The organism is Actinopolymorpha sp. B11F2 (assembly GCF_040195635.1).
Taxonomy (GTDB): Bacteria; Actinomycetota; Actinomycetes; order Propionibacteriales; family Actinopolymorphaceae; genus Thermasporomyces.
In genome coordinates, this window is the sequence record NZ_JBEFTX010000017.1 from 57,672 (window position 1) to 169,114 (window position 111,443).

107 protein-coding genes, 1 pseudogene and 1 riboswitch (1 of these 109 only partly in view) are annotated in these 111,443 nt (G+C 68.3%); of the genes and pseudogenes, 56 read left to right on the forward strand and 52 right to left on the reverse strand.

Annotated features, from left to right (window positions below; translation table 11 throughout):
• On the forward strand, positions 1-1,529 hold the 3' portion of the coding sequence (locus ABN034_RS26165) for an ABC transporter ATP-binding protein (RefSeq protein ID WP_349693625.1). 268 nt of this gene lie to the left of the window's left edge; the window shows 1,529 of its 1,797 coding nt (coding positions 269-1,797); the start codon falls outside the window, past its left edge; it ends in the stop codon at positions 1,527-1,529.
• 68 nt (positions 1,530-1,597) lie between these two features.
• Here ABN034_RS26165 and ABN034_RS26170 read toward each other — a convergent pair whose 3' ends face one another.
• The gene (locus tag ABN034_RS26170) at positions 1,598-2,860 is read right to left on the reverse strand and encodes a YbiU family protein (protein WP_349693626.1); all 1,263 of its coding nucleotides are present in this window, start codon (positions 2,858-2,860) and stop codon (positions 1,598-1,600) included.
• A gap of 116 nt (positions 2,861-2,976) precedes the next feature.
• Between ABN034_RS26170 and ABN034_RS26175 the strand changes: the two genes are divergently transcribed.
• The gene (locus ABN034_RS26175; protein ID WP_349693627.1) at positions 2,977-4,116 is read left to right on the forward strand and encodes an ROK family transcriptional regulator; all 1,140 of its coding nucleotides are present in this window, start codon (positions 2,977-2,979) and stop codon (positions 4,114-4,116) included.
• A gap of 194 nt (positions 4,117-4,310) precedes the next feature.
• The gene (locus ABN034_RS26180) at positions 4,311-5,705 is read left to right on the forward strand and encodes an HNH endonuclease signature motif containing protein (RefSeq protein WP_349693628.1); all 1,395 of its coding nucleotides are present in this window, start codon (positions 4,311-4,313) and stop codon (positions 5,703-5,705) included.
• 553 nt (positions 5,706-6,258) lie between these two features.
• Here the strand turns inward: ABN034_RS26180 and ABN034_RS26185 are convergent.
• Positions 6,259-7,455, reverse strand: coding sequence for a glycoside hydrolase family 76 protein (locus ABN034_RS26185; RefSeq protein WP_349693629.1), 1,197 nt, complete (start codon positions 7,453-7,455; stop codon positions 6,259-6,261).
• Between the two features lie 352 nt (positions 7,456-7,807).
• Between ABN034_RS26185 and ABN034_RS26190 the strand changes: the two genes are divergently transcribed.
• Positions 7,808-8,929 (forward strand): GntR family transcriptional regulator, encoded by a 1,122-nt coding sequence (locus ABN034_RS26190; RefSeq protein ID WP_349693630.1) that lies wholly within the window; start codon positions 7,808-7,810, stop codon positions 8,927-8,929.
• A gap of 42 nt (positions 8,930-8,971) precedes the next feature.
• On the opposite strand, the gene ABN034_RS26195 is transcribed toward ABN034_RS26190, so the two are convergent.
• Positions 8,972-9,331: a hypothetical protein gene (locus tag ABN034_RS26195; protein WP_349693631.1), complete on the reverse strand. Its 360-nt coding sequence runs from the start codon at positions 9,329-9,331 to the stop codon at positions 8,972-8,974.
• A gap of 153 nt (positions 9,332-9,484) precedes the next feature.
• A riboswitch (SAM riboswitch) is annotated at positions 9,485-9,573 on the forward strand.
• Positions 9,574-9,580: 7 nt separating this feature from the next.
• Between ABN034_RS26195 and ABN034_RS26200 the strand changes: the two genes are divergently transcribed.
• The 5 genes from ABN034_RS26200 to ABN034_RS26220 all read left to right on the forward strand — a co-directional run bounded on the left by ABN034_RS26200 (position 9,581) and on the right by ABN034_RS26220 (position 13,162).
• Positions 9,581-10,204 carry a GNAT family N-acetyltransferase gene (locus ABN034_RS26200; protein WP_349693632.1) on the forward strand — a complete coding sequence of 208 codons (624 nt, stop codon included), beginning with the start codon at positions 9,581-9,583 and terminating at the stop codon, positions 10,202-10,204.
• 127 nt (positions 10,205-10,331) lie between these two features.
• Positions 10,332-10,685: an ArsR/SmtB family transcription factor gene (locus ABN034_RS26205; RefSeq protein WP_349693633.1), complete on the forward strand. Its 354-nt coding sequence runs from the start codon at positions 10,332-10,334 to the stop codon at positions 10,683-10,685.
• 3 nt (positions 10,686-10,688) lie between these two features.
• Positions 10,689-11,195, forward strand: coding sequence for an SRPBCC family protein (locus ABN034_RS26210; RefSeq protein WP_349693634.1), 507 nt, complete (start codon positions 10,689-10,691; stop codon positions 11,193-11,195).
• Positions 11,195-11,815: a dihydrofolate reductase family protein gene (locus ABN034_RS26215; protein WP_349693635.1), complete on the forward strand. Its 621-nt coding sequence runs from the start codon at positions 11,195-11,197 to the stop codon at positions 11,813-11,815. Before ABN034_RS26210 ends, ABN034_RS26215 begins: the two co-directional genes overlap by 1 nt.
• A 162-nt stretch (positions 11,816-11,977) precedes the next feature.
• A complete protein-coding gene (locus ABN034_RS26220) occupies positions 11,978-13,162 on the forward strand; it encodes an ROK family protein (RefSeq protein ID WP_349693636.1) in 1,185 nt (394 codons plus the stop codon).
• Here ABN034_RS26220 and ABN034_RS26225 read toward each other — a convergent pair.
• Entirely contained in the window at positions 13,152-13,688 is a 537-nt protein-coding gene (locus ABN034_RS26225; RefSeq protein ID WP_349693637.1) for an RBBP9/YdeN family alpha/beta hydrolase, read from the reverse strand. The genes ABN034_RS26220 and ABN034_RS26225 overlap by 11 nt on opposite strands.
• A gap of 127 nt (positions 13,689-13,815) precedes the next feature.
• Between ABN034_RS26225 and arfA the strand changes: the two genes are divergently transcribed.
• Positions 13,816-15,342, forward strand: coding sequence for an arabinosylfuranosidase ArfA (gene arfA / locus ABN034_RS26230; RefSeq protein WP_349693638.1), 1,527 nt, complete (start codon positions 13,816-13,818; stop codon positions 15,340-15,342).
• Positions 15,343-15,368: 26 nt separating this feature from the next.
• On the opposite strand, the gene ABN034_RS26235 is transcribed toward arfA, so the two are convergent.
• Positions 15,369-15,860, reverse strand: a complete 492-nt coding sequence (locus ABN034_RS26235) for a GNAT family N-acetyltransferase (protein WP_349693639.1) — start codon at positions 15,858-15,860, stop codon at positions 15,369-15,371.
• A 17-nt stretch (positions 15,861-15,877) separates the two neighbouring features.
• Complete coding sequence (locus ABN034_RS26240) at positions 15,878-16,555, reverse strand: DUF998 domain-containing protein (RefSeq protein ID WP_349693640.1); 678 nt, start codon at positions 16,553-16,555, stop codon at positions 15,878-15,880.
• 144 nt (positions 16,556-16,699) lie between these two features.
• On the opposite strand from ABN034_RS26240, the gene ABN034_RS26245 reads away from it, so the two are divergent.
• Positions 16,700-17,392: a TetR/AcrR family transcriptional regulator gene (locus ABN034_RS26245; protein WP_349693641.1), complete on the forward strand. Its 693-nt coding sequence runs from the start codon at positions 16,700-16,702 to the stop codon at positions 17,390-17,392.
• Between the two features lie 72 nt (positions 17,393-17,464).
• Here the strand turns inward: ABN034_RS26245 and ABN034_RS26250 are convergent, their stop codons facing one another.
• Positions 17,465-18,241, reverse strand: coding sequence for a glucosamine-6-phosphate deaminase (locus ABN034_RS26250; protein ID WP_349693642.1), 777 nt, complete (start codon positions 18,239-18,241; stop codon positions 17,465-17,467).
• 311 nt (positions 18,242-18,552) lie between these two features.
• On the opposite strand from ABN034_RS26250, the gene ABN034_RS26255 reads away from it, so the two are divergent.
• Positions 18,553-18,870: a hypothetical protein gene (locus tag ABN034_RS26255; RefSeq protein ID WP_349693643.1), complete on the forward strand. Its 318-nt coding sequence runs from the start codon at positions 18,553-18,555 to the stop codon at positions 18,868-18,870.
• A gap of 22 nt (positions 18,871-18,892) precedes the next feature.
• Here ABN034_RS26255 and ABN034_RS26260 read toward each other — a convergent pair whose 3' ends face one another.
• Positions 18,893-20,494 carry an LCP family glycopolymer transferase gene (locus ABN034_RS26260; protein WP_349693644.1) on the reverse strand — a complete coding sequence of 534 codons (1,602 nt, stop codon included), beginning with the start codon at positions 20,492-20,494 and terminating at the stop codon, positions 18,893-18,895.
• 199 nt (positions 20,495-20,693) lie between these two features.
• Positions 20,694-21,611, reverse strand: a complete 918-nt coding sequence (locus ABN034_RS26265; protein ID WP_349693645.1) for a LysR family transcriptional regulator — start codon at positions 21,609-21,611, stop codon at positions 20,694-20,696.
• Between the two features lie 105 nt (positions 21,612-21,716).
• On the opposite strand from ABN034_RS26265, the gene ABN034_RS26270 reads away from it, so the two are divergent.
• From ABN034_RS26270 to ABN034_RS26300, 7 genes are all read left to right on the forward strand, one after another.
• The gene (locus ABN034_RS26270; RefSeq protein WP_349693646.1) at positions 21,717-22,844 is read left to right on the forward strand and encodes a hypothetical protein; all 1,128 of its coding nucleotides are present in this window, start codon (positions 21,717-21,719) and stop codon (positions 22,842-22,844) included.
• Positions 22,841-24,019 carry a DUF5624 domain-containing protein gene (locus ABN034_RS26275; RefSeq protein WP_349693647.1) on the forward strand — a complete coding sequence of 393 codons (1,179 nt, stop codon included), beginning with the start codon at positions 22,841-22,843 and terminating at the stop codon, positions 24,017-24,019. Before ABN034_RS26270 ends, ABN034_RS26275 begins: the two co-directional genes overlap by 4 nt.
• Positions 24,020-24,050: 31 nt before the next feature.
• Positions 24,051-24,890: an HpcH/HpaI aldolase family protein gene (locus ABN034_RS26280; protein WP_349693648.1), complete on the forward strand. Its 840-nt coding sequence runs from the start codon at positions 24,051-24,053 to the stop codon at positions 24,888-24,890.
• Positions 24,887-25,762 (forward strand): amidohydrolase family protein, encoded by an 876-nt coding sequence (locus ABN034_RS26285; RefSeq protein WP_349693649.1) that lies wholly within the window; start codon positions 24,887-24,889, stop codon positions 25,760-25,762. The genes ABN034_RS26280 and ABN034_RS26285 overlap by 4 nt, the downstream gene beginning before the upstream one ends.
• Before the next feature lie 116 nt (positions 25,763-25,878).
• Positions 25,879-27,366, forward strand: coding sequence for an MFS transporter (locus ABN034_RS26290; protein ID WP_349693650.1), 1,488 nt, complete (start codon positions 25,879-25,881; stop codon positions 27,364-27,366).
• A gap of 44 nt (positions 27,367-27,410) precedes the next feature.
• Complete coding sequence (locus ABN034_RS26295; protein ID WP_349693651.1) at positions 27,411-27,695, forward strand: type II toxin-antitoxin system prevent-host-death family antitoxin; 285 nt, start codon at positions 27,411-27,413, stop codon at positions 27,693-27,695.
• Positions 27,673-27,924, forward strand: a complete 252-nt coding sequence (locus tag ABN034_RS26300; RefSeq protein WP_349693652.1) for a type II toxin-antitoxin system RelE family toxin — start codon at positions 27,673-27,675, stop codon at positions 27,922-27,924. Before ABN034_RS26295 ends, ABN034_RS26300 begins: the two co-directional genes overlap by 23 nt.
• A 61-nt stretch (positions 27,925-27,985) precedes the next feature.
• On the opposite strand, the gene fahA is transcribed toward ABN034_RS26300, so the two are convergent.
• The 5 genes from fahA to ABN034_RS26325 form a co-directional block, all read right to left on the reverse strand.
• Positions 27,986-29,161: a fumarylacetoacetase gene (gene fahA / locus ABN034_RS26305; protein WP_349693653.1), complete on the reverse strand. Its 1,176-nt coding sequence runs from the start codon at positions 29,159-29,161 to the stop codon at positions 27,986-27,988.
• Entirely contained in the window at positions 29,158-29,283 is a 126-nt protein-coding gene (locus ABN034_RS26310) for a hypothetical protein (protein WP_349693654.1), read from the reverse strand. The genes fahA and ABN034_RS26310 overlap by 4 nt, the downstream gene beginning before the upstream one ends.
• Positions 29,280-30,488 carry a homogentisate 1,2-dioxygenase gene (locus tag ABN034_RS26315; RefSeq protein ID WP_349693655.1) on the reverse strand — a complete coding sequence of 403 codons (1,209 nt, stop codon included), beginning with the start codon at positions 30,486-30,488 and terminating at the stop codon, positions 29,280-29,282. Before ABN034_RS26315 ends, ABN034_RS26310 begins: the two co-directional genes overlap by 4 nt.
• The gene (gene hppD, locus ABN034_RS26320; protein WP_349693656.1) at positions 30,488-31,693 is read right to left on the reverse strand and encodes a 4-hydroxyphenylpyruvate dioxygenase; all 1,206 of its coding nucleotides are present in this window, start codon (positions 31,691-31,693) and stop codon (positions 30,488-30,490) included. The genes ABN034_RS26315 and hppD overlap by 1 nt, the downstream gene beginning before the upstream one ends.
• Before the next feature lie 162 nt (positions 31,694-31,855).
• Complete coding sequence (locus ABN034_RS26325) at positions 31,856-32,482, reverse strand: TetR/AcrR family transcriptional regulator (protein WP_349328847.1); 627 nt, start codon at positions 32,480-32,482, stop codon at positions 31,856-31,858.
• 184 nt (positions 32,483-32,666) lie between these two features.
• Between ABN034_RS26325 and ABN034_RS26330 the strand changes: the two genes are divergently transcribed.
• The 7 genes from ABN034_RS26330 to ABN034_RS26360 all read left to right on the forward strand — a co-directional run bounded on the left by ABN034_RS26330 (position 32,667) and on the right by ABN034_RS26360 (position 39,356).
• Positions 32,667-33,302 carry an isochorismatase family protein gene (locus tag ABN034_RS26330; protein ID WP_349693657.1) on the forward strand — a complete coding sequence of 212 codons (636 nt, stop codon included), beginning with the start codon at positions 32,667-32,669 and terminating at the stop codon, positions 33,300-33,302.
• A 49-nt stretch (positions 33,303-33,351) separates the two neighbouring features.
• The gene (locus ABN034_RS26335; RefSeq protein WP_349693658.1) at positions 33,352-33,990 is read left to right on the forward strand and encodes an isochorismatase family protein; all 639 of its coding nucleotides are present in this window, start codon (positions 33,352-33,354) and stop codon (positions 33,988-33,990) included.
• 12 nt (positions 33,991-34,002) lie between these two features.
• Positions 34,003-34,461: a GNAT family N-acetyltransferase gene (locus ABN034_RS26340; RefSeq protein ID WP_349693659.1), complete on the forward strand. Its 459-nt coding sequence runs from the start codon at positions 34,003-34,005 to the stop codon at positions 34,459-34,461.
• A 182-nt stretch (positions 34,462-34,643) separates the two neighbouring features.
• Positions 34,644-35,969, forward strand: a complete 1,326-nt coding sequence (locus tag ABN034_RS26345; protein WP_349693660.1) for a hypothetical protein — start codon at positions 34,644-34,646, stop codon at positions 35,967-35,969.
• A gap of 73 nt (positions 35,970-36,042) precedes the next feature.
• Positions 36,043-38,202 carry a hypothetical protein gene (locus tag ABN034_RS26350; RefSeq protein ID WP_349693661.1) on the forward strand — a complete coding sequence of 720 codons (2,160 nt, stop codon included), beginning with the start codon at positions 36,043-36,045 and terminating at the stop codon, positions 38,200-38,202.
• Between the two features lie 72 nt (positions 38,203-38,274).
• Positions 38,275-38,631, forward strand: a complete 357-nt coding sequence (locus tag ABN034_RS26355; protein WP_349693662.1) for an ArsR/SmtB family transcription factor — start codon at positions 38,275-38,277, stop codon at positions 38,629-38,631.
• The gene (locus ABN034_RS26360; protein WP_349693663.1) at positions 38,631-39,356 is read left to right on the forward strand and encodes a cation efflux transmembrane domain-containing protein; all 726 of its coding nucleotides are present in this window, start codon (positions 38,631-38,633) and stop codon (positions 39,354-39,356) included. The genes ABN034_RS26355 and ABN034_RS26360 overlap by 1 nt, the downstream gene beginning before the upstream one ends.
• Before the next feature lie 46 nt (positions 39,357-39,402).
• Here ABN034_RS26360 and ABN034_RS26365 read toward each other — a convergent pair whose 3' ends face one another.
• Positions 39,403-40,491 carry a bifunctional nuclease domain-containing protein gene (locus tag ABN034_RS26365; RefSeq protein ID WP_349693664.1) on the reverse strand — a complete coding sequence of 363 codons (1,089 nt, stop codon included), beginning with the start codon at positions 40,489-40,491 and terminating at the stop codon, positions 39,403-39,405.
• A gap of 237 nt (positions 40,492-40,728) precedes the next feature.
• Here ABN034_RS26365 and ABN034_RS26370 point away from each other — a divergent pair, with 237 nt between their 5' ends.
• The 5 genes from ABN034_RS26370 (at position 40,729) to ABN034_RS26390 (ending at position 44,741) form a co-directional block, all read left to right on the forward strand.
• A complete protein-coding gene (locus tag ABN034_RS26370) occupies positions 40,729-41,073 on the forward strand; it encodes a hypothetical protein (RefSeq protein ID WP_349693665.1) in 345 nt (114 codons plus the stop codon).
• Between the two features lie 110 nt (positions 41,074-41,183).
• On the forward strand, positions 41,184-42,278 hold the full coding sequence (locus ABN034_RS26375; RefSeq protein ID WP_349693666.1) for a hypothetical protein: 1,095 nt from the start codon (positions 41,184-41,186) through the stop codon (positions 42,276-42,278).
• Positions 42,279-42,362: 84 nt separating this feature from the next.
• On the forward strand, positions 42,363-42,788 hold the full coding sequence (locus ABN034_RS26380) for a VOC family protein (protein ID WP_349693667.1): 426 nt from the start codon (positions 42,363-42,365) through the stop codon (positions 42,786-42,788).
• 106 nt (positions 42,789-42,894) lie between these two features.
• Positions 42,895-44,205, forward strand: a complete 1,311-nt coding sequence (locus ABN034_RS26385; RefSeq protein WP_349693668.1) for a 4a-hydroxytetrahydrobiopterin dehydratase family protein — start codon at positions 42,895-42,897, stop codon at positions 44,203-44,205.
• A gap of 20 nt (positions 44,206-44,225) precedes the next feature.
• Complete coding sequence (locus tag ABN034_RS26390; protein ID WP_349693669.1) at positions 44,226-44,741, forward strand: GNAT family N-acetyltransferase; 516 nt, start codon at positions 44,226-44,228, stop codon at positions 44,739-44,741.
• A gap of 63 nt (positions 44,742-44,804) precedes the next feature.
• Here the strand turns inward: ABN034_RS26390 and ABN034_RS26395 are convergent, their stop codons facing one another.
• The 8 genes from ABN034_RS26395 to ABN034_RS26430 all read right to left on the reverse strand — a co-directional run bounded on the left by ABN034_RS26395 (position 44,805) and on the right by ABN034_RS26430 (position 54,160).
• Positions 44,805-46,589 (reverse strand): ABC transporter ATP-binding protein, encoded by a 1,785-nt coding sequence (locus ABN034_RS26395; protein WP_349693670.1) that lies wholly within the window; start codon positions 46,587-46,589, stop codon positions 44,805-44,807.
• An 8-nt stretch (positions 46,590-46,597) separates the two neighbouring features.
• Positions 46,598-48,436, reverse strand: coding sequence for an ABC transporter ATP-binding protein (locus ABN034_RS26400; protein WP_349693671.1), 1,839 nt, complete (start codon positions 48,434-48,436; stop codon positions 46,598-46,600).
• A 106-nt stretch (positions 48,437-48,542) separates the two neighbouring features.
• A complete protein-coding gene (locus tag ABN034_RS26405; RefSeq protein WP_349693672.1) occupies positions 48,543-49,460 on the reverse strand; it encodes an alpha/beta fold hydrolase in 918 nt (305 codons plus the stop codon).
• Positions 49,461-49,501: 41 nt separating this feature from the next.
• Positions 49,502-50,707, reverse strand: a complete 1,206-nt coding sequence (locus ABN034_RS26410) for an FAD-dependent oxidoreductase (protein WP_349693673.1) — start codon at positions 50,705-50,707, stop codon at positions 49,502-49,504.
• Positions 50,704-51,333: a TetR/AcrR family transcriptional regulator gene (locus tag ABN034_RS26415; RefSeq protein WP_349693674.1), complete on the reverse strand. Its 630-nt coding sequence runs from the start codon at positions 51,331-51,333 to the stop codon at positions 50,704-50,706. Before ABN034_RS26415 ends, ABN034_RS26410 begins: the two co-directional genes overlap by 4 nt.
• Positions 51,334-51,438: 105 nt before the next feature.
• Positions 51,439-51,885 carry a CBS domain-containing protein gene (locus tag ABN034_RS26420; RefSeq protein ID WP_349693675.1) on the reverse strand — a complete coding sequence of 149 codons (447 nt, stop codon included), beginning with the start codon at positions 51,883-51,885 and terminating at the stop codon, positions 51,439-51,441.
• Positions 51,886-51,971: 86 nt separating this feature from the next.
• Positions 51,972-52,616, reverse strand: a complete 645-nt coding sequence (locus ABN034_RS26425) for an acyl-CoA-like ligand-binding transcription factor (RefSeq protein WP_349693676.1) — start codon at positions 52,614-52,616, stop codon at positions 51,972-51,974.
• Positions 52,613-54,160, reverse strand: a complete 1,548-nt coding sequence (locus ABN034_RS26430) for an FAD-dependent monooxygenase (protein WP_349693677.1) — start codon at positions 54,158-54,160, stop codon at positions 52,613-52,615. The genes ABN034_RS26425 and ABN034_RS26430 overlap by 4 nt, the downstream gene beginning before the upstream one ends.
• 166 nt (positions 54,161-54,326) lie before the next feature.
• On the opposite strand from ABN034_RS26430, the gene ABN034_RS26435 reads away from it, so the two are divergent.
• Entirely contained in the window at positions 54,327-54,758 is a 432-nt protein-coding gene (locus tag ABN034_RS26435) for a PPOX class F420-dependent oxidoreductase (protein WP_349328825.1), read from the forward strand.
• Positions 54,759-54,783: 25 nt separating this feature from the next.
• On the opposite strand, the gene ABN034_RS26440 is transcribed toward ABN034_RS26435, so the two are convergent.
• Positions 54,784-55,392: a DUF899 family protein gene (locus ABN034_RS26440; RefSeq protein ID WP_349693678.1), complete on the reverse strand. Its 609-nt coding sequence runs from the start codon at positions 55,390-55,392 to the stop codon at positions 54,784-54,786.
• Positions 55,393-55,419: 27 nt separating this feature from the next.
• Here ABN034_RS26440 and ABN034_RS26445 point away from each other — a divergent pair, with 27 nt between their 5' ends.
• Together ABN034_RS26445 and ABN034_RS26450 are read left to right on the forward strand one after the other, a co-directional pair.
• Complete coding sequence (locus ABN034_RS26445) at positions 55,420-55,665, forward strand: hypothetical protein (RefSeq protein WP_349693679.1); 246 nt, start codon at positions 55,420-55,422, stop codon at positions 55,663-55,665.
• A 438-nt stretch (positions 55,666-56,103) separates the two neighbouring features.
• Entirely contained in the window at positions 56,104-56,481 is a 378-nt protein-coding gene (locus ABN034_RS26450; protein ID WP_349693680.1) for a hypothetical protein, read from the forward strand.
• 46 nt (positions 56,482-56,527) lie between these two features.
• On the opposite strand, the gene ABN034_RS26455 is transcribed toward ABN034_RS26450, so the two are convergent.
• Both ABN034_RS26455 and ABN034_RS26460 read right to left on the reverse strand, forming a co-directional pair.
• Entirely contained in the window at positions 56,528-57,706 is a 1,179-nt protein-coding gene (locus ABN034_RS26455; RefSeq protein ID WP_349693681.1) for a hypothetical protein, read from the reverse strand.
• Between the two features lie 5 nt (positions 57,707-57,711).
• Entirely contained in the window at positions 57,712-58,272 is a 561-nt protein-coding gene (locus tag ABN034_RS26460; protein ID WP_349328818.1) for an RNA polymerase sigma factor, read from the reverse strand.
• 272 nt (positions 58,273-58,544) lie between these two features.
• Between ABN034_RS26460 and ABN034_RS26465 the strand changes: the two genes are divergently transcribed.
• Positions 58,545-59,150 (forward strand): GNAT family N-acetyltransferase, encoded by a 606-nt coding sequence (locus tag ABN034_RS26465; RefSeq protein ID WP_349693682.1) that lies wholly within the window; start codon positions 58,545-58,547, stop codon positions 59,148-59,150.
• Here the strand turns inward: ABN034_RS26465 and ABN034_RS26470 are convergent.
• From ABN034_RS26470 to ABN034_RS26480, 3 genes are read right to left on the reverse strand one after another with little or no spacing between them, the layout of a single operon-like run.
• Positions 59,125-59,907, reverse strand: a complete 783-nt coding sequence (locus tag ABN034_RS26470) for a substrate-binding domain-containing protein (protein ID WP_349693683.1) — start codon at positions 59,905-59,907, stop codon at positions 59,125-59,127. The two genes, ABN034_RS26465 and ABN034_RS26470, sit on opposite strands and share 26 nt — an antisense overlap.
• Positions 59,908-59,952: 45 nt before the next feature.
• Positions 59,953-60,915, reverse strand: coding sequence for a discoidin domain-containing protein (locus ABN034_RS26475; RefSeq protein ID WP_349693684.1), 963 nt, complete (start codon positions 60,913-60,915; stop codon positions 59,953-59,955).
• Between the two features lie 22 nt (positions 60,916-60,937).
• On the reverse strand, positions 60,938-62,668 hold the full coding sequence (locus tag ABN034_RS26480; RefSeq protein WP_349693685.1) for an alkaline phosphatase D family protein: 1,731 nt from the start codon (positions 62,666-62,668) through the stop codon (positions 60,938-60,940).
• A 225-nt stretch (positions 62,669-62,893) separates the two neighbouring features.
• Here ABN034_RS26480 and ABN034_RS26485 point away from each other — a divergent pair, with 225 nt between their 5' ends.
• The gene (locus ABN034_RS26485; protein WP_349693686.1) at positions 62,894-64,351 is read left to right on the forward strand and encodes a hypothetical protein; all 1,458 of its coding nucleotides are present in this window, start codon (positions 62,894-62,896) and stop codon (positions 64,349-64,351) included.
• Positions 64,352-64,379: 28 nt separating this feature from the next.
• On the opposite strand, the pseudogene ABN034_RS26490 reads toward ABN034_RS26485, so the two are convergent.
• A pseudogene (locus tag ABN034_RS26490) lies at positions 64,380-64,766 on the reverse strand (hypothetical protein); the annotation flags it as partial.
• Between the two features lie 681 nt (positions 64,767-65,447).
• Here ABN034_RS26490 and ABN034_RS26495 point away from each other — a divergent pair.
• The 5 genes from ABN034_RS26495 (at position 65,448) to ABN034_RS26515 (ending at position 70,266) form a co-directional block, all read left to right on the forward strand.
• Complete coding sequence (locus ABN034_RS26495) at positions 65,448-65,780, forward strand: YciI family protein (protein WP_349328810.1); 333 nt, start codon at positions 65,448-65,450, stop codon at positions 65,778-65,780.
• Positions 65,777-67,000, forward strand: a complete 1,224-nt coding sequence (locus ABN034_RS26500; RefSeq protein WP_349693687.1) for an RNA polymerase sigma factor — start codon at positions 65,777-65,779, stop codon at positions 66,998-67,000. The genes ABN034_RS26495 and ABN034_RS26500 overlap by 4 nt, the downstream gene beginning before the upstream one ends.
• Before the next feature lie 161 nt (positions 67,001-67,161).
• Complete coding sequence (locus tag ABN034_RS26505; protein WP_349693688.1) at positions 67,162-67,929, forward strand: SDR family NAD(P)-dependent oxidoreductase; 768 nt, start codon at positions 67,162-67,164, stop codon at positions 67,927-67,929.
• A gap of 150 nt (positions 67,930-68,079) precedes the next feature.
• A complete protein-coding gene (locus ABN034_RS26510) occupies positions 68,080-69,261 on the forward strand; it encodes an NAD(P)/FAD-dependent oxidoreductase (protein ID WP_349693689.1) in 1,182 nt (393 codons plus the stop codon).
• A gap of 108 nt (positions 69,262-69,369) precedes the next feature.
• A complete protein-coding gene (locus ABN034_RS26515; RefSeq protein ID WP_349693690.1) occupies positions 69,370-70,266 on the forward strand; it encodes an RNA polymerase sigma-70 factor in 897 nt (298 codons plus the stop codon).
• Positions 70,267-70,301: 35 nt separating this feature from the next.
• Here ABN034_RS26515 and ABN034_RS26520 read toward each other — a convergent pair whose 3' ends face one another.
• From ABN034_RS26520 to ABN034_RS26535, 4 genes are all read right to left on the reverse strand, one after another.
• The gene (locus tag ABN034_RS26520; RefSeq protein ID WP_349693691.1) at positions 70,302-71,087 is read right to left on the reverse strand and encodes an aquaporin; all 786 of its coding nucleotides are present in this window, start codon (positions 71,085-71,087) and stop codon (positions 70,302-70,304) included.
• Positions 71,084-71,656: an arsenate reductase ArsC gene (locus ABN034_RS26525; protein ID WP_502879096.1), complete on the reverse strand. Its 573-nt coding sequence runs from the start codon at positions 71,654-71,656 to the stop codon at positions 71,084-71,086. Before ABN034_RS26525 ends, ABN034_RS26520 begins: the two co-directional genes overlap by 4 nt.
• Before the next feature lie 3 nt (positions 71,657-71,659).
• On the reverse strand, positions 71,660-72,352 hold the full coding sequence (locus tag ABN034_RS26530) for an arsenate reductase/protein-tyrosine-phosphatase family protein (RefSeq protein ID WP_349693692.1): 693 nt from the start codon (positions 72,350-72,352) through the stop codon (positions 71,660-71,662).
• Positions 72,353-72,440: 88 nt separating this feature from the next.
• A complete protein-coding gene (locus ABN034_RS26535) occupies positions 72,441-73,526 on the reverse strand; it encodes a flavin-containing monooxygenase (RefSeq protein WP_349693693.1) in 1,086 nt (361 codons plus the stop codon).
• An 82-nt stretch (positions 73,527-73,608) separates the two neighbouring features.
• Here ABN034_RS26535 and ABN034_RS26540 point away from each other — a divergent pair, with 82 nt between their 5' ends.
• Positions 73,609-73,953 carry an ArsR/SmtB family transcription factor gene (locus ABN034_RS26540; protein ID WP_349693694.1) on the forward strand — a complete coding sequence of 115 codons (345 nt, stop codon included), beginning with the start codon at positions 73,609-73,611 and terminating at the stop codon, positions 73,951-73,953.
• 155 nt (positions 73,954-74,108) lie between these two features.
• On the opposite strand, the gene ABN034_RS26545 is transcribed toward ABN034_RS26540, so the two are convergent.
• Positions 74,109-74,984 carry a helix-turn-helix domain-containing GNAT family N-acetyltransferase gene (locus ABN034_RS26545; protein ID WP_349693695.1) on the reverse strand — a complete coding sequence of 292 codons (876 nt, stop codon included), beginning with the start codon at positions 74,982-74,984 and terminating at the stop codon, positions 74,109-74,111.
• Between the two features lie 103 nt (positions 74,985-75,087).
• Here ABN034_RS26545 and ABN034_RS26550 point away from each other — a divergent pair, with 103 nt between their 5' ends.
• Positions 75,088-76,455, forward strand: a complete 1,368-nt coding sequence (locus tag ABN034_RS26550; RefSeq protein ID WP_349693696.1) for an FAD-dependent oxidoreductase — start codon at positions 75,088-75,090, stop codon at positions 76,453-76,455.
• 75 nt (positions 76,456-76,530) lie between these two features.
• The gene (locus ABN034_RS26555; RefSeq protein ID WP_349693697.1) at positions 76,531-76,998 is read left to right on the forward strand and encodes an MFS transporter; all 468 of its coding nucleotides are present in this window, start codon (positions 76,531-76,533) and stop codon (positions 76,996-76,998) included.
• Between the two features lie 195 nt (positions 76,999-77,193).
• Here ABN034_RS26555 and ABN034_RS26560 read toward each other — a convergent pair whose 3' ends face one another.
• The 3 genes from ABN034_RS26560 to ABN034_RS26570 form a co-directional block, all read right to left on the reverse strand.
• Positions 77,194-77,694 carry a maleylpyruvate isomerase N-terminal domain-containing protein gene (locus tag ABN034_RS26560; RefSeq protein WP_349693698.1) on the reverse strand — a complete coding sequence of 167 codons (501 nt, stop codon included), beginning with the start codon at positions 77,692-77,694 and terminating at the stop codon, positions 77,194-77,196.
• Positions 77,695-77,781: 87 nt separating this feature from the next.
• Positions 77,782-79,047, reverse strand: coding sequence for an MFS transporter (locus tag ABN034_RS26565; RefSeq protein WP_349693699.1), 1,266 nt, complete (start codon positions 79,045-79,047; stop codon positions 77,782-77,784).
• A complete protein-coding gene (locus ABN034_RS26570) occupies positions 79,044-80,405 on the reverse strand; it encodes an MBL fold metallo-hydrolase (protein WP_349693700.1) in 1,362 nt (453 codons plus the stop codon). Before ABN034_RS26570 ends, ABN034_RS26565 begins: the two co-directional genes overlap by 4 nt.
• Before the next feature lie 81 nt (positions 80,406-80,486).
• On the opposite strand from ABN034_RS26570, the gene ABN034_RS26575 reads away from it, so the two are divergent.
• Positions 80,487-81,152 (forward strand): ArsR/SmtB family transcription factor, encoded by a 666-nt coding sequence (locus ABN034_RS26575; RefSeq protein ID WP_349693701.1) that lies wholly within the window; start codon positions 80,487-80,489, stop codon positions 81,150-81,152.
• Between the two features lie 55 nt (positions 81,153-81,207).
• On the opposite strand, the gene ABN034_RS26580 is transcribed toward ABN034_RS26575, so the two are convergent.
• Positions 81,208-81,849, reverse strand: coding sequence for a class I SAM-dependent methyltransferase (locus ABN034_RS26580; RefSeq protein WP_349693702.1), 642 nt, complete (start codon positions 81,847-81,849; stop codon positions 81,208-81,210).
• Positions 81,846-83,021 carry a cytochrome P450 gene (locus tag ABN034_RS26585; protein WP_349693703.1) on the reverse strand — a complete coding sequence of 392 codons (1,176 nt, stop codon included), beginning with the start codon at positions 83,019-83,021 and terminating at the stop codon, positions 81,846-81,848. The genes ABN034_RS26580 and ABN034_RS26585 overlap by 4 nt, the downstream gene beginning before the upstream one ends.
• A gap of 75 nt (positions 83,022-83,096) precedes the next feature.
• Here ABN034_RS26585 and ABN034_RS26590 point away from each other — a divergent pair, with 75 nt between their 5' ends.
• On the forward strand, positions 83,097-83,699 hold the full coding sequence (locus ABN034_RS26590) for a TetR/AcrR family transcriptional regulator (RefSeq protein ID WP_349693704.1): 603 nt from the start codon (positions 83,097-83,099) through the stop codon (positions 83,697-83,699).
• Positions 83,700-83,728: 29 nt separating this feature from the next.
• Here ABN034_RS26590 and ABN034_RS26595 read toward each other — a convergent pair whose 3' ends face one another.
• The 6 genes from ABN034_RS26595 to ABN034_RS26620 all read right to left on the reverse strand — a co-directional run bounded on the left by ABN034_RS26595 (position 83,729) and on the right by ABN034_RS26620 (position 92,659).
• Positions 83,729-84,676 (reverse strand): NAD-dependent epimerase/dehydratase family protein, encoded by a 948-nt coding sequence (locus tag ABN034_RS26595; protein WP_349693705.1) that lies wholly within the window; start codon positions 84,674-84,676, stop codon positions 83,729-83,731.
• Positions 84,673-85,434 carry a phytanoyl-CoA dioxygenase family protein gene (locus ABN034_RS26600; RefSeq protein ID WP_349693706.1) on the reverse strand — a complete coding sequence of 254 codons (762 nt, stop codon included), beginning with the start codon at positions 85,432-85,434 and terminating at the stop codon, positions 84,673-84,675. The genes ABN034_RS26595 and ABN034_RS26600 overlap by 4 nt, the downstream gene beginning before the upstream one ends.
• Positions 85,435-85,684: 250 nt before the next feature.
• A complete protein-coding gene (gene narI / locus ABN034_RS26605) occupies positions 85,685-86,413 on the reverse strand; it encodes a respiratory nitrate reductase subunit gamma (RefSeq protein WP_349328789.1) in 729 nt (242 codons plus the stop codon).
• Entirely contained in the window at positions 86,410-87,051 is a 642-nt protein-coding gene (gene narJ, locus ABN034_RS26610; protein ID WP_349693707.1) for a nitrate reductase molybdenum cofactor assembly chaperone, read from the reverse strand. Before narJ ends, narI begins: the two co-directional genes overlap by 4 nt.
• Entirely contained in the window at positions 87,048-88,781 is a 1,734-nt protein-coding gene (narH, locus tag ABN034_RS26615; protein WP_502879097.1) for a nitrate reductase subunit beta, read from the reverse strand. Before narH ends, narJ begins: the two co-directional genes overlap by 4 nt.
• The gene (locus tag ABN034_RS26620) at positions 88,781-92,659 is read right to left on the reverse strand and encodes a nitrate reductase subunit alpha (protein WP_349693708.1); all 3,879 of its coding nucleotides are present in this window, start codon (positions 92,657-92,659) and stop codon (positions 88,781-88,783) included. The genes narH and ABN034_RS26620 overlap by 1 nt, the downstream gene beginning before the upstream one ends.
• Before the next feature lie 208 nt (positions 92,660-92,867).
• On the opposite strand from ABN034_RS26620, the gene ABN034_RS26625 reads away from it, so the two are divergent.
• The 4 genes from ABN034_RS26625 to ABN034_RS26640 all read left to right on the forward strand — a co-directional run bounded on the left by ABN034_RS26625 (position 92,868) and on the right by ABN034_RS26640 (position 95,358).
• Entirely contained in the window at positions 92,868-94,082 is a 1,215-nt protein-coding gene (locus ABN034_RS26625) for an MFS transporter (RefSeq protein ID WP_349693709.1), read from the forward strand.
• A 255-nt stretch (positions 94,083-94,337) separates the two neighbouring features.
• A complete protein-coding gene (locus ABN034_RS26630) occupies positions 94,338-95,003 on the forward strand; it encodes a HemK2/MTQ2 family protein methyltransferase (protein ID WP_349693710.1) in 666 nt (221 codons plus the stop codon).
• 41 nt (positions 95,004-95,044) lie between these two features.
• Positions 95,045-95,203, forward strand: coding sequence for a hypothetical protein (locus tag ABN034_RS26635; RefSeq protein WP_349693711.1), 159 nt, complete (start codon positions 95,045-95,047; stop codon positions 95,201-95,203).
• 38 nt (positions 95,204-95,241) lie between these two features.
• Positions 95,242-95,358, forward strand: a complete 117-nt coding sequence (locus tag ABN034_RS26640) for a CDGSH iron-sulfur domain-containing protein (RefSeq protein ID WP_349693735.1) — start codon at positions 95,242-95,244, stop codon at positions 95,356-95,358.
• Here ABN034_RS26640 and ABN034_RS26645 read toward each other — a convergent pair.
• Both ABN034_RS26645 and ABN034_RS26650 read right to left on the reverse strand, forming a co-directional pair.
• The gene (locus ABN034_RS26645) at positions 95,355-96,404 is read right to left on the reverse strand and encodes an iron-containing redox enzyme family protein (protein WP_349693712.1); all 1,050 of its coding nucleotides are present in this window, start codon (positions 96,402-96,404) and stop codon (positions 95,355-95,357) included. The genes ABN034_RS26640 and ABN034_RS26645 overlap by 4 nt on opposite strands.
• A gap of 10 nt (positions 96,405-96,414) precedes the next feature.
• On the reverse strand, positions 96,415-97,554 hold the full coding sequence (locus tag ABN034_RS26650; RefSeq protein WP_349693713.1) for a carboxylate-amine ligase: 1,140 nt from the start codon (positions 97,552-97,554) through the stop codon (positions 96,415-96,417).
• Positions 97,555-98,129: 575 nt separating this feature from the next.
• On the opposite strand from ABN034_RS26650, the gene ABN034_RS26655 reads away from it, so the two are divergent.
• Entirely contained in the window at positions 98,130-99,269 is a 1,140-nt protein-coding gene (locus ABN034_RS26655) for an alpha/beta fold hydrolase (protein ID WP_349693714.1), read from the forward strand.
• Between the two features lie 155 nt (positions 99,270-99,424).
• Here the strand turns inward: ABN034_RS26655 and ABN034_RS26660 are convergent, their stop codons facing one another.
• On the reverse strand, positions 99,425-99,568 hold the full coding sequence (locus tag ABN034_RS26660; protein WP_349693715.1) for a hypothetical protein: 144 nt from the start codon (positions 99,566-99,568) through the stop codon (positions 99,425-99,427).
• Between the two features lie 444 nt (positions 99,569-100,012).
• Between ABN034_RS26660 and ABN034_RS26665 the strand changes: the two genes are divergently transcribed.
• Together ABN034_RS26665 and ABN034_RS26670 are read left to right on the forward strand one after the other, a co-directional pair.
• Positions 100,013-100,693 (forward strand): spermine/spermidine synthase domain-containing protein, encoded by a 681-nt coding sequence (locus ABN034_RS26665; protein WP_349693716.1) that lies wholly within the window; start codon positions 100,013-100,015, stop codon positions 100,691-100,693.
• Between the two features lie 198 nt (positions 100,694-100,891).
• Positions 100,892-101,992, forward strand: a complete 1,101-nt coding sequence (locus ABN034_RS26670; protein WP_349693717.1) for an enolase C-terminal domain-like protein — start codon at positions 100,892-100,894, stop codon at positions 101,990-101,992.
• A gap of 136 nt (positions 101,993-102,128) precedes the next feature.
• Here the strand turns inward: ABN034_RS26670 and ABN034_RS26675 are convergent, their stop codons facing one another.
• Positions 102,129-103,928 carry a glycoside hydrolase family 15 protein gene (locus tag ABN034_RS26675; RefSeq protein ID WP_349693718.1) on the reverse strand — a complete coding sequence of 600 codons (1,800 nt, stop codon included), beginning with the start codon at positions 103,926-103,928 and terminating at the stop codon, positions 102,129-102,131.
• 236 nt (positions 103,929-104,164) lie between these two features.
• Here ABN034_RS26675 and ABN034_RS26680 point away from each other — a divergent pair, with 236 nt between their 5' ends.
• Genes ABN034_RS26680 through ABN034_RS26690 form a run of 3 tightly spaced genes read left to right on the forward strand, consistent with a single transcriptional unit; the run spans position 104,165 to position 109,923 of the window.
• Complete coding sequence (locus ABN034_RS26680) at positions 104,165-105,754, forward strand: FAD-dependent oxidoreductase (RefSeq protein ID WP_349693719.1); 1,590 nt, start codon at positions 104,165-104,167, stop codon at positions 105,752-105,754.
• Positions 105,755-105,789: 35 nt separating this feature from the next.
• Positions 105,790-107,052: a cytochrome P450 gene (locus ABN034_RS26685; RefSeq protein WP_349693720.1), complete on the forward strand. Its 1,263-nt coding sequence runs from the start codon at positions 105,790-105,792 to the stop codon at positions 107,050-107,052.
• 9 nt (positions 107,053-107,061) lie between these two features.
• Positions 107,062-109,923, forward strand: coding sequence for a GAF domain-containing protein (locus ABN034_RS26690; RefSeq protein ID WP_349693721.1), 2,862 nt, complete (start codon positions 107,062-107,064; stop codon positions 109,921-109,923).
• Positions 109,924-110,004: 81 nt separating this feature from the next.
• Here the strand turns inward: ABN034_RS26690 and ABN034_RS26695 are convergent, their stop codons facing one another.
• Together ABN034_RS26695 and ABN034_RS26700 are read right to left on the reverse strand one after the other, a co-directional pair.
• On the reverse strand, positions 110,005-110,403 hold the full coding sequence (locus tag ABN034_RS26695) for a hypothetical protein (RefSeq protein WP_349693722.1): 399 nt from the start codon (positions 110,401-110,403) through the stop codon (positions 110,005-110,007).
• Between the two features lie 112 nt (positions 110,404-110,515).
• Positions 110,516-111,214 (reverse strand): HdeD family acid-resistance protein, encoded by a 699-nt coding sequence (locus ABN034_RS26700; RefSeq protein ID WP_349693723.1) that lies wholly within the window; start codon positions 111,212-111,214, stop codon positions 110,516-110,518.
• Between the last annotated feature and the right edge of the window lie 229 nt (positions 111,215-111,443).

A 111,443-nucleotide genomic window follows, 5' to 3' on the forward strand; every position in this document is an offset into this window, starting at 1 on the left:
GCCGCATCCAACGGACGTTCCGGATGAGGGTCGGCGCGACACTCGAGGGGCACGTCGCGAAGCTGCAGGCGCAGGTCCCGACCATCGAGCACCAGGAGCGGCCGGAGTATCTCGATCGGCTCTCGGTGTTGAAGGAGCAGGCCTGGCAGCTCGACCACATGTTCCTCGCGCTGTTCAGCATGCTCGGTGCCGCATTACGCCTCGCGATCACGCTGGGCCTGGTGATGTCGGTCCATCCGGCCATGGTGGTGCTGCTGGCGTTCGCGCTCCCGACGGTGTGGGTGTCCGCCCGCCGATCCGCGGTGTCCCAGCGGGTGTACGAGGACGTGGCGCCGTACGAACGCCGGCACCGGCATCTCTTCACCCTCGGCACGACCCAGGCGCCGGGCAAGGAGGTCCGCCTCTCCCGGATCGGCGCCGACCTCGTGCGCCGGCGTCGCGAGGCGTGGGAGTCGTGGTACGCCCCGCTTGCCCGCACCCGTTGGCACACCGCGTGGTGGCAGGCCGCCAGTTGGTGCCTCTTCGCCGCCGCGCTCGTCGGTGCCGTCGTGGCGACCGCGACCGTCCTGTCCGGAACCGCCGGGGAGGTCCTGCTGGTGGTGACCGCGGGGAGCCGGCTCTCCCAGTACGTCGCGATGACGGCCGGCCAAGCCGACTTCGTACGCATGTGGCTGGACGCGTCGCAGCGACTGGTCTGGCTCGAGTCCTATGCGAACGCGCATCGCGACACCGCGGACGGCGTCGTACCGGATCGGCTTTGCGACGGCATCGTCCTCGACCACGTGTCTTTCCGCTATCCCGGCACGGACCGGTGGGCGTTGGAGGACGTCAGCGTCACGTTGCCGGCGGGTTCGGTGATCGCTGTCGTGGGCGACAACGGAGCGGGCAAGTCGACGCTGATGAAGCTGCTGTCGCGGTTCTACGAACCCGCGAGCGGTCACATCACCGTCGACGGGGTCGACCTGCGGCGGCTGCCCGCCTCGGAATGGCGAGCGCGGATGGCCGGCGCCTACCAGGACTTCTTCACCTTCGAGTTCCCCGCCCGCCACTCGATCGGTGTGGGTGATCTCCCGCGCGTGGACGACCGTCAGGCGGTGAAGGACGCCGTACACCGGGCCGGAGCGGACGACGTCGTTGCCCGCCTACGGGACGGTCTCGACACCCAGCTCGGACCCACCTGGGACGACGGCGTCGACCTTTCGTTCGGGCAGTGGCAGAAGGTCGCGCTGGCGCGCGGCTTCATGCGGGACGGCACCCTGCTCCAGGTGCTCGACGAGCCCACGGCCGCGCTCGACGCGGAGACCGAGCACGCGCTCTTCGAGAGCTTCGCCCGGCAGGCGCGCAGTGGCGCCGGTGCCGGCCGGATCACCGTTCTCGTCTCGCACCGGTTCTCGACCGTACGGATGGCCGACCTCATCCTTGTCCTGCAGGGATCCCGACTCGTCGAGGTCGGATCTCACGAGGACCTGATGGCCGCTGGCGGTACGTACGCCGAGCTCTACGGCATCCAGGCCAAGGCGTACCGCTGACGCTCGCGCCAATGCCCGCACGACCCTTCGCCCGACCGAGAGGTGCGTCCAGCGGCCGGCGTTGTCGGTCAGAGGCCGAGCTGCCTGCGCCCCACAGCGCTCAGGTCGTCGATCGTCGGACGTCCGGTCCAGCTGACCTCGTAGTCCTCGGCGGCGAAGTCGGACGGACTCTTACCGGCAAGGAAGTCCTGGCCACACCGGGTGGCGTACTCCATGTTCTTCCGGCACCACGGCGAGGCGGGGATGTACATGACGTTTCCCCACCCGTTCTGGTCCTGGACCGGACCGACGGCGTGGATCATGTCACCGTGCCACCAGACGGTGTCGCCAGGCCGCACGGCCGGGATGGGCGTCAAGGCTGGCAGGAGAACCGCGTGGTACTGCTCGGTGATCGGCAGTGCCTGCCCGTTGACAGCGCCGCAGAGGTCGTCGTCGGCGATGTCGTCCTGGAGGGCGCGGAGGAGGAGGTAGACCATCGCGTGGGGGATCGGAACGACGTGCAGCACGCCTTCGCTGGGCTCCATGTCGGCCAGGGCGGTCCAACCCTGGAAGGTACGGAAGGCCGAGCACATGACGGTGGAGGGAAACTCGTTCACCTCGGTGCGATAGGCGCCGTCCCAGGGATCGTAGGAGCGCCAGTCGCCGTCGAAGACGTGCCGGAAGACGTTCTGGTAGGCGGGGAGCAACCAGCGTTCGACGGAACCGGAGTCGGTGTGGGGTGAGAGCCCATCGGACGTGGTGCCGGGTGGTCGGCGACGCACCCGGTCGGGGTAGGCCGTGTCCAGGTGGGGATCGAACCACACGCGTCCTTCGGACTCGTGCTTCCAGAAGCCGTTGAGGAAACTCCGGGTGGCGACCATGTGCGGGTCCTCGCGCGCCTCCATCTGCGGCCTGGACCAGTAGATCGGAAAGATCGGCGGCACTCCCGCGGCCAGGCCGCCGAACACGCCGTCGTCGATCCAGCGGTAGGTCTCGGCGAAGTTGTTGGCCTCGACATAGCTGACCAGCTGCTGGTCCCACGCCTCGGCCCGCTCCCGTTCGAACGTCCCGCGCACCACCGCGCAGCCTCGTCTGCGTACGGCCTCGATGGTGTCGGCAGGGACGGCCTGGTGGGCGATGTCGGCGTACTGCACGGTGGGCCACACCTCGTCGCCGGCTTCGCGCGTGGCGACCACGGCCGCCACCTCCGCCCGCATGGCGTCCTCGACCTCGCCGAAAACCCCGGCGTAGTCGCCGATCCTGCGCCGCAGGTCCGCTTTCGTACGCGCGATCGCGGCAGGTATGTCGACCGGCGGTTGCGTGGCCCCGCCGGTCGTCTTCGTGGTGGTCATGGTCGGCTCCCACCTCCATGCCGAGTTGGTCTTGCCGAGCTGGTCCAGGTTGGTAAGGTTTGCTTACTAACTCTGCTGAGGTTAACCGTGACGGATCGGCTCCCGCAAGAGGTGAGATGACGAGCCCACCGACGCCAGGGCGGCGTGAAGAGCGCGATCTGCCCCGCCTGGCGATGCTGCGCCAGGTGACGGACCGCACTGTCATGGACCACGTGTTCACCGGCGGACGGGTCACCCGCGTCGAGCTTTCCCGGCGCACCGGCATCTCGAAGCCGACGATCTCTGAGTCCGTACGCCGTCTGGAGGCAGCGGATCTCCTGGAGGAGACCGGCGTGCAGAGCGGCCGGCCGGGGCGGGTCGCGACCTATTACGAACTGTCGCCTACCGCAGGATGGGTTCTCGGCCTGCAGGTCAGCCAGGAAGGCGTCCTGGCCCGGTGCGCGGACCTTGCGGGAGGCACGATCGCCGACCGCAGTTACCCCCCGGTGCCGGGCGGGGACGTCCGCGGCCTCGTCCGCCGCCTCCGCAAGGCCACCAAGGACGCTCTTGCCACACCCGGGCCGCTCCGCGCGATCGCCATGTCCGTCGCCAATCCGGTCGACCCGGCGAATCACGAGATCATCGCTCTCTCGGGGTCGCCGTTTCCGGAGGGTCTGCTCGACCCGCGTCAGGTGTTCGACAAGCTGACGGACGCGCCCCTCCTTGTCGACAACGACGTCAACCTGGCGGTCCTGGCCGAGCGTCGGGACGGCGACGCCGGTGCGGCCGAGAGTGTTGCGTACGTCTATCTCGGGGCCGGTCTCGGCATGAGCCTGTACGTCCGCGACAACCTGGTCCGCGGCGCGAATGGCCTTGCCGGTGAGATCGGCTACCTGCCCGACATCAGCCCGTCCGGGCAGACCCTCGTCGGCGTGTTCGACCGGCTCGGCTTCACGCAACGTCCGGCAACGACGCTCGACGTCGACCGGATCCTCTCCGCGCTCGACGCCGGCACCAAGGATGCGGGTCGGGTACACGACGCGGTTGCCCGCGTCGTCGCGGTCATCTGTGCGGTGGTCAATCCGGAGCTCGTCCTCCTCGGCGGACCGATCGGCAGCCATCCCGGCCTGATCGGGCCCGTCCGCGCAGCCGTCGCCGGTTACACGCCGACGCCGGTACGGGTCGAGCGTGCCGCGATGGCGGGACAGGCCCCGCTTGCCGGTGCCGTCCACCGCGCGCTCGACCACGCCCGGGAACTGCTGTTCCAGAACGCCTGAGCGCACGCGGGCAACGCCATTTTGTGGGTCGGGTGGCGGACCGCGTGGAGAGCGCGAGGCAGCAGTACGCCTTCTCGACGCTGTGACGGCTCGGTAGGTACGGGTGTGACGAGGGCCCGTACGGGGAAGATGTTCCTTATATATAAGGGCTTCGAGAGATGCGACAGTGATCACGTACTGTTAGAATCGTCCGTATGTTCGACCACGGGGGTGTGGACTTCTCGGTGCTGGCTTCGGCTGCACCGGGCGCTGAGCTTGGTGCGGTGTTGGCGGGGATCGACACCGCCGCGGTGAATGGTCACGCCCGGGTGATTGTCTTGCAGGCGTGGGAACGGCAGGCGTCGTGGGTGGCGGCGCGGTTCTATGAGTCGATGGCGCATGTGGCGCGGTCACCTGCGTGCACACCTGATTCGCCGCCGGAGTTGAACCGGTGTTTCGGCGAGTTCGCTTCGGCTGAGGTGGGTGCGGCTCTTGGGTTGTCGCCGCGGTGCGCGGATCGTGAGTTGTCGTTCGCGTTCGAGTTGACCGAACGACTGCCCGCCACCCGCGCTGCGCTTACCACTGGTCGGATCAGCCTGGCCAAGACGCGGGCGATCTCCGAGGAAACCTGCTGCCTGGCACCTGAGCTTGCCGCACAGGCGGAGGATTTCATTCTGGCCGCCGATGCCGCCGCGGGGATCGGGTTGACGCGGGCGCAGCTGGTGCGCCGGTTACGGCGCAAGGTGCTCGAACTCGACCCCGACGGTGCCGAGGAGCGGCGTAGGGAGGCGCAGCAGGGCAGGCGGATCCGGTTCGGTGCGGGTGTGGATGGGACGGGCAGTATCTACGGCCTGGACCTACCGCTTGCCGGTACGGCGGCGGCACAGGTGTTCATCAAGACCACGGCCAAGCGGATCAAGACCGCCGGTGATGTGCGGACCTTGGCGCAGATCGAAGCCGACGTGTTGCTGGACCTGCTCCGCGGCCGCCAACCCACCCCACCACACGCCGACGCCGCTGCCGATGTCGGGGAGTCTCCTGCTCACAGCCGCGCTGACGCCGAGAACAGCTGGGACGACCCGGGTGACGGCGGCCAGTACGTCGAGACCGGTGACGAAGCCCTGGTGGCGAAGGTGGAGCTGGTCGCGGATCTGGAAACCTGGCTTGGTCTTGGTGACAAGGCGGGTGAGCTTGCCGGGTTGGGTGCGGTCTCACCCCAGGTGATCGGTGAGATCAAGAACGCCGCCGCGGGTGGGTTCGAGTACTGCCGCACGGTCACCATCGACGGGAAGGTCGTCTTCCACCAGGCCAGCAGTCGGCGATATAGACCGACCGCTACCCAGCGCAGACTTGTTCAGGCGAGGCATCGGGTCTGCACTCATCCGGGGTGTTCCAGACCTGCCGTTTCCTGCGACCTCGATCACGTGGTCGAGCACCGGTTAGGTGGACCATCGTGCGCCTGCAACCTCGCCCCACTATGCCGACGACACCACAGGGCCAAACACGAAGCCGGCTGGTTCTGGACCCAGAACAGTCCCGGCGAGCTCACCGCACAAAGCCCGCTTGGCCACACCTACACCATCCAACCCGAACCACCACCTGGCGAATGACCGACACCGTTTGATCAGCACGATCATCCGATCAGGAACGCTGCGGACACGATCCCCAGCCCGATCAGGAAGAACACCGCGCCGCCGCCGATGGCAAGTCCCCGACCCAGCCGGGCGTCCGAGTCGCCGACGATGCGGGGCCCTTCGTTCCTCCCCGACGACCGTCCCAGTTGTCGTCACACACGTCCGGTCGAAGCGACGCTCAAACCCATGCGGACGCCCACCTACGGCAGAGAAGGACCAGACTCAAACCGCACCAGGCTTTCCGCCCCGGTTGCAACGCACGTGTCTCGCCACGTTGCAGCGGGCTCTGGCGACGAAGCAGCTCACCTCTGCCAGCCTGGTCGATGCGTACCTCGAGCGGATCAAAACCATCGACGCGACCCGTCCCAAACTCGCTGCCGTACGCGCGATCAAGCCGCACGCTCACAAGGGGGCGGAGCGGACTGACACCGAGCGACGCGATGTCGAGCCCGGCGTCAGGCCCGGCTCAGCACTGAAACCCACGAACGCGGAACTGTTCCCAGGCGGGCCTGCGAGCAACGCGACCGGCTCAGGTAAGCCGGGGGTACTGCGAAGTGTGCCACCCGAGCATGGCCTCGATGCGGATCATGCCGGACTGCTCCAGCAGCGTCACGGGGTTGTCGCCGGTGAAGCGGTACAGGCCGGTCGTGTGGTCGCGGAACCGTGCGTACGACTGGTCGGCGTACCACTCCATTGCCTTGCGGTACGAGGGGTGCGGCTCGACCGCCGACAGCTGCAGCAGGTTGGCGAAGAAGATCGCGTGGAACCTCGCCGGCTGGTCGAAGTAGCGCTCGTTCTCGGCGAGGAAGGCGAGCGCCTTGGCCGCGGTGTCGCGCGCGTGGTCGAGATACTTCTGCTCGCCCGTCGCGCGATGGAGAAGGACGCCGGCGCCGATCATCGTGCCCTGGTTGTACGACCACTGCGTCTTCTCGATGTTCCCGGCGAGGTCGACGTGGTCCCAGTAGAGGCCGTTCGGCGCGAGCATGTACGTCCGCACCCATTCGTACATCCGGATCGACCAGTCGAGGTAGTGGTCGTCCTTCGTCGCGAGGTAGAGGTGCAGTCCGACCTCGGCACCCGGCGCGTTCGAGACGGTGTTGCGGTCGTTGCTCCAGGGAGCCTGTGTCCAGAAGACGCCACCCGGGCAGGGATGGCTCGGGTCCGTGTCCCAGCCGAACACCACGAGGTCGAAGATCTCGGCGGCCCGGCGCAGCGCGGCGGCGTCTCCGCCAGAAGTCATGTAGTGGCGCTGGATGAACCCCAGGGCGTTCCACTCGTTGTCGTCGTAGAACTTGTCGCCGCCATGCCCGGCCGGCGGTCGCAGGTAGGAGTCGTACCCAGGCGGGTCGGTCTCGGCGTTCCAGTAGGCCTCGAGAGCCGTGTAGCGGTCAGCTACGTCGTCGGTGTAGCGCTTGCCGATCTCCGGCAGTCCGGCCATGTCCTGGGTCGCGATCATCGCCTGCGAGAACGGCCAGACGTACGACCACGGGTTGCCGCCCGTGTGGGGGTACTCCTCGAGGTAGAACGACGTCTGCGGGTCGTAGAAGTAGCGCTGCAGCGCGGCGTAGCTTTCCCTGGCGCGTCGCGCGTACTTCGTCAACGCCTGCGACGGCACCTGCGCCGCGTGTGCGGTCGATGCGGTCGTTGCGAGTCCCCACCCTGCGGTGGCCGCGAGACCGCCGACCAGCACGGCACGGCGTGACGGCGCTGAAAAGTGATGCTTCACGAGGTCCTCCCGGTGATTCGGCGGTCCCCGTGAGCCGCTCGGTCGACACGTCGGCGCCTGTCCTGCGTGATGGCGTTCCGAGCTCAGGCACCCGGAACGCCATCACTCACAGGGCAACCGAGACCCAAGGTGCTCTCGATATATCAACATGTCAATGAGATGACATGTCCGTTTCCGGGCGGCTTCGTGGTCGCGGTGTGGTCGCGCGATGGCGCGGGCGAGGCAGCCAGGACTGCTGTGACGCTAGGAAGGGTTGGCCACGTGAGACGTTCACTAGTGCGGTGGTCGCAGGATAGTATGCGCATGGTCGCAAGATGGTATAGATCTGCCCAGTCACCCCTCCGGAGGACGCGTGCCCGATCCATTCCTCTACGAGCGGGTCTACGACTACGTCCTCCACCAGATCCGCACCGAGACTCTCAAACCTGGGGAGCGGGTCCCGTCCGAGAAGGAGCTGGCGGAGCAGTTCGGCGTCAGCCGCATCACCTCCAAGCGGGCGCTTCGCATGCTCGCCGAAGCCGGTGTGGTCGACCGCAGGCGCGGCATGGGGTCGTTCGTGACCGATGACGTCGGCCGCGTCGACGCCGTACGCCACGCTGGTGCTCGACCACGTGAGCGGCCACCGAGCACCGGCTGCCTCGCCCTGGTGCTTCCCGACGCCTCTGAGGCGTACGGTCTGGAACTCCTGTGTGCGATCGAGGAGCGGTGCGCAGAACTCGGCTACCACCTGATCGTCCGGCGGACCCGGGACAGCCAGCAGGTCGAGGAGCAGGCGATCGATGCCCTCGTCGGTGGCGTCGCGGACGGACTGATCGTCTTCCCTGTCCACGGGGAGTTCTACAACGCAAGCCTGGTGCGGCTCGTGCTCGACCGCTCTCCGCTCGTCCTGGTCGACCGGTACCTTCGTGGGATCCCGGCATGCTCGGTCTTCACCGACAACGCAGCCGCGGCTCGTGCCCTCACCTCCCGCGTGCTCGACCAGGGACACGAGCAGGTCGCCTTCCTGTCGCCACCGGTCGAGAACACCTCCAGCATCGAGGAACGGATGCAGGGATACCGTGACGTCCTGCGCGAGCGCGGATACCCACCAGACGCCGAACGCTGTTTCACCGAATTCCACAGCACACTGCCGGGGTCGCGGTCAGCGGACATGGCGAGCGCCGACCGCGAGGCTCTGCGCGCTTTCCTGAAACGCGAACCAGGCATCACCGGCTTCGTGGCCTGCGAGTACAACATCGCCGTCCTGCTGCGACAGGTTCTCGAGCACGCGGGTGAAGGGGATCCCGACCGTCGGATGATCGCCTGCTTCGACTCGCTGGAATCGCCGACTGATTCCGGCACCTTCGTCTACATCAAGCAGGACCAGCAGGAGATGGGCCGCCGCGCCGTCGACCTTCTCCACGCCCAGCTGGGCGGCGACGACGTGCCGCTCAGGTCGGTCGTACCGTTCACCCTTGTCGATCCGACCACGTGAAGGCTGGAAAGAACCCCGCGACAGTAGGCGTTCGTCGGCCTGTCAGGACGTACGGATGGCGTAGATGAGGTGTAGGACGCGATCCCCTTCGATGGTCCGCGGGTTCTCCAGCAATTGTTGGGGCGGCGCCGCGGGTACGCCGTGCCATCCGTTCGTGATGTCGAACAGGTGCCGACCGATCACCGCCGCGCGAACATTGCCCGAGGTCGAACGAATGTACTCGGCGCTGGCGGCGCTCACATGGAAAAGCCGGTCCGGATCTCCCATGGTTGTCGCCACGTCGCCGTTTCCGTACCACTCGAACAGCGGGCCCACATTGTCGTTCTCATCCGCGATGAACCCGTCGACGGAGACTGTCGCCCCCACGATCACCTTGCCCATGATCGGGACCTCCTCAGTCATCCTCATTCGTTTGCCGGACCGCCGATTCCGCGGGTGACGCAGGTGCAGACCACGATCGTGGCGCGGATTCATCGGTGTTCGCGGCAGTTCGCCGGTTCGGTGGCCGCCGACGTTGACCGCCGTCCCTACGCCGAGGCATGATCCCCTGACCGAGATTCATCCAGAGGATCCGAGGGACCTGGCCCAGTGACGGTCCGGCAACCTGCCCTACGGCAAGGTGCCAATGCCAGGAACGATGAGGAGGCGCTCATGAGCGCATGGCTCGATGTGCCCGTACTCCATGGATCGTTCGTACGGCTGGAGCCACTGGCGATGGCCCACGCGTCGGATCTGGCGCGGGCCGCGGAGGAAGATCGCCGCACCTACGGCTTCACCGTGGTTCCCCGCGGTGCCGAGGTGAAGGAGTACCTGGCGACCCAGTTCGCTCGCAGGAGCGAGGGACTGACGCCCTTCGCGCAGGTCCGGCAGCGGGACGGTATGGCCGTGGGGTGCACAGCCCTCTGGAACCCGCGAACGTGGCCGGGCCGGCAGGACCTGCGCGCCATCGAAATCGGCTGGACCTGGCTTGCGGCGTCGGCGCAGGGCACGGGGATCAATGCCGAAGCAAAGTTGCTGCTCTTCACGTATGCGTTCGAGACGCTGGGGGTGGCCCGTGTCGACCTCAAGACGGACGCCCGCAACGAACGTTCGCGGCGGGCGATCGAGGGGCTCGGGGCGCGCTTCGAGGGGGTGTTGCGCAGTTGGTCGGCCTCGTGGGCGCCTGGAGAGGCGGGGGCGTTGCGCGACTCGGCCATGTTCTCTGTCGTGGCGACCGAATGGCCGTCCGTCAAGTCGGCACTCGGCGCGCGGGTCGGGGGCGTGAGCATTCAATAGAGCCTGAGGAGAGCCTTGACGTCTATGCGGAGTACGGCGTCACCTCTCCGCGAGGGACTTCCCGGGTACACGCTGGATCTCCCTGTCTCGACTTGACGCATGCCGATATGGGCATATGATGGCGGCCATGGCACGAGCCGCGACGACCTCGGACGTCTTCAACGCGATCGCCGAGCCGCGGCGCCGGGAGATCCTGGTGCTGCTGCGGGCGGGTGAGCGGCCGGTGACCGAGTTGGCCCGGGAGCTGGGGATGACCCAGCCGCGCGCATCCAAACACCTGCGGGTGCTCCGGGAGGTCGGGCTGGTGCGGGACCGCAAGGCAGGCAAGCAGCGCCTGTACGGCCTTGACGCCCGCGGGCTGCGGCCGGTCCACGAGTGGACCGGTGGGTTCGAGCGCTTCTGGAGCGAGAGCTTCGACCGGCTGGACGCATACGTGCAGGACCTGAAGCAGGCTCTAGAGCAGGCAGGGCAGGAGGAGTAGCTGATGAGCGCGACGGGACGAGGAGGGCCGGCGCAGTTCGCGACGGCTGACCGGGAGATCGTGATCTCCCGGGTCATCGACGCCCCGCGGGAGCTGGTGTTCGAGGCGTTCACCGAGGTGCGGCACCTGTCCCGGTGGTGGGGGCCGGAGGGGTTCACCACGACCACGCGGTCGTTCGAGTTCCGCGTCGGCGGGGAGTGGAACTTCGTGATGCACGGGCCGGACGGGACGGACTACACCGAGTGGATCTCCTGGAACGAGATCGCCCCGCCGGAGCGGATCGCGCTGCTGCACGGTGAGTCCCGCGGCGACCCGAACGCCTTCGAGTCGGTCCTGACGTTCGAGCCCGACGGTGCGGCGACCCGGATCGAGATGCGCACGGTGTTCCCCACCAAGGAACTGCGCGACGAGGTGGTCGAGAAGTACCACGCGATCGAGGGCGGCCAGCAGACCCTGAGCAAGCTGGCGGCCTATGTCACCGAGGTCGCTCGGTTGGGAGCGGAGGACTGATGGCCGGGAAGGTGTTCTTCAGCGTGTCGATGTCGCTGGACGGTTTCATCGCGCCCGAGTCCCTCGGGGACCTGATGGGGCAGCAGTGGGTGGAACTGCAGCGGTGGGTCTTCCCGCTGCGGTTCTTCCGGGAGAACCTGAAGCTCGGCGAGGGTGGCGAGGAAGGGCGCGACAACGAGATCGTGCGGGAGACGCATCTGCGCACCGGCGCGAGCGTCATGGGCAAGCGCATGTTCGACGCCGGCGAGCAGATGTGGCCGGAGGAGGCGCCGTTCCACACCCCGGTGTTCGTCGTGACGCACGAGAAGCGTGACCCCTGGGAGCGGCCGGGCGGGACCACCTTCCACTTCGTCAACGACGGCATCGAGGCCGCGCTCGACCAGGCCCGCGAGGCCGCCGGCGACCGCGACGTCCGCATCGCGGGCGGCGGCGCGACGATCCTGGAGTACGTGAACGCCGGCCTGGTCGACGAGTTCTCGATCGCGCTGTCGCCCGTGCTGTTCGGCTCCGGAATCCGCCTGTTCGAGGGTGTGGACGCGGGCCGCGTGGCCCTGGAGCCGGTCCGCGCGGAGCACTCTCCGAGGGTGACGCACCTGACCTACGCCGTCCGGGAGCGGTAGGCGCACGGCGGACGGCGTACGCGAACGAACACCCACGCGGGCCCCTGTCCTGACAGCTGCCTCGTGGCCCGACCGATACTTGGTGTCAACCCGGCGTCGGCGCCGGGCCGGCGTCGACGCCAGGCGCGGGCGGGCGAGCGAGAGACGGCGGCAGGAGGAACGATGGGAAGTACGCCGAACGGGGCATTCCCGCGCCGCAACCCGGCTTCCCGGACCGTGTTCTCGTCGATCCTTGCGCACGGACCGTCTTCCCGTGGTGACGTCGCGCGGCGTACCGGCCTGTCGGCGGCCTCGGTGACGAAGTCCGTCCGGCCCCTTCTCGCGGCCGGGTTCCTGCTGGAGGGGGACGCCGCCGGAGGCAGCGTCGGGCGCCCAGTCCGTGAGCTCCGGGTCCGGCCGGAAGCCGCGTGGTTCGCCGGAGTCAAGGTGACCGGGAACGAGGTCGTCGGCACGCTCACCAACCTGTCGGGTGTGGCGCTCGCGAGTGGCCGGCTGCCGCTCAGATCCCCTCGCGTGCGGACGGTCGTGTCGAGGATCTCCGCCGCCGTACGGAAGCTGCGCGACCGGGCCGGTGGCGAGCTGGCGGCGGCCTGCGTCGCGGTCTCAGGCGAGGTCGAACGCGACACCGGGCTCGTGCGGTTCTCGCCTTTCCTCGACTGGCGCGACGTACCGCTCGCCGAACTCGTCGAAGCCTCGCTCGGGATCAGCACGGTCGTCGAGAACGACGTACGGGCGCTCACGTTGGCGGAGAGTACGACGGGAGCGGGCGTCGGTGCCTCGGTGCTGGTCGTCGTCACCATCGGGACCGGGATCGGATGCGGGATCGTCGTGGACGGGCGGGTCCTGTCCGGCGCTCACGGAGTCGTGGGCGAGCTCGGCCACATCCCGCTCGGTGACCCAGCCACCCCGTGCTACTGCGGTGGTCACGGATGCGTCGAGGCGGTGGCAGCCGATCCGGCGATCGTCCGGAGGGTCAGCCAGGCGACGGGTGTTCCCCTGTCCACGATCGCCGAGGCCGCCGAACTCGCGAGGTCCGGCGGACCTGCCGCGAAGGTGTTCGCCGACGCGGGTGCCACCCTCGGTCGGGCGCTGGCGACGGTCGCCAACCTGGTCGGCCCGGACCGCATCATCGTCAGCGGCGAAGGGCTTGCGGTGTACGACCTGTTCGCCGAGCACGTTCGGACCGCGTTCGTGGATCAGGCCTACGGCTCCGCGGTTGAGTGCACGATGGTCCTGCAGCCACATTCGTTCGAGGACTGGGCGCTCGGTGCCGCCGCGGTGGCCCGCGATGCGTTCCTGCGGGGCCGGGCCCGAGACGCCGTGGGCGCGTCTCGGCTCAGTCGATGAGCTTGTCGAGGAGTTCGAAGGTCTCGTACGGCTGGTCGTGGTCGCCGAAGTGCCCGTCGTCGCGGACGATCTGGGTGCCGCCGAGTCGTTCGAACATCGCGCGCCCCTGCCGGTCGTCGCAACCGTAGGGGTCGTGACGGGAGTTGATGAAGTACAGGTCGCGGACGTGGGACCTGATCGCGGCCCAGTCGTAGGTGGCCTGCAGCACGGGCTCGTCGCTGGCGTTGGGCGGTGTGGAGTACCCGGCGACGAGAACAGCCTGGGCCACTGTGGCATCGATGTGCTCGAGGATCGCGAGGAGGAGCGCGGCGCCGCCGGAGTGGCCGATGAGCACGGTGTGCTCGTCGAAGGTGTGGTTGGCCAGCACCTTCGGCAGGAACGTGGCGATGGGCTCTACATTGAGGCCGGGATAGTGCGGGCTCTCGACGGCGTACCCGCGGTCGGTCAGCCGCCCGCGTAGCCACGGGAGCCAGCAGACGTCAGGGTCGGCGCCCGTTCCGTGGAAGATGATCGCCTTGCGGCTCACAGGATCGTCCTTTCGTGACGGTCAGGTCCGCCGCACCCCCATAGCCGGCGTACACGGGCGGGTGCTGCCCATTTTTACACCAGCGGCATGATCGGATGTCGTCACGACAGCACTGGAGAGGATTGTTGTGGAGAAGCACCCAGCGCAGTTGTTCGTGGACCCGCACCATGTCGTGGGCAGGGTGGATCCGCGGCTGTTCGGGTCGTTCGTCGAGCACATGGGCCGCTGCGTGTACGACGGGATCTACGAGCCGTCCCACCCGAGCGCAGACAGCCACGGCTTGCGCGGCGACGTACTGGACCTCGTGCGGGAGCTGGACGTTCCGATCGTCCGCTATCCGGGAGGGAACTTCGTGTCGGGCTACCGCTGGGAGGACGGCGTGGGCCCGGCGGACGACCGGCCGTCGCGGCTTGACCTGGCATGGCGGTCGACCGAGACCAACGCGTTCGGCCTGCACGAGTTCGCCGAGTGGTGCCAGGCGGCGGGCACGGAGATGATGCTCGCCGTCAACCTCGGTACCCGGGGGGTCGACGCGGCCCGGACGCTGGTGGAGTACGCCAACCACCCCCGGGGGACGCAGTGGTCGGACCTTCGCGTCGCACACGGCGCGCCGGAACCGTTCCGCGTGCGTACCTGGTGTCTCGGCAACGAGATGGACGGTCCCTGGCAGATCGGGCACAAGACGGCGGAGGAGTACGCCCGACTCGCCGAGGAGACCGCCAAGGCGATGAAGTGGGTCGACGGGTCCATCGAACTGGTCGCGTGCGGGAGTTCCGCGCCGTCGGTGGCGACGTTCCCCGACTGGGACCGGGTCGTCCTGGAACATACTTACGACCATGTGGAGTACATCTCGGTGCACCGCTACCTCTCCCGCGCCCGCGGGCTGGACGACTACCTCGCGTCGGGCATCCACACCGACGAGCAGATCGAGGCGGTCATCGCGACCTGCGACCACGTACGCGCGAAGAAGCGGAGCCGCAAGCGGATCCACCTCGCCTTCGACGAGTGGAACGTGACGCCCACCCGCCACGAAGGTCCCGGCAAGGAGGAGCCGGAGGACTGGCCGTTCGCACCACCGATTGCCGAGGGCACCTACGACGCGGTCGACGCGGTGGCGTTCGGTGGCATGATGCTGAGCCTGCTGCGCCACGCGGACCGGGTCCGGATCGGCTGCCTCGCGCAGCTGGTCAACGTGTTGGGGCCGATCAAGACGCGGACGGGCGGGCCGGCCTGGCGGGAGACGATCTTCTACCCCTACCTCCACGGCTCGCGGTGGGGACGCGGGACCGTCCTGGATGCCGTGGCACAGTCGCCGACGACGCCGGTCGAGAGCCTGGGTGACGTGCCCATGCTCGACGCCGTGGCGGTGCGGGCCGACGACGGAAGCGTGACGGTGTTCGCCATCAACCGCTCCACCGATGCGGAGCTGGACCTGACGCTCGACCTGAGGGCATTCGGGGACGTCTCGGTGATCGACAGCCTGACGATGTACGACGCCGAAGGCGGGGCACGGAACACGCCGGACGAACCCGACCGGGTCCTACCGCGCCCACTGACGACGGCGGTCGACGGCTCCACGGTGACGGCCAGCCTCGCGCCGGTGTCGTGGAACGTCCTGCGCTGCGGCGTGACCCGGGCGGCAGCTGGGGTGTGACGACTGCCGAGGGCCGAGGTGACTCCTCATCGGCGTACGTCCTTCACGTATCTGTGACAGGGCACGGGAATCGGCCCGTGAGCACCCGGCGCGGAGTGGACGAACGGCCCGGTGTCGGTCCAGCCGCGGCGCTCGTAGAAGCGCCGCGCCCTGGCGTTGCCCGGCACGACGGCCAGCCATGCGGTCGTGTGGCCGGCTCCGCCGACCTGACGTTCGGCGTCGTCGAGGAGGAGATCGGCTATGCCGGCGCCTCGATGGGCGGCCGCGACGTATACCTGTTCCACTTCGTCGGCGTGCACCATGACGAATCCTGCGATCTCGCCGCTGGCCAGCGCGACGGTGGTGTCGTCGACGCGTTGGGCGGCACGGGTATGGAACGACTCGGCGGTCCGCGCGGTGACGAGGTCGTCCGGCACGTTACCGAGGTGGCCGTCGTTCCAACCGGTGCGCCAGATCTCCGCGATCGTCGGTGCGTCGCCAGGGCGCGCGCGGCGCAACTCGATCTGCCGGTCGGTCACGGCGTGCATCGTACGACTCAGGCGTCAGGATGCGGCACCGTGCGGTAGAGGTGGATGGAGGCGGCCGCGAGCCAGCCCCAGATCGCGAGGACGGCGATCCACAGGGTGAGAACGCCGAGTTCCAGGCTGGGCATGACCGCCCCGCTGAAGAACCCGACGACCACCACGATGCCGCTGATCCTCGACCACCACGCCCACGTGGTCTCCCGCCGTCGTGCACACCACCTGGCCACCACGAACGTGGCCGCTGCGAGGAGCAGGAAGCCGACCGCGCCGAACGCGAAGTGAAGGATGCCGCCCGGTGACACCTCGCTCGTGGAGGCTCCTTCTGGGAACCCGTCCATCGGGTCCGGCGCGAAGATCGCGCTCGCGACGAGGCACACGCCGAACGCTCCGAGGAGAATGCCCGCCCAGGAGGTCCCGCCCGATCGTCGCATCGCACGGGTGAATCCCAGGGCCGCCGCCATCGTCATGAGTCCGGTCAGGGCGAGGTTGAGCGTCTGGATCCATCCGTACGCCCCGAGCATGAGCAGGCTGAGCGGATGCCGGGTGATGTCGAATCCGTCGCGGGTGAGCGCGAGCACGACCCCGAGCGTGAGGTAGAAGGGACCCGCGACCACGCCCCAACCGAGGAGGGAACGGGTGACGGCGGCTGTGCGGTCGAAACGCTCGTTCAGCTGTGACGTGCTGGTCATGGGCTTGGACCCCTCTGCTCGGACCGGAGCCAGTAGCGGATGTAGTGCACTCAGTAGGGCAATACTGCACTCGTGGGTGTAGTTATACACTGATCAGTACCCGAGTGGAAGCGGAAGTGACGAGATGAGAACAGGGGGCTCCGGGTGGCCACAGGGAGACAGCCCGCGCCAACCGACGATGCGGCACTCGACCCGCGGATCGCACGCTCGCGCGCGGCGATCGTCGCCGCGGCATCCGAGCACTTCCTGACGAACGGATATCTCGGGGCGAACGTGGACGACATCGCCGCGGAGGCTCGGGTCTCCAAGCGAACGGTCTACAACATCTTCGGTGGGAAGGAGCAGCTGTTCCGGGAGATCCTCGCCGAGGCCTTCGCGGTCGCCGAGCGATTCTCGACCGAGGTTGTCTCCACGCTGGCTGACGCCGACAACGCCGACGAGGCTGCGGCCGAGCTGAGGGCCACCGCCGTCAACCTGGTCCGCCCTGTCCTGAGTGGGCGGGTCGTGAGATTGCGGCGGCTGCTCATCGGAGAGGCGGAGCGGTTTCCCGAGCTGGCGAGGGACTACTACGAACGCGCACCTGACCGGGTGATGGACGCGCTTGCCGAAGCGATGGCCCAGCTCGGTAGGCGCGGGTTACTGTCTGTCGACGAACCGCGCCTGGTTTCTGAGCACTTTGCCTTTCTGGTCCTTGGTGCCCCGCTCGACCGGGCACTTTTCACAGCGAGCGACCAGGAGCCACTGACCGACGAGGTCGAACGCCGTGCACTCCAAGGTGTCGATGTGTTCCTGCGGGCGTACGGCCCGGTCCGGAACTCCACCGGACCGGCCAGCTGAGACAAGCTGCCCGAGCCTTCAGGGCGCCACCAGCGCGCGGCCCCGAGCGGTGAGGTAGCCGCCTCGCTGCCGTCAGCTGTCGAGCAGCGATGCAGACTGCCGATCGAGCAGCAGTACGGCGTGTTCCTGGTGTCGAAGAATGGTCGCGGGGCATGCGGGCGAGACCTCGTCGTACACCGTCGCTCGTACGGCGGGCGCCTTGCGGAGCTCAGGCACCACCACCTGGAGGGCGCGCGCCGACAGCAGGGCGGGCACGGTCACGGTGATGGCGCGGGGCGCGGTCTCCTCGACGGAGCCGAAGTGCCCTTCGCCGACCTGCTGGACGCGCGACTCGTGGTCGAGCTCGATGATCCGGACCCAGGTGTCGTCGGCGAAGTCGACCTGGTGGGGCTCGTTGAACGCGATATGGCCGTTCTCGCCGATTCCCATGCACACCAGGTCAAGCGGCTCCGCGCGCAGGAGTTCTTCGTACCGCCTGCACTCCGCCTGCGGATCCGGTGCGTCTCCCTCGATGTAGTGGACCTGCGCCGGCCTCAGCGGATCGGTGATCCTTTCGCGGATCCAGCGGCGGAAGCTCGCGGGGTGTTCGGCGGACAGGTCGAGGTACTCGTCCAGGTGGAACACCGTCACCGCATCCCACGGCACGCCAGCCTGGTCCTGCAGGGCGGCGACGAAGCCGAGCTGGGAGTTGCCGGTCGCGAGCACGACCCGCGCGCTCCCTCGAGCGGCGACGGCGTCCCGCACCACCGTGGCGGTGAACTGGGCGGCGGCACGACCCAGGCTGGCCGAGTCGTCGAAGATCTGGATCCGCAGCTTGTCGACCCGACGTTCCTCAGTTGCTCCGATCACGCTGCCTCCCAGAAGACGATGTTGGCCTCGCTCGAAGCTCGCTGGCTCCGGCCTGGAGCGGAGGCGGCGGCCCCGTGCGCGGGGTGAGACTGATGCTAACGCTGCAGCGACCGCGCACGATGGTGCGGCCGTACGAAGGTGCGTGCCCTCAGGCGTAAAATTTCTGGTAGGACCTCAACCCTGGCGTCCATACCCGCAGGGCCCCCACGCTTCTGACATCGCGGTCGGCGAGGGACGGGCAGGCCGCACGGAAGTGGCGCCCGGGCCGGTCGGTCGATCATGAACGCCGATCGCGGAGGGAGGGCCGTACCATGAGGTTTCTCCGCGGAGTTTCCGCCATACCGGTCTTTCTGCTTGCCACTGTCCTGCTTGTCGTCGCTCTCGTCCTCTGCGTGACGATTCTCCTGCTCCCGTTGGGAGTTCCGCTCGCGCTCCTCGCGATACGCGTCTACGCGGTCGGAGTGAGGTTGCTGCTGCCGCGCCACAAACTGCCGCGCCACAAAGAGGTGAAGCGCGGTGTCCGCACGAAGTGGCGTCGGGGGTCCAAGCACCCGGCGAAGCGGATGAAGAAGGTATCCAGGAACGCCAGAAAACGCGTACGCAAAGTGCGGAAGGCCGTTCACATCTGAGCTGCTGGGCCGCTGCCGCCGCCTATCCCTCGTCGTAGGCACACGCCTGGGTGAGGTTGTCGAGGTGGTCCGGCGGTGAAACCTGCTTGTCACCACTTGTGTGCAGCGCCTGCCGAACTGTCGACCGCATGTGGGCGAAGTCTGGATTCGAAGGCTTGATGACATCGCGGAGGAAGGCGACATTGGTCACGTTCGCCTGCTTCACCTTCAGACCGAGGTCGACGAACGCCGGAAGCGTCGACGCCGGTATGTCACTCTGCACGATGTCTTTCGACGTCTTCGCGACAGCTTCGTAGCGGGTGAGGAGCGTCACTGGGTTGGCCTGGTCGATGATCGCCTTGATCACGCACCGCTGGCGAAGCATCCTGTCCCAGTCACTCGCGCCGTAGCGTCCGCGGGCGAACCAGAGTGCCTTCCATCCATCCATGCGCTGGTTTGGCCCCTCCTCGATGTAGCTGTGCGGCTTCAGGCCGGCGTCGGCCTCACCACCGATCGCGACGCGTTCGTTGACGTTGAGGGTGAGCCCTCCGAGTGCGTCGATGAGCCGCTCGAAACCCTTCAGGTTGACCAGGACGTAGTAGTCGACCGGGATCGCGAGCGCACCCGACACGGCCTGTTTCACCGCGACAGCGCCGGGGTCGGCGGCCTTGACGAGACCGGGATGCGCCTCTGGGACGCTCTCGTAGACTTCCGTGAGCAGCTGCTCCTCCACGTCGCCGGGGGCCTGGAACCCGTTCGGGTACGCCTGTGCGAGGGCACTTCCGGTGGGGAACGGCACCTTCTGCAGGTTGCGGGGAACGCTGAACAGCACGGTGTCACCGGTGTGGGTGTCGATGCTCGCAAGGATGATCGTGTCCGTGCGGGTCCCCGTCCGGTCCGGCCCTGCGTCACCGCCCAGCAGCAGGACGTTGATGCGATCGCGCCCACCCCACGGGTCTTGTACGACGCCAGCGGGGCTCGCCGAGGCTGGCTGGGTCGGCGCTGCCTGGGTCGGCGCTGGCTGGGTCGGGATTGCCTGGGTTGGGGCTGGCTGGCTCGGCAGTGCCTTCGTCGGTGCGGGACTCGTCGATGCCGGGCCTTGCGCTGCGGGACTCGTCGGTGCGGGGCCCGTCGGTGCGGGGCCCGTCGGTGCGGGGCCCGTCGGAGCAGGCCGCGACGCATGCGTGGCCGTACTGGTCGGTGCGAGACCGCTCGCTGCTTCCTGTACGGAGAAAACCTGTTCGATCACGCTCTTCTGAATCAGCGCGTAGCGTCCTGCGACGACGAAAGGTGCCAGGACCGCAAGTGCCAGCGTGCCGGCAACCAGGTTCCCGATGATCGTGGACGAGCGACGCCGGGTTCTGGCCGTGGGGCTCAGCGAGCGATAGGTCACGATCACCAGCAGGCACCATGCCGCGCCCAGCGTGGGCACAACGAGCCCGATGAGCAGCAGCGCTCGTGGTTCGACCGACCAGTGCAGCAACGTCCGCTGTCCGCTGAGGGCAAGAGTGCCTGCGGCCAGGGACAGAACGCCGAAGATACCGACGACTGTCAACCCGAGCTTGCGTCGTCCGGCGACGATCAACCCGGTGCCGGGAATGATCGTGCCGAGGACTGTCACCGCGACGGCGAGTGGCACGGACATCGGACGGCGCCGGGGTGTGGAGCTGGTTTGGTTCCCAGACATCCTTTGGTTGCCAGACATACCTGGAGTCTTCCTACGGGCGGTGTTCTCCTGAACCTCCTGTCTTGAACCCCTTGCCAGGTTCGGCAGATACCAGAATTGCGTCATCACCCACCTCGGGTGCGCGGGCCGCAGGTCGCCGGTGTGACGCGGCAGGGGCTCAGCGGGCCTCGGCGACAGGCAGTTCGGCACTGATCGCCCGCAAGGCGGCGATCACCGCGGCGATGCGTGGTGAGAGGTGCTCTCCGTCCCGGACGATCACGACGTTGTGTCGAACGGTGTCGACCCCCTCGATCGGAATTCGGGCAAGGCGGGCGTCGGCGCCGGCAGGTGTGAGCTCCGGGGCGATCGTGACGCCCCATCCGATGCCCACCAGGCCGATCGCGGCGCCGATGTCGTCCACGGTGGCGGTCACCCGTGGCTCGAAGCCGGCCGCCGTGCACAAGCTCGTCGTGAGCCGGCCGAGCGCGCCGTCGAGGCACACGATCCACGACTCGTCCCGCAGCTGCGCCATCGCACACTTTCGTGCGTGTGCAAGCGGATGGTCGAACGGAACGCAGAGCCGCAGCGGGTCATGTCCGAGCACCCACTCGCGCAGGCCGGAGGTGGTGCGATGGTGTGCGGAGCCGTACCGCGACACGATCACCATGTCCAGCTGGTCGCGGACCACCGCCTCCGGCCCGGCGTCGTCGGTGGTGGCGGCCAGCCTGATCTCCATGTCGGGGAACCGGCGACGGACCTCGGTCAGGGCACGACTCATGATGCGCGGGCCCTCGCGGAATGGAACGCCGACCCGGAGCAACCCGGTGACGCTCGCGGCGTCGTGGGACAACGTCGCCTCGGCGGCCCGCAGCTCGGTGAGGATGCGTTCGGCATGCTCGACGAGGGCGCGCCCTGCGGAGGTCAGGGTGATCCGATTGCCCGCCCGCTGAACCAGCGGTGTGCCGGCCTCCTTCTCCAGGGCGGCCAGCTGCTGGGAGACGGCCGAGCGCGTGTAGCGCAGGGCGCGGCCCGCGGCCGCGATGGAACCCTCCGACGCGACTGCCCGCAGCATGATCAACTTGCGAACGTCGAGCATGTGTCCAGCTTCGCTAACGGTCAGAGTCGTCAAACGTAACGTCAGCTTACTTGCCTCGGCCGCCGGGCGTGACCTGTACTTGTCCGCGACGTGTGAGGAGTCGGTATGTGTGCAGCGCGGCTCACCGAGTGGTGTCGTATACCGACCTCCGGTGCACGGGCTGTCGAACCCTTCGAGCTTGACGGGATGTCGCTGTTGGCCGTGCCGCAGCTCGCCTACGACCTGCCGGGACGACCAGCCGACATGAACGGCGGCGACAGCGACACCGACCTGTTGCTCCTGCGCAAGACCGTCGGAGGCTACGAGCCGTTCCAGACCCTTCCGGTCCCCGGCGGCGAGGACGCGGAGTTCTTCCGCATCGGCGACCGTGCGTTCCTCGCCACGGCGAGCATCCGCCGCGGCCGGGGCCCCTATGAGTACGCCACGGAGTCGACCATCTACACCTGGTCCGGCTCGCGCTTCGAGCCGTTTCAGACCGTCGCGGGCTTCGCGGCCAAGCAGTGGCGCCACTTCACCGTCGCGGGACAGCATTTCCTCGCGCTGGCCCAGGGTGTCGCGCTGCCGGACACCGCGCCAGTGAACCGGCCGTCACTGATCTTCCGCTGGGATGGCGAGGCGTTCCGGTTGTCGCAGGAGATCTCCTCGCAGTGGGCGTACAACTGGCATGCGTTCAGCGTGGGTGGTCAGGACTTCCTGGCCCACGCCGACCACGTGGAGCCGTCCCGCCTTTATCGCTGGGACGGCGGTCGTTTCGTCGTCCACCAGGAGGTTGCCGAACGACACGGCCGCGCCTTCGCCACCTTTCACGCCGACGGTCACGACTACCTGCTCGTCGCCTGCCTGCTCAGCCGGTCGCGCCTGCTGCGCTGGGACGGTGACCGGTTCGTCGATCACCAGGTCCTGGACGGGTTGGGCGGCCGCGAGCTCGCCGTACTGCCGGGAAAGCACGGGCCGTACGTCGTTCGGGTCAACTTCATCCTCGGCACCCGGGAGGCGCCGGACACGGCGCTGAGCTCGACGCTCTACCAGTGGCACGACGGAAAGCTCGCCGTCGTGGGGGAGTTTCCGACCTTCGGTGGCACCGACGTCGCGGTGTGCGCCGACGGGCAAGGGCCGCTGGTCGCGGTCTCGAACGCTCTGAGCGCCGACGTCCGGTTCGCGACGCACACCGTGGTCTACCGCTTCACCGAACAAGCGCCGCGCCACCGCGACAGAGGGAGGAGCGCAAGGTGACCGCCGCCTGCGAGAGTCCCGAGCTGCTTCGGCTGTTCACCGCCTACACGGCCCATCCCGAGGGCATCGGCAGGCAGCTGGCGCGAGCCATCGCCACCCGCAGCACCAACGACCCGCTGATCGTCGCGACCGGCGCCGACCTCGCGATCTACCCCGGCGGTGGAAAGCCGCCGCGGGTCGAGAGCTTCCGCCTGTCATCCCGCGGGTTCAAGGAGCTGACCGGTGTAGCCCACCTCGGCCCAGCAATCGCGAGCCTGGTCCACCTGCGCACCGTACTCGGTGACAGCTCCTGGCGATCCGGCGCCGAGCGGCTCCTGGCCGAGGTCACCTCGACCCGGTTGGCGAACAGCGTCGAGCTGTGGCGGGACGGCATCGCCGTCGAGGCGTTCCAGGGACGGGAACAACAGATCGCCGATCTGGTCGACTACTCCTGCGCGATCACCGCGCGCTACCTTGGCGCGGCGCTGGCCGACGAGGACTACCTCACGCCGGAGACGCTGCGGTCGGACTTCCTCGCAGGGGGAGGCGAGGTCGAGCTCCCCGTACCCATGAACCACATGATGGTCGCGACGTTCTTCCTCGCGGGCCTGGACGTGAGCTTCCGCATCACCCGTTGGCTGCGTTCGTACGACATCGACTGGGAGCGGGCGATGGTCGTCATCGCCGGCCAGCAGGGTCGCCCGACGGCCGGTGTCACCTGGACCACGAACAGCGTCGCCACGATGATCCTGGGCGCATCGAGCCGACGCCTGCCGTTGGAGCGGATGTACCTGGCTCCGCCTGCGGAGACCTTCGCCACACCGACCGGTGGCGACCTGTCCGAGGTGGCCGCGTTCGAGCAGCGGTTCCGCGACCTCTGGTGTGCCACCAGGGCAACCGTCGAGCTCGGAGCCGTGATGTTCGACGGCTACCCGCGGTACGCCCCGGCGGGCGTGCGATTCCCGGATGTCAGCGACCCGGCGGTCACCGAGGTCAGCGAGATGCCGTTCATCGGCTCGGCGGACGACATGCACGCCATGGTCACCAGGCTCCGGGTGCTGCTGGAGGACCCGCGGCAGCTGCTGTCCGGTGCCGTTGTCGACTTCGCCGTCGAGTCGCTCGCGGCGGCCAACTACGACCCGACCCGGGTGGTTGTTCCCGGGCTGACCGGGGTGCTGTACCCGACCGACCTGTGAGGGACCCGACGGATCTGTGAGAGGTGGTGTGATGCGTACACACGACGACCCGGCCGGCGACGACTTCCTGAGCCGCCTTCGCACCGGTGAGCTCACGCTGATGATGGGCATCCGCTGCGGCCGTACCACCGACGTCGTACACATGGCCCGCTCGACGGGGCACCACGCGATCCTGGTCGACCTGGAGCACTCCACCATGTCGACCGACGTGGCTGCCACATTGTGCGGCGCGGCCGACAGCCTGAGCATGACGCCGTTCGTCCGCATCCCCGAACGCGAGTACGGCATGATCGGCCGGCTGCTCGACGGCGGAGCGCACGGAATCGTCGCCCCGCGGATCGAGACCGTGGACCAGGCCCGGCTGGTCGCCAGGGCGTGCCGGTTCGCCCCGCGCGGCCAGCGCTCCCAGACCGCCATGGTTCCGCAGCTCGGCATGCGGCCCCTGCCAGCCGGAACGCTCAATCCGGCGCTCGACAACGCGGTTGTCGTGCAGATCCTGCTCGAGACGCCGGCCGGTATCGCGAACGCGGACGCCATCGCGGCGCTGGACGGCGTTGACATGCTCGCGATCGGCGCCAACGACCTCACCGCCGAACTCGGGGTGCCCGGACAGTACGACGATCCGCGGGTGCGTGAGGCCGTCGCCACGGCGGCGCGGGCATGCAGGCACCACGGAAAGCTGCTGACCGTCGGTGGCGTCGGCGACCAGGCGAGCTTCGAGGCGCTCATAGCCCTCGGCGTCTGCCCCCTTGTGTTGACCGGCATGGACGCCGCCCTGCTCTATCAGGCCGCCGGTGCCAGCGCACAGCGAGCGATCGCCGCCCACCAAACGACATCACCGGGTCACGCTGACAGCGAGGACACATCATGACTCCCGACTTCGCGCGTACCCTGCCGATGCGGCGGGCCGAGACGAACACCAGGCCGCGGTTCGTGCCGCCACCCCGGAGCTGTGACACGCATTTCCACGTGTTCGACCCGGGATATCCCTGTGTGCCGGAGCCGCTCTACACCTTCCCGGACGCAAGCCTGGAGAAGTACCTCCGGCTCACAGAATGGCTCGGTATCGAACGCATGGTTCTCGTGCAGCCGACCTACTACGGCACGGACAACACGTTGTTGCTCGACGTCCTGCGGAATCTCGGGCGGTGCTGCCGGGGCGTGGTGCGCATCGACGACGACATCGCCGACAGTGAGCTCGATGGCTATCACGAGGCCGGGGTGCGGGCGATCCGCCTCGACCTGTTCGCCCGCGCCTCCTGGCCGCTGGATGATCTCGTCGCCTACATCCAGAAGATGGCGGCCAGGGCACGCTCTCGAGGATGGCATCTGCAGTTCTACACGCCCGGCACGATCGTGCGGAACCTGCTGGATTTCTTTGCCGATTTCGAGCACCCCTTCGTCATCGACCACATGGGCTACATGAAGGAGTCCGACGGGCTGACACCTGCCGATTTCGAGCGGCTGCTGAAGATTCTGGACGGCGGAGCATGCCACATCAAACTGTCGGGACCGTACCGGGTGGTGGCGGGCAAGCCGTTGTCTGCCGCCGAACCGATCGGACGCGCGCTGGTCGAGGCCCGGCCCGACCGGCTCCTCTGGGGCTCGGACTGGCCACACCTGCCCAACGGCCAACGTGACACCGGGGAGTTGCTGAACCTCCTCGCCGACTGGGCGCCCGACGAGGGGGACCTTCACCAGATCCTCGTCCGTACACCCGAAAAGCTCTTCTACGCCTCCTGACCCGCGAATCCGCGGGGGCGTCTCCATCGATATTCACCATTACGAAAGGAATCAAAGGTTGCCTTCTTCTGGCCCATTCGACGAGCCAACTCGACTCTTGTACGAAAGGAATCATCATGGTGCAACCCTCGACAGCGTCGCGTCCCGGCGACGCGCCGGGCGGCGCAGGCGCGAATAGCGACTGGCGGCTCCGCGCTCCCTTCGCCATTCTGCTCGTCGCCCTCCTGTGGGCAGCGCAACTGGTCAACGCGGCGTCGGTGATCACGGCGACCGCCCAGGCACAGATCGCGCAGTACTTCCACACCACCCAGATCGCGTGGTACAGCCTCATCTACGTCCTGTGCGGGACGTTGCTGTTGCCGTTCGTCGTCAAGCTCGGCGACATGTTCGGCAAGAAGCGTGTCATGATCGTCGTGATCGTCATCGGTCTGATCGGCGACGTGATCAGCGCACTCGCCCCCACCTACGCGGTGTTGCTGATCGGGCGGGCGATCTCCGCGTGCTACGTTCCCGTGGCACCGTTGGTCTTCGCCACCGCTCGGGACATCTTCCCCGCGCGCCGGGTCGGCACGGCCACCGGCATCATCGGCGCCACGCTGGGTGCGATCATCGCCGTCGGCCCGCTGATCGCGGGCTTTCTGTTGGACAACGTCGGTTTCCGTGGCGCGATCTGGTTCGTTTCGGCCTGTACCGCGGTGGCGCTCCTGTTGGTCATCGTGCTCGTCCCCGAAACTCCGCGGCGCGCCGCCGGGGGCTTCGACTGGCTCGGCGGGGTCCTGCTGGGCGCGAGCATCATCGCCTTGATGTACGGCGTCAGCCAGGGATCGGTCTGGGGATGGCAGGACGCACGCGTGCTGGCGCTGGCCGGAGGTGCGGTCGTCATCCTGCTCGGCTTCGTCCTCGTCGAGCGAAGAGTCGCGCATCCGTTGCTCGACCTGCCGATGCTGTCACGGCGTGAGGTCGCCACGGTGTTGTCCGCCGGCTCCATCGTCCAGGGCACGGCGTTCGTCGCGGCCGCGATCATGACCGTGGTCATTCCGCTCTACCCGCGGATTCCCGGTGTCTCCGACGGGTTGGGTTGGTCGGCCATGCAGGGTGCGCTCGTCGGCCTGCCGGCAGGTGTCGTGTTGTTCGTCGTCGGCATGGCGGCAGGCGCTTCGTCCCGCCGCTTCGACCCGCGGGTTCCCTGGCTGCTCGGCGTCGTGATCACCATGGCGGGACTTGTTGTGGCGGGCTTCTACCACCACAACGCCGTTCAGATCATCGCCACCGGCATGCTCACCGCGCTGGGTGCCGGCATGGTGTACGCCTGCAACCCGATCCTCATCCTGTCCGCGGTGACGCCCCGCGAACAGGCCCTGGCCAGCGGCATGTCGCTGATGTTGCTCGGTGTGGTGATCACCTTCGTCACCCAGGTGCTGTTCACGGTGCTGGGCAGTCACTCCACCGTCGTGAAGGGCACCGCGCTCTACCTCGATGCCGGCTACCGCAACGGCTACTTCGTCCTCGCCGGATGCGTGCTGATCGGCCTGGTCGTCTCGCTTCTGATCCCGAAGTTGCGCCGAACAGCCGACATCGAAGCCGGAACCGCCGCGGCCGGGTAGTCCCTGCCAGGTTGTGGAGGATCTTGGTGCCTCCTGGTACCGAAATGCTCCACAACCTCCCGGCCTGTCCGGTGGATCATCTGCAGCAGGCAGGGACCGTTGGCCATGAGGCGATCATCACCGACAGCGGGCGCGGAGTTGCCGTTATCATCAGCATGGATGACTATGAGCGCCTGCATGAGCACGCCGACATCGTCGACAGTCTTCGGTTTCGTGAGCTCCGAGACAGCGAAGACGAAGTGATGTCGCTCGAGGACGTGATGGACGCTCTCGGTGTCTCGTTGATGATCTGGCGGCTCAGGTCGCGTGAGGGTTCAGTTTCATCCTGACGTCTCCAAGCAACTTCAGCGCCTACCGCGTCCGACCTTCGCGCGGGTGCTCAACACCATCATCACGCTCGGCAGGGAGCCTCGGCCGAGCGGAGTCAAGAAACTCCTCGGCAGCACGAGCGGGTGGCGCATCCGGATCGGGGAGTATCGCATCCTCTACGAGATCGACGACTCCGCCGGAACCGTCACGGTGTACTCCGTCGCACACAGGCGGGAGTCCTACCGGTAAGCGCCGATCTGACAACAACCGTCGCCAGATCACCGGGTTGAGTGCTGATCGTCCAGGCCCATCACGTTGGCGGTGGCACCACTGTGCCGCGTACGTCACCGAATCCGAGACGCTCGCCGCCGGCCGCCGGTGCGGTCGCCGAGATCACCACCTCGTCGCCGTCCTCCAGGAACGTGCTGGACCGGCCGCCGACGTGAAGCGGTTCCCGACCACACCAGCTCAGCTCGATGAACGAGCCTCGTTGGTCTGACTCCGGACCGGAGATCGTGCCCGAGCCGTACAGGTCGCCGGTGCTGGTGGACGCGCCGTTGACGCTCATGTGGGCAAGCATCTGTGCCGGCGACCAGTACATCTCGCGGTACGGCGGGCAGGAGACCAGCTGGCCGTTCCACCGCACCTCGACGTCGATGTCCAGTCCCCACGGGTGTTCCTCACGGAGGTAGGGCAGCGGAACCGGCTCCTGCGGTGGTCGCGACACCCGGGCCGCGTCCAGCGCGAGCATGGGCACCACCCACGGCGAGATCGAGGTGGCGAAGCTCTTGCCCAGGAACGGACCCAGCGGCACGTACTCCCAGGCCTGGATGTCGCGGGCCGACCAGTCGTTGACCAGGACAGCGCCGAAGACCCGCTCGGCGAACTCGCCGACCGGCACGGGCCTGCCGAGCGGCGACGGCGTGCCGACGACGAAGCCCAGCTCGGCCTCGATGTCCAGACGCCGGCAGGGGCCGAAGACCGGAGAGTCGCTGTCCGGCGTCTTGTACTGCCCGCAGGGCCGGACGATGTCGGTGCCCGACACCACGACGGTCCCGGCGCGGCCGTGGTAGCCGACCGGCAGGTGCTTCCAGTTCGGCAGCAGCGGCGGCGAGTCAGGGCGGAACATCCGGCCGATGTTGGCGGCGTGGTGCTCGGAGGCGTAGAAGTCGACGTAGTCGGCGACCTCGATCGGCAGGTGCATCCGGACGTCGGAGACGGAGTGGACGGCGGAATCAGCTACCTCGCCCGTCGCCAGGTCGGTGACCCGCCGGCGAACCTCCACCCAGCGGTCGACTCCCCGCGCCATGAAGGCGTTCAAGGACGGTCGGGCGAACACGTCGTCGTCCAGCGCCACCGCGAGGTCGAGCACGTGGTCTGCGACCCGCATGCCCACGCGCGGGGCTTCCCCGGGCATGGAGAACACGCCATAGGGCAGGTTGGCCAGCCCGAAGAGCGAACCATCCGGGATCGGGATCTTGCTCATCTGGGGACTCCGTCACCGACGCGAAGCAGTCCGAGGTCCACGACGGCGTCGCGAAGCGGCATCCGGCCGGGCGGGAAGACGGCAGCGTCGTCACACAGGCGGACGAACAACGCTGGAATCATGGAGTCAGCGGACCCCGGCCGGCCCAGGTCCAGGCGTAGCGGCCGTCGTCGCTGGCGATGCCGGCCTCGCCTAGCTCCAACGGCCGGAACGTGTCGACCATGACGGCCAGCTCGTCGACCTCCTGGACACCGAGCGACGCGTCGATCGCCGCAGGCTGCGGGCCGTGCGCGTATCCGCCCGGGTGCAGCGAGATCGAGCCGAGCCCGATGCCCGACCCCTTGCGGGCGCCGTAGTCCCCGCCGACGTAGAACATCACCTCGTCGCTGTCGACGTTCGAGTGGTAGTAGGGCACCGGGATCGCCAGCGGGTGGTAGTCGACTTTGCGCGGGCAGAACGTGCAGACCACGAAATTCGTCCCCGCCCACACCTGGTGAACCGGTGGCGGCTGGTGCACCCGCCCGGTGATCGGCTCGAAGTCCGCGACGTTGAACGTGTACGGATACAGGCAACCGTCCCACCCGACCACATCGAACGGGTGGGTCGCATACACCATCCTCGTGCCGAGGATGCCGGACGGCCCCGCGCCCCGATGCTTGACCAGTACCTCCACGTCGGTGCCCTCACACACCAACGGCTCGGCAGGGCCTCGCAGGTCGCGCTCGCAGAACGGAGCATGCTCGAGGAACTGCCCGAACCGCGACAGATACCTCGCCGGCGGCCCGATGTGGGAGTTCGCCTCGATGCAGTACGCCTGAAGCGGCGCGTGGCCTTCCAGGACCCAGCGATGCGTGGTGGCCCGCGGGATGATCACATAGTCACCCGGCCCCACGTCCAGCATGCCGAACACCGTCTCGACCTTCGCCGTACCCGCCTCGACGTAGACACACTCGTCACCGACGGCATTGCGGTAACACGGCGAGGGTTGCCCAGCCCACACGTAGCTGATGCGTACATCCGCGTTCCCCAGCACCAGCCGCCGGCCGGTCACTGGATCCAACGGCTTCCACTCGGCGTTCTCGAACAGCCCATGCAGCTTCAGATGCCGCGGCACCAACGGGTGGTTCGGCCGGGTCGCGAGATCCCCCACCTCCCACGGTTGCGAGTCGACGATCGCCGACGGTACGCCCACGTGGTAGAGCAACGACGAATCCGAGGAGAACCCCTCCTCACCCATCAACTCCTCGCGAAGCAGTGACCCGTCCGGCTGACGAGCCTGCGTGTGCCGCTTGGCCGGCACGTCGCCAACCCGGCTGTAGTACGGCATCAGAGGTTCCCTCGCTTCGCCTGCTCGCGTTCGATCGCCTCGAAGAGGGCCTGGAAGTTCCCCTTGCCGAATCCGAGCGAGCCGTGTCGCTCGATGAACTCGAAGAAGACCGTGGGCCGGTCGCCGAGCGGCTTGGTGAAGATCTGGAGCAGATACCCGTCCTCGTCCCGGTCGACCAGGATGTGCCGGGACCGCAGCTCCTCGATCGGCACGCGGACCTCACCGATCCGGGCGCGCAGCTGCGGGTCGGTGTAGTAGGAGTCCGGAGTCTCCAGGAACTCCACACCCCGCGCGCGTAGCGTGTCGACGGTAATGAGGATGTCGTTGGTGGCAAGGGCGAGGTGCTGCACGCCCGGGCCGCCGTAGAACTGCAGGTACTCATCGATCTGGGAGCGCCCCTTACCGACGGCAGGTTCATTGAGCGGAAACTTCACCCGACGGTTGCCGCTGGCCACCACCTTGCTCATCAGCGCGGAGTACTCGGTGGCGATGTCGTCGCCGATGAACTCCGCCATGTTGGTGAAGCCCATGACCCGGTTGTAGAACCGCACCCACTCGTCCATGGCGCCGAGTTCGACGTTGCCGACCACGTGGTCGAGCGCCTGGAACAGCCGCTTCCGACCGCCGGCGGGCCGGGCCAGGGTGGAAGTCCTGGCGACATAACCGGGCAGGTAGGACCCGGTGTAGTGGGAGCGGTCGACCAACGTGTGCCTCGTCTGGCCGTAGGCGGCGATGACCGCCAGTCGTACGCGGCCGTGCTCGTCACTCACGTCGTGGGGCTCGGCGAGCACCGCGGCACCCTGACTCCGGGCGTGGGTGATGCACGCGTCGACGTCGGGCACCTCGAGGGCGATGTCCACGACGCCGTCACCGTGCTGGCGATGGTGGTCGGCCAACGGGCTCGCCGGATCGACGGCGCCGTTGACCACGAACCGGACGGCACCACTGCGCAGCACGTACGACCGGTGCTCGCGGTTGCCGGTCTCCGGACCGGAGTAGGCGACGAGCTCCATGCCGTAGACGGCCTGGAATAACAAGGCGGCCTGGGTGGCGTTGCCCACGATCCACGTCACCGCATCCCAGCCGGTGACGGGGAACGGGTCGCCATCGGCGTCATAGTCGACGAGGCCGACGAGCTCCCGAAGCTGGTCGAGATCGAGTTCGGCGAGTCGCTCGCCGCTGGTCAACGTCTGGTCAATGGTCATTGCGCGGCCCTCCGGGACGGCGATGTGCTGGCGCAATGAATAGTCAGTCGGCATGGGCCAGGCAAGATGGCGCGTTTGCGCTGGCTGGTTTGCCCTCTTTCCGACCTGGCCAGCCGAGTTGGCTGTACATATTGCCCAGCTGTCGGATCGTCGCCACAGCCGTCACCGACGAGGGCTGTCCTGATCGTCGGCTTCGAAGGAGACCACGGTCGCCAGCAGTGCGCGAAGACACGTCGTCAGATGAGCCTGTAGTGTCGCGGCGCTCATCTCGGCCAGGGCGCCAGCGCGCGCGATGTAGCGGCTGAACGTCACGCCGATCAGCAACGACGCCATGAACGGCGCCACGGCATCGGTCGCCTCCTCGCCCAGGATCTCGCGGTAGACCTCGGACGTGCTGCGCTGCATGGCCTCGAGCAGACGTCCGGATGCGTTGTCGTCGACGACGGCGCTGCGGAGCAGGGCCAGGAGCGGGTCGGTCCCGGCGGACGTTTCCATCCGTCGTACGTATCCGGCCGCGAGCCGCTCGGGAAGCGTTTCCAGCGGGCCCGCCGCGTCATCGGCGAGGTCACGGGTGCCAGGGACCGCGGCGAGGAACAGTTGCTCCTTGGTCCCGAAGTGGCGGACGACGAGACCGTGAGTCACTCCGGCGCGTCGCGCGATTTCGCGCAGGGTCGCCTGCTGATACCCACGCTCGGCGAAGACCTTTGCCGCGGCGGCCAGGATCGCCTCACGATTGAACTCGGGGTCGCGCCTGTGGCGGCGCTGCGCGGCCGCGCCTTGCTGGCTCATGTCAGTGAAGGTACCGGCGTACGCGAGCAGACTCGGGCACGCTGCCTTCTCCGGATTAATGACCATCTGGACATTACGGCGACATGCGCCCTACACTCTGCTGACCGCATGGTCATTACGGCCCGCCCGGGTCCCGAGAACCTGAGCTGAGCCCACGACCCGGAGCGCGGCGAGGAGGTGAGTCATGGCTCGTCATCTCACTGCTGAGAACAGCGCGATGGTGCTGATCGACTACGCGATCGGCTTCGGGACCATGTTCCGGTCGCAGGCGACCGCCGACAACGTCAACAACGCGACGGCTCTGGCGAAGATCGCACGCATCTACGGCCTGCCGCTCATCGTCACCAACGGACCCGATGACGCACCGGCGGGCCCGCTGTATCCGGAGCTCACGGCGGCGCTAGGCGTCCACACCTTCATCGAACGGTACGGGGAGTTCGATGCCTTCGACCGGGAGGAGTTCGCCACCGCTGTGCAGGCGACCGGGCGGCGGCGACTGGTGATGGCCGGCCTGATGACCGAAGGCTGCCTGTTGGCGACCGTGTTGACCGCCCTGGATCTCGGCTTCGAGGTCTTCTTCGTCGAGGACGCATCGGCGGGCGAGACGCGGGGGACTCACGAGACGGCGGTGCAGCGCATGATCCAGGCCGGTGCCCGCCCGGTCACCTGGTTGAGCCTGGCATCGGAGTACCAACGCAGCTGGTCCAACGAAAAGACCTCCGCGGCGTTCGGCGAGCTGCTGAGCCAGCACAATCCGGCGTTCGCACTGCACTACGCCCACGAGAACCATCTGCGGCCGCCCTCGCCGACGGCCCTCTGACCCAGCAGTGCCGACCGGGCGCCCGGCTCCACCACCGCGGGGAGGATCGATGGAGATCGAACGCCGCACCGCCGCAAACACTGCGATCGTGCTCATCGACTACGTGACTGGTTTCGCGAACATGATCGGGTCACAAACGATCGACCAGAATGTCGCCGGCGCCCGTGCGCTTGCGCAGACGGCGATGGCGTTCGGCGTTCCTCTTGTCGTCACCATGGGACCCCGACGGGATCCGCGCGGTGTCCTCTACCCGGAGGTGGCAGAGGTCATCGGCGAGCATCCGGTCGTCTACCGCCAGGGATCCTTCGACGCATTCGCCCATCCCGGCTTCGAGGAGGCGGTCAGTGCGACCGGCGTCAGGCACCTCGTCATCGCAGGGCTGATGACCGATGGATGCGTGCTGCAGACCGGCCTCACCGCGCTCCGCCGTGACTACGGCGTTTCGCTTGTCGTCGATGCCACCGCGAGTGGAACCGAGGTCGCCCAGCAGGCAGCCATCAGCAGGCTCACCGCACTCGGGGTGACCCTCACGACGTGGCTGTCCTTTGCCGCCGAGCTGCAGGTCAGCTATGACCACACCGAGACGCTTGCGGAGTTCCGCAAGATCCAGGCGAACTCGCCGAGCTATGCAAAGCTTCAGGTCACGCTGGCCGGGACGCTCAGCCGCGCCAGTGGGTGCAAGCCCTGAGATGATGCTGCGATGGCCGATACGACCATCGACGACTTCACGCCATCGCTGTTGGATACCGCTGCGACCCTGTTTGTGGTTGTCTTCAATGCGCCGCCGTGGTCCGAGCGCTGGACTGAGGCCTTGGCGCGTAACCGCCTGAACGATGTGCTGGCCACTCCAGGATTCGCGGGAGTCGCACTCCATCAAGGCAATGACCTCTGCGGGTTCGCGTTGGGACACATCGAGCAGTGGTCCACCGGGAGGCACTTCCACCTCCAGGAGATGTGCGTTCGCACCGATCGCCAGCGATCCGGCATCGGGACCGCGCTCATCAATGCGCTGGAAGTGCGTCTATCCGGTGTAGAGCAGCTGTATCTCCTCACCGCACGCGAGGGCCCTGCGCACTGGTTCTATGAGCACTGTGGCTTCCGGCCCGCTCGCCGCCAGGGTGTGATGCTCAAACGGTTGCTGGGCACCACCCAGGAGTGAGGGTGGACGTTCCTCGCTGGGAGGCGTCGAGGAACTGAGGCGTGATGCCCCTGGCGGCCAAGGCCGCGGCACACGGATGGCGCCCTTGGTCCGCGGCGGGAGGGGTCCCGGGCCGGCTGCTGTGCACTAGGTCATCGTTCCGCGTGGGCGGGCGGCAGCCAACTGGCGGCGATGGAGCACAGATGGGGGACGGCCTGATGCGAAATCCGTTACGAAAGCCGGCCGTGGTCCTTGCGTCGGCCGTGCTGGTGGCGACGGCGGCCTGCAGTGGTGAGGCGATTCGAGACGACCGCGGCGACGCCGACGGCACTCCAGGGGCACGAAGTACGCGTGGCATGGGCTTCAGCGGTGATCCGAAAGTCCAGCCGGCGTTGGCGTTCGAGCGCAAGCCGGCGCACGTCATCCCGATCGGCCCGATGGAGCATCCGCCGGTCACCCTGTACGGGCGGGCCGTCTGGATCGCCGACGAGGCCGGTGTGACGGCCGTGGACGTGACCACCGGCAGGACCATCACCCGCGTCAGGCCCAGGCACAAGCCGTTGTACAAGACACATCAGCCCCGACACCTGACCAGTGATGAGGGTGAGAACCTGCAGTACCGCGTTCTGCCCCCGCAGGTGGCGCAGATCAACGGCGCACCGGCTGTGCTCGCCATCGTCCCCGTCGAGCTCGGGAGCCGGGACGGAGGCGCGCCGCAGAACGGGTTCGAGGTGATCGCGGTGCGGGCTGCCGACGCCAAGGTGATCTGGCGGCTGCCCGTCGACATCGACGGCGAGCCGGACGGCCGGCTGGGTGCGTCTGTGTGGCGACCTCCGTATCACGGTATGGCGGCCGTTCAGTGGACCGTGGACGGCGGACTGCGGGGCACCTTCGCGATCGCGCTGGAGAAGCCGCGCCTGCTGTGGCAGCGTACGGACTTCGAGCTGATCGACGGCTACCAGCAGGCCCTGGTCGGCTTCCGCGACAACGGCGACGACACGTACACGATCGCAGGGGCAAGCCTCGCCGACGGCCGCGACATGTGGAACCTGTCGGAGCTGTCCGGCGAGATCTCAGCCGGTGGCCGGTACGACGAGAGCTATGGCGGCGGGCCATGGAGTCTCGTCGACGACGCTCTTGGCGCCAGGCTGGTGGAGATCGCGACCGGTGACACCGCCCTGTCCGAGGCGACCGGCTTGAACGCCGACATGACGTGCGGCATGCGTGAAGGCGGCAGTGCCGTGCTGTGCGCGTCGAAGAAAGCTGGCGCGCTGGCGTTGGACGTCGGCACCGGCGACGTGCTGTGGGAACGCGCGCCCGGCACCGGGCCGGACGCCTGGAGCGGCACGGTCTCGACGATCACCAAGGACTACGCGTACGTCGACCGCTCCGATGGGCCGGCCGTCATCGACGTCCGTTCCGGAAAGGTCGTCGGTGCCGACTCCGGCATCGTTCCCGATCGGGCCAACGCCTACGCGGGGCTCGTCTTCACCGGCACCGACATCGAGATCCACCTGCCCCGCAGCTAGCCCTGCGCGCCGGACCGGCGCTGAACTGCTCGCCCCGCATCGTCGCGGGACGTGGAAGGAAAGGAGAGCCATCATGAGGTCGCGACGTGTCGGCGTCCTCATTGCCTTGCTCGGTGTGCTGCTGTCGGTCCTGGCCACGTTGCCCGCCGCCGCGGACCCAGCCGTTCCCGACGGCGATGTCCCACCGAATCGGCAGTACGAACGCGCGAGCGAGCGGGAGCTCTGGGCGAAGCGGGTGCGTGACGGCAGGGCCTCCGGCAGTCTGAGTGAGGCGAGGAAGCATGCAGCGGTCAACTATGCGGCCGTCTGGTGGCGGATCACCGGCTACGACGAGGTCACCATCAGCCGGTGGCGGCGGTTCGCGTCGTGGAACGAGAGGAACCGATCGCGCACCCCGGCCGAGCCGCCGCTTGTGGACATCACGATCATGACCGCGAAGGAGATGCGGCGCACCAACCGCGCTCTGTACGACGAGCTCGTCGAACGCGGTATGCGCGACGACGATGTCGTCTCGCAGATGGTGGCCCGGAGCACTCCGCCCAAGAAGGGCGAACGGGGCTACCACGCCGAGGAGATCCTGCTCCGCCTGCGGTACAACCTGGAGTATTTCGACGAGCAGCTCGAACGCAGGGGTATCGAGGAGATCGATCAGGAATTCCTCGAGGAGATGAACGAGGATCTGCGGCCCCGCTCGCGAATCGGGTATACACCAAAGGGTCTCATCTACGGTGTCACCGAGCGAGAGCCCTGCAGCTATTCGGGTTCGCCGGCCTGCCACCGATACTCCGATCTCCTGGACCACATGGTGCCCTACGGCGACAAGCCGGAACGACGGGCGGCTCAAGGCGACCTGGCGCGCATCCTGCAACGAATGGCGCAGGAGAACGTGGCACGGCTCATCACCACGACCTACGTCCGAGACGAGGTCACCAAGGCACGTCGTCCCTTCCAGCCGGCCGAGCTTCCCGGCAGGCGCTATGACTACGAAGGAGACGACCCCAGGCGGGACCCGCCAGGGCTCGAACGAATGCTGGACCCCGCTCGCCAGGACGCCGGCGGCATCGACTTCTCGAACCTGGAGCTGCGCTACCTGGCCGAGGATCCGTCCTCGGGTGCGAAGGGCGGCGTGCGTTATGCGTTCACCGGCCAGCCAGGTGGATCGGCGGACACCCGGAGCGCCTTGACCGGTGCACGAAGCGTCAATACCGCTTCCGATGCGTTCTTCGTGTGGCTGGCGTTGCCGGAGTCCAGCTTCTGGGTCAATCTCAATCCGAACGAGCCCCACCGCATCGTCGGCCCGCAACTGGACAGGACGGACGTGGGACGGATCATGCTCGACGCCGATCTGCAACTGAAGAAGACGGTGGGCACGCTGATTCACCCCGATTCCCCACAGGGCAAGCGGTTCTGGAGCGGCCTGCAGGGCTACAACGGCGAACTCTGCTTCTCCCACCGGGTCTGGATCACGCCGAAGCCCGCAAAGATCTATGACGAGAACGGCGAGCTCTACATCATCGACGCTCCGCTGGACGTGCAGATGGAGCAGGATTACATCCGGAACGTGGGGACCGGAAAGCATCAGGGCTGCCCGTATCAGCCGGCGGAGATCGAGAACCACAACGCGGATGTGTATCGCCGGCTGGTTCTGCCCCGGCTCATCGATTCGGTGAACACCGCGCCGGAGTACGCCGCGTTGCGGCAGATCTACCTCAGCCGAATCGCCGCCGAGTGGTACCGGGAACGCAGCAGAACGTACGCGATGGAATTCACCAACCTGATCGACAGCGGCGACGCCGCACGCTGGCCGGCGACGAAGAGCTGGACGCCGATGGAGACCTACAGCCGTTATCTCCAGTCGTACACGAAGGGCGAGTTCCACACCCGGTCCTACACCTATGGCGGCGTCATCCTCACCGAGGTGCCGAAGCAGAAGGTCACCAGGTCCGAGTTCGAGCGCAGTTGGCCCGGCGCGCGAACGGCCGTCACCAAGGCGCTGAACGGCGTGTCGACAAAAGCGGGCAGCGGCCAGATCTGGTTCGGCGGCACCTCGACCGAACGGCCTGAACGGCGACCTCGGCCGACCAGGGGCGCGGAACGGGCCAACGGCATCGGCTGGCCGCCGCTTCTGGTACAGGTCCTGCTGCTCGCCCTGGCCAGCGCCGCTCTCCCGCTTGCGTTCGTCCTCTGGCGACGGCGAACCCGAGCCGGCCGACCGGAGACGCCTCGGCCGTAGCCACGCCGTCAGGGATACCGCGCGGAGGGTCCAAAATCTGCTGAATTCACGATTCCCTGTATCGTCGCCTCCATGGTGACTGTAGCGACCGACATCGACGTGCTCGTCCGCTTCGGCCGGGCGATGGCAGATCCGATTCGTTGCCGGCTGCTGCTGGCGCTGCGGGAGGCGCCGTCCTATCCGGCCGACCTTGCCGACGTACTCGGGATCAGCAGGACCAGGCTGTCCAACCATTTGGCCTGTCTGCGTGGCTGTGGCCTGGTCGTGGCCGTCCCGGCCGGTCGACGGGTCCGCTACGAACTCGCCGATCCTCGGCTGGGCCACGCCATCGACGACCTGCGCTCGACCGTGCTGGCTGTTGCCGCCGACCTGGCCTGCACCGACACCACGGTGGAGCAATTGCCGGTCCCGGTGAGGCGGTACCGCTGATGGCCTCCGCTGTCACCGCGGCGCTGACCGAGCGGCGCCGTAGCCAACTCACCAGCCGGGTCCGCTGGCTGGTCGCCGCGACCATCAGCTACAACATCGTCGAGGCCGCAGTCGCGCTCACCGCCGGAACGATCGCGTCGTCGACCGCGCTGATCGGGTTCGGGCTGGACTCGGTGATCGAGGTCTCCTCCGCCGCCGCGGTGGCCTGGCAGTTCTCCGCCCGGGACCATGCCGTCCGTGAAGCGCGGGAACGCCGGACGCTGCGGATCATCGCGATCTCGTTCTTCGCCCTGGCCGCGTACGTCACCGTCGATGCGATCCGCGCCCTCACCGGCGGCAGCGAGGCCCAGCCCTCCATGCCCGGAATCGTTCTCGCCGCTCTCTCGGTAGTGATCATGCCGGTCCTGTCACTGTCCCAGCGACGTACCGGACGCGAACTCGGCTCTGTCTCGACCGTCGCGGACTCCAAGCAGACCCTGCTGTGCACCTACCTCTCCGCCGTCCTGCTCACCGGCCTCGTACTCAACGGCACACTCGGTTGGTCCTGGGCCGACCCGCTCGCCGCAATCGCCATCGCCGCGGTGGCCGGCAAGGAAGGCTGGGAAGCCTGGCACGGCAAAGGCTGCTGCACCGCAGCCGGAGTCACGACCTCACCCGGCGCCAACCAACCAGGGCACTCATGCACCTGTGCACCCGGCTGCGACTGCTCGCGACAACCGAGCTAGCGCGAAACCCTGCCAGCTTCTGGACGTACGACATGGGGCGTCGACGTCATTCTGGCTGGCCTCGCGTCCAGGAGGACTTCGCCTCCGCGGCGATGGCGCGGGCGTTCTGGGCGTACGACTTCTCCGGCTCCCTGGCCACGGCGGCATCGAGGACCGCGGGGTCGACGTTGATGGGCACGTCAGTGACGAGTGCGAGGTTGAGGGCGTCGCTGGGCCGGGCATCGACGGTGACGCCGCCTTCGAGAACGGCCTGGGCGTAGAAGACCTTGTAGGTGGCGAAGTCCTTCTCGGTCAACTGGGTGATGCGGACCTCACGGAGCCGGCCGCCGGTCGCGTCGACGAGAGCGGCGGCGAACTGGTACGCGGTAGGTCTCGGCAGCTCGACGTCTTCCAGACTGAGCGCCAGTGCGGCCGCCTCGGCACGCCCGATCCAGATGGGCAACTGCCGCTGCCCGTCGACCTCGGTGAGCAGGACTATGTGCCGATCGGGCGGGGTCTCCTTGACGACGTCGGTGACCCGCATGGGGACGAGTTGGCTCCCGGTCTCGGACATGGTGAGCTGTTCCTCTCTGGGGATGGCAAGTCGCTGCCGGAGCGAAGCGCGCGCCTTGTGCAAACGGGTCTTCACCGCACCTACAGGGATGTCGAGGTGGGCTGCCACCTCGGCCTGAGTGAGGCCGGCCAGGTAGAACAACGTCACCGCGTCGCGTTGGCCGGCAGGAAGGGTGGCGACAGCGGCCCGTACCCGGTGAGCGGCCTCGGCGGCCTCGGCAAGCTCCTCCGGACCGGGGTCCTGCTCGACGGGCTCCGGCATCCGTCGCCTGCTGGCCAGGACATCCAGGGAGTACGCCGGTCGGCTCTCGGTCTGAAGGTGCCTGCGGCACAGGTTGAGCCCGATCCCAGCAAGCCAGGGCCCGAAGCGGTCGTCACGGCGCAGCCGCTTCAAGGCGAGCATGGCGGCGACGACCGCCTCCTGCGCCATGTCTACGGCCAGGTCGTGGTCGCCGAGCATCCGGGCGCACAGGGCCCGTACCAGCGGATAGTGCCGGGCTACCAGCGCCGCGAACGCGTCCTTGTCGCCGTCACGGGCGGCGGCCACAAGTCCGATCTCATCCCACGCCACAGGCCGGGCCATCGATGCGATCACCTCCGCCGACGTGTCCTCACTGGTGGGTAGTCACGTGGCGGCCGTCGCAGGTTACCCGGCTGGACAGATCCCGACCTTGAACGTCGCCGGAGCAAGTTGCTTGACGAGGCCTGTTCGGCGCTCACCCGAGCGTGAGCTTTCACGTTGGCGGGCAGAGATCGGCAGGCCGTAGCGTGCGAGCTGAGCCGGGACCGGTCCCGAGCCGCCGAGGTTAGTGTGAACGCCATGCCCGCATGTGACATCTGTGATGCGCCACCCGGTCCGGACGCCAAGCGGTTCACCGCCGACCGGCTGCGTGCGGCCGTGGACACAGGTTACCGGCCCGCCGCGGTCATCGCGCACTACCGGAGCCTGGCCGGCAGGCTCGGCCTCGACCTGGGCGACGACCACTGGTACGGCGAGTGGGTCGCGCAGGTGCGCCAGGACCGGACCGACTGGTTGCTGTGCCAGCCCTGCTGGACCGGACTCAAGGGCCACCTGGAGCGGCCGGACACCGGGCAGTTCGCCGGCGCGCCCCCGGTGTCCCCGCCGCGGCGACGCTGGTTCGGCCGCTGGCGGCGGCAACGGTAACCCGACCGCCGCGTTGAGGACACAAGATGTCCCGTACGCCTGCCACACTCTGAACCCACTCGCCCAGTCCCGAGGGTGAGCGGGGAGGAGCGACGGCGGAAGGGGAAGGCATGGCGACGGGCAATCGTCCTGCGGTGGATTGGCTACTGGGCTCGGACGAGCCGGCCATCCGGTTCCTGACACGTCGTGACGTCCTCGGCGAGGCGGCTGCGGAGGACGCGAGTGAGATCATGTCCGGTCCGAAGGTGTCCGCGCTGTTGTCTGGCCAGCGGGACGACGGCGCGTTCAGGGGTGAACCTGGAATCATTCGCCGCTATCGCGGGAACAGCCGTAGGCCGGAGGATGTCGTGGGCGTCGATAACGTGCCGGCCGGTGTTGCCGGCCACTGGAAGTCGACGCAGTGGCGGCTGGTCTCGCTGGTCGAGCTTGCCATCCCACCGGGCGAACCCCGTGCCGTCGCGGCCGCGAACTACCTCCTGAACGACATTCTCGACCGCCGCCGAAACCGTTTCGGTCCAAAGATCATCAACGGGCTGCCACGCATGTGTGTGAGCGCGGAGGGAGCGGCACTGGTGATCGGCTCCCGGCTGGGGATGGCTGCCGACCCGCGGGTGCAGCAGATGGCCGAGGCGCTGCTCGACTGGCAGTGGCCCGACGGCGGATGGAACTGTCACCGCAACGCATCCGGGCGCCGTTCCAACTTCCACGAGTCGATTAATGCCGCGTGGGGGCTGCACGAATATGCACAGGCGACCAGCGACACCGCAGCCGCGGCCGCCGCCGACCGGACCGCTGAGCTGTATCTGCAGCATCGCCTGTTCTACAGCCTGGGTACCGGAATCCCCAGCCGCTTCCGACCCCACCCGCCGCCGGCCGGCCAGGTGATCAACACGCGTTGGCTCAAGCTGGGCTACCCGTCGTACTGGCACTACGACATCCTGGCCGTCCTGATGCTCCTCGCCCGGATCGGCCGGATCGACGACGCCCGCGCCAGCGACGCCCTCGACCTGCTCGAACGCAAACGCCGACCCGACGGCCTGTGGGCCGCCGACCGACAGTGGTGGACACCTCCCGAGAGCCGCTTCGCCCACCAACACGAGGTCGTCGACTGGGGACGAGCCCACCAGCCCAGCGAGATGATCACCCTCCACGTCCTCCGAATCCTGCGCGCCGCCAGACGCCTCACTCACGCAGGCGTTGGGTAGGACGGCGCTCTCCGTACACGTGCGGCGTCGGACGAGGAAGTCGTACGCAGCGCGGAAACACCAACCAACCAGCATGAGGTCACCATGGACAGGCCGTCCCGGATGCAGCTCGGTGCGCTGACGATCGCGGCAACGCGGCCACGGATGCTGGCCCGCTTCTACTCCACGCTGCTGGGCTGGCCCTACATCAGGGAGGAGGAGCCTGGTCCGGGACAACCACCATACGCAGGCTACGCGCTGGTCTGCCCTCCTGACGGCGTGGCCGAGCCGGCCTTGAACTTCGAGTACGACCCCCACCATCGACGTCCCGTATGGCCGAGCGTCGAGGGGGAGCAGACCACTACGCAACACCTGGACTTCGGTGTGGACGACCTCGACAGTGCGGTTGTGTGGGCGATCGAGTGCGGCGCCACTCTTCCCGACTTCCAGCCGGCACCGTCACAGCACCGCGTGATGATCGACCCCGAGGGTCACCCGTTCTGCCTCTGCGCCAGCGGGGAGGAAACCTAGCGGTGAGCCGCCGGGCGCTCTTCCCACAGGACCTGCGTGCCCCTTGCGGAGTTCGTTGCCCAGATTTGGGAGGTCGACGGTCGGTGACCCGTGGCATGCTGCCGCCATGGGTAACGACGAGCGGCTGACGGCGAAGCAGTTCCAACAGGCGGGCGGCGTCGAGGACTGGCGGGTGCTCGCGTTCGGGGCGAGTGCCTGGTTCGACGCTCCGTCGCACGCCGCCGGCGGGGCGCTGGTTCGCCGCGTTGCCGAACTCACCGGCAGCGCCGATCACCTGCCGGACATGGACCTGCGCGCCGGTGGGGTCCACGTCCGGATCGGCACGCCAGGTTCTGCGGGCCTCACCCTGACTGACGTGGCGCTGGCGCGGGCGATCTCGGCGGCGGCGCGGGACCTCGGCCTGGCAGCCGATCCGTCTGCCGTGCAGACCGTGCAGCTTGCGATCGACGCGCTCGACAAGCCTGCGGTGATGCCGTTCTGGCGCGCCGCGCTCGGCTACGAACGGCTGGATGACGACGACCTGGTGGACGCGATGCGGCGGGATCCGGCGATCTGGTTCCAGCAGCAGGATCAGCCGCGTCCGCTGCGCAACCGAATCCACGTCGACGTCGCTCGCCCGCATGCGCCGACCCGCGAAGGGGTGGGCGCGGTCGGCGGCCGGTTTGCCGGGGTCGGCGACGTCACGCTCGCCGACGCCGAGGGGAACGAGGCGGACGTCATCCCGGTGGGGCCAGGCGACGCGCTGGGTGAAGGACCGGAGACAGCCGACTGGCGCGACATGTTCGGCGTGATGGCGTTCTACCCGCTCGCCTCGCCCTTGCGGGCAGCCGAGCTGGCCACTGTCGTTGCCGGTCTGGCCGACGACGCGGGCCTGCCGCTCCTGGTGGACCTGCGCCCGGACGGCGTCACGATCGACTCCGGCAAGGACCGGGGGGAGGAGGAGGGATTCGGTGACCTGGCTCGCCGGGTCCAGGCGGCGGCGCGCGGCATGGCGCTCACTGCGGACACGACTCGTTTGCGCTTCGTCCAGATCGGGATCGACGCGGTCGACATCCCTGTGGTCCGGGCCTTCTGGCGGGCAGTTCTCGGGTACGAATACGACCCACGCTCGGAGTTCGGGGTCACCGACATCTACGATCCGCGCCGGCTCAACCTACCGATCTTCTTCCAACAGATGGACGTCTCGGAGGAGGCCAGGCGCAACCAGCGCAACCGCATCCACGTCGACCTTTTCGTGCCCGACGACCAGGCTCGCGGGCGCATCGACGCAGCCATCGCCGCCGGAGGGCGGATCGTGTACGACGACGAGGCGCCGGAATGGTGGACCCTCGCCGACCCCGAAGGGAACGAGGTGGACATCGCCGTCTCGGTCGGGCGTGAAGAACTCTGGCTGGCCGCGCGAGCAGAGTCGAACTGACACTTCGCAGCGACGGAAGGGTGAAGGTCTTGGGGACGATCCACACGGGTGTGGTGGAACTGCACCTGACGGTCCGGGACATGGAGGAGGCCGACCTGCCGCACGTCGCCTGCTTCTACTCGCCACTGGGCCTGGAGAAGATGAGCGAGGAGCTCGAGCGGGCGCGCCGTGGCGTCGTCGACCATCTGGTCGTGTGCTCGCCGGTCGGGCTGCCGGTCGCGAAGGGCGCAGTCAACTACGACGAGAAGCCGGAGGCGGGGGTGATCTGGACCCTCTCCGTCCGCACCGAGCTGCGCTCCCTCGGGATCGGGTCGGTGCTGATCGCTGCGGCCGAGGATCGGATCCGGGCGCGCGGACTGCGCCGTGCGGAGATCAGTGCGGAGGAGAACAATCCACGGGCACGTGCGCTGTACGAGCGGCTGGGTTACGTGGCGTATGGCAGGGAGCCCGCCTCCTGGGACTCCGAGGCGGAGGACGGCACGATCCAGCGGTACGAGACGATGTGCACGGCGTTGCGCAAGGACCTCAGCCCCTGAGGCAGGTCGATCATGTGGGCTCGGTGTCCGCCCGGACCCCTCGGGTGCGGTACGTGTCGTTCCCTAGCGATAGGCGCGGGCCTGCAGTTCGAACAGTTCGGCGTACCGTCCGCCGGACCCGACCAGGTCCTCATGCGCCCCCGTCTCGGTGATCTGACCATCTTCCATGACAACGATCAGGTCGGCCATGCGTACCGTCGAGAACCGGTGTGACACCAGCACCGTGAGGCCGCCCGTCCGGGCCGCCGCTACCTTGGCCGCCGCCGCGAACTGCTCGAACAGCGCGTGTTCGGCAGCCGGGTCGAGCGCGGCGGTCGGCTCGTCGAGCAGCAACAGCAGGGGCTCGTCCCGCATGAACGCACGGGCCAGCGCGAGCCGCTGCCACTGGCCGCCGGACACCTCGACCCCTGCTGAGAACCGCTTGCCCAGTTGGGTGTCGAGCCCGTTCGGTAGGTCGCGTACGACGCCGACCGCGCCGCCGCGACGAAGCGCGGTCCCCACCGTCTCTTCGTCGTCCATCCGGGCGAGATCGCCGATACCGACTGCCTCGCGCACCGTGAACTCGAACTTGGTGAAGTCCTGGAAGCTCGCCGACATCCGCTGCCGCCATTCGCCGGGCGGGATCGCGCGCAGGTCCACGCCGTCGACCAGCACCGCTCCCTCGGTCGGGTCGTAGAGCCGGGCGAGCAGCTTCACCAGCGTCGTCTTGCCGGCGCCGTTCTCGCCGACCAGTGCCACCGTCGAGCCGGCCGGCAAGCTGAGGTTGACGTGGGACAGCACCGGCTTGTCGGACCCGGGGTAGGCGAATCCGACGTCCCGCAGGACGATTCCGGACGTCAGCCGCTTGGGTGCCGGCGCGCTGATCTCAGCCCACGCGTGCTCCTTGGCGTACTCGCGTAGCCAGTCGTAGCGGGCGAAGCTCCGGATCACTTCGCCGACCCAGTAGACATTCTGTGCGATCCCGCCGGTCATCTGGTCGATCTGTGGCGCGATCAGCAACAGCAGCACGACATCGCCGGCGCTGGCCTGGCCATGACGTGCCCGCCACACCACCCAGATCACCGCGGCGATGTATGCGGCCGCGAATCCCAGCCGCACGGAACCGTCGATCAGTCCGCCCCGCTTCGTGGCGCCGAACAGCACGCGGTAACGGTCGTTCTGCAGCTTGATGATCCGGTCGACGAGCACGGAGTTGAGCCCGAAAACCCTGAGCTCCAGGCCACTTCGCGGATCCTTCGCGATGTCGGCCAGCCGGTCGGTCAGGCGCTCCTGCTGCATGGTTTCTTCCCAGGCCTCCTGCTCCATCCGACCACTGACGTACGCGGACCAGATGCGCGCCGACCCGAGCAACGGCAGCACCAGCAGCAGCGGATGGACCGACGCCAGGAGCGTGAGCACCGTGGCCGTGTTCGCCAGCGTCGCCACTGCGTAGAGCAGGATCTCCGCGCCGACGCCCAGCCGCCAGGAACGCTCCCGGATCAGCTCCAGCCGGTCAGCGAAGTCGGAGCGCTCGTGGTGCATGATGCCCGGCACACCCGTGGTGACATCGAGCAGGTCGGCGTGCACCTGGCGGGCGACGCGTTCCTGCGCGGTGTCGCGCATCGGATCGGTCAGCACCATGCTGACGAACGACACAGCGAAACCGGCGACGATCACGCCGATTCCCCACCCGATGGCGGAGTTCTCGGTGCCGGTGAGACCGTCGACGAGCAGCTTGACGCCGTACGTCTGCATCGGCGACGTCACCGACTGGACGGCGACCAGCAGGCACAACAACCCCATGAGCACAGGCGCGGCCCGGAACGCGGTACCGAGCCAGAGCCGCAGGATCCGCACTGTCCTATCCATCGACTGGCCTATCCATCGACCGCCTCCAGCTCGGTGTCGCGCTCACCGGTGACGTAGCGCTCGGCCTGCAACCGGAACATCGAGGCGTACGTGCCGCCAAGCTTCAACAGCTCGTCATGGCTGCCGGACTCGGTGATCCGGCCGTCGGCGAGCACGCAGATCCGATGCGCGTCGCGGACGACGGAGAACCGGTGCGAGATGATCAACGACGTCACGCCGCTGGTCAGCTCGAGATAACGCTCCACCAGTTGGGCCTCGGCACGTACGTCGAGCGCAGCCGCCGGCTCGTCGAGCACGAGCACACCCGCACCGGCGTGGACGGCGAACAGCGCACGGGCCAGCGCGAGGCGTTGCCACTCACCGCCGGACAGGTCGACGCCGCCGTCGTAGGTCTTGTCCAAAATCGTGTCCCACTTGTCCGGCAGCGCGTTGATCACGTCCTCGATGCCGGCCTCCCGCGCGGCCAACTCCAGCGCGCCGGGATCCTTGGCGTGTTCGACCGCGCCGAGCACGACGTTGTCGGTGGCGGGCAGCGGGAAGCGCAGGAAGTCCTGGACGATCGCCGCCACCCGGCGCTGCCACGCACCGAGATCGAGCTCAGCCAGGTCCGTACCGTCGATCGTGATCCGGCCGGTGGTCGGCTGGTAGGCGCCACCGAGGAGCTTGACCAGGGTCGACTTGCCGGCACCGTTGACACCCACCAGTGCGAGCGCCTCGCCCGCCCGGATCTCGAGGTCGAGCCCGCTCAGCACCTCGTGGTCTGAGCCTGGGTAGCGGAAGCTCACGTTCTCGAAGCGAATCGCCTCTCGTGGCATCTTGTCCACCACGTCGTTCACCTCGGCGTCGTTCACCTCGGCGACGGGCTCTGGATAGCGCTCGGCGATCAGCTTCGGCAGATCGCGCATCGAGCGGTACGCCGACAACGCGCGTCGGATCATCATGACGCCAAAGCCGTTGTAGGACATGCCCACCGCGAGGATGGCCGGCACGGTGGTGGCCACCTGGGTCAGCGGCAGGTCACCGGCCAGTGCGGCCCGGCCGACCAGGAGGACCGCGCCGGCCTGCGCACCGAGATGGATCACGCCGACGCCGATCGCGGCGACCGTCCCACGCCGTCGGGCCTCCCAGACCGGCCGGAACGACTCGGTCCACTTCGCGACGTACCGGTCGACCAGAAAACTGCCCAGGCCGAAGACCCGCAGCTCCTTCGGTGCGTCGCGCATGCCGAGGTTGAACGCGTAGTCGGCCTGGCGCTGCCCCTCGGTGTTGCCGAACCACGAGTCGAGCTCGCGCTCGCAGGTCGTCGCGCGGTAGTACTCCATCAGGAGGGTGACCGCGACCAGCCCGATCGCGACAGGCCAGGAGAACATCTGTCCGACGAGCGCGGCCGAACCGAACAGGGTGAGCCGGCTGGACAGGAGCCAGCGCACGTTGCGTACACCACGGCCGACCTGGAAGCCGGCCTTGCCCTTGGCATGATCCTGGATGTCCTTGATCTGCGGGTCTTCCAGATGTGCGATCCGGCGCGGGCGCAGCACCGGTTCGGTGATGCCGATGGCGAGCGCGCGGTGGACATGGTTGTCGAGGTTGAGTCCGATCATCTGGTCGAACGTCGGCAGCATGCTTTCGACCAGGAACGCCGCGAGCAGCACGGCGAGCAGCAGGCTGAACGCGGTCAACGACAGCGCGTCAGGCTTGTTGGCGATCACTCCGGGCACCGCGCCGACGACCTGGCCGACCAGGAACGTCAACAGCACGCTGAGCCCAGCGGAGGCGATCGCCAGCGCCAGTGACGTGGCGGCACTGGCGGGTGCGATCCGGAACATGTAGCGAAGGAGGGTGAACATGGCTCGACGACCGTAACGCCGGCCGCCGACACACTCGACCGGTTTTCTCCCGAGACGAAGCGGTCGCGTTCAAGCTGGTCGAAGCGTGGGCAGCACGACGGTCCGTCTAGGCGAGCCCGAGGAACGAGCGCCTGGCCTCGTCCGCCGTACTGCCGTTGAGCGACAGTCCCAGCAGGTGCCATCCGCCGGACACCATGTGCAGCTCCGCCTGTGAAATGGTCGCGGCGGCGTGATAGGCGTTGCTGGGTTCGGCATCGCCGTCGTGCGAGCCGTGAAGCACCAACGTCGGGCAGGTGACGCCGGCCGTCAACGAGTCGTCGAGCGTTGCCCACTGTTCGAGGTCGTTCTCCAGGCCGCGTGCTCGGTCCTCATAGGGAGTGAGCGCGCCCAGCACATCGCGGACATGCTCCATCCTGCTGCGATCGGTCAGAATCCAGTCGACAGTTGTCCGCCGGGTCTGGCTGTCGAGGGACGACTCCTGTCGCACGAAGTCGGAGATGGCGGTGCGGGGCCAGCGGTTGGCGGCGACGGAGGTGAGCCAGGCACCGTGGCGGCTCAGGTAGATCATCTTGACAAGGGCAGGTATTCGGGGGTCGTAGTGCCGGCTGATGGCGGACTCGAGGACCAACGCGGTCGTCCTGGTTGGGTGTCGGCGGGCGAACTCGATGGCGGGCGGTCCGCCACCGCTGAGGCCGTAGGCGACCACTCTCGCCACGCCGAGCTCGTCGAGCAGAGCGGTAGCCGCATCCGCCTGCTCCGGGAAGGTTCGTCCCACCTCCAGTGGCGTGCGGAGGTAGCCGGGCCGGGACCAGCCGATGAGCCGGCAACCGAGGCTCGCCAGGGGAGCAAGCAGGTCGGTCTGCTCGTGGCCGCCTGGTCCACCGTGGAAGTACAGGACCGGCAGGCCGGTCGACGGCCCGCTCACGGTGTACTCGATCGGCCCCGTACGCGTGTTGGTCAACCGGCTGCCCATCCTCAGCTCCGCTCGCCGTCGGGTGGCGAAACGCTTGTAGCCGTACGGCATGAGCGCTCCCTTCGCCGTCGCGTCCACCGCCGGGTGCGCGCTTATCCGGAGACGATCACCCGACGGCCGCCCTTGTCCGCCAGCCGCGTGACGACCGCCGTCGACTTGCCGGCTATCGACCCGGCGACGTAGCGATCGAGGAGGGGAAGCCGGGCGAGCCGCAGGATCGCGCGGCGCATCCGGAGCTGCAGGGCCGAGCGTGGAAGGAACCACCGGACGCTGTCCCTGGCGACCCGCTGCTTGTCTGTCACGACCGGCCGCATGGCACGCTCGTACGCGACCAGGGCCGCGTCGACAGAGCCGGCGCCGGCGAGGTGTTCGGCGAGGACATATCCGCCGGCGATCCCGAGAGACGCTCCCTGGCCCGCCAGCAGCGACACCGCACCGCAGGCGTCGCCGACGAGGACGACCCGGCCCCGGCTCCAGGACGGCAGCTCGATCTGGGCGACCTGGTCGTAGTAGACCTCGGTCGGTGCCGGGCAGGCGGCCAGTGCCGTGGGAGAGATCCACCCCAACGAGGCGTACTCGCGGCGAATCGCCTCCCGCGGATCGTCGGGCAGCGTCGGGTCGGGCGTGCGGTGCACCGCGAACACGGCGACCTTTCCCTCGCGTAGTCCGTAGAAGCCCAGCTGTCTGTCGACGGAGTCGGTCAGGCAGAACTGTCCGTCGACCTGCGCATGGATCGCCTCGTCGTCGAACACGAACGCCGCGGTGTGGAAGCCGAGGTACCGAAGGTAGGTGCGTTCCTCCCCGAAGACGATCCGGCGCACCGCCGAGTGAATGCCGTCGGCTCCCACGAGTACGTCTGCTTCGAGCACGACATTGTCGGACGTGGTGACCGCCACGCCGTCCGCGTCGTTGGCGACGGAGATGATGCTGGTGTCGAATCGTAGGTCCACGGTGTCGGGCAGACTTTCGCGCAGCCCACGTTCGAGATCTGACCGCGTGATACTCAACAGCCGACCGCGCACGATCTTGGCGAACTGTGCGAACCGCATCCCGGCGCGGCGGCGTCCCGCCCCGTCCCGATAGGTCACCTCCTCGACGTGATAGCTGAGCTCGGCCAGGCGAGGCAGGACTCCCATCGCCTCGGCCGCGTCGTAGCCGGGACCGAAGAAGTCGAGCATGTAGCCCTGCGTGCGTGGAGCAGCCGCCTTCTCCAGGACAACGACATCCCAACCGAGAGTGGCCAGCCGCCGGGCCGAAGCCAGCCCGGCGATCCCGGCACCACACACCACGGCCTTCATCTGCTTGCACGATCCTTCCGGTTGCCCCGCTGTTGTCGGCGGGCAGGTGTGAGGAGCCTTGCGAGGACAGGCGTCACGGTCGCGGCACTCGTGCCGGGGCTGAGCGCCCGGTGCAGGACGAGCCCGTCGACCGCGGCCGCGACAACAGCGGCGGTCTGGTCCGGTGCCGCCACGCCGAGCTGCGCGAACCGCCTGGCGAGCAGCGCTCGGAAGTCCGCGACGACTGCCGCGAGTGCCGTGTGCAGCTCCTCATCCCGGGTCGCGGCCAGGAAGGACTCGACGAACAGCAACGACATCGGATCACGCCCGCTGTAGCCGTCCAAGGCCGACAGGATCACCTCCAGCGCGGCCTCCGGTGTCGAGGCACCCTCGAGCTGCGCCCGGAACTCCTCCACGATGCCGTGCATGCTGTCGAGCGCGGCCCTGGACAGCAGCGCCTGCACCGACGCGAAGTGGTAGTGCACCAACCCCGGCGCAACCCCGGCCCGCTCGGCAAGCATCCGCGTACTGACCCCCGACCAGCCGACCTCCACGATCAACTCGGCTGCTGCGGCCAGCAGTCGTCCCCGCACTTCCCGACCACGGACCGTCGCCGATGCGGCCATCACACGTCTCTCTGCGGTCATCGAGGTTCCTGGTCATTCGCCCTGGGCAGTTGCCCAACTTTAGCATCGCGCGATGACAGCGCAACACCGAGGACGAAGATCGCGATCGCGATCAGGCGGCGACGCTCAAGTGCCCAGCATTCGGTCGAGCAGGGCGTCCAGGGTGATCACCCCGGCCAGCGACTCGTCCGGTCCCACGACGGCTACCAGTGGGCTGCGGGTCCGAGCCATCAGCGCTGCGATCTCCAGCACGGTGGCCGAGGGGTCGACCACCGGTAGCTCCCGGCGTTGGTCGGGTAGGCATTCGCGGACCGTACGGTCCTCCAGTCCACGCAGGAACACGTCGGCGTGCGCCTCGTCGATCACCCGGGCGAGCGCCGGATCGTCCTGACAGTAGGCGGGCACACCGAGCCGCAGCACCTGGGTGCCTGGCAGTACGGTCGCCGGCCGGTTCTGCTGATCGACGACCACCAGGCCCGGCAGGTTCTGGCCGGCGAGCAGCCGAGCCGCTTCGATGGCCGATGTGTCCAGGCCGACTGTGGGAAAGTCTGCCGCAAGGTCGCGTGCCCGCATCGGAAGCTCCTTCGTCCGGAATCGCTTCAACGACGCCGACCAGACTTCCCGGCACACCGCCGAGGACACTATCCCATCGCCGGCGGTCAGTCGCCGAGGCTGCCGAGGGCGTCGAAAGCCTGGTCGATGAGGTTGGGGAGTTCGGGTGTGCCGTTGCCCTCCGCCCACGTGGTGATCGCAGTGGTGAGGGCGGCCAGCGCAGCGGCTGCGACGACGCGGGTCTCCAAGGTGACGTCGGAGTCGGCGCGGGCCGCCAGCGTCTGGGCGAACAGCTGCTCCGTGGCGGCCAGGTTGTGAATCATTCGGGCTCGCAGGGCCGGAGTGTGCAGGATCAGCCGGGTTCGGACGAGGAGGGCGTCCCGGTCGGCCGCGTAGACGAGGCCCAACCCTTGGCGGATAGCTTCGCGGAGTGTGGTGAGCGGGCCTTCGTCGTCGGGGCGGCCCTCGATGAGGGCGACCAGCAGCGGGTCGTACTCGTCGTTCTCGACCACTGCTTCCTTGGTAGGGAAGTAGCGGAAGAACGTCATGTGCGACACGCCCGCGGCCGCCGCGATCTCGGCGACCGTCGTCGTCTCGTAGCCGTTGGCCAGGAACAGCCGCAGCGCGTGCTCCTGGATCGAACGCCGGGTCTGCGCCTTGCGCTGCTCGCGGAGGCCGGGCGGGTTTGCCCGGCCCTCCGAGGCAGGTGCCGGTGCCGGTCCGGGTGAGCGGTTGACGCGGCGGGGGGTCACAGTCGACCAGTCTCCACGAACCGGCCGAACCAGCCGTCCAGACTCTCGCGGCCCAGCCCGCTCCGCCATGCGAGGTGGCCATCGGGCCGGACCAGCATGCCGAGCCGGGCGGACGTGCCGCTCGGCTCGAGAACTGTCACGGCTTCGGCGCCGAGGCACTCGCGTGCGGTCGACTCGTCTGCGCCACCGACGGCGGCCGGTGGCCGGAGGAATGCCCACTGACCACCGAGTTCCGCGTGCAGCCGGGTGCGGGTTCCGTCGGACCGCTGGCAGGAAAGATCCGGCACGCGGTCGCCGACCCGCGGGGTCCCGCGGGTGGCCGCCCACCGCAGCGGACTCGGCCGCTGATCACCGAGCGGGCCGTTGCGGTAGGTCACCTTCAGCTGCGAGGCATGCTCCCAGATCAACCGCTGGATGGTCGGCCGGTCCATCAGCGGGACGAACAGGTGGTCCCGAACCCACCGGGCGGGCGCGTTGTCGGCCAGCACCAGGCCGGTCATCGCGCTGGTGGAGCTCAGCACGTCGGCCGCGATCGGGCGGCGTTCGGCCTGGTACGTGTCCAGCAAGGCGACGCCGGCCCGGTCGCGCACCACCAGGGCAAGCTTCCAGGCGAGGTTCTCGGCGTCACCCAGCCCGGTGTTCATGCCCTGTCCGCCGAACGGGCTGTGGATGTGCGCCGCATCGCCGGCGAGGATGATGCGCCCGCTGCGGTAGGTCTCGGCCAGCCGCCGGTGGACGCGGAACGTCGAGGTCCACTCGGTCCCGCGTACGGTCGTCGACGCGCAGCCAGCCTCGTCGCGCAGGAGGTCGGTGAGGGTGTCGAGCACGGCACCAGGCGGTGCCCCGGCCGTAGGCGTGGGCGTTGGCTCCACCGGTGCCATCAGCCGCCAGAGGTCCGCACCCGGTAGGGGAAAGGCGCCGAGCATCCGATCGCGCCGCAGCCACACCGCGACACCATCGCGAGGAAGCGGAAGGTCGGCGTGGATGTCTGCCAGGAGGAACCGCTCGATCAGCGGGACACCGGGGAATCCGATGCCGGCGAGCTTGCGGACCTGGCTGTGCGCACCGTCGCAGCCGACCAGCCACCCGGCCCGTACGACCTCCCGCTGCCCGGCGACCTCGACGCCCACGCCCGTCGTGTCCTGACTGGCGTTCACGACCTCGCGTCCCCACTCGACAGGGACGCCCAACTCGAGCAACCGGTCGGCGAGAGCGGACTCGATCTCGGCCTGGGAGACGAGCAGGCCCGGCCTCGTCACCAGCTTCGTCCGCTGGCCCACCCGCAGCGTGGCCGCACGGCGCCCGTCGAGGTGCACCGCGACGTTGGCGATGCCGAGGGACCGGTCGGGCAGGTCGCCGAGCGCACCCAGGCGGTCGAGCACCTCGGCACCCCGTGGTTGCAGGCCGAGTGCGCGAGACGTCATAGCAGGTCCGACCGCCTTGTCCAGGACGCGGACCGAGGCGCCGCCCTCCACCAACCCGCAGGCGAGGGCGAGCCCGGTCGGCCCGGCGCCGACAACCACCACGTCCACACGTCCAGTCATGGGATGAAGTGTTATTGACTAACGTATGTTAGTCAATAACACTACGAGGTCAGTCCGAGGTTTCGGTCGGTCCCGGACACCTTCGCCGTCAGTGCGACGCTGCGCCACCGTCGAGGCGCCCGAATCGCCAGGAATAGTCGGCAGCCCGTCGTGGGTTCGCCCGGACATGACCGTCACACCATTCAGCCCGCGCACGCTGCTCGCGGAAAGCCGCCTCGGTGTCCTCGCAACGATCAAGTCGAACGGCCGCCCCCAGCTTTCCCCCGTCACGCCCTTCTACGACCAGGAGGCCGGCATCATCTACGTGTCGATGACCGAGGGACGCGCCAAGACGGCGAACCTGCGTCGCGACCCGCGGGCCGCACTTGAAGTCACCAGCCCCGACGGTTGGGCGTGGGCCACCGCCGAGGGCACGGCGACACTCACGGGTCCAGGAACCGACCCCCACGGCCCCGAGGTCGAGGCACTGGTGGACTACTACCGCGCCGCCGCCGGAGAGCACCCGGACTGGGACGAGTACCGATCGGTGATGGTGTCCGACCGTAGGGTGCTCATGGCGATGACGGTCGATCACGTGTACGGCGCCAAGATCCGCTGACACCCGTCCTGCAGGGCGTCGACCGTCAGGTGCTGAGGTCGTCGGAGCGTCCGGCGTCCACGCGTGGCCACTGCGCGATGGGACGTCCGTTGGTGCGGAAGGGGTTGGCATCCGAGCGCGGCGGCGGCCAGCCGGCGGGTGCGTCCTGCCAAGCCTCGCGCCGGCCGTAGACGGTCATGTCCAACAGCCCATAGGTGTTGTCCATCGCCTCCAGTCCGCGGCCGCTTGTCCAGTACGTCTCGAACACCCTGTCCTCATGTCGCAGGTAGCAGACCAGAGGCGCCGGGGACCGTTGGCGATCGCCGAGCAGGGCATCCGCCGCGTCCTGCGCCGAGTACCAGGGCACGTCCCATCCCATGAAGTCGCGGTAGCGGACGCTCACGTCGTACGGGCCCTGGCACAAGGTGGCGTACGTGACGTCGCGCGAGTGCAGGTTCGACAGCTCGCGCACCTGGCCGTTGAAGAACGTGCAGCCCTCGCACTGTTCGGCAGCGGAGTGGCCGACGTGCCACATGTGGAAGTACGCGATGAGCTGCTCCCAGCCCTCGAACACGTCGAGCAAGGTGACGGGCCCGTTCTCGCCGATCAGCGTGGCCGTGGCGTCGACCTCTACCATCGGCAGGCGTCGCCGCACCGCCGCGATCGCATCACCCTCGTGGGTGTGCAGTACGGCAGGAACCTGCTGCTGAGCGCGCCTGCCGCCAATGACCTGCAGATCAGGCAGTACATGTACGGCCATTCGCTGTTGCGCTATCTCAACGACGGCCTCGATATCGGGCCTGGCCTGGTTTCGAGCTGGGAGACCAACGACGACGCGTCGGAGTGGACGCTGCACTTCCGCGAAGGGCTGAGGTGGTCCGACGGCAGGTCTACTTCAAGACCGGTGAGCCGACGACGGGCACGATGAGTCCGAAGGCCATCGAGTACCAGGTCAACGACGAGGGAAGGAAGGTCTACCGCGAGTGGCGCGACTCGTACGTGACGTACGACCCGGCCCGTGCCAAGGCCCTGCTCGACGAGATCGGCGTCGTCGACAAGGACGGCGACGGGCGGCGGGAGATGCCAGACGGGAGCCCGCTGAAGATCCGCCTCGACTACCCGGCCGGCACCACCGAAGATCACCTGCAGAAGAACGACCTGCGAAACGTGACTGGGAGGCCATCGGTGTCACCGTCGCTCAGAATCCGGTCTCACCCGACGCCTTCGGTGTTCAATGGGACGCGGGTCTGCTGGAGACACAGTCGGCCTGGGAGGTCGGCAACGGCCCCGACCATCTCGCCCAGGCGGCGTGGCTCGTCCCGATTGAACCCACTCGCTAGGCTCCGCTCGAGGGTCAGTTCTACAAGTGCGCGGCACGCCGGAGGAGAAGTCCCAGAAGGACGTCGATCCGTTCGAGCGGCCCCCGCCACGGATGGAGCCCGACCCGGACGGACCGATCGCCGCCCTGTGGAAGCTGTACGACCAGGGCAAGGTCGAGCCGGACGCGATCAGGCGTCGGCAACTGGCCTGGGACATGGTCAAGATCCACGTCGAGGCCGGACCTTTCTTCATGGGGACGGTGTCGAACACACCGCAGCTGGTCCTCGCGCACAAGGACCTCAGGAATGTGCCGCGCCGGGAGAACCTTGCCCTCGGCGGTTTCGTCAATCCCTGGCAGCATCCGTCGCCAGCGGTCTACGATCCCGAGGCGTACTTCTGGGCCAACCCGGACGAGCACACCTGAGTAGAGGGTGCGGCCAGGACGCCTCAGGCCGCACCCTCGAATCCGATCAGGGCCGGTCAGTCTGGCTGTCCACCGGCGCCCGCAGAAGCGTCTCCCTGACCGACAGTGGGGCGGGCACGTCGAGATTCAACAGCCGCGGATGGCCGAGGATCGCGACCTCGTACCCCATGACGAAACCCGTCTCGGGATCGAGGAGGAGCGTCTCGCGGAGGGTGGAGGTCGGGTAGTCCGGCGCCGCGCCACGTCGCTCCTGTGCCACGATCGCGAGGGAGGTCTGCTTCCGCCACGTGGTCGTCGTGTACGCCCGAAGTGGCAGGTACCGCGTGTCGGCCCAGTCGAAGTGTTCCTCATGGTCGGCGAGGACCCGGAGGAGTGCCGCACGGACCTCAGGGCTGAGCCGCGTTCCCCGTCCCCCTCGCCCGTCGCCCAGCTTGGGCTCACCCGACAGCGTGGCCACAGCCGCGAGAAGCTGCGCCGTGCCGTTGTCCTCGATCGGCTGACTCCGCATCGCCCGAAGCTTCGCGGCCATCACCTGCGGATCCGAGGGGAGGGTGCGTGGCCGGCCGAAGTGGCCAGGTGGGTAGATCGTGTCCTCGATCCCTTCTCCCCACCTGCGTGCCTCCGCGCGGGCCCGCTCGGTCGCGGGATTCGGGAAGTAGGGCCTGCCGTAGTGCTTTCTCTCCCGTCCCGAACCATCCTGGTTGTTGATCCACTGCTCGGTGACGGTGGGAACGGCAACCGACTCCGCGCCGCCCGGGGCCTCCGCGTTGGTGCTGAGGTCCCAGCCCCACGACTTGCCGTACGTATATGGCCCGACCGCCGGAGGCGGGAGTTTCTCGACCTTCTCGGCCAACTCCCGCAGAACCTGCCGCGTGGTGCGGCCCGGGATCGGCGCCAGCGCCAGCACCGGTGGTGTCACCGCGGCCTGTGCGGTCGGACGCGAGGAGCGTCCCGGCATCGGCAGTTGGTCGGCCAGGACAACCGCCGCACCGGCTGCACCGGCGACACCCAGGGCCAGCACCCGCCGGCGCGCCACGCTCGTGCCCGAGCCTCGTTGTCGACCGGCGGCGTCGGCGTGTGCGTCGAGTAGGGCCTCCACCCGCCGGGTCACCCGCGCGGAGATCTCGGTGTCCCGATCGACCGCCACCGCAGGGTCGGCCGGCATCAGCGTCCGCACCCGTCCCACGTCCCTGCTCGTCCTGGTCACCTTGCTCACCTTGCTCATCTTGATCACCGCGTCCGTTCTTCCAGTCGCATCGCCTGCGTGCTCTTCGCCACCTCGGCGCGTTCGTCCGCGGCCAGCCGCTCCCACCGCTCCAGCCGACGTCGCGCCCTGTGCAGCCGGACCGCGAACGTGGCAGCTGAGCAACCAAGGACCTTCGCGGCTCCGGCCACGTCCATCCCCTCCCAGGAGACGAGCATCAGCACCTCGCGGTCGCGGACGGAAAGTCCGCGTAGTGCATGCACCGCGGACGCTCTGTCCAGCGCCGCAGCCTCAGCCGCCGGTCCAGCCGCCTCACCGGTCGACCCACGTAATCGCTCACCCAGCCGGGACGCACGTTCGCGCTGGCGCATGACGTCGGCCGCCACCCGTCTCGCTATCCCGTACAACCACGGCAGGACCTCACCCCGGAGCTGCCTGCGGCCACGCCAGGCGAGGAGGAACACCTCCGCTGCGGCATCCTCCACGGCGTCCGCCGGCAGCCTCCGCCACAGGAACTTCACCACCAGCACGTGATGCCGCTGATACATGTCCTCGAAGGACGCCCGATCCGTCAGGTCTGAGCCCACGCCACCCTCCCCGTCCGCCTAGCAAGCGTTTCCGCACCGCTCGCGTTCGAGGAGACAGACGGCCTGAGTCGTCGATCATTACAGGATCTCCTCGAACGCATGGCTCACGTCCGCGCATCCGCGAGCGTGCCGCGGGTGCGACCCGGACGTCGCGCCGTCAGCAGCCCTACACTGTTCTGCCCCAGGCCCCCAGGCCCCCAGGCCCTCCAGGCCCTCCAGGCCCCCCAGGCCTCGAGGCACCGGGCCCCAGGCGCAGCAGGAGGCGAGCGGTCGTGACAGGCCTCTTCGACTTCTCGGCGTTTCCCAGGCTCACCACCGAACGCACGGTGCTGCGGGAGTGGCAGCCCGGAGACGCCGCCGACCTCTTCGTATGGCGCAGCGATCCCGAGGTGCAGAGATACAACTCCGAGCCGATGCGGGACGTGACCGAAGCCGCCCAGCTGATCGACGAGCTTCGCGGGGCCTACTCCGCGCAGCGAGAGATCTTCTGGGCGGTCACCCATCGCGGAGATGGGCGTGCCATCGGCCTTTTCGGGTTCAACTCCTGGGAGAGACACCACCGCCGGGCAGCGATCGGCTACGACCTCAGACGCAACTACTGGGGGCGCGGAATCGCGACGGAGGCTCTCGCGGCCATCCTCAGCTTCGGGTTCACCCGCATGGACCTCAACCGGGTCGAGGCGGAGACGATCGCCGATAACCATGCGTCAGTACGACGGCTCCAGCGCCTGGGGTTCCAGCGCGAAGGTCTCCGGCGGGCGTACACGGTGGAAGAGGACGGTACGTTTCACGACAGTGCGATCTACGGCCTCCTCGCCTCCGACTACCGGCGCCTCCGCCCCGCCCACACCGTCAGGTCGCCGGATCGACGAGAGTGAACGGGACGACCGACTTCAGCGGCACCTGGTCGCCGCGCAGCTGGTCGAGGAGAAGGTCGACGGCACGGCGCCCCATCTCCTGCTGGTCCTGCTTGATGTAGACGAAACTTCCGCCGCCCTGGGGTGATTCCAGGGAGTCGAAGCAGGCGATCACCCGGTCGGGTTCATTCTCACCGGCGTCTTCGAGCACCTGGCGCAGGAGGACGGCGATGTTGTACTCGCAGGCCACGAAACCGGTCAGGCCTGGCTCACGTTTCAAGAAGGCGTGCAACGCCTCGCGATCCGCCCTCGCCGCGTCGGCTGACCGCGAGCCCGGCAGAGTGCTGTGGAGCTCGGTGAAACAGCGTTCAGCATCCCCGGGGAACCCGCGTTCGCGCAGGGCGTCCCGGTATCCCTGCATCCGTTCCTCGATGCTGGAGGTGTTCTCCACCGGCGGCGAGAGGAAGGCGACCTGCTCGTGTCCCTCGTCAAGCACGCGTGCGGTCAGGGCTCGAGCCGCGGCAACGTTGTCGGTGAAGACCGCACATGCGGGGATCCCCTTGAGGTAGCGGTCGACAAGAACCAGCGGGGACCGGTCGAGCACGAGGCGGACGAGGCTCGCGTTGTAGAACTCTCCGTGGACCGGAAAGACGATCAGCCCGTCCGCGCGCGATTCCGCGACCACGCGACCGGTCTGTACCGCTTCACTGGTGAGGACCCGGTGACGCTGCTGAAGCAGTCCGGCATGGTCCGGATCGAGGCCATGCTCGGCTGGCACCCTTCCAGATACTCCAGGCTCACCTGAGGGCGGCGTACCAGCTGATCACTCCGCCGCGCTCTCCCGGCCGAACAGCACGATCTCGGCGGCGGAGGCGTAGTCCGCGATCCCTTCGGTGGCCAGCAGCTGGATATGGCGTGCCCCCGGAGCGCTGAACGCGGCGGTCTTGCGGGTGGCGTCGCCCACCCAGGTGCCACTCGCCACCTCGGTGAATGTCACGCCGTCCTCACTCGCCAGGATCGTGTACGCCGTGATGGTGCCGTTGAGGTTGCCGTCGACGCGTGGCTGGTAGGACAGTTCGGCGACGTCGTAGCGTCCGCCCAGGTCGAAGGTGATCGACTGCGGGAGGAAGGTCCGATCCGGACGGAACCTCGCGTGCCAGATCGTGGCGGTGCGGCCGTCGATCGCCTTCACCGCCGCGTTCTCGGGCTCCTGGGCACTCGTCGACGTCACGCCCATCTGGCTCGGCGGCACGCACCGGCGGTCCTCCGGAGCGGACACGGCGACCGGAACGGAGAGCCGCGCCTTCGGCGGTCCGGGCTGTGCCTCGGGCTCCGCGCCGAGTTCCACGTCGTAACCCCCGTCGAGGGTCTCCTCGGGCACGTAGAGCTGGACCGGCACGGTCACCGTGGCGCCGGCGGGAACGTAGGTGGAGATGCGGGTGTTCGGGCTCCACAGCGGCGCCTCGGGGCTGATGTGGACATCGACGAACGTCGCGGCCGACTGGTTCGTGACCGCGACGCGGATGATCTCGGTCATGCACTGCCGCAGCTCCAGGCGCTCCGGCTGGGCGGACAGCACCAGCGACGAGCGGCCGGACGCCTTCGCCGCCGCTCCCGACGCTCCGGACGCCGCGGCGGCGCCGGAGGCCAGGGCAGCAGGAAGGACACCCGACAACAGCAGGAACGCGGTCGCTGCCGCGAGGATGCGGTGGACGCGGTGGGTGCGGTGGGTGCGCGCGGAGACGACCGCGGAGACGACATGGACGCGGAGGCGACGGTCACGCATCGGATAGCTCCTTCGCTGGCTCTCAGCTCGTCGGGCCGCGGCCCAGCCGGTCGTCCTTCTGCCGGCGTTCTTCCTCGGTCTCGAACGCCGACGACGGCAACGACGGCACCGGGTTCTGGTCGGCGAGTTGCAGACCCGGATTCCCTGCCTCGGTGACGAAGCTCGCCCGGGTGTAGATCTCGGCACCGGGTTGGGTGATGTAGGGCAGGACGCGATAGTCCGAGCGCCACAGTGCGGGCGTCAGCGTGCAGCTGACGTATCCGCGCTGGCCGTTGAAGAACTTGATGTGCGGGTTCTCCGCGAGGATCCGGTCACCGGTCTCGGTGCTGTCGGCACCGTCACGTCCCGAGGCGATCGACGTGCCGATGAACTCCACACCGATCGTTGGAGCGGCCGGGTCGCTGAAGTCGACCTTCAGATCGCTTGCGTAGTTGGCGTGGACGTCTCCGGTGAGTACGACCGGGTTCTCGATCCCGCCGTCGGCGATGGCCCCCAGGACGCGGTCGCGCGAGGCGGCGTACCCGTCCCAGGCGTCCATGCTGAGCAGCACGTCCGCACCAGCGGCGAAGTCGCGCTGGGCCATGAACACCTGCTGCGCGATGACGTTCCAGGTCGCCGACGAGGAGGCCAGACCGTCGAGCAGCCACGCCTCCTGCGCATGACCGGGAAGGCTGCGGGCGGGATCGAGGCTTTCGGAGTTGGGCGGATCGGTCCCGTCGCCGGCGGCCTGATCGTCGCGGTACTGACGGGTGTCGAGGACGTTGAACTCGGCGAGCGTGCCGAACCGCAGCCGCCGGTAGAGACCCATGTCGGGTCCTGCCGGCATCGAGCTGCGGCGCAGTGGCATGTGCTCGTAGTACGCGCGGTACGCATTGGCCCGCCGGACCAGAAACGCTTCTGGCGAAGGGGTCTGGCTGCTCGCCTCTGGGATGAGGCCGGCGTGGTTGTTCTCGACCTCGTGGTCGTCGGAGGTCACGATCCAGGGAAAGGCGGCGTGGGCGGCCTGCAGGTGCGGGTCGGACTTGTAGAGCGCGTACTGCAGCCGGTACCTGTCCAGGGTGACGGGCTCGGTGATGAGGTCGTCTGGCAACACTTCGGGATGGTTGCGATATCCACCGTTGGGCGGGACTCCGTACTCGTACATGTAGTCGCCGAGGTGGACGACCAGATCGAGATCCTCGGTCGCCATGTGTGCATACGCCGTGTAGTAGCCCTCGCTGTACATCTGGCACGACGCGAACGCGAACCTGAACCGGTCCGGCCGCGAACCTTCTGGCGGCGCCGTCCTGGTGCGTCCCACCGGGCTGATCTCGCCGCCAGCGGAGAACCGGTAGTAGTACCAGCGGGCCGGCTCGAGCCCGGACACCTCGACATGGACCGAGTGGGCGAGTTCGGGAGAGGCGAACGTGGTGCCCGAACGTATGACGGATCGGAAGTTCTCGTCCTCGGCGACCTCCCACCGGACACGCACGCGGACGTCGGGCATCCCGCCGGCACCACTCACGTCCAACGGCTGCGGGGCGAGCCGGGTCCACAGAACGACACCGTCGGGCAACGGGTCGCCTGAGGCGACTCCGAGCTGGAACGGATAGTCGACAAAGCTCTGCTTGGCCATGGTGCGGGTGGTGAAGGGACCCTGGCCGAAGACGAGTGCCGTGGCAGCTCCCGACGCGACACTCAGGAACTTCCGCCGATCCAGGTCGCTCGCGAGGTGGCGGTTCCGCAGCAGTCGGCCGACAGGATCGTCCCGCATCACGCCTCATTCCCTCCCACGCCGTGACCCTGCACGACGCCCACGCCCGGTTCGTGATCTTGGTGCCCGTGAAGGTAGACGAACGGACGGTCGCGAGGAATCGCCAGCGGGGGAAGCGGACGTCCGGTTCCGGCGCTGCGAGGTGCGGCGGCCGGGAGTTTCCTGTGGTACGCAAGAGCACTAGCACACGGCTTCGCTCCACCGACGCGAGAGGAAGCGCCACGCATGACACCACCTCTGGTCCCTCGACGGCGACGTGTCAGCAGGCGGACCCTCACCGCCGGTCTCGCGGGTGTCCTCGGCGCAGCAGCAGCCGCGACGTCGGCACCCCTACCGCCCACGGCGTACGCCGGTGTGGTCGCACCGAGGGCGGCCAGGAGCCCTGTCGTTTCCGGCGCCTACACCCAGGTCACGGTCGACGGTCAGCGCACCGGCCTCGGGTTCGAAGGTGTCGAGCACGCACTCGTCGCCTATGCCGCCATGCACCGGGTCACGGGTGACGCGCATCAGCGCACGGTCTTCGAGGCGCTGCTGGAGTACGTCCTGGCCCGCCGGCCCACCCACATGGGTTCCCTTCTCGGCGTCCAGGTCCTCAGCGATCCGTACCTGCGGGCCCATGCACAGCTGATGGCGAACGTGGACCGGCAGGCCGCGACGCTCGTCCAACGCTTCGCCGATGATCCCGACCGCCTCCTGCGTACCGGCGACATCCGTACGCTGGCGGGCAACGCGAGCTTCCTCACCGCCTACGCACGCCACCTCGCCGATCCCGGGACCGCCGGAGGCGGAAGCGACAGTGAGGGCTCACCCACGGCAAGTCTTGTGAGGGCGGCGGATCCGAACGATGTCGACATGGTCGCCACGGCCCTGCTCGACCGGTTGGTCGACCTCCAGCTCACCCTGCCAGAGGCCATCGACCGGTTCGACAATCCCCGGCTGGTGGGCGGGTTCCCTCATCTGGTCGAGGGACCCGACGGCTCGATGGGAGCCTGGGACGTTCGTACGTGGTCGCCGGCGATGTTGTCACTGGACCAGTACGCGGGTGTGCGCGCCCTGTCCGACGGCTTCGGCCGCTACCGCAGGCCAGCCTACGAGCGCAGCGCCGCTGCCGCGGCCCGGCCTCTGCTCTCGACCACCGCCATCGATCCTGACCTGCTCTACGCCGGAAGTCCTGCGGGCTTTCCGCTCGACGGCGCGGAGTTCGCGTTCGGCGAGGAGACCGGGGAGATGCCGTACCTCCTCAGTTACGGATGGTCTCCCAACGCCGTCGCGGACCTCGGCACCGCGCTGCGTGCCGTGCTCGCCAACCGCGTGACCGTGCCCCGGTCCCGCCCATGGGCCGAGCTCTACTGGCGCGACGAGCCTCCGCAAGCTGTGCTTGACAGGACGAGGTTCCACGCCGGCCTGGCGGCGAAGATCGCGTTCACCCACCGGTTCGTCGAAGCGACCCAACTGCCCGTGCCACCGGAGTTTCCCTGGATCGACCTCGAGCGGACGACGTTTCCCGGCACCGGCGACGACGACATCCGCCGCGGCGGGTGGTACGACGGGTCGGGCCGGGGCGCGATGTCGGCGGTCTACTCCCGCATCGCCGTCCACGGATACGTCGCGAGTGGCGGCGCCGACAGCGCCATGCTCGGCCGCGCGGGTCGCTGGTGGGACGCGATGATCGTGTGGGAGTGAGGCTGCCACCTCGTCCGAGCTCACGACGTCAGCGGTACGCCTTGGCCTGGAGGGTGTAGAGCTCCGCGTACGTCCCGCCGGCGGCCATCAGCTCCTCGTGTGAACCGACCTCGACGAGTCGGGAGCCCTGCAGCACCAGGATCAGGTCGGCCATGCGTACGGTCGAGAATCGGTGCGAGACGAGGATGGTGATCCGGCCGCGACGGGCCCGCCCACCACGCTCACCGCGACCTCCCGCGCCACCTTCTGTCGTGCCCTCGCGGGCCTGCCGGGCGAAGCTCTCGAACAGCGCGTGCTCGGTCTCGGCGTCGAGGGCCGCCGTCGGCTCGTCGAGCACCTGGAGCAGCGTCCCGTCGCGCATGAATCCCCGCGCCAGCGCGACCTTCTGCCACTGCCCGAACGACAGGTCGACACCGTCGGCGGTGTCGCGATGGTCACTCGCGTACGACTCGAGCCAGACCAGACGCTGCGAGGCGTCTAGCCACATGCGAACGAAGTCGGCGCTGCCGGCGTTCATCGCGACGTACTGCGAGAGCCGGCTCCCGGCCGTCACCACCAGCAGGACCTCCCCAGCGGTACCGGACAGGACGGTGGCGGTCACCACCACGGCGCCCACGAGCGCGGCCGCGAAGAGGCACCAACTCGCTGCCTGCCAGCAGCACCATCGCCGGATGGACCGACATCACCAGCGCCAACGTGATCATCAGCCGGACCGCTGAACCGAGCACGTTGAACAGCGCGAGATACATGTGGTCGAGCTGGTACGTCTGTTCCTTCAGCACCGAGAGCCGGTCGAGATACTCCGGCCGCTCCTGGTGTTCGATCGTCGGAACTCTCCCGAACGAGCAGTGCTTGCCTGCCACGTGGTCCTGTCCACGACGCGCGGCCGGCCGATGTTCGAGTCATCGTTCATGATCGCCTCCATTCGGCTGTGGTCATGCCCACCGACGAACGGGACCCGCCGCGATTCGACGTCGATGCAACGGAATCCTGAAGATCTTCTTCCGGGGCTCACCCAGGGCGGACACCACTGCCGGCGGTGTCCGCCCTACCGTTTGTACAGTCAGGTCGGACGTCGTGAAGGAGGTGTAAGTCGGTGAAGTACGCGTTGGTGATCTGGCACGGCGAGGAGCACGCGGAGTCGCCGCAGGAGATCGACGCCTGGCCGGACCACAAGGCCTGGATGGACGACCTCGTGGCCCGCGGCATCTTCCACGGCGGCGCCCGGCTGCGGCCCACGGCCACGACGAAGGTGCAGGTCCGCCGCGGCGAGACTCTGGTGTCCGACGGCCCGTACGCCGAGACCAAGGACCTCATCGGCGGGTTCCTCGTGATCGAGTGCGCGCACCTGGACGAGGCGATAGAGATCGCGGCGGGGCATCCGTTCGCCGCGTTCGGCACGGTCGAGGTCCGACCGGTCTGGGAATGACGCGGGAGTCGAGCGAGGACGTCGAGGCCGCGGTCGCCTCAGCGTTCGCGACGGAGTGGGGACAGGTCGTCGCCACCCTCATTCGCATCACCGGCGACTGGGACCTCGCCGAGGACAGCGCGGCAGACGCGTTCGCCACCGCGCTCGAACGGTGGCGGCGCGACGGCATCCCGCGCAGTCCCGGCGCCTGGCTCACCACCACCGCCCGCAACCGGGCGACCGACCGGATCCGCCGCGAGGCGACCGGCAACGCCAAGCTGCGCCAGGCCGCGCTGCTCGCGCGCGACGGCGACGAGCCGGCCGAGCCCGACGAGGTGCAGGACGACCGGCTCCGGCTGATCTTCACCTGCTGCCACCCCGCGCTGCCGTTCGAGGGCCGGGTCGCGCTCACGCTGCGGACGCTGACCGGTCTCACCACGGCGGAGATCGCGCGCGCGTTCCTCGTGCCCGAACCGACGATGTACCAGCGGCTGACCCGCGCCAAGAAGAAGATCCGCGAGGCCGCGATCCCGTACCGGGTACCGCCCGCGCACCTGTTGCCCGAGCGGCTGCCCGCGGTGCTCGCCGTCCTCTACCTGCTGTTCAACGAGGGGTACGCGGCGACCGCCGGCGCCGACCTGATCCGGCAGAACCTCAGCGCCGAGGCGATCCGGCTCGGCCGCCTGCTCGTCGAGCTGCTGGCCGAACACGAGGCCAGCGGCCTGCTCGCGCTGATGCTGCTGCACGACGCCCGGCGCGCGACGCGAGTCGGGGCCGACGGCGAGTTCGTGCCGTTGGACCGTCAGGACCGTACGCGTTGGGACCAGGCCGCGATCGCCGAAGGCCTGCGGCTGCTCCCGTCGGCGCAGGGTCCGTACCAGTTGCAGGCCGCGATCGCCGCCTGCCATGCCGTCGCGGCGAGCGTCGAGCAGACCGACTGGCCGCGGATCGTGGCGCTCTACGACGCCCTGCTCGTCCACGCGCCGTCGCCGGTCGTCCGGCTCAACCGCGCGGTCGCCGTCGCGATGGCCGACGGGCCGGCGGCGGGCCTCGCGCTGGTCGACGAACTGGCCGCCTCAGGTGACCTCGCCGGCTACCACCTGCTGCCCGCGACGCGCGCTGACCTGCTCCGGCGGATGGGCGACTCCGAACGCGCCGCCGAGGCGTATCGCGAGGCGTTCACACTCGCTGCCACTGACGCGGAGCGCACCTACCTGAGGGCCCGGCTCGACGAGCTCTGAGGGCTCCGTGCGGTCCGATCGCTCCCGTGGCGCACGTCACATAGCCGTGCTGTCACAGGGATCGGGTCGCCGGCATCTTCACGTCCGTCAGGACGCCGCGCGAACCTTCCGGGCGGCCCGCTACTCCACGAGACAGACCTGTCTCGGACGGGAGCCTGGTCATGAACGAGCACACCACACACCAGAACGTGGCCATGATCACCGGAGCGAACAGAGGGATCGGCCGCGCGACCGCTGAGCAGCTCGCTGCGCTGGGCATGACCGTCTTGATCGGCGCCAGAGACCGGCGGCGCGGAGAGGAGGCCGCCGCGGCCGTGCGCGCGGCGGGCGGCGACGCGCACGCGATCACCCTGGACGTCACCGAGCCGACCACCATCGCGGAGGCCGCGACCTGGGTGGAGAAGCGCTTCGGCCACCTTGACGTGTTGATCAACAACGCTGGCATCACCGGGTCCGGGCGGGTCTCGCCCGAAGACGCCCACGACCAGGTACCCAGCTCGGTCGACCTGGACATGGTCCGGTCGGTGTTCGAGGCCAACGTCTTCGGGGTGATCGCGGTGACCAACGCCATGCTCCCGCTGCTGCGGCGGTCGGCGGCGCCGCGCATCGTCAACGTCAGCAGCGCCGCCGGGTCGCTGACCATCACCAGCGCACCGGACGGCCCGCTGGCGGGTCTGCCGACGTCGGCCGCGTACGCGCCCTCGAAGACCGCGGTGAACGCGCTGACGGTGCAGTACGCCAACGAGCTTCGAAAGGACGAGATCCTCGTCAACGCCGCCGACCCCGGCTATGTCGACACGGAAATCAACAACCACAGTGGGTACCTCACCCCCGCACAGGGCGCCGCAGTCGTGGTGCGCCTGGCGACGCTCGAGGCGGACAAACCGACCGGCGGGTTCTTCAACGAGGACGGCCCGGTGCCCTGGTAGCGGTCAGGTGAGTAGAGCCGCTGGCGGGCGATGCACCGCAGACGCAGGCGTCGGCGTCGTCAAGGCGCTCGGGGTTCTCCTGACACGGATGTCACAGCGATCGATCGCGCGGTGTCTTGCGGTCGAACTCCAAGAAGCGAAGGACACACCATGACTGAGAACAGCGATGTGGTCGTGATCGGCGGCGGGTATGCCGGTGTCATGGCCGCCAATCGCCTGACGCAGCGCGACGACGTGACCGTGACACTGATCAACCCGCGCCCGGCCTTCGTCGAGCGGATCCGCCTGCACCAGCTGGTGGGCGGGTCCCACGCCGCGGTCACCGACTACAGCGAGATCCTGGCCGAGGGCACCCGGCTGGTGGTCGACGCCGTGACGCGGATTGACGCGGCCGGGCGGAGCGTGACGTTGGCGACCGGCGGCACGGTCGGCTACGACTACCTGATCTACGCGGTGGGCAGTGGCAGCGCCGACCCGGGCGTGCCCGGTGCGGACGAGTTCGCCTACCCGATCGCCACCCTGGAGGCGGCGCTGCGGCTGCGGCCGCTCCTTGACGCCGCGCCCGCGACGGCCGCGGTGACGGTTGTCGGAGCCGGCCCGACCGGCATCGAGACTGCTGCAGAGCTGGCGGAGCAGGGGCGCCGGGTGACGCTGGCGTGCGGCGACGTGCTCGGCCCGTACCTGCATCCTCGGGGTCGAAACTCGGTGGCCAAGCAGCTGACCAAGCTCGGAGTGACCGTAGTCGAAGGCCCCGGCGCGAAGGTGACGGCGGTGACGCGCGATGCCGTGCGGCTCGGTGACGGCCGCGAGTTGCCGAGCGCGGTGACCATCTGGACCGCCGGCTTCGGCGTGCCGGACCTGGCCGCGCGCAGCGGGCTGAGTGCCGACGCCGTGGGCCGCCTGCTCACGGATGAGACGTTGACGAGCGTGGACGACGTACGCATCGTCGCGGCTGGGGATTCGGCGGCACCGTCGGACCTGCCGTTCCGGATGAGCTGCCAGGCGGCCACGAGGATCGGCGCACATGCCGCCGATACGGTGCTCAGCCGGATCGCGGGTGAGCAACCCGCGCGGATCAACGTAGGGTTCTTCGGCCAGTGCATCAGCCTTGGCCGTCGTGCCGGCATCTTCCAGTTCGCCTCCAGGGACGACTCCGCGAACAGGTTCTATCTCGGTGGCCGACCTGGCGCGAAGCTCAAGGAGTTCGTTTGCAGGCACACCGTCAAGCATCTGGCGGACGAGGCGCGCAAGCCCGGCGCGCTCACCTGGGTCAAGGACGACAAGCGCCGGCAGTTGCTGCGGGCCAAGCGCGGCGAGGTGGTGGCCCGCTGACCGGCAGCCTAGGCGAGACATCCGTGGGCGGACGTGTCGCCCAACGGATCTGGACGCACACGTGAAGGGCGTCGGCAACCAGGCCGCCGCGAAGGAGAGGGTCGAGATATGAGCGACCACGCCACCAACCCGGCGACCGAGGCATTCGTCGCCCACCGCAACCTGCTCTTCACCGTCGCGTACGAGATGCTCGGTTCGGCGGCCGACGCCGAAGACGTCCTCCAGGAGACCTGGCTGCGGTGGATCAGGGTCGACTTGGGGCAGGTGCGCGACCAGCGCGCCTACCTGGTCCGGATCACCACCCGGCAGTCGCTCAACCGGCTGCGCACCATGAGGCGCCGCAAGGAGACATACATCGGCCCCTGGCTGCCCGAGCCGCTGCTCACGGCGCCGGACGTGGCCGAGGACGTCGAGCTCGCCGAAAGTGTGTCGATGGCGCTGATGCTCGTCCTCGAGACGCTGTCGCCGACCGAACGCGCCGTCTTCGTACTGCGCGAGGCCTTCGACGTCAGCTACGACGAGATCGCGGCTGCCGTGGACAAGAGCCCCGCAGCTGTCCGCCAGATCGCGCACCGCGCCCGCCAGCACGTCGATGCCCGCCGCCCTCGTGAGGTGGTCTCCCCGAACGAGACTCGGGCGGCTCTGGAATCGTTCCAGCGCGCGCTCGCAACCGGGGACCTGCAGGGCCTCCTTGACGTGCTCGCCCCTGAGGTCGTCCTGGTGAGCGACGGCGGCGGCGTCAAGCAGGCGGCGCTGCGGCCGATCATCGGTGCCGACAAGGTGGCCCGCTTCATCGCCGGTGGCTACGGCAAGGCCGTTGGCGCGCTTGCCACTGTCCCCACCGTGGTCAATGGCAACCCGGCACTCGTCGTACGCCTGGACGGCGAGATCGACGGCGTTCTGGCGCTCCGTGTCGAGGGCGCCCGCATCATCGGCCTCTACTACGTCCGCAACCCGGAGAAGCTGTCCCGGGTCGAGTCCGAGATCCCACTCACCCTGCGATGAATGCCGGTGGAGGAGCCACCGGGCAGCGCCACTTGTCAGCGCCCGATGGGGTCCGAGCGCGCACTGCCCTCTCTGGCGTGAGGGTGCCCATTGCTCGCCTTGGCTGCGTGGGCGTGCTCGGTGCGGGGGTACAGCACGGCGAGGAGGGCGGTGCCGGCGGCTGCCCCGACGAGCTGTGCGGCGATGAAGGGTGGCGTCGAGGCTGGCGAGATGCCGGCGAAGGTGTCGGTGAAGGCGCGACCGAGGGTGACCGCGGGGTTGGCGAAGGAGGTGGAGGAGGTGAACCAGTAGGCCGCGCCGATGTAGGCGCCGACGGCGGCCGGTGCAGCGGCCTGTCTGCCGGTTCGTACGAGCGCGAAGATGAGCAGGACAAGGCCCGCGGTGGCGACGATTTCGCCAAGCCACAGGTGGGGCCCGGTTCTGGTGGTGGTCGACCATGACACGGGAGGGAGTGTGTACATCAGGTTGGCGAGGATCGCGCCGAGCGCACCACCTGTTGCCTGGGCGGCGATGTAGCCGCCGACGACCTGACCGGACAGATTGGCGCCGGTGCGCCTCCGGAGCCACCAGTCGACCAGAGTGACCACCGGGTTGAAGTGCGCGCCGGACACCGGTCCGAAGGTCAGGATGAGGACGGCGAGCGCGAACGTGGTGGCGATCGAGTTTTCCAGCAACTGCAGGCCGGTGTCGTTCGGTGAGAGGCGGGACGCGGCGATGCCGGATCCGACGACGGCGGTGACGAGCAGGCCGGTTCCGAGGAGTTCGGCGACGAGCCGCCGGCTGAGTGGCGGAGTCGCGGCGGTTGGCACTTCTGCGGTCATCGGGTGGTGGGTACGTTGAGCCCGGCGAGCAGGTGCCTGACTCGGCGTTCGATCTCGTCGCGGATCGGGCGCACCGACTCGAGGTCTTGTCCGGCCGGGTCGTCCAGGGACCAGTCCTCGTAACGCTTGCCGGGGAAGAGCGGGCAGGCGTCACCGCAGCCCATGGTGACCACGACGTCGGCGGCCTGGACGATTTCCTGGGTCCAGGGCTTGGGGAATTCTCTGGAGATGTCGATGCCGCGCTCGGCCATGGCTGCGAGGGCGGAGGGGTTGATCTCCGTTCCGGGCTCGGAGCCGCCGGACCATGCGACTGCGCGATCACCGGCGAGGTCGGTGAAGAAGCCCAGGGCCATCTGGCTGCGTCCGGCGTTGTGGACGCACAGGAACAGGACCACGGGCCGGTCGTCGTGGCTTCGGTCTTCGACCCTGGCCAGCGCGGCGAGGCGTTGCCGGGCGAAGGCTCGCCGTTGGTCGATGGTGAGGTCGTTGCGTCGGTACTCGGAGGGTTCGTCGTCGGTGTCGGTGCGGTTCACCGGCGCGGCGATGCGATGGTCGGTGCGGTCGGTCATGGATCAGGCTCCTGGCCTCGGTGGTGGGACGAGCGCGGGTGCGAGTCGGTCGATCCGTTCGGCCAGCTCGGCGTAGGCGGACTCGAACGCCTCATCGGTGTCGGCTCCTGCGGGATCGGGGACCGACCAGTGCAGGCGGTCGGAGTCAGCAGTCGCGAGGTGTTCGTGGGCCGTGTCGCAGACAGCGACGACGAGATCGTCGGGCCGGAGCACGTCCGCGACGTGAGCGGTGCGGGCGCGGGCAAGGGACAGCCCATGCCGACGGGCGATCCGAGCGGCGCGGGGATGCACCCGCGCGGCGGGCTGCGTGCCGGCGCAGACCACCGGGATGGAGCTGCGCTGTGGCCACATAGCTGCCGCGAGCTGGGAGCGCGCCGAGTTGTGCGTACAGACGAACAGGATCCGGCTCGTCGCTGCGAGCGGAGGCGGGGCTATTGCAGCGATGGCGCCGGGTACCAGGCGCAGGTAGGTGCGGCGACGGTCGCCTTCGGAGCGGGTGCGGACCAGTACGCCGGCGTCCTGCAACACCTGCACGTGGTGGGCGACGAGGTTGGTGGCCAGCCCCAGGCGGTCGGCGATCTCCCCAGGGGACACGTCACCGACGGCGAGGGCGTCGACGATCGCCAGCCGGGCGGGCTCGCCGAGCGCGGCATGCACCCGTGCCCGCCCCGCCAGCGAAAGTCGCTCAGTAGACATTGACTCAATATTCGGTGAGTCATAGTCCGCCCGTCAAGGTCGGGCGGTGGTGCGGACGTCAGGCGAACGCTCGCGCCACGGGTCATCCCTAGAGTCCGACGGCTACGGCCGCGCCGCGCACGTGCGCCGCGAGTGGGCCGACGACGTACTCGGCGTCTCGGCTGGCGCCGCGCAGAGTGTTGGAGGAGAAGGACCGCTGGAACTCCAGCCCCACGTAGGCAAGGCCCGCATGGGTGGCGGAGATGCCGCCGGCATGCAGTGGGGCACCGGTGGGGTCGAGCGCGCCGAGGGGCTGAAGGTAGCCGAGGTTGGGCCGGTAGCCGGTGGCGAAGATCACCGCGTCGACGTCTTCGGTGGCTCCGTCGGCCCAGACGATCTGATCGTGGTCGAACGCGGTGAACATCGGGCGCCGGTCGATCAGCCCGTCGTGCAGAGCGGCGGCGTAACTGCCGGTGTCGAGGACGAGGGTCTGCTGGACGATCTTGGCGAGCCATGCGGGTGGGAGGTAGTCGAAGCCGGAAACGGCGAGCCAGTAGTGCAGATCCCTGCCGAGGCGTCGTTGCGGGAGGAAGTTGATCGGATGGCGGGTGGCGAGGGTGACGGTGGCGACCTGGGCGAGTTCGTGCCCGATCTGGATGGCGGAGTTCCCCGCGCCGACCACGACCACCCGCTTGCCGTTGTAGTGCGTGGGGTTGCGGTAGTCGGCGACGTGGATCACCTCGCCGGTGAAGCTCTCCTGGCCTGGAATGGCGGGTGAGTACGGCGTGGCGAACGAGCCGCTGGCGGCGATGACGGCGGCGGCCCGGATGGTGTCGCTGCCGGCGCCGGTGTGGACGAGGAACCCGGTGCCGTCGGACTCGATGGCTCCGACCCGGTGGCCGGTGCGGATCTCCACGTCCAGTCCGGCGGCGTAGCCGTGCAGGTAGGAGACCACCTCGTCGCGGTGCGGATAGTGGTCGGGGTCACCGGGGAACGCCTGGCCGGGCATGCCGCTGTAGCCGGCGGGTGAGAACAGGGTGAGGCTGTCGTAGTAGTGCGGCCACGAGCCGACCGGCCGGTCGCCTGCCTCGAGAACAATAGGACGGAGCCCGGCGTCGCGGACGGCGCGGGCGGCGGCGAGGCCGGACTGGCCGCCACCGATGATCACCACGGGATCGGAGTCAGTCAGAGTCACGCCAGCCAACGTATCGTCATTTCGCGATATGGCAAATTGACGATGTGAATTGGTAGGGTCGACGTCGAGGGGAGGCGGTGTGATGGCCGATCCAGCGGTCCAGGGGTGCGGCGTGGACGCCGCGGGCGGAAGCGGTGAGATTGTCGAGATCGGCGAGGCCACCCACGAGTTCTTGAAGGCACTCGCCAACCCGACGCGTCAGCAGGTGATGATGCTGTTCGCTCGGGGGGCGGAGCTGTCGGTGGGGGAGGTCGCCGAGCGGGCAGGCATCGGTCAGTCGACAGCCTCTGAACACCTGGCGATCCTTCGCCGCGGCCGGATCGTCACCTCCCGCAGGGTGGGGAAGGTCGTGTACTACCGATCCGACCGGGAAGGGTCCATCGCCGCGCTGGCAGACCTACAGGCCTACCTCCGGTCCTGCTGCTGAACCCGGTCCTGCTGCTGAACCCGGTCCTGCTGCTGAACCCGGTCCTGCTGCTGAACCCGGTCCTGCTGCTGAACCCGGTCCTGCTGCTGAACCCGGTCCTGCTGCTGAACCCGGTCGAGTTGCTGAACCCGGTCGAGTTGCTGAACGCGGCATTGTCAGCCGCCGCCTTCGCCATTCGGGCACGCCTGGATGGCCTCGTCGTCGTGCCGCCGTTCGAGGAGCACGGTGTCGCGCCAACGTCCGTGGTGTTGCGCGATGCGTTCCCGGACGCCGAGGGTGCGGTAGCCGGCGGAGTGGTGCAGGGAGATGCTTGCCCGGTTCTCCGGGAAGATCGAGGTCTGCAACGTCCACAGCCCGGCATCGTCGGCGGCGGTGACCTGCTTGTGGAGCAGGGTTTTGCCGACTCCGCGGCCGCGGAACTCTTCGCTCACATAGACCGAGGTCTCGGCCACGCCGCGGTAGCAGGCGCGGGTCGAGGTCGGGCTTGCGGCGGCCCATCCGGCGACCTGGCCATCGATCTCGGCGACCCACCGGTGTCCGGGTAGCCACTGCGCGTCGAGCGTGGCCCGCGGCGGGACGCTGGTCTCGAACGTCGCGTCGCCGGTCGCGATGCCCTCGCCGTAGATCCGGCGCACATCGGCCCAGTCGCCGGCAGTCAGCTCGCGTACGGACACGTCTGCGGGCAGGTCCTCGGGGCAGCAGGGTCGGGGCGCGATCGCACCCATCACCGCGTCGGCCGCGTGCGGCAGTCCGGTGCAGCAGGCGGGGTTCACCGCCACCATGGTGGCGGTCCCGCGCTTGTGGAGGAGGACGAAACCGGTCTCAGCGAGCTTGCGTACGTGGTGCGAACAGGTCGACTGGCTGATGCCCAGATCCTCGGTCAACTGGCCCACGGTGACCGCGCCGCCGGCGGTCGCCACGGCGTGCAGGAGCCGCACCCGCATGGGCTCGGCCAGGCAGGCGAACCAGTCCGCATACGTCGACGCCTGCTGTGCCGACAGCAACGGAACCTCGAGCGGGGTCGTCACCATGTCACCAATTATCGACTCGCATCGATGGTTGCGTCAATCGATAGGCGTCGATAGAGTCCCAGACAGTTCGATCGATGGTGGTCGATGAAAGGGGAGAGATGCGATGAATGGGCATCCGGTGGTGGTGGTGGGCGCTGGGCCGGTGGGCCTGGCCGCGGCGGCCGAGCTGGTCGAGCGAGGGATGGACCCGGTGGTACTCGAAGCCGGTGAGCGGGCGGGTTCGGCGGTCGCGCAGTGGCATCACGTCCGGCTCTTCTCGCCGTGGGCGGAGCTGATCGATCCGGCGGCGGAGCGGCTGCTCAGGCCGACCGGGTGGCAGCGTCCCGACCCGGCGACCTATCCCACCGGCGCCGACTGGGCGACGAGGTATCTGCAGCCGCTGGCGGCGGCGCTGGGGGAGCGGGTCCGGTTCAACGCCCGTGTGGTCGGCGTCGCCCGCCGCGGCCGGGACCGTCTGGTCGACGCCGGCCGCGCGACCGAACCGCTCTTTGTCCACGTCGCTACCGAAGAGGGCGGCGACCGCATCACGGCCCAGGCGGTGATCGACGCCTCCGGCACCTGGAGCACCCCCAACCCGCTCGGCGGGGACGGCCTCCCGGCCCTGGGCGAACACGCCGCGGCCGAGCAGATCAGCTACCGGGTGCCCGATCTGGCCGACGCCGCGGTCCGGGCCCGTTACGCCGGTAAGCGGGTAGCGATCGCCGGCAGCGGACACTCCGCGCTCACCGCGCTGGTGGCTCTCGTCGGTCTTGCCGACGAGCACCCGGACACCCAGGTCGTTTGGCTGTTGCGCCGTGGCGCCGTGGGCAACGTGTTTGGCGGCGGCGACGCCGACCAGCTTCCCGCCCGTGGCGCCCTCGGCGAACGCGCCAAGGCGGCCGCGCAGGCCGGGCACGTCCAGACCGTCACCGGGTTCCGGACCGCCTCCATGGAACGCGCCGATGGCGGCGGGCTGGTTCTGGAGTCGTTCGACGGCCACCGCCTCGACCCGGTAGACGAGGTCGTGGTGTTGACCGGCTTCCGTCCCGATCTGTCCTGGCTGTCCGAGGTACGTCTCGACCTCGACCCCGTTCTGCAGTCGCCGCGACAGCTGGCCCCGCTGATCGACCCCAACGTCCACTCCTGCGGGAGCGTCTACCCACATGGCGTCAACGAACTCGCCCAGCCCGAGCCCAACCTGTACCTGGCCGGGATGAAGAGCTATGGGCGTGCACCCACCTTCCTGGCGATGACCGGGTACGAACAGGTGCGTTCGATCGTGGCCTCCCTCGCCGGCGACCAGGCCTCCGCCGACCGCGTGGAACTCGTACTCCCCGAGACCGGAGTGTGCGGGGGTGCGGGACTGTTCGACGAGACCACGGCGACCAGTGCCGGCACGACGGCTGATGCCGGCGCCGGTTGTTGCGGACCAACGAACGGCCCGGCCGACGTGGCGATCGAACCAGCCCTCACGGCGCCCGCCGTTCGGTAGGGCTGTCGCCGGTGCCTGAGACGGGGCCGGTAGTAGCCCGGCCCGGCGTCCTGACGCGGGCCGGGCCCGCGGCCGGTGATGACCGCTGGCTCAGTCCTCGCCGCACCGTCAGTCGTGGCAATCGCCGCGGCACCAAACCTGGTCTGGTTCTTCGCCGCCTGGACTGCCGCCGGCCTTGCCATGGCAGCCGTCCTCTACCAACCCGCGTTCGCCGCGCTCACCCGATGGTGGGGACCGCGGCGGGTCACCGCGCTCGCCGCCCTCACCCTCGTCGCCGGCCTGGCCAGCACCATCTTCGCGCCCCTCACCGCCACGCTCGCCGACCAGCTGGACTGGCGCCGCACCTACGTCACACTTGCCATCGTCCTCGCAGCCATCACCATCCCCGCCCACGCCATCGGCCTCCGCGGTGCCTGGCCCCACCCGACGACAGAGGCGCATGGGCACGTCCACCACTCCCCGGACCGAGTTGCCCGAAGCCGCGCCTTCCTCGCCCTTGCCGCGGCCATGAGCCTCGCCACTTCGCCGCCTTCGCCGTCCTGATCGGCCTCGTCCCACTCCTGATCGAACGGGGTCTGTCCACCGCCACCGCTGCCTGGGCCCTCGGCCTCGGCGGGGCCGGTCAGGTCCTCGGCCGCCTCGGCTACACCCGACTCGCGGCAGCCAGCACAGCCAGGTCGCAATAGGACGCGCCGCCGTCAAAGGATCGGTGGCCGACGTATCTGCGAGTCCTGGGCGTCAGGCCGCGTAGTTGCGGAGCAGCCTCAGTGCGGACTCCGCGTGCGGGCCGGTCATGGTCAGGCCCGAGTTCTCTGCGGCTAGTCGCTGGGCGCCGACGCGGCAGAAGGCCCCGGCTGAGCCAGCGATGACCGAGTCGGCGTCTGACGGGCCGAACTGCCAGATCTCGCCGTCGGGTCCAGTGAGGTCGGCACGGATCGGTGCCGGTTCCTTGCCAGCGAGGCGGAATGCGTACACACCATTGATCAGCGGCTGCCCGCCGGATGCTGCCGCGGGGGTGCCGGTCAGGGTGGACACCACCGATTCCTCGGTCTGGGCGAGGTGCAGCAGCACGTCGACGTTCGTCCAGCCGGCCAGTCCCGACGGCTGGTTCCAGTCCTCCTCGGACAGCCCCGCAAAGATGCTGTCCAGCCGGTCGTACTCGGCCTCGAGGCTGGCGAAAATCTCCATTTCCGTACCGTAGTAGCTCGCCCCGCCCAGCGTCGTTGGCAGACACTTCACGCTCTGCGAGCCTTGCGACTTGCGCCTTGGCCGCCTCGTTCGTCACCTGCCCCGAGGGTGATGCGGTGCGAGTTCGGGGCGACGTTGTCAGCTGGTGCGTGGGTGGGTTTCGTACATGCGGATCGCGACGATGACTCCGGAGACGGCGGTAATGGCGGCGACGGCCCAGATGGCGGCGCGGATGCCGGCGAGGTCGGCGATGATGCCGGCGAGGAGGGCGCCGACGGCGAATCCGCCGTCGCGCCAGAGCCGGTAGACGCCGACGGCGCGGGCTCGCCACGCGGGGTGGGCCACGTCGCCGATGGCGGCGAGCAGGGTGGGATAGACCATGGCGGTGCCGGCGCCGAGCACCGCTGCGGCGATCGCCCAGGTGGTGAACGTGTCGACGGTGGCGATCGCCGCGAGTGCGGCGGCCTGGATGAGCATTCCCGCGGTGATGAGGTGTTTGCGTCCCCAGCGGTCGGACAGGGGGCCGGTGATGAGCTGGCCCAACCCCCAGACGGCGAGTACGAGTGAGCTCAGGATGCCGATGTCGGAGACGGATATGCCGGCGGTGGCGAACAGGAGTGGGAACAGTCCCCAGGCCAGGCCGTCGTTGAGGTTGTTGACCATTCCGGCCTGGCTTGCCGCGGACAGTGCGGGTTCGCGCAGGCTGGTGTGGACGAGGACCTGCCGGTTGGTCAGGTCGGCGTGCAGGTGGTCGTGCCGTCCGTCGGCGCGAGCGGTGTGGGTGCTGGCTTCGTGGCGGGCATGGTCGCGGGTCTCCCGGACGAGAACGCCGGACAGGCCGAGGCCGAGTGCGATGTAGGACGCGCCGAGCAGGAAGGGGGCTGGGCGGAGTCCGTAGCGGGCGGCGAGATATCCGGTGGCGACGGCTGTCGCCGCGGCCGCGGCGTAGCCGGCGGCTTCGTTGAGACCCATGGCCAGGCCGCGGCGGTGCGGGCCGGCGAGGTCGATCTTCATGATGACGGTGGTGGACCAGGTCAGGCCCTGGTTGATGCCGAGAAGGACGTTGGCCGCGACGATCCATCCCCAGTTCGGCGCCCAGATCAGCAGCAGGGGTATCGGAAGGGCGACGAGCCAGCCGAACAGGAGCACGGGTTTGCGGCCGAAGCGGTCCGACCAGGTTCCCGCGACGTAGTTGGTGGCGGCCTTCGTGATGCCGAAGGCGAGGACGTAGGTGAGCAGGAAGGTGTAGCCGGCAAGGTGGAACACCTGCTCGCCGAGGAGTGGCAGCACGGTGCGTTCCTGCCCGAGCACTCCGCCGACCAGGGCGTTGACGGCGACGAGGAGGCTGAACTGGGCAAGGTTGGCGCGGAGCCCCAGCTGCACGGTGGGTCTGGTGGTGGTCATGCGCCGGTCGCCAGGTCGCGTCCGGTGGCCTGGGCCCAGTCGTCTGGTCCGCCCTCCAGGACCGCGACGTCGGTGTGGCCGTGGGCCTGGAGCAGGCTGGCCGCGCCCATGGCGCGTTCGCCGTGTCCGCACATCACCACCAGCGGGTCGGCTGGCACGTCGTCGACGTGTGTGGTGAGTGAGCCGAGTTCGACGTGGGTGGCTCCGGGCAGGTGCCCGGAGACGAACTCGGAGGTCTGGCGGATGTCGAGCACCTTGCGGTTCGTGAGCTGGTCGGCGTGGAGGAGCGTGGTCCGTGCGAGGGGCTGCGCGGCGGCTGTCCAGGACACCACTCCGCCGGCGAGTTCTCCGGCGAGCATGGGGTAGCCGATCTTGGCTGCCTGCCAGGCGATCTCCGAGGGGTCCTGATCGGCTCCGCGCACGATGACCAGTGACTGGTCGGGGGAGGTGAGCCAGCCCAGCCAGGAGGCGAACGCCGGCCGCAGCGGGATGGACACCGCGCCTGGAATGTGGCCGGCGGCGAACTCCTGAACCGGGCGTACGTCGACGACCTGGGCGCTTTCGGCAAGCAACCTCCGCACGGCGTCGACGTCGAGCGGCCGGAGCTGAGGCTCGCCCGGCGGGAGTTCGTACCCGCGGCGGTTGACCTCGGCGAGGCGGAGGAAGTACGGGGGAAAGCTGCCGAGCGATCCGAGGAGTGCCGCGACGAAGGCGTCCTCGTCACCGGCGCGGAGCAGCGGGTTGGTGGCCTTCTCCCGTCCGATGGTGCTGGCGCGCTCGGCGCCCGGCGGGGCGGAGCAGAACGAGCCCGCCCCGTGGGTGGGCCACACCTGCACGTCGTCGCGAAGGGCTGCCAACCGGTGGAGGGATGCGTACTGCTGGCGGGCCAAGGCCTCCGTCCGTCCAGGGGAGATCAGGTCGGTCCGTGCGGCGGCGCCCACCAGCAGCGACCCACCGGTGAACACCCCGACCGGAGAGTCGCCATCCAGCAGGAGGAACGCCACGTGTTCGGGTGTGTGGCCAGGTGTTGCCAGCGCGCGCAGTCGCAGACCGCCGAGGTCGACCTCCTCCTCGTCACGCAGTCCGGTGTGGCGGAAGTCGCGGTTCCCGGCAGCTGAGGCGACCACGGTGGTCCCGTCGGTCGCTGCCAGCTGGTGGGCACCCGACACGAAGTCGGCATGCAGGTGTGTCTCCGCGGCGAAGGCCAGCGTCAGCCGTCTTCGCTCGGCCACCCGCCGGGTGGAACGCAGGTCGAGGCTGGCATCGACCACCAGGGCCCGCCCGTCTCCGAGATCGACGAGGTAGGTCGAGTTGCCGAGCCCTTCGTCGATCACTGGCACGACATCAAGCGAGGTCATCTGTGGTCCCTCCTCGACACGTACGTCCACCTTCCCCGCACCCTGTTATACAGTATTCCAAAGAAGATTGGAGGAACGTCGATGGCTGACCGTACGGCGAAGGCGACGCTTCTCGACGCGTTCGCCCGCGTGGGCAAGGCGCTGGGCAGCGGCAAGCGCCTCGAGTTGCTGGACCTGCTCGCCCAGGGCGAGCGGACCGTCGAGGCGCTCGCCCGGGCCGCCGATCTGGGACTGACCACGACATCGGCGCACCTGCAGACGCTCAGGCAGGCCAACCTGGTGGCGACCCGGCGGGAGGGCACCAAGATCCACTACCGGCTCGCCGGCGCCGACGTCGCCGCGCTGCTTGCACTCCTCCGGGTTGTGGCGCGCGATCGGCTACCCGACGTGGAGGCCGCACGGGCGGCATATCTGGGACCGGACACCGAGCAGGTCACCAGGGCCGAGCTGTTACGTCGGGTCGAGGCAGCTGACGTGGTCGTGCTCGACGTACGGCCCCGGGAGGAGTACGACGCGGGCCACATCCCCGGCGCCGTCTCCATCCCCGTGGAGGACCTGGCCGACAGGCTCGCCGACATCCCGGTGGACCAGGATGTCGTTGCGTACTGTCGCGGCGCCTTCTGCGTCATGGCGCACGATGCGGTCCGGCTGCTGTCCAGCCGTGGGCGGCGGGCCCGCCGACTCGCCGACGGGATGCTCGAATGGCGGCTTGCGGACCTGCCGGTCGCCACGGCTCCGAGGTGCTGAGGCCGCGGCGGCTGCCTGGCCCACAGAGGTGAACGAAAGGGACGTCTTCCGGTCACTACGCCTGGGTCGGGGTGGCGGTGCCGACGATGTGGAACGACGTCGGGATCCGGGCGTCAGGAAAGCGGAACCTCTCGAGTTTGTCGACGGAGAAACCGGCGCCTTCGATGGCGGCGATGGTGTCGCGGCCGGTGCGGCAGCCGCCCGCCAGCCGGGGCCAGATGGTGGCGTCGAGGACACGCTGGAGTCGCGCCATGCCTTGCGTGTCCGCGCGAACGTGTTCGAGGAACCGCAGCTGTCCGCTGGATGTGAGGACGCGACGGATCTCGCCCAGCGCTTTGGCCTGGTCGCGGACCGAGCACAGCACGAGTGAGACGACAACGGTGTCGGCACTGCCGTCGCCGGCGGGGAGGTGCTCGGCGAGTCCGTCGGCGACCTCCACCCGGACCGGCGCTCGGGCGGCGGCGCTGGAGGCGAGGCGTCGTAGGTGCGGTTCTGGTTCCACCGCCAGGACCCTGGAGACGCCAGCCGGATAATGCGCGAAGTTTCGGCCGTCGCCGGCGCCGACTTCGACCACGACGCCGCTCGCGTCCTCGAGCAGCGCGTGCCGATGCTCGGCTATGCCGCCGCGGTCCATCGCGGCACTCATCGCCGGGTAGAGCCGCGCGAAGATCGGGTGGTGGACTGCCACGGTGTTCACCAGGTCACCGGCAGTTCGACGAGCCCGCCGGTGAGAACGTCCTGGCGTACCCGCAGTGTCTCCACGCCGACGGCCAGCCGCATGGTCGGGAACCGGGGAAGAAGCTGGGCGAACACCGCCTGCAGCTCGATCCGCGCCAGGGGCGCGCCGATGCAGTAGCGGGCTCCGTGGCCGAAGGTGAGGTGCGCGGCCGCCTGACGACTGACGTCCGCCCGATCTGGGTCGGCGAAGACAGTCGGATCATGGTTGGCGGCGCCGTTGTCCAGCAGGACGAGGTCGCCGGCCCGGACAGCGACACCGTCGATCTCCAGGTCGGTTCGTGCGTAGCGGGGGATGCCGGTGCCGCCCTTGCCGGGTGCCCGCAGGATCTCCTCGACGGCGTTCGAGGTGAGACTCGGATCGTCGAGCAGGGCCCGCCACTGGTCGGGGTTGGCGAGCAACAGCAGGGCGCCCAAACCGATCTGGACCACGGTGGTCTCGTGGCCGGCGAACAGCAACGCCATCGACAGGCCCGCCGCCTCGTCGTCCGAGACGCCATCGGTGGCGCACAGCCTTGAGATCACGTCGTCGCCGGGATGCCGACGTTTGTCGGCGACCAGCCGTTTGCCGTAGCCGAACAGCTCAGCCATACCCTGCACAGAGCGGTCCCGGTCGCGCACGTTGCCGGCTGCCTGGGTCCAGGCGCGGAACTGGTCCCTGTCCTCATAGGGAATGCCGAGCAACTCGCAGATCACCAGGATCGGCAACGGAAGGGCCAGGGCAGCGACCAGATCCACCGGGGGAGCTTTCCCGGCCATCTCGTCCAGCAACTGGGTGACCAGGGCCTCGACCCGTGGTCGCAGGGAACGCATGTGCCTGGGGGAGAAGTGCGGCTGGAGCAGCGAACGCATCCGCGCATGGTCGACTGCCTCCGTGGCGAAGTTGCCCAGCGGCCCGCCGAACAGCACGGACTCACCGGTGCGAGCCGCGGTCTCCGGCGTGGGATGGGACCGGCCGAGCCGGTCGTCGGCGAGCAGCCGTCGTACCTCGGCGTGGCCGGTGACCAGCCAGGCCTTGTCGCCGACCGCTGTGCGCACCCGATGCACCGTGCCGTCTGACTGCAGCGCGCGCAGAGCTGGTGCGACGTCGAGTGGATGCGTCTGCTCGAACGGCAGCTGAGCCTTCGTGTCCATGCGGCCTCCAGTGTGTATAAGTTCGATTTAACAAAGGTAGTTGTATAGTTCTGGTTCTACAAGAGGAGGCCCGACATGGCTGTCGACCGGGAAGCGGTGCGGCCAACGCCCCGACGGTTGCCCCGTGCCGAACGCAGGGAGCAGATCCTCGAGGCCGCCACCCGCGCGTTCGCCCGTGCTGGATACGCCGCCACAGGTCTCAACGACATCGCCACCGAGGCCGGCATCACCCACGTGATCCTCTACCGGCACTTCGAGTCCAAGAACGATCTCTACCGCGCCGTGCTCGACCGGGCACGCGCCCGGCTGGCCGCCACCGTGGGCACCGACAACTACGACGACACCAGCATCCCCGCGCTCCTCCGTGCCGCCGCCGCCGAACCGGACGGATTTCGGCTGCTGTTCCGCTTCGCCGCGAGGGAGCCGGAGTTCCGCGACGTGGTCGACTCCCTGCGTTCGGCGTCCACCGACATCGCTCTCCGGCACCTCTCCGCCGCGATCCCCCAAGGTCCCTGGCGCGACTGGGCGGCTCTCCTGGTGCCAACCGTCACCCTCGAAGCGGTCATAGCCTGGCTGGACGCCGGCCAGCCCGATCCCGACGCCGCCGCCGGCTGCGTCTCCCAGGCCATCCAGGGCGTGATCCAGGCCGCGCAGGGCGGCGCCAGGTCGAAAGGGTGAGGAGGCGGCGAGAGGTCGCCGACCTGTACCTATCCCGGGTACCAGACGATGCGGGGATCGTCTGGACTTCGCTGGTAGGTCCAGGCGTCCTCGATGAGGCGTTCGGTGTCGTACCGCGGCCTCCAGTCGAGCAGGAGCCGCGCTTTCGTGTTGTCCAGCCAGGTCGAGTGGTAGGGCGTCGGCACCTTGACGATGGGCAGACCGCGTGTTTCGGCGAGGTACTCCGCCACGTGCTGGTAGTTGACCGGCTCGTCCATGCAGATGTTGAACGTCTGGCCGGCGGCGGCCGGGTGTTCCAACCCAAGGGCGATCGCTTCGACAAGATCGCTGACGTGAACGAAGTTGCGCTTCAGCGGCGCGCCGTCGGCGTCCAGCGCGAGCGGGACAGCCTGCTCCGGGACGTCGCCGTCCACGAGCTCGCGCCACGCCGGTCCACCGAACTGGTCGGGACCGAACGAGAGCGTGTACCGGAAGTCGTCCCGCTCCATGATCCAGGGCGCCCGTAGACAGGTGGCGTTCAGGCCGTAGGCGATCTGGTACTGCTCGAGCATGACCTCCTCGAGGACCTTCGACAGTGCGTAACACCCTTGGTAGGCGGTGTGCCGCTGTGTCTCGGTCACCGGGCCGGGGTGTTTGTAGACGAAATGACCGACGGCGGCGTCGCCACCGACGAGGACGAACCGCTGGCTGGTCGGGCTCTCCCGCGCTTCTTCGAGCAGCCAGAACAGGCCCTTGACGGCCACGTCCATGATCTCGTCGGGCGTCTCCTTGCAGGTGGCCAGATGAACGACGTGGGTCACGTCCGCCATGGCCCGGCGGGCAGTCTCCCGGTCGGCGATTGTCCCGAAGACACATTCGACACCGGGGACATCGAGGGGTCTGTTGTGGCAGAGCGCGCGGATCTCACAGCTGCCGTGGAGCTTGTCGATGAGGGCCCGGCCCACCTTGCCGGTCGCGCCGGTGACGAGCAGCCTCATGGGGTCTTCCACTGCGGAAGGTCGAGCAGCACGCTGCCTTCGAGGCTTCCCGACAGCTCGCGTGCCCGGGCTGCGTCGAAGAACTGCGACTCGTCGAAGAGCCACGGACGCGTACCGCCAGCCGCCACATGTCGCCCCCGCAGGTCGGCGAGCATGCCCGACGCCCGGTACGACGGCCACCTGACCCCCGACTGGCAGTAGGACGCATCGACGAACCAGCGCGGGCTGTCCTCGCCGCCCGGCTTGGCGCGACGTGCGTGCCACATCCCCGAGTGCACGATCAGGACCGAACCAGGCGGCACGTCGTCGACGGTGACCATCCCCGGGAGATCGGAGTCGCCGAGGAAGGTCAGCGCGTGGCTGTCCGTGGCGAACCGGTGGGAGCCGGGCACGAAGAGCAGGTCTCCGATCGTGCCGTTGAGCCCGTTGAGGTAGAAGAACACGTGCACCATGAGGTGCGAGCGGTTGGTCTGGGGGTACTGCTCGTAATCCTGGTGCCACGACACCCCCTCCATGCCGGCGTCGTGCCGGGCCGCATGGATGTGATGGAACACGTACCGTCCACCCATGAGCTCGTCGACCATCTCGCTCACCCGTGGATGCCAGATGAGTGCGCCGATGTGCTCGTCCTCATACGCATGCCGCCGCGGTTGCGCCGACACATGCCGGTCCACGGCTGCCTTCAGCGTGTCGATTTCTGCCTTGTCAAGGAATCCAGGAAAGACGACATACCCTTGATCCTGGAATGCCTCCAGCATGTGATTCTCCTTCGGAAGCTTTCTCTTGACGGCTGAATAGTTTGTCTGGCCGACGTGATCCGGCTTTTCGCAAATCGGCGCGGTCGCAGAGCCCTTCACCTCAAGGTCAGGTTTGACGCTAGGTCGGCCCAGGTTTGCGTGTCAACGCGCGTCGACTCGACTTCCGGGACCGGCCGAATGCCACGGCTACCCACGCGTGAGAGCGGGTCTCGTGCGTCGTGTCGGAGGAGGTTCGTGCGCAGGCAGCGCCTCACCTGGCGCGTTCCCAGCCGCGACGCGGAGTTCGCGTGGGGTGGACCGCGCGTGACCGGTAGACGATATAGGGGCGGAACAGGTAGCCGACCGGTGCGGTGAACGCGTGCACGAGGCGGGTGAACGGCCACATCGCGAACAGCAGCATGCCGATCAGCGTGTGCAGCTGGAACGACTGCGGCGCTGCCGCCATCGCGCCGATGTCGGGCTGGAGCACGAACAGCGAGCGGAACCACGGCGAGACGGTCGCGCGGTAGTCGTGCTCCGCACCGACGACACCGGCGCCGAGCAGCGTCGTGGCCAGCCCGACGACGATGGCGGCGACGAGGACGACGTACATCGCCTTGTCGTTGCGGGTGGTGGCCATGAACACCGGTCCGGTCGTACGCCGACGGTAGACGAGGATGGCGATTCCGGCGAGGGTGGCGAAGCCGGCGACGCCGCCGAGCAGCAGCGCCTGGACATGGTAGGCACGCTCGGACATCCCGACCGCGGACGTCCACGAAGCCGGGATGACGAGCCCGATCACGTGGCCGACAACGACGACGAGGATGCCGAAGTGGAACAGCGGGCTGCCGATCCGCAGCAGGCGCGACTCGTAGAGCTCCGAGGACCGCGTGGTCCAGCCGAACTGGTCGTAGCGGTACCGCCAGATCGTGCCCGCCACCAGGATCGCGATCGTGACGTACGGCAGGACGCCCCAGGCCAGGATGTCGAGTGGGCTCATCGGCGGCTGGCTCCTTCCTGCGCCCCGGGCGTCGTGACCGCGAAGGGTTCCAGGCCGACGCTCTCCTGAGGCGGGCCGGTACGGGCGAGCTTCTGGGCTGCGGCTCTGTCCGCCGGCGACGGGCCGGGAAGCAGTGCGCACACAGCCTCGACGACTCCGGCGTACGCGGAACCCACGTCGCGCAAGGCGAGCCGGAGCAACTCGATACCTGCCCGGTGGTCCTGGAGCAGCGCGAGGCCGTCGGCGAGGTCCCCGGTGGCAGCGTACTCCAGGGCGACCGGCAGGTAGTCCGGGAGTTCGTTCGCCGAGAGCTCCAGACCACCGCGCCGGTAACGCTCCTTCAGCGCCGTGAGGGACTGGCCCCGCCGGCGGGTCTCACCGTCGATCCACCAGGTGAGGTAGAGGCAGCAGCGGCGGCGCCGGTCGAAGGTGGCGACGTAGTGCTCGGCGAGTTCGCGTTCGGGGGTTGCCGTGAGATGGTCGAGGAACCCGCGAAGCGCGCTTCTTGGCGTACCGTCCGGCAGCCCTGTCACGGCGGCATCGACCAACGGGACGCGGGCACGCACGTCCTCGCCGGGGTACTGCAGCAGGATCGACGCGGCCTGGCAGACCACCCGCCCGTGCTGGGAGGTCGTCATGGCCCGTCCCTCCCGTCGGTGCTGTCGCGGTGGCGGGGCGGGAACATGCCTGTGGGCATGCCCTGGCCGTCCCAGTTGAGCAGGTTGATCTGGGTCCGCTTGCGTTCGGGGTCGGCGATACCCTCGCCGGTCTGGCGGTCCTTGAGGGCGTGGAACGTCTCGACCGAGACAGGCGTCGGCCGCCCGGACGCCTCGCCGAAAGGCCCGCTTTCGTACATCCCCGGGCCACCGTCGTAGTCGAGACTGCACCCGATCTCCTCGAGCTGGCGGCCTTCGACCTCGTACGCCGTGGGAATCACGTAGCGCTCGTCGTACTTCGCGATGGCCAACAGCCGGTAGAGGGCGGCGAGCTCCGCGCCGGTGCTGCCAGCCGCCGTCGCGATGGACTCGTCCGGCACGTCACCGAGGTTGATCGCCCGCATGTACGCGCGCATGGCGGACAGCTTCTGCAGCACCCGCCGCACCGGCGCGGGATCGCCGGCGGTGAACAGTTCCGCGAGGTACTCGATCGGGATACGCATCGCGTCGATGGCGCCGAACAGGTTGTCGACGTCCTCGCCGTCGTGGCCGGTCTCGGCGAGCGCGTCGACGACGGGTGAGAGCGGCGGGACGTACCACACCATCGGCATCGTCCGGAACTCCGGATGCAGCGGCAGCGCCACGCGGTAGTCCTTCGCCAGCGCGTAGACGGGAGAGCGCTGGGCCGCGGTGATCCAGTCCTCGGCGATGCCGTCGCGCCGGGCGGCGGCCACCACGTCCGGGTCGTTCGGATCGAGGAGCACGTCGAGCTGGGCGGCGTACAGCTCCTTCTCGTCGGCGACGGACGCCGCCTCGGTCACCCGGTCGGCGTCGTAGAGGAACAGCCCGATGTAGCGCAACCGGCCCACGCAGGTCTCCGAGCACACCGTCGGCTGGCCCACCTCGACCCGGGGATAGCAGAACGTGCACTTCTCCGCCTTGCCGGTGCGGTGGTTGAAGTAGACCTTCTTGTACGGACAGCCGGTCACGCACATCCGCCAACCGCGGCACCTGTCCTGGTCGACCAGCACGATGCCGTCCTCGGCCCGTTTGTACATCGCGCCGGACGGGCACGACGCCACGCACGACGGGTTGAGGCAGTGCTCGCAGATCCGCGGCAGGTAGAACATGAAGGTTCGCTCGTACTCGAGGCGGATCTTGTCCTCAGCCTGTTTGCGTACCCGTTCCACGATCGGGTCGGCGTCTGCCACCTCCGCGCCCCCGCCGAGGCTGTCGTCCCAGTTCGCGCTCCATTCCACCTGCATCGGCTCGCCGGAGATCAGTGACTTGGGTTGGGCGACCGGAAAGTCGTCGCCGAGAGGCGCGTTGGTGAGGTTCTCGTAGTCATAGGTCCAGGGCTCGTAGTAGTCGCGGATGTTCGGCAGCACCGGGTTGGCGAAGATGGTGAGCAGCTTGCGGAACCGGCCGCCGGCCTTGAGCTTCAGCCGGCCGCTCTTCGTACGCACCCAGCCGCCCTTCCACCGGTCCTGGTCCTGGTAGCGCCGCGGGTAGCCCTGACCGGGCCGGGTCTCGACGTTGTTGAACCAGACGTACTCCACGCCGCTGCGGTTGGTCCACGCCTGTTTGCAGGTCACCGAGCAGGTGTGGCAGCCGATGCACTTGTCGAGGTTCATCACCATGGCGAGCTGGGCCATGCACCGCCCGATCGGGCGCCTGCCGGTCGGGCCGGACGGGGTTGTCGACGCGGCCATCAGTACGTCACCTCCTGGCTGCGGCGGCGGACCACGGTCACTTCGTCGCGCTGGTTGCCGGTGGGCCCGAGGTAGTTGAACGCGAACGACAGTTGGGCGTACCCGCCGATCAGGTGCGTGGGCTTGATGAGGATTCGGGTGAGGGAGTTGTGGATGCCGCCGCGCCGGCCGCTCGCCTCGGCGATCGGCACGTTCACGACCCGCTCCTGCGCGTGGTAGACGAAGACGGTGCCGGTGGGCATGCGGTGGGTGACGATCGCCCGGAGGGCCATGACGCCGTTGCGGTTGACCAGCTCCACCCAGTCGTTGTCCCGGACGCCAATGGCGTCGGCGTCGGCGCGGCTCATCCAGACGGTGGGGCCGCCGCGGGACAGCGAGAGCATGAGCAGGTTGTCCTGGTACTCGGAGTGGATCGACCACTTCGAGTGCGGGGTCAGATAGCGCACCACGACCTGCTTCTGGCCGTCCGGACCCAGGGCGGGTTCACCGCTGTGCTCATGGTCGGCTCGCCGGGGCTCGCCGCTGTGCTCATGGTCGGCTCGCCGGGGCTCGCCGCTGTGCTCATGGTCGGCTCGCCGGGGCTCGCCGAACAACCCCGACATGTCCAGCGGCGGGCGGTAGATCGGCAGGGCCTCGCCGAACTCGTGCATCCAGTCGTGGTCGAGGAAGAGGTGCATCCGCCCGGTGAGGGTGTGCCAGGGCTTGTGTTCCTCGACGTTCGTCGTGAACGCCGCATAGCGCCGGCCGCCGGTCTCGCTTCCCGACCATTCCGGGCTGGTGATGACCGGCACGGGATGGGCCTGGGTGTCGGCGAAGCTGATCCGGCGTTCCTCGCTGCCCTCGGCGAGGTGGGCGAGCGGCTTGCCGACCCGGCGTTCCATCGCGCGGAAGCCCTGGACGGCGAGGCGGCCGTTCGTGGTTGCGGAAAGGGCAAGGATCGCCTCGGCCATCTTGGCGTCGGTGTCGAGTGCCGGTCTCCCGTCGCCCGCGCCGCCGAGCATCACGCCGCACGCCTTGCGCAGGTGCTCCACCTCGGCGTCTGGCTGGAACGTCACACCCTTGGTCACCAGGCCCAGCGTCTCGGTGAGTGGGCCGAGCGCCGCCAGCTTGTCCGCGACCGCGGGATAGTCCCGCTCCACGACGGTGAACGCCGGCATCGTCCGTCCGGGCACGGGCGCGGGCCCACCGGCCCGCCAGTCGCGGACCACGCCGCCCGGCTGTCCCGTCTCGGCTGGCGTGTCGTGCTGCAGGGCGGTGGCCACGACATCCTTGCGTACGCCCAGATGGGTCTTCGCCAGCTCACTGAACCGCCGCGCGATCGCGGTGAACGCCGCGAAGTCCGAGCGGGTCTCCCACGGCGGGTCGATCGCGGGGGTGAACGCATGGACGAACGGATGCATGTCCGTCGAGGACAGGTCGTGCTTCTCGTACCACGTCGCCGCCGGCAGCACCACGTCGGCGAGCAGCGTCGAGCTGGTCATCCGGAAGTCGAGCGCGAGCAGCAGATCGAGCTTGCCCTCGGGTGCCTCGTCCCGCCAGGTGACGTCGCGGGGGCGGCGGTCGGGCGGGGTCTCCTCCGCTCGCAGGCTGGAGTGGGTGCCGAGCAGGTGCTTGAGGAAGTACTCGTTGCCCTTGCTCGACGACCCGAGCAGGTTGGCCCGCCACAGGGTGAGACACCGCGGCCAGTTCTCCGGCGCGTCCGGGTCGTCACAGGCGAACCGCAGGTCACCGGCCGCCAGCTTCTCCGCGACGTACGCCGGGACGTCCGCGCCCGCCTTCACCGCATCGTCGGCCAGGTCGAGCGGGTTGGCGTCGAACTGTGGGTGCGACGGCATCCAGCCCAACCGCGCGGACAACGCCAACGTGTCGGCCGTGTGCATGCCAGCCAGGTCACCGCGTGCCAGCGGCGAGGTCAGCGCGTCGGCCCGGTAGCCGTCGTAGCGCCACTGGTCGGTGTGGGTGTACCAGTACGCCGTCCCGATCGCCTGCCGCGGCGGTCGCTGCCAGTCGGTCGCGCCCGCGAGCGCCGCCCAGCCCGTCACCGGGCGGCACTTCTCCTGGCCGACGTAGTGCGCCCACCCGCCGCCGTTGCGGCCCATCGCCCCGGTGAGCAGGAGCAGTGCGAGCATCGCCCGGTAGGTCGCGTCGCCGTGGAACCACTGGCAGACGCCCGCACCCATGATGATCATCGTCCGGCCGCCGGACTTCTCCGCGCTGCGGGCCATCTCCCTCGCGACCTGCGTCGCGGTCTGTGCCGGCACCGAGGTCAGCGGCTCCTGCCAGGCCGGAGTGTACGGCTGCGAGGCGTCGTCGTAGCCGGTCGGCCAGACACCCGGCAGGCCGTCGCGGTGAACGCCGTACTGCGCGAGCATCAGGTCGAAGACCGTCGTCACCAACCGCCCACCCACCCTGCGTGTCGGCACGCCCCGGTGGAGTATCCCGCTCTGCCTCCCCTCGGCACGCCCCGGACCATCGGCGGTGTCGGTGTTCGTCTCGAGATCGAAGCGGGGGAGGAGCACCTCCACGTTGTCCGCGCCGTCACCGAGCAGCGTCAACCGTGGAGCGACGCCATCGAGGTCGAGGTTCCAACGCCCGGTACCTGCGTTGGTCCACCGGTCACCGAGGGTGCCGTTCGGCACCACCGGTTCGTTCGTACGCCCGTCGATGAGCACGGTCCGCCACTCCGCGCCCTCGATGTCGGCAGCGGGGTGGCCGCCAAGGTCGGAGGCCCGCAGCAGCTTGTCAGGGACATAGCCGCCGCGCCGTCCCTTGAGCGTCACCAGAAACGGCAGGTCCGTGTAGCGCTGGACGAAGTCGACGAAGAACGGCACCCGGCGTTCGACGAAGCACTCGCGGAGGATCACGTGACCCAGAGCCATCGCCAGCGCTCCGTCCGTGCCCGGCTGTGCCGGCAGCCAGGTGTCGGCGAACTTCGTGTTGTCGGCATAGTCCGGCGAGACGACGACCACCTTCTGGCCGCGATAGCGCGCCTCCGCCATCCAGTGCGCGTCCGGGGTGCGGGTGACGGGGACGTTGGAACCCCACATGAGGAGGTACGCGGCGTTCCACCAGTCGCCGGACTCCGGCACGTCGGTCTGGTCACCGAAGACCTGAGGCGAGGCGACGGGCAGATCGGCGTACCAGTCGTAGAACGACGTCATCACGCCACCGATCAACTCGATGAAGCGCGACCCGATCGCGTGGGAGACCATCGACATCGCCGGGATCGGCGAGAAACCGGCGATCCGGTCGGGCCCGTACGCCTTGATCGTGTGCACGTGCGCGGCGGCCACCATCTCGACCGCCTCGTCCCAGGACACGCGTACGTGACCGCCCTTGCCGCGCGCCCGCTGGTACCGGCGACGCCGTTCGGGGTCGCCGACCACCTCGGCCCACGCGCGCACCGGGTCGCCCAGGCGGGCCTTCGCCTCGCGGTACAGCTCGACCAGCACACCCCGGGCGTACGGAAACCGCACCCGGGTCGGCGAGTAGGTGTACCACGAGAACGCCGCACCTCGCGGACAGCCACGCGGCTCGTACTCCGGAGAATCCGGACCCACCGACGGATAGTCCGTCTGCTGGCTCTCCCAGGTGATGATGCCGTCCTTGACGTACACCTTCCACGAACATGAGCCCGTGCAGTTCACGCCGTGCGTCGACCGCACCACCTTGTCGTGGCTCCACCGGTCGCGGTAGAAGACGTCACCCTCCCGGCCGCCGGCCCGGTAGACCGCACGCAGGTCCGGTGAGGTCTCCCGGCGGGTGAAGAAACGACCGGCCCGTAGCAACGCGTCGGCCGCCGGACCGTCGGTGCCGCGGCGGTGTGCTGTGCTGCCATCGGTACCACGGTGCGCCGGAACAGTCCTACCGTCAGTCATGGATGCCACCTCGCCTACGCGGGCCGACTGGCTTGCCAAGCTACCTTTGCACGGAGGCGACCGTGGGCAAACGACCCGTCGTCCGTGGGTTTTCGCGGGTACGAACAGTGCGACGTGGTCGTCCGCGTCCATCGGGACGTCTGGGCACCGCCGTCCCCGCCCATCGGCAGCCGCCGTCCCACCCATCGGGCTCGAGAGGAGACCAGCGATGAGCTGGAGCACCGCGCAGCCAGCCGGAGATGCCGCCCGGTCCCAGCGGACCCGAATGCTCGTCCTCGCGACGGTCGGCTTCGCGGTCTCCTTCTGGGCGTGGGCACTGCTGGCACCCCTGGGCGCCACGTTGCGAGCCGAGCTGTCGCTCAGCTCGTTCCAGCAGGCCCTGGTCGTGGCCGTTCCGGTGATCATCGGCTCGCTCGGCCGGATCCCCGTCGGCGCGCTCACCGACCGCCTCGGCGCCCGCCGGATGTTCCCCGCCGTCGCCGCCCTGACGATCCTTCCGGTGCTCTACCTCGGCCACCTCGCGGACTCGTTCGCTGGGGTGCTCGCGGGTGGGTTCTTCCTCGGTCTGGGCGGCACCACGTTCGCGATCGGCGTGCCGTTCGTCAACGCGTGGTACCCGCCCGCCCGGCGCGGCCTGGCGATCGGAATCTTCGGGATGGGCACCGGCGGCACCGCCCTCGCCGCCTTCACGACCGTGCAGCTGGCCGACGCGGTGGGCCCGAGTTTCCCGTTCTCGTTGGTCGCCGTGGTGCTGGGGGTGTACGCCGTGGTCGCGTACGTCCTGCTGCGTGACAACCCGTCCCGTACCGTCGTGACCGGCTCACTCGTCGCGCGCATCGGATCGACCCTCCGGCTGGTCGAGACCTGGCAACTCTCTTTCCTCTACGCCGCGGCGTTCGGCGGGTTCGTCGCGTTCAGCGTCTATCTGCCCACCTACCTCGTCACCGCCTATGACCTGCAGCGCTCCGACGCGGGCCTGCGCACGGCGGGCTTCGTCGTCGTCGCCGTCCTCATGCGACCTGTCGGTGGATGGCTGGCGGACCGGATCGGTGCGGTGCCCGTCCTCGCGTGGGGGTACGCGGTCGTGGCCGTGCTCGCTCTCGTCGCCGCGTTCGAACCGCCGCTGATCCCGGTCGGCACAGTCGCCTTCCTCGGCATGGCCGCCGCCCTCGGATCATCCTCTGGTGCGGTGTTCGCACTCGTTGCCCAGGTCGTGCCACCGGAGCGGGTCGGCGCGGTCACCGGCGTCGTCGGTGCCGCCGGTGGCCTCGGTGGCTTCTTCCCGCCACTCGTCATGGGCGCGGTCTACGGCCTCGCCCTCGACTACACCTGGGGATACGGCCTCCTCGCCCTCACCGCCGCGCTGGCCTGCACGTTCACCGCCACCGCCGTGCGCCGCCGCGTGTCGACCGTCCCCCAGTGACAGGGCTCCGCGACTCCGGCTCTGCTTTGTCGCGAGCTGTCGCGAGGATTTCGTCGGCGCGTTTTTCCCAGCCGCTTTCATAACGCACATTCCAGGCCCCTCGCGAGGCCCGAATAGTGCAAGACACAGGCGAGTGATCAGTCCTTCATGGTACGAAGGAATCGGGCTCGCCGGCATGAGCAATTCCTCTGTCGGCAGCAACTCGGGCACACCGTGGTGATATTCATTTCTGCACTGAGGGCACGGTGATCAGTCATGTGGTTGCTGAGACTTCCAGGGGTGTACGCACCGCAGCACGACACGCGATTGCTTGTCGAGTCGCTGTGGCGCGAGTCGGTGTCTGACTACGCGAGTGTCCTCGACATCTGCACGGGTACGGGTGCAATTGCGGTCGCGGCGGCCCGCGGCGGAGCGAAGAATGTCACCGCCGTCGACATTTCCCGGCGTGCGGTCTGGACAGCCCGGGCCAATGCGTTCTTCTGTCGCCTTCCGCTCGAGGTACGCCGGGGGCATCTGCTCGATCCCGTCCTGGACGAACGCTTCAGTCTGGTCCTGGCAAATCCGCCGTACGTGCCGACGCGAACCGTGAGGTCGTGGACGGACGGTCGCCGGCAGCAGTCCTCCCCTCGCTGGGACGCGGGACCTGACGGTCGGGCCGTCCTCGATCCGCTGTGCGCGATGGTGCCTCGTGTGCTCACGCCGTCCGGAATTCTGTTGCTCGTCCAGTCCGCGTTGTGCGGCGTGGACAGGACCATCCGTCAGCTGCGGGAGGCGGGCCTTCATGCCCGTGTCCGCGACCGGTTGAAGGTGCCGTTCGGGCCGGTGATGAGCCGACGGGCGCGCTGGCTCGAACAACAGGGCTACATCCGCCAGGGACAACGAGATGATGAGTTGGTCGTGATCCGTGCCAGCCGAGAGTGAGTCGATCGGCCGCGACGCGCCAGGTCGCGATGAGTCCGGTCGTGACTGGCATCGTCGCGACCAAGCGTGTCGCGATCGGCCTTGCCAGTGTCGCGATCGGCCTTGCCAGTGTCGCGATCGGCCTTGCCAGTGTCGCGACTGTCGACATCACGACTGGGAACATCGCGCGGTCAGGATCGTGCCCGATGGCCCGATCCTGATCGAGGGACCCGTGGAACTCGTCCATGACGAAGGCATCGTGCGGTCCGACCGCTTCATCGTGGCCGTATGCACGTGCCGACGGAGCAGCACCTATCCCCTCTGCGACACGAGCCATCGACGTCGCAGCCGCGGGCGGCGGGACAGGGGCGCCTAGCCCGTTGTCCGCAAGGACGAATGGCCGCGGTCCCAGGAAGTCAGCAGGTGCGCGGTGACCCTGCCCTCGAGCCATGTCGTCGCGTCGATGCCGAAGACGATCGAGGGACCGAGGTCAGGTTCGCGGCTCACCAGGTCGCCGATGACATCGTGACGCATCACCTGCTCATGCACGGCGTCGGCCTCGACGTGTTCGAGGTAGAAGGTCAGGCAGGCGTCCGGGGCTCCCAGTCGTCCAAGGGCCTGGGTCATCCGGCGGGCGCTCGGCGCCGTCGTGATCTCGGCCGCCGCGAAGTGCCCGACCAGTGCTCCCCGGAGCGAACGATGCAGGCCGAGCAAGGACATGAGGTTCACGGTTGCGATCATCTCTGCCGGGGCGGCGTCGAGGTAGTAGCCGTAGCGCGTATCGAGATCGAGACCCGCCATGAGATCTGCGAAGAGCTGGGAATGTGCACGGGCTGGCCGTCCGGCACCGAACTCGTCGTACTCGACAGCCACCAGGGATGCTTTCGCCTGGCCGGTCAGGCGAGGGATGACCCAGGCATGCGGGTCGGCCTCCTTCAGGTGATAGAGCGACCGCATGGCGATGTGCTCGCGGAGCTGCCACATCTCACCAATGTCCCTCAGATGCTGGGAAACTCCTTCGGCTTCGAGCGGCTCGGCCAGAAGTGGTTCGAGCGCCTGTCCGATGTCACCACTGGGAACGACGTCCCGGTGCAGTGCCGTGAGAAACGTGCGCTCCATCTCGCCGCGGAACCGCAACAGATCGGGATCCCATTCCCACTGCCCGTCCACACCAGCGAACGACCGATAGTGCAGTTCGTAACAGGTGTAGAGGGCGAGTTGGAGGTCGTCGCTGTAGGCATCGACCGCGACGATCGGGTCACGATCCAGGAGTGCCGACGCTCCGCCGCCGCTCAATGCCTGCGTTACCGCCGACGACAGGTGCCCGCGCGGGGTCGGAAGAACAGGCTCATGGCGAGCCGACCGCTGGGCTCCGCCTGGTGCCGGGGCCCCGGGCTCCACACCAGCCGCCGAGCCGCTCACGTGCGTCGGTCTACCCGTCACCATGGCGGGCAAACCGATGGGGGACGTCCTCCTCCCGCGCCGTCAGGTCGATGAGCATGTCGACGATCGCCATCGGTCCGGACGGGGCGACCTCTCGCTGCCGGGCCGCTCCCGTCCCGGTCCGGCGGGTCCGCTCCACCAGATCCTGGACGAGTGGGAGATCGCCGCACTCGTCCAGTTGTGTGCGTACGTGCCGAAGCAACCGGCGAAGTAGTTCCATGGCCGGGATTCTGCCGCCCTGGATGGGATCGATGGCCGGACCGCGGAGTCCATGTCGCGCGGCACTCCACATTGCGGCGGCCGCGCTCTGGTCGGAGAACTCCGGAACCTCCCGGCCGGCTTCGACATCGACAAGCGCCCGCCGGACCAGCGCCCGGGTGAGCGCCGCCTGCAGCACAGTGTCCGCGACGCTCGCGCACGCGTCGGCGACGCGGATCTCGACCGTGGGGAACCGCTGTGACGGACGCGCCAACCAGAAGGTCATGTCCGCGTCGACGAGCATTCCTGCATCGATCAGTCGTTGCAGCTCGTCCTCATAATGAGCGACCGAACGGAAGTGCGGCGGAATTCCCGCGCCGGGAAACTGCGACTGGAGAATGATCCGCCAACTGTCATACGACGTGTCGCGGCCGCGGTCAAAGGCGGAGTTTGCCGACAGGGCAAGCAGAGTGGGAAGCCACGGACGCAGCCGGTTCACCACCTGGAGGGCACTCTCCCGGTCCAGGGTTCCCACGTGGACGTGGCATCCGCACGCCTGGTACGTACGTACGGATTCGGCGTACAGCTCGGCGATGCGGGCAAAGCGGTCGCCGGCCATGACGGGCGGTGCCTTGTCGAACAGCACGGGATGGCCGACAGAAACCAGCCGCGCATCCTCCTCGAGTGCCACGCGACACAGCAGTGCCCGGAGCGTCTCGAGCTCCTTGCGGATGCCCTCTGTGGTGGCGCACGGGCTGGTGGCAGCCTCGATTTGGGTGGCGACGAGTTCGGGATGCAGTTCGGCGTGTGCAGGCAGTACGCCGGTGGCTCGGGCACGGTCGAGGACCCGCTGAGCCACCGGCGAGGGCCTTCGGGACACCGGGTCGACCAGGAGGTACTCCTCCTCGACGCCGACGGTCTCGACGACCATGGCCGCCCCTTGTCCTCATGTGCGTCGGCGTCCATCACCGCGTCGACGCGAGCACGGGGAGGGGGCGCCAAGATCTGCCTCCAGGCTTCGCCCTTGGTCGTACCCAGCCGTGGTCGCGACAAGCCACCGACACGAAAGGAGGCAAGGCCCTCGCATGACATCGTCGATGGGCCCAAGCACGTCCTTGCAGGCGTCCACGATGGCGGAACCCACGCGACCGTGTCCTGCAAGGCGGGGCGCCGGTCCGGCCGGCGACCTCGACGCCTACTCTGACGCGGCGCCGCGCTCCGACCGTGTGCCGGTGGTGCTCGCACGACCCTTCTGGGGATCATCTGGCGGGCCGTGCGAACCTAGGCTCTGATATACACCGGGCGGCTCCTCACCGCTGTCGCGGCGTGGTCTCTCGCCTTCGTCATCGGTCTTTGTCCGCGAAGCACGGCTCTCGACCGACGCGAGGCAGGCCGGCCGATCTCCATGGTCGACTCAGCTCACGACGTCGCCCCGGGGTCTACAGCCAACGCCCCCATGACATCGCAACGAGCGACCCAGACCACCGGGCCCGTGAAGGAGAGCCAATGACTCACCAGGAACCCAAGACCCGCCGTGACAGGCCGAGGCCGCGTCGTCGGTGGCTGCGCATCACCCTGTTCGCAGCCGGCGTCATTGCCGCGCTCCTCGGAGTCGTCATCGGCGGCTACATCCACCAGAACGTCACCGGCCTGGAAAACGGCATGAAGCGTGTCGCCCAGGCCGGGTTTACCGAGCGGCAGACGTCGGTGGACGGGCGCATGCTCAACTACGCCGAGGGACCAGACCGCGGTACCCCCCTCGTGATGATCCACGGCCAGGCCACGCAGTGGCAGGACCACATGCTCGTCCTGCCCGCCCTCGCGGAGAACCATCACGTCTTCGCCGTGGACGTCCCCGGGCACGGTGGCTCCGCCCGGCTCGACCCAGACCGGTACACGAACGTCCATGTGGGTGACCTGCTTGCCGACTTCATCGACGAGACGGTCGGTGAACCCGTGATTCTCTCCGGACACTCGTCCGGCGGGCTGCTCGCACTGCGGATCGCGGCTGAACGGCCGGAGCTCGTGACCGGACTTGTGCTGGAGGACCCCCCGCTGTTCTCCTCTGAGCTGCCACGCCTGCCGGAGACCACCGGAGGGCAGTCGCTGGTGCTGGCCGAGGAGTACCTGAACGCAGGCGAGCCCGGGGGCGACTTCCAGCGCTACTTCGTCGAACACGGGAGCTACTTCGAGTTCTTCGGTCCCCTCGCAGGGCCGATCGGAGACTACTCGCTGAGCTGGATCGACGATCACCCCGGGGAGCCGCTACGGATTTTCTTCCTTCCTCCTCTGGTCAACGTCTTCTTCCAAGGGTTGGTGAACTATGATCCGTCGTTCGGTGCCGCCTGGGTGCATGCGGACGGCGGCTGGTACTCCGGCTTCGACACCGAGGCGGCCCTGGGCGATGTCGACGTACCGACGACGCTGGTCCACACCAACTACTTCGAGAGCAGGGACGGTACCGCCTACGACGACGACGGAATCCTGATGGCCGCCATGGACTCCGACGACGTCGACCGCGCCCTCGAGCTGCTGCCCGAGGACACCGAATTGGTGCAGCTTCAGTCCGGCCACCTCGTCCACTTCGAGAAGCCGCAGGAGTTCGTCAACGTCATCCATGCGCTCGCCTCCCGCATTGGCGGATGACCGGAGCGGCGGCGAACTCACGTGGCGTGGAAGACGACCTCAGGATTGGTGGGTGTCGGGCATTCGGGCAGCAGCTGTGGAGTACGGGCGCACGTGCCGGTCGAACAGGTGGCCACACCACGACCCGACCTGGCCGAGGCCGGCCGGTACGCCAGCTACCGGTTGTGTTCCGACCCGTTCGGGGTTCGGGGTGGGGCGACGGCGAGTGCGGCGATGGCGATGAGGAGTGGGATCGGTGCGGTGCCGAGCAGTGCTGGCTGGTAGTCGCCGGTGAGGTCGTGGATGAGTGCGTACAGCACGGGGCCGAAGGCGCTGGAGCCGACTCCTACGGCGCTGACGATGCCACAGATGGCGCCGAGATGGAGTACGCCGAAGTAGCGGGGGAAGGTGGCTGCCTCGACGGATCGGATGCTGCCGCCGGCGGCTCCGATGGCGATGCCGAAGCCGATCGCGGACTGGTGGCTGGTGGCGACGAGGTGCTGTGTGAGCCAGTGGCGGTCACGGGTGCAACGGTGCCCTCTCGAATCGCACGAACCAGTTCAGACGTAGACGTCAGATGATGATGTCACCGGTCATCGGCCTGTTGTCGTGTGGGGGTTCACGGTGCTGGGCGTCGAGGTCACCGCGGCCGGTCTCGCTGTCAGGGCGCTGAGCGTGTCCGCCTACGATCCAGGAATGGATGTGGGCGGAACGGATGCATGGTGAGCGCGCGGTTTCGGGTGTTGGACTCCCGGCCTACCCAGATGGGTGAGATCAGCCTGCGTCGCAGGTGGGATCCCCAGGTCGGCAAAGAGGTGTACGAGATCAAGCTGGACGACGAGTTCTTGATGTCGAGCCTGTTCACGGTTGCCGAGGTGCAGCTGGCGCACCTCGCGCTCGGCAGCCTGTCCAGGACCGAGGTCGATGTGGCCGTGGGTGGGCTCGGACTCGGTTTCACCGCCAGTGCCGTACTGGATCACCCGAATGTGCGTTCGTTGGTTGTCGTCGAGGCGCTGGGTGAGGTGATCGACTGGCACCAAGGTGGGTTGATACCCGCGGGGGCCGGGGTGACATCCGACCGGCGGTGCCGGCTCGTCAATGGCGACTTCTTCGCCATGCTCCGGTCCGGTACGGGACCTGATCCTGCGCAGCCGGGCCGGCGGTTCCACGCGATCATCGTCGACATCGATCACTCTCCGCGCCACGTCCTGGCTCCCAGCCATGCCGAGTTCTATCTGCCGGCGGGACTGCGGCGGCTCGCCGAGTACCTCCATTCCGGTGGCGTCTTCGCGCTCTGGTCGAACGATCCGCCCGACCAGGAGTTTGTCGCCGTCCTCGCCGAAGTCTTCGCAGCGGCAGAAGCCGAGGTCGTCCGCTTCCACAACCCCTTGCAGGGACGCGAGGCAGTCAACACTGTCTACGTGGCCCGAACACCATCGCGGTAATGAACCGCGCCCGCCCCGCCGCAGCCGCCTTGGCAGGGAGCCAGCAGGCGGACTCGAGGACGAGTACGGGAATCTGACGCGGCCGCCGGCGGTTCCACGGGCGAGCCGCCGCGCTAAGCCGACGTCGGCGTACGGTCGACGATACGACGACGAGTTGCGCCCCGAAACCCTCGGCGCCCACGCCATGGAGGAAGGCCGATGAGCCCGCTGTCCGCACGTATCACCCACCTTGAACGCTCCACCATCAGGTCCCGTTACCCGCGCACCATCGGCCGCAATGCCCGGCTCGGCAGTCATGGTTCAGGCCCCGAGAGCCAGGTCGTCATCCTCCACACCGATTCCGGCATCAGTGGCTGGGGGCTGGTGGCCGGCGCAGTCCCGCCCGCCGAACAGGTGGTCGGTCGTACGGTGGTTGAGCTGTTCGACCCGGCCGTCGGCACCGTCGATGCGACCGTCCTCGGTCTGGACTTCGCGCTGCACGACCTGGCCGGTCAGCTGCTGAACCTGCCGGTCCACCAGCTGCTCGGCGCGCGTGGCGAGTCGTCGATACCGGTGTACGACGGTGCGATCTACTTCGACGACCTCGACCCCCAGGACGCACCGACCGGCGTCGCCGCGCCGCTGGCGAACTGCGCCGCGGACTACGCGCTGGGGTACCGCGCGTTCAAACTCAAGATCGGTCGCGGCAACCGGTGGCTCGACCGTGCAGCCGGGGACGCCCGCGACATCGAGGTCACCCACGCCGTCCGCGCGGCATACCCGGATGCGCACCTCCTGGTCGATGCCAATGACGGTTATGACTGCGACGGATTCCTGCGGTATCTCGACGCCGTTGCCGAATGCGACCTGTACTGGGTGGAGGAGCCGTTCCTGGATGACGCCGACGACCTCACCCGGCTTCGGAAGGCCCTGGACCGGACCGGGTCGTCAACGCTCATCGCCGAGGGTGAGACCGACCCGGACGTCGCACAACTGCTGCGGTTCGCCGAGGCCGGCCTGATCGACGTGGTCCTCCTGGACATCGTGTCGTACGGCTTTACCGCCTGGCGATCCTTGCTGCCGCGACTCGCGGACCTTGGCGTCACCGCCTCGCCGCATGCCTGGGGAGTGCCACTCAAGACGTTGTACGCCGCACAGCTCGCCGCCGGCCTCGGCAACGTGGGCGTGGTGGAAGGCGTCCCCGGCCAGACCCTGGGCGCCGACACCAGCGGTTACCGGTTCGACGACGGTCTGCTCACGGTGCCCGATTCGCCCGGCTTCGGAATCCCCCTCGACCCGAACTCCACCCCGAATACATGAGACGCCCTTGACGCACTAGGAGTCATCGGACGAGGTTTTCCGCAGGCGACGGCTGGACCGCACGGGGCCGGTCTCAAGCCAGCGCGACTCCCCTCCAGCTCTTTGCAGCGATGTCAATGGCCAGGTGCGCTCGCAGTCACGTTCTGTTGCGCTCGCTGGCTACGCGGTTCGGATTTCCCTCGGCCGCGGAGATCGTGCGTGCGGCGGCGATGAGGGTGAGGTGGCTGAACGCCTGGGGGAAGTTGCCGACCTGCCGCCTGCGCTCGACGTCGTACTCCTCGGCGAGCAGGCCGACGTCATTCGTGAGGCCGGTGAGTCGCTCGAACAGCGCCCGCGCGTCGGCGACGCGGCCGTTCAGCGCGAGGGCGCTGACCAGCCAGAACGAGCAGGCCAGGAACTGGCCCTCGTCACCGGGCAAGCCATCGTCGGTCTCCGCCGTCGAGTAGCGAGACACCAGACCGTCCCGCCCGAGCTCGCGTGAGATGGCGTCAATCGTGCCGGTTATCCGATCGTCGGTGCCCGGCAGAAAACCCACAAGGGGGACGTTGAGGACGCTGGCGTCGAGCTCCTTGGATCCGTAGTACTGCGTGAAGGTGCGGCGCCCGCGGTCATAGCCCCGCTCGCACACCTCGCGATGAATCTCGTCACGGACCTGCTTCCACCGCTCGACCGGGGCGTCCAGGCCGAACCGCTCGGCCAGTCGCACTCCGCGGTCGAATACGACCCAGGCCATGACCTTGGAGAAGGTGTAATGCCGTCGCGGTCCGCGCGCCTCCCAGATCCCGTCGTCAGGTTGGCGCCAGATGCTCTCGACGTGCTCGATGATGGCCCGGCACCGAGGCCAGAGCCAGTTCTCGATCCGGCCGAGGACCTCGATGCCGGCGAACATGACCCCAGCGACCTCGCCGTAGACGTCAAGCTGAAATTGCTCGGAGGCCGCGTTGCCTACCCGGACCGGCCTGGAGCCCTCGTAGCCAGGAAGCTCCGGAAGCTCGAACTCGGTCAAGCGCCGCTCGCCGCCCACCCCGTACATGATCTGCAAACTGCTGGGGTCGCCGGTGGCGACACGCAACAAGAAGTCGCGGAAGGCCAGCGCCTCCTCGGTGTACCCGCCAGCGAGTAACGCGTCGAGTGTGAGCACCGAGTCGCGCAACCAGCAGTAGCGGTAATCCCAGTTCCGCGCACCGCCGATGTCCTCCGGAAGCGACGTCGTTGGCGCGGCGATCACCGCGCCCGTCCGCGCCGACGCCATGGCCTTGAGCACGATCAGCGAGGCCACAACGTCTTCGGCGTAGGCGCCCTGATATCGGCATCGGCCACTCCACTCCCGCCACCAAGCCTCGGTCCGGGCAAGCGCGGAGTCGGCGTCCTCAACCGGCGGGGTCTCCTCGTAGGAAGCGTTCCAGGTCAGCGTCAGCCGCTCGCGAGCCCCCTCGACCATCACGAACTCGGCCTTCACAGAACCGTCCTCCACATGGAGCGGCAACGGCGTGCTGAGCCGAAACGCATCCGGACCTGCCGTCGTGAGAGCCCCATCGAACGCAGGCTCAGTCCACGGCACGATCGTCCCGTAGTCAGGACGCAATGAGAGCTCCATCTGCATCGGAACCCGACCACGGAGCGCCTCGACAATGCGCATCAACCGCGGCGGGCCCCCTCTCCGACGCGGCATGAAGTCGATCACGCGCACAAGACCGTCCCCGACCTCGAAATCAGTCTCGAGCACGAGAGTCCCCGCCCGGTAACGACGAGAAGTCGCACGCACCTCACCAACTGGCGCCATCAACCAGCGCCCATGACGCTCATCGCCCAACAAGGTCGAAAAGCACGAAGAAGAATCGAAACGTGGCAAACACAGCCACTCAACAGCGCCATTACGACCAACAAGGGCGGCGGCCTCCAAGTCGCCAATCAGACCGTAATCTTCAAGAAGCATTCGATTGTCACCCGTCCCATCAGCACTTTTCGCACGGTAGCGTCACGCCGTCGAATCCAACCGTCCCGGAAGGATCGATGGAGTCGAGCTTTGCTCGCGTGATGTCGCGGACGCTCACTCGGCGTGGGTGAGGTTCGCACAGTCGCGGCCCGCCGAGGGCTCGGTGACGTACGACCTGCCGGAGCTGGGCACATCGAGCGGTTGGATCGCACCGAGATGGCGCCAACCTTGGAGTCATGAGACTTGTGGTCGATCTCAACCGGTGCCAGGGCTACGGGCAGTGTGCCTTCGCCGCACCGGAGGTGTTTGAGATGCGTGGCGACGAGGGCTTGTTGTACGTGCCCAATCCCGGTGACGAGCAGCGGGAGAAGGTGCTTCGGGCCGCGGCGGCCTGTCCGGTGCGAGCGATCGTGCTCGATCGTGGACCGGGCAAGCCGGCTGCGGCCGCCAGAGTACAGGCCGCCAGACCGTCTGATCAGGTTGAGCGGATTGTCATCGTGGGTGCTTCGTTGGCCGGGCTACGCGCCGCGCACGCCCTTCGTCGCGAGGGCTTCGCCGGGTCGCTGACGTTGATCGGCGATGAGCCGTATGAGCCGTACGACCGGATACCGCTGTCAAAACACGTTCTGACTGGTCGGGTGCCCGCGCAGCGGACAGCGCTGCCCCTGGCCAGCGGGCTCGATGCGGACTGGCGGCTCGGGCAGGCGGCTGTGGGTCTGGATGGTCGAAACAAGCAGGTGCTGGTCGCCGACGGCGAGCAGGTGGCCTACGACCGGCTGTTGATCGCCACCGGAGTGCGCGCCGAACCCTGGCCGAACGCCGACGAGGCGGCCCTGGACGGCGTTCACACCGTGCGCGGCCGCGACGATGCTGCCGCGCTGCGGCAGCGGCTGGCCACCGACCCTGGGCACGTGCTGGTGATCGGGGCAGGGTTCATCGGCTCCGAGGTCGCCTCCGACTGCCGTGAGCTGGGCCTGCCGGTCACGGTCGTCGACCGCGGCCCGACACCGCTGGCCGGGGCGTTGGGGGCTGTCGTTGGCCGGATCGCCGCGCAGATGCAGCAGGATGCGGGCGTGGACCTGCGTTCCCGGACGTCTGTGAGCGCGCTGGAAGCCGACGCGGACGGTCGCCTTCGTCGGGCGCGGCTCTCGGACGGCAGCACGCTGGATGTCGAGGTCGCTGTCGCGGCGCTCGGTTCGCGGCGCAACGTCGAATGGCTCGAAGGGTCCGGTGTGGCTGCGGGGCGATGGGGTGTGGCCTGTGACGCGGGTTGCCGTGCGTTCGACGCCGCCGGTGTGGTCACCGATGACATCTTCGTCGCCGGGGACGTGGCGAGGTTCCCACACCCGGCCTACAACTACGAGTTCATGGCGCTCGAGCATTGGGGGAACGCCGTCGACCAGGCCGAGATCGCGGCCCATAACATGATCAGTGCCGGTCCGGACCGCTGGGCGCACCTGACGTTGCCGGTATTCTGGTCCACCCAGTTCGGCACGGAGATCAAATCGATCGGGGTGCCCACGTACGCCGACGAAATCGTCCTGACTCAGGGATCACCGGCCGACCGGCGGTTCGTGGCTGCGTACGGCCGCCAAGGACGTATCACCGCCGCGGTCACTTTCGACCACGGGATGTGGCTGGAATTCTACGGCCGGCTGATCGAGCAGGCGGCGCCGTTTCCACCGACGATGCGTACCGTCGACCAAGCGCCAACCCGGCAGCCCCTACCTGCCGAGACCCGGGAAGCACCAGCGGTGCAGGCCACAGTCGTGCTCACCGGCCACCAGCCAAGCGAGCGCCGGGCCGTGCTCGTGCACGGCGGCTGAGTCGCACGACGCGGCAACCGAGGAAGGGAGCCCTCATGGCAGCCGCGAGCATCTTCGAGCAGATCTTGGAATATGCCAACCGGGCCGATCCCTATTCCCTGTACTGGGAGCTGCGGAAAACGCCGGTCGTACGTGAGGCCGACGGAAGCTACGTGGTCAGTAGGTACCGCGACATCGTGGCATTGTTGCACGACCCGCGGGTCAGCTCACGCAACGTGCACCTGCGGGGCTTTATTTCCAAGGACCCGCCAGAGCACGACGACGTTCGGCGCCTCATCGGCCGGCATTACGGTCCGCCGACAACACCTGAGCGCATCGATCGCATGCGGCCCGAACTTCTGAACATCGTGACCGGCCTCATCGACAGGTTCACCGGTAGGACGGAGGTCGACCTCGTAGACGACTTCGCCTATCCACTCCCGGTAACAGCCATCTGCCGGTTGCTCGGCGTACCTGTAGAGGACGAACCCCGGTTCCACGTCTGGGCCGACACCATGGTCGAGGGCATCGGCCCTCAAGCCGATGAACGGGCGCGGCACCAGGCCGATGAGGCCTTTGTCGAGATGGGTGAGTACGTCGGCACCTTGATCGACGCCCACCGCGAAATGCCGGGCGAGGACCTGCTCTCGGCGCTGGTCACCGATGACAGCACCTGGAAAGCAATGTCGCGAACCGAGTTGGAGTCCAATGCCTCATTGCTGCTGCTCGCCGGACACGAGACCACGGTCAACCTCATCACCAACGGGATGCTGACTCTGCTCCGGCACCCCACCATGCTCGACAGAATCCGCCAGGAACCCGACTTCGTGATCCGCACTGTCGAGGAACTGCTCCGCTATGAACCGCCGGTGCACTTCCTGCTGCGAGAAGCACTCGACGACATCGACATCGCCGACACCTGCATCCCCGCAGGTGCCACGCTCCATCTCGCGCTCGCCTCGGGCAGCCGCGATCCTGCCCATGTACACGATCCGGACCGATTCGACCCCGATCGACACGACCTCGAACGCGTCGACGTCAATCCGGCTGAATCCGAGCACCTGGGCTTCGGCGGTGGCATCCACCACTGCTTCGGCGCACCGCTGGCCCGGGCCGAGGCCCAGATCGCGCTCACCGAACTGGCCCGCCGGCTGGACAATCCTCGCCTGCTCACGGACCCGCCACCGTACCGGCCCAACCCGGCGTTACGCGGCCCACGGCACCTGCCGATCGGATTCGACCGCGTCCGATCCGGCCAAGAAGTCCGCATTCCCCGTGGGCGGGAGCCCGCTGAAGATGTAGTAAGACAACGCGGCTAGCGTGAACAAATGGCTGCCGCCGGTAAGGCAGATCGACCGCGGGTGGGACGAGCGCTTACCCGGGTCCAGCTTGATGTCGTCGGCGAACAACGTACGGTTCGTGCTCTCCAGAAGATCCTTTCACTCGCCGGCCGTCTTGTGTGTGCCGAGTTCGGAGTGTTGGTACTCGCTGACCCAGACCGAAATGCCAGCGTCGTCATCACCGAGGGCTTGGCCGATGACGAGACTGTCGGCATCAAGGATTCAGCGTGGTTGGCAACGCTGCTGAGTCGATTTTCGGATGCACCGCTCCCGGTGCGTAGCAACGACATCGGCACGGATCCTGCCGCATTCGGCCTTCGGCGGCATCTCGTAGTGACGGGGCTGGTCTGCGCCCCGATCGTCCTGGATAACGAACCACGCGGCTTTCTCTACGTGGGCAACAAGGCCGGCGGCGACAGGTTCACCAAGACGGACGAACGCGTGATTCTGGCGCTCGCAGGCGCCGCCGAGATCACGGTAGCGAATGCCCAGCTAGAAGACAGTCAGCGGCAGCAGCGGTGGCTCGAGGCACTGTCCAACGTGTTCCAACCGCTGGTCGGCGGCGCTGACGAGGACGAGGCGCCTCGTAAACTGATCCGGCTGCTGCGCGTCGTCACCGGTGCCGACGCCAGTCTGATCGTGCTGGTCGATCCCGCCGACCCACAGAGGAACCTTGTCGTGGAGGCGGCCGACGGCCTTTGCGCCGAGCTGTCCGGTTTACGCGCACGGCGTGTGGGCGTTGTCTCCCACGTACTTGACGCGGTTCGCCCAATCCTCCACGAGAACGTCGGTAACGAGGCAAGTTCCGTCCTTCCTGCCGAATGGGTGCACTCATTCTCGGTACTCGGGCAGGCCATCTTCGCCCCATTGGCTTACTCCGGCGAGGTCTTGGGTGTACTCGTCGTCGGATGGAGGCAGGGCTCACGAGAAGACGGGTTTGCCCCTGACGAAGCGGACCTCGTCGGGAGTTTCGCCGACGCGGTAACCCTCGCGGTACTGAAGGAGCGAGTGCGGGCGGAGCGCATTCGGCGGCAGCGATGGCTTACCGCATGCGCGGAGCTCGTCGACCTCTTCTCGAGCGACGTCGATCGCGACGAAGCGTTGCGTTTGGTAATTCGAAAGCTGCGCGAGGTCTCGAATGCCGACTACGCCGGGATTGTCCTCGATCCGCCGGGTGCCGGTGACACATCCGTGATGGTGATCGAAGGCTTCGCACCAGGTGACGAGGTTTCGGACGTACCGATCGCACGGCAGGGTCTAGTCGCCTCGGTGATCGAGTCGGGTCGCGCGATCGTCAGCGATGACCTTCCGAGCGAGGAAGGCTTCCGCCCGCCCGAGGAGAGGGTAGCGGCCGCGTTTTCCAGGATCGGACTCGGGATGCTCGTGCCCATCGGCCATACCGGCGGGGTAATGGGCGTCCTGTTTGCTGGTTGGGGACGGGACTCGCGCTATGTGGCGGCGGCAAGAGGCGAGGTCCAGCTGGTGCAGACGTTCGCCGACAAGGCGGCTCTCGTGCTGCTGCGGGGCCACGCACATCAAGATCGTGAACGCCGACAGAGGTGGCTGGAGGCTTCCTATGAGTTGACTCGGCTGCACCTCCGCCACCGGCAACGCGACGAGGTCTTGCGGATCATACTCCGGCGCTTGCGCCAGGTTTCCGGTGCAGACTTCGCCGCGATCACTCTGCAGGATCCAGCGGGGCAGGAGAACACCGTTGTGCAGATGTTTGAAGGCTTCGGATCCACCATCGACGACCTAGCCTCCGTACCTGTTCGCGTTCCTCGGGATGGTCCCACCGCATCCGTTCTCGCGTCAGGGCAGAAGGTGGTGAGCGAGGAGCCCACACAGCTGTCCGGCTACGATCCGCGTCCGGAGGTGACAGAGGCACTTTCGGTGGTCGGTCTGGGCATCCTCATGCCGCTCATCGCCGATGATGAGAATATGGGGGTTCTCATGGCCGCTTGGCGAAAAGGCTCATCCGACGAGCGGGCAGCCAAGGGCGAGATCCCTCTGGTGGAGACGTTCGCGGACCAGGCGGCGCTCGCACTTCTGCGCGCCCGTGCCGAGGAGGAACGCTTCCGCCGCGAGCGATGGCTCGAGGCGACCGCGGACATGTCGCGTCTGCTGATCGGAGAGGTCGACCGGGACGAGGCGATGTCGCTGGTGATCGGCCGGTTGCGGAAGATCTTCGGCGCCGACTTCGGCGGGGTTATGATCCTCGACCCGGCCGATGCGACGAGCTTGTCGGTCGTCACCATGCAAGGGCCGGGTTTGCCAGGTATCTCCCCGGATGCGCAGATCCCTCGGGGAGGTCTGGTCGCCCGCGTGATCGAGTCCGGCGAGCGGATCGTCAGTAACGACTACCCACGCCAGAGTGGTCACGATCCTCCCACGGAGTGGAAGGCGGCCCTTTCCGTGATCGGGCTGGGCATGGTCATGCCGCTCATCGCATCGGGTGAGGTCCTCGGTGTTCTGTTCGCCGGTTGGCGCCGGGGCTCACCTCACGAACGCGCGGCCATGGGCGAGGTCCAACAGATACAGACCTTCGCTGACCTGGCGGCGGTTGCGCTGCAGCGAGTACGAGCGCAGAGCGATCGCGACCACCTGCTGCTCCTGCAGGATCGAGTACAGATCGCACGGGACCTGCATGACGTCGTCCTGCAACGCCTGTTCGCCGTCGGTTTAGGCCTGCAGAACGCCAGTGCCCGGACTGGCGCGGAGGACTTCCGGCAACGTCTAGATCAGGCAATCGCTGATCTCGACCAGACCTGCGACAATGTCCGGTCGACGATCTTCAGCCTCGCGAGCGAGGAGATGAACGAACCGCCCGGCACGGACAAACCCACGTGACGTCCGCTTGGTTCCGAACTACCCCTGCTCTGGAGTCGGCTCCGCCGTCGAGCCCTGACCCAGCCCCCGGCTCGGGTGCGCTCAGCGCGCGCCGGCGAGTTCGTTCGCCCTTTCGCGTCTGAGAACCGCTTCGAGTGCGGCGTACTCCGCCTCGTCGATGGCGGACCTGGCGATGTCGATGGCAAATGCCGCGTCGTCCTCGGCCATGTCGGCTCGGACGGCGGCCTTCTTGGCGTCCTGCTCTTCGCGTTTCGTCTCGATGTTGGACCGTATTTGCTGGACTTGCCTGTCCCACTGCTGTTGGACGTCGCGCCACCAGGACGATGCGTCGGACTTGGCTTGGTCGGCGCGTGCCCGGAGCTCGTTGTTGCGCTCCTGAGCCGATGCCCGCGCTTTGGCGACCTGCTCCTCCAGCTTGGCGTGCTGGGCAGTCTGGGCGGCGTGGAAGTCGTCCTCTGCCTTCTTGGCTTTGGCGGACATGGCGGCTAGTGAGTCTGAAAGAGTCATCGTTGTACTCCCATCTGTTTGACTGTCCGACGAATGGTCTCCACCAGGTCACGCAAAAGTCTGAAGTCGTGACCTGGCCCACCCGTCAAGCGCGTCTGCCGGATCGCGTGGGGGCGCGGCTCTGACCCCGTTGAGCCGGGACACCGGCCTCTGCAGCCAAACGGTCCCGTGCGGCTTTGACCTCGAACGCGAGCATGATTTCGGTGAACCCACGGAACAGCGCCAGGAGCCCGACATAGAGGATCAGCAGCGCCGCGCGGGACGAAATCACCTGCTGTGAGGCCCAGAAGCCGATGAGGATCTCGATGACGCCCGCGCCCGCCCCGAGCCACCAGACACTGTTCACGAATCTGGACTCAATGGACGTGATCAGGACAAGAGCCCCCTGCAGTATGAACAGCGCCCCAACGATGGTCGCCAAGGCCCAGAACGCGTCCAGTGGGCTGACAAAAGCCCAGATCGCACCGGCGAGGAAGAGGAAGCCCATCACTACGCGCGCCCACCGCCACGGCGACCAAACGGACGCAATCAGGAACTCGTTGACCATTGCCCCCAAGAAGACGACGCCCATGAGGATCCCGATAGTGAACGCCGACGTCGCGGTGAACCGCAACATCGCCATCGAGACGATCAGCCACGCGATCCCGGTCAGGAGAAAGAGCCACCACGGGCCTACGAGCCGCGCCAGGCCAGCAGGGAGCAGGTCAGCCTGCGAAGATTCAGGCTGGGCCGATCCAGTCGGCGGTGATTCGGACTTTGGCGACTCAGCCTGCGGACTACTCATCGGGTCCTCCGAGGTTGGGTATACAGGCGGTCTGTAAGCCGAAGCGCGTGCCGGCACTCCACCTGTCTCTTCCTCGACCGTAGGAACGTACACACACTCAGCTACAGGGACCAAGGTCACCGAAGCGGCCCGGGCCAAAGGGTCCGCTCGACGGCTCTGTCGGCGGCAGGATGGGCTGGAACCACTGACAGAGAATTGATCGGGGCCGTTCGTCCCGTCACGTAGTCAT

What these genes read in the sequence shown, in the direction of transcription:
- ABN034_RS26170 (WP_349693626.1), bottom strand. Translation starts at nt 2,860, where the DNA reads ATGACCACCACGAAGACGACCGGCGGGGCCACGCAACCGCCGGTCGAC.
- ABN034_RS26175 (WP_349693627.1), top strand. Translation starts at nt 2,977, where the DNA reads ATGACGAGCCCACCGACGCCAGGGCGGCGTGAAGAGCGCGATCTGCCC.
- ABN034_RS26180 (WP_349693628.1), top strand. Translation starts at nt 4,311, where the DNA reads ATGTTCGACCACGGGGGTGTGGACTTCTCGGTGCTGGCTTCGGCTGCA.
- ABN034_RS26195 (WP_349693631.1), bottom strand. Translation starts at nt 9,331, where the DNA reads ATGACTGAGGAGGTCCCGATCATGGGCAAGGTGATCGTGGGGGCGACA.
- ABN034_RS26200 (WP_349693632.1), top strand. Translation starts at nt 9,581, where the DNA reads ATGAGCGCATGGCTCGATGTGCCCGTACTCCATGGATCGTTCGTACGG.
- ABN034_RS26205 (WP_349693633.1), top strand. Translation starts at nt 10,332, where the DNA reads ATGGCACGAGCCGCGACGACCTCGGACGTCTTCAACGCGATCGCCGAG.
- ABN034_RS26210 (WP_349693634.1), top strand. Translation starts at nt 10,689, where the DNA reads ATGAGCGCGACGGGACGAGGAGGGCCGGCGCAGTTCGCGACGGCTGAC.
- ABN034_RS26215 (WP_349693635.1), top strand. Translation starts at nt 11,195, where the DNA reads ATGGCCGGGAAGGTGTTCTTCAGCGTGTCGATGTCGCTGGACGGTTTC.
- ABN034_RS26220 (WP_349693636.1), top strand. Translation starts at nt 11,978, where the DNA reads ATGGGAAGTACGCCGAACGGGGCATTCCCGCGCCGCAACCCGGCTTCC.
- ABN034_RS26240 (WP_349693640.1), bottom strand. Translation starts at nt 16,555, where the DNA reads ATGACCAGCACGTCACAGCTGAACGAGCGTTTCGACCGCACAGCCGCC.
- ABN034_RS26255 (WP_349693643.1), top strand. Translation starts at nt 18,553, where the DNA reads ATGAGGTTTCTCCGCGGAGTTTCCGCCATACCGGTCTTTCTGCTTGCC.
- ABN034_RS26260 (WP_349693644.1), bottom strand. Translation starts at nt 20,494, where the DNA reads ATGTCCGTGCCACTCGCCGTCGCGGTGACAGTCCTCGGCACGATCATT.
- ABN034_RS26265 (WP_349693645.1), bottom strand. Translation starts at nt 21,611, where the DNA reads ATGCTCGACGTTCGCAAGTTGATCATGCTGCGGGCAGTCGCGTCGGAG.
- ABN034_RS26270 (WP_349693646.1), top strand. Translation starts at nt 21,717, where the DNA reads ATGTGTGCAGCGCGGCTCACCGAGTGGTGTCGTATACCGACCTCCGGT.
- ABN034_RS26280 (WP_349693648.1), top strand. Translation starts at nt 24,051, where the DNA reads ATGCGTACACACGACGACCCGGCCGGCGACGACTTCCTGAGCCGCCTT.
- ABN034_RS26285 (WP_349693649.1), top strand. Translation starts at nt 24,887, where the DNA reads ATGACTCCCGACTTCGCGCGTACCCTGCCGATGCGGCGGGCCGAGACG.
- ABN034_RS26290 (WP_349693650.1), top strand. Translation starts at nt 25,879, where the DNA reads ATGGTGCAACCCTCGACAGCGTCGCGTCCCGGCGACGCGCCGGGCGGC.
- ABN034_RS26295 (WP_349693651.1), top strand. Translation starts at nt 27,411, where the DNA reads ATGCTCCACAACCTCCCGGCCTGTCCGGTGGATCATCTGCAGCAGGCA.
- fahA (WP_349693653.1), bottom strand. Translation starts at nt 29,161, where the DNA reads ATGAGCAAGATCCCGATCCCGGATGGTTCGCTCTTCGGGCTGGCCAAC.
- ABN034_RS26310 (WP_349693654.1), bottom strand. Translation starts at nt 29,283, where the DNA reads ATGATTCCAGCGTTGTTCGTCCGCCTGTGTGACGACGCTGCCGTCTTC.
- ABN034_RS26315 (WP_349693655.1), bottom strand. Translation starts at nt 30,488, where the DNA reads ATGCCGTACTACAGCCGGGTTGGCGACGTGCCGGCCAAGCGGCACACG.
- hppD (WP_349693656.1), bottom strand. Translation starts at nt 31,693, where the DNA reads ATGACCATTGACCAGACGTTGACCAGCGGCGAGCGACTCGCCGAACTC.
- ABN034_RS26325 (WP_349328847.1), bottom strand. Translation starts at nt 32,482, where the DNA reads ATGAGCCAGCAAGGCGCGGCCGCGCAGCGCCGCCACAGGCGCGACCCC.
- ABN034_RS26330 (WP_349693657.1), top strand. Translation starts at nt 32,667, where the DNA reads ATGGCTCGTCATCTCACTGCTGAGAACAGCGCGATGGTGCTGATCGAC.
- ABN034_RS26335 (WP_349693658.1), top strand. Translation starts at nt 33,352, where the DNA reads ATGGAGATCGAACGCCGCACCGCCGCAAACACTGCGATCGTGCTCATC.
- ABN034_RS26340 (WP_349693659.1), top strand. Translation starts at nt 34,003, where the DNA reads ATGGCCGATACGACCATCGACGACTTCACGCCATCGCTGTTGGATACC.
- ABN034_RS26345 (WP_349693660.1), top strand. Translation starts at nt 34,644, where the DNA reads ATGGGGGACGGCCTGATGCGAAATCCGTTACGAAAGCCGGCCGTGGTC.
- ABN034_RS26350 (WP_349693661.1), top strand. Translation starts at nt 36,043, where the DNA reads ATGAGGTCGCGACGTGTCGGCGTCCTCATTGCCTTGCTCGGTGTGCTG.
- ABN034_RS26355 (WP_349693662.1), top strand. Translation starts at nt 38,275, where the DNA reads ATGGTGACTGTAGCGACCGACATCGACGTGCTCGTCCGCTTCGGCCGG.
- ABN034_RS26360 (WP_349693663.1), top strand. Translation starts at nt 38,631, where the DNA reads ATGGCCTCCGCTGTCACCGCGGCGCTGACCGAGCGGCGCCGTAGCCAA.
- ABN034_RS26365 (WP_349693664.1), bottom strand. Translation starts at nt 40,491, where the DNA reads ATGGCCCGGCCTGTGGCGTGGGATGAGATCGGACTTGTGGCCGCCGCC.
- ABN034_RS26370 (WP_349693665.1), top strand. Translation starts at nt 40,729, where the DNA reads ATGCCCGCATGTGACATCTGTGATGCGCCACCCGGTCCGGACGCCAAG.
- ABN034_RS26375 (WP_349693666.1), top strand. Translation starts at nt 41,184, where the DNA reads ATGGCGACGGGCAATCGTCCTGCGGTGGATTGGCTACTGGGCTCGGAC.
- ABN034_RS26380 (WP_349693667.1), top strand. Translation starts at nt 42,363, where the DNA reads ATGGACAGGCCGTCCCGGATGCAGCTCGGTGCGCTGACGATCGCGGCA.
- ABN034_RS26385 (WP_349693668.1), top strand. Translation starts at nt 42,895, where the DNA reads ATGGGTAACGACGAGCGGCTGACGGCGAAGCAGTTCCAACAGGCGGGC.
- ABN034_RS26395 (WP_349693670.1), bottom strand. Translation starts at nt 46,589, where the DNA reads ATGGATAGGACAGTGCGGATCCTGCGGCTCTGGCTCGGTACCGCGTTC.
- ABN034_RS26400 (WP_349693671.1), bottom strand. Translation starts at nt 48,436, where the DNA reads ATGTTCACCCTCCTTCGCTACATGTTCCGGATCGCACCCGCCAGTGCC.
- ABN034_RS26405 (WP_349693672.1), bottom strand. Translation starts at nt 49,460, where the DNA reads ATGCCGTACGGCTACAAGCGTTTCGCCACCCGACGGCGAGCGGAGCTG.
- ABN034_RS26410 (WP_349693673.1), bottom strand. Translation starts at nt 50,707, where the DNA reads ATGAAGGCCGTGGTGTGTGGTGCCGGGATCGCCGGGCTGGCTTCGGCC.
- ABN034_RS26415 (WP_349693674.1), bottom strand. Translation starts at nt 51,333, where the DNA reads ATGACCGCAGAGAGACGTGTGATGGCCGCATCGGCGACGGTCCGTGGT.
- ABN034_RS26420 (WP_349693675.1), bottom strand. Translation starts at nt 51,885, where the DNA reads ATGCGGGCACGCGACCTTGCGGCAGACTTTCCCACAGTCGGCCTGGAC.
- ABN034_RS26430 (WP_349693677.1), bottom strand. Translation starts at nt 54,160, where the DNA reads ATGACTGGACGTGTGGACGTGGTGGTTGTCGGCGCCGGGCCGACCGGG.
- ABN034_RS26435 (WP_349328825.1), top strand. Translation starts at nt 54,327, where the DNA reads ATGACCGTCACACCATTCAGCCCGCGCACGCTGCTCGCGGAAAGCCGC.
- ABN034_RS26455 (WP_349693681.1), bottom strand. Translation starts at nt 57,706, where the DNA reads ATGAGCAAGGTGAGCAAGGTGACCAGGACGAGCAGGGACGTGGGACGG.
- ABN034_RS26475 (WP_349693684.1), bottom strand. Translation starts at nt 60,915, where the DNA reads ATGCGTGACCGTCGCCTCCGCGTCCATGTCGTCTCCGCGGTCGTCTCC.
- ABN034_RS26480 (WP_349693685.1), bottom strand. Translation starts at nt 62,668, where the DNA reads ATGCGGGACGATCCTGTCGGCCGACTGCTGCGGAACCGCCACCTCGCG.
- ABN034_RS26485 (WP_349693686.1), top strand. Translation starts at nt 62,894, where the DNA reads ATGACACCACCTCTGGTCCCTCGACGGCGACGTGTCAGCAGGCGGACC.
- ABN034_RS26500 (WP_349693687.1), top strand. Translation starts at nt 65,777, where the DNA reads ATGACGCGGGAGTCGAGCGAGGACGTCGAGGCCGCGGTCGCCTCAGCG.
- ABN034_RS26505 (WP_349693688.1), top strand. Translation starts at nt 67,162, where the DNA reads ATGAACGAGCACACCACACACCAGAACGTGGCCATGATCACCGGAGCG.
- ABN034_RS26510 (WP_349693689.1), top strand. Translation starts at nt 68,080, where the DNA reads ATGACTGAGAACAGCGATGTGGTCGTGATCGGCGGCGGGTATGCCGGT.
- ABN034_RS26515 (WP_349693690.1), top strand. Translation starts at nt 69,370, where the DNA reads ATGAGCGACCACGCCACCAACCCGGCGACCGAGGCATTCGTCGCCCAC.
- ABN034_RS26520 (WP_349693691.1), bottom strand. Translation starts at nt 71,087, where the DNA reads ATGACCGCAGAAGTGCCAACCGCCGCGACTCCGCCACTCAGCCGGCGG.
- ABN034_RS26525 (WP_502879096.1), bottom strand. Translation starts at nt 71,656, where the DNA reads ATGACCGACCGCACCGACCATCGCATCGCCGCGCCGGTGAACCGCACC.
- ABN034_RS26530 (WP_349693692.1), bottom strand. Translation starts at nt 72,352, where the DNA reads ATGTCTACTGAGCGACTTTCGCTGGCGGGGCGGGCACGGGTGCATGCC.
- ABN034_RS26540 (WP_349693694.1), top strand. Translation starts at nt 73,609, where the DNA reads ATGGCCGATCCAGCGGTCCAGGGGTGCGGCGTGGACGCCGCGGGCGGA.
- ABN034_RS26545 (WP_349693695.1), bottom strand. Translation starts at nt 74,984, where the DNA reads ATGGTGACGACCCCGCTCGAGGTTCCGTTGCTGTCGGCACAGCAGGCG.
- ABN034_RS26550 (WP_349693696.1), top strand. Translation starts at nt 75,088, where the DNA reads ATGAATGGGCATCCGGTGGTGGTGGTGGGCGCTGGGCCGGTGGGCCTG.
- ABN034_RS26565 (WP_349693699.1), bottom strand. Translation starts at nt 79,047, where the DNA reads ATGACCACCACCAGACCCACCGTGCAGCTGGGGCTCCGCGCCAACCTT.
- ABN034_RS26570 (WP_349693700.1), bottom strand. Translation starts at nt 80,405, where the DNA reads ATGACCTCGCTTGATGTCGTGCCAGTGATCGACGAAGGGCTCGGCAAC.
- ABN034_RS26575 (WP_349693701.1), top strand. Translation starts at nt 80,487, where the DNA reads ATGGCTGACCGTACGGCGAAGGCGACGCTTCTCGACGCGTTCGCCCGC.
- ABN034_RS26585 (WP_349693703.1), bottom strand. Translation starts at nt 83,021, where the DNA reads ATGGACACGAAGGCTCAGCTGCCGTTCGAGCAGACGCATCCACTCGAC.
- ABN034_RS26590 (WP_349693704.1), top strand. Translation starts at nt 83,097, where the DNA reads ATGGCTGTCGACCGGGAAGCGGTGCGGCCAACGCCCCGACGGTTGCCC.
- ABN034_RS26595 (WP_349693705.1), bottom strand. Translation starts at nt 84,676, where the DNA reads ATGAGGCTGCTCGTCACCGGCGCGACCGGCAAGGTGGGCCGGGCCCTC.
- ABN034_RS26600 (WP_349693706.1), bottom strand. Translation starts at nt 85,434, where the DNA reads ATGCTGGAGGCATTCCAGGATCAAGGGTATGTCGTCTTTCCTGGATTC.
- narI (WP_349328789.1), bottom strand. Translation starts at nt 86,413, where the DNA reads ATGAGCCCACTCGACATCCTGGCCTGGGGCGTCCTGCCGTACGTCACG.
- narJ (WP_349693707.1), bottom strand. Translation starts at nt 87,051, where the DNA reads ATGACGACCTCCCAGCACGGGCGGGTGGTCTGCCAGGCCGCGTCGATC.
- narH (WP_502879097.1), bottom strand. Translation starts at nt 88,781, where the DNA reads ATGGCCGCGTCGACAACCCCGTCCGGCCCGACCGGCAGGCGCCCGATC.
- ABN034_RS26620 (WP_349693708.1), bottom strand. Translation starts at nt 92,659, where the DNA reads ATGACTGACGGTAGGACTGTTCCGGCGCACCGTGGTACCGATGGCAGC.
- ABN034_RS26625 (WP_349693709.1), top strand. Translation starts at nt 92,868, where the DNA reads ATGAGCTGGAGCACCGCGCAGCCAGCCGGAGATGCCGCCCGGTCCCAG.
- ABN034_RS26630 (WP_349693710.1), top strand. Translation starts at nt 94,338, where the DNA reads ATGTGGTTGCTGAGACTTCCAGGGGTGTACGCACCGCAGCACGACACG.
- ABN034_RS26650 (WP_349693713.1), bottom strand. Translation starts at nt 97,554, where the DNA reads ATGGTCGTCGAGACCGTCGGCGTCGAGGAGGAGTACCTCCTGGTCGAC.
- ABN034_RS26655 (WP_349693714.1), top strand. Translation starts at nt 98,130, where the DNA reads ATGACTCACCAGGAACCCAAGACCCGCCGTGACAGGCCGAGGCCGCGT.
- ABN034_RS26665 (WP_349693716.1), top strand. Translation starts at nt 100,013, where the DNA reads ATGGGTGAGATCAGCCTGCGTCGCAGGTGGGATCCCCAGGTCGGCAAA.
- ABN034_RS26670 (WP_349693717.1), top strand. Translation starts at nt 100,892, where the DNA reads ATGAGCCCGCTGTCCGCACGTATCACCCACCTTGAACGCTCCACCATC.
- ABN034_RS26675 (WP_349693718.1), bottom strand. Translation starts at nt 103,928, where the DNA reads ATGCTTCTTGAAGATTACGGTCTGATTGGCGACTTGGAGGCCGCCGCC.
- ABN034_RS26680 (WP_349693719.1), top strand. Translation starts at nt 104,165, where the DNA reads ATGAGACTTGTGGTCGATCTCAACCGGTGCCAGGGCTACGGGCAGTGT.
- ABN034_RS26685 (WP_349693720.1), top strand. Translation starts at nt 105,790, where the DNA reads ATGGCAGCCGCGAGCATCTTCGAGCAGATCTTGGAATATGCCAACCGG.
- ABN034_RS26690 (WP_349693721.1), top strand. Translation starts at nt 107,062, where the DNA reads ATGGCTGCCGCCGGTAAGGCAGATCGACCGCGGGTGGGACGAGCGCTT.
- ABN034_RS26695 (WP_349693722.1), bottom strand. Translation starts at nt 110,403, where the DNA reads ATGTCCGCCAAAGCCAAGAAGGCAGAGGACGACTTCCACGCCGCCCAG.
- ABN034_RS26700 (WP_349693723.1), bottom strand. Translation starts at nt 111,214, where the DNA reads ATGAGTAGTCCGCAGGCTGAGTCGCCAAAGTCCGAATCACCGCCGACT.